Origin of the sequence: Planotetraspora kaengkrachanensis, assembly GCF_016862895.1 — a bacterium.
GTDB classification, from domain to species: Bacteria; Actinomycetota; Actinomycetes; order Streptosporangiales; family Streptosporangiaceae; genus Planotetraspora; species Planotetraspora kaengkrachanensis.
The window spans coordinates 1-111174 of the sequence record NZ_BONV01000031.1; the positions used below are offsets into that span (position 1 = coordinate 1).

Annotated in this window: 121 protein-coding genes and 1 pseudogene (1 of these 122 only partly in view); 53 read left to right on the forward strand and 69 right to left on the reverse strand. The window is 67.7% G+C overall.

Annotated features, from left to right (window positions below; translation table 11 throughout):
- Window positions 1-680: 680 nt before the first annotated feature.
- The 3 genes from Pka01_RS27545 to Pka01_RS27555 form a co-directional block, all read right to left on the reverse strand.
- Window positions 681-1232, reverse strand: coding sequence for a GNAT family N-acetyltransferase (locus tag Pka01_RS27545; protein WP_239115383.1), 552 nt, complete (start codon window positions 1230-1232; stop codon window positions 681-683).
- 452 nt (window positions 1233-1684) lie between these two features.
- Entirely contained in the window at window positions 1685-2164 is a 480-nt protein-coding gene (locus Pka01_RS27550; RefSeq protein ID WP_203885808.1) for a hypothetical protein, read from the reverse strand.
- Window positions 2161-2784 (reverse strand): TetR/AcrR family transcriptional regulator, encoded by a 624-nt coding sequence (locus Pka01_RS27555; protein ID WP_239115387.1) that lies wholly within the window; start codon window positions 2782-2784, stop codon window positions 2161-2163. The genes Pka01_RS27550 and Pka01_RS27555 overlap by 4 nt, the downstream gene beginning before the upstream one ends.
- A 528-nt stretch (window positions 2785-3312) precedes the next feature.
- On the opposite strand from Pka01_RS27555, the gene Pka01_RS27560 reads away from it, so the two are divergent.
- Together Pka01_RS27560 and Pka01_RS27565 are read left to right on the forward strand one after the other, a co-directional pair.
- Window positions 3313-3513: a DUF5919 domain-containing protein gene (locus tag Pka01_RS27560; RefSeq protein WP_275414514.1), complete on the forward strand. Its 201-nt coding sequence runs from the start codon at window positions 3313-3315 to the stop codon at window positions 3511-3513.
- A gap of 111 nt (window positions 3514-3624) precedes the next feature.
- Window positions 3625-4323: an inositol monophosphatase family protein gene (locus tag Pka01_RS27565; protein WP_239115388.1), complete on the forward strand. Its 699-nt coding sequence runs from the start codon at window positions 3625-3627 to the stop codon at window positions 4321-4323.
- A gap of 602 nt (window positions 4324-4925) precedes the next feature.
- Here Pka01_RS27565 and Pka01_RS27570 read toward each other — a convergent pair.
- Window positions 4926-5171, reverse strand: a complete 246-nt coding sequence (locus Pka01_RS27570) for a hypothetical protein (protein ID WP_203885810.1) — start codon at window positions 5169-5171, stop codon at window positions 4926-4928.
- A 416-nt stretch (window positions 5172-5587) separates the two neighbouring features.
- On the opposite strand from Pka01_RS27570, the gene Pka01_RS27575 reads away from it, so the two are divergent.
- Complete coding sequence (locus Pka01_RS27575) at window positions 5588-6241, forward strand: hypothetical protein (protein ID WP_203885811.1); 654 nt, start codon at window positions 5588-5590, stop codon at window positions 6239-6241.
- 582 nt (window positions 6242-6823) lie between these two features.
- Here the strand turns inward: Pka01_RS27575 and Pka01_RS27585 are convergent.
- Window positions 6824-8251, reverse strand: a complete 1428-nt coding sequence (locus Pka01_RS27585) for a helix-turn-helix transcriptional regulator (RefSeq protein ID WP_203885812.1) — start codon at window positions 8249-8251, stop codon at window positions 6824-6826.
- A 197-nt stretch (window positions 8252-8448) separates the two neighbouring features.
- Between Pka01_RS27585 and Pka01_RS27590 the strand changes: the two genes are divergently transcribed.
- Entirely contained in the window at window positions 8449-9186 is a 738-nt protein-coding gene (locus tag Pka01_RS27590; protein ID WP_203885813.1) for a Pr6Pr family membrane protein, read from the forward strand.
- A 255-nt stretch (window positions 9187-9441) separates the two neighbouring features.
- Window positions 9442-9792, forward strand: a complete 351-nt coding sequence (locus Pka01_RS27595; RefSeq protein ID WP_203885814.1) for a hypothetical protein — start codon at window positions 9442-9444, stop codon at window positions 9790-9792.
- Between the two features lie 158 nt (window positions 9793-9950).
- Here Pka01_RS27595 and Pka01_RS27600 read toward each other — a convergent pair whose 3' ends face one another.
- Window positions 9951-10442 (reverse strand): hypothetical protein, encoded by a 492-nt coding sequence (locus Pka01_RS27600; RefSeq protein ID WP_203885815.1) that lies wholly within the window; start codon window positions 10440-10442, stop codon window positions 9951-9953.
- Window positions 10443-10698: 256 nt separating this feature from the next.
- Between Pka01_RS27600 and Pka01_RS27605 the strand changes: the two genes are divergently transcribed.
- The 3 genes from Pka01_RS27605 to Pka01_RS27610 all read left to right on the forward strand — a co-directional run bounded on the left by Pka01_RS27605 (window position 10699) and on the right by Pka01_RS27610 (window position 12978).
- A complete protein-coding gene (locus tag Pka01_RS27605) occupies window positions 10699-11454 on the forward strand; it encodes a formylglycine-generating enzyme family protein (RefSeq protein ID WP_203885816.1) in 756 nt (251 codons plus the stop codon).
- A gap of 145 nt (window positions 11455-11599) precedes the next feature.
- Complete coding sequence (locus Pka01_RS41360; protein ID WP_275414510.1) at window positions 11600-11734, forward strand: hypothetical protein; 135 nt, start codon at window positions 11600-11602, stop codon at window positions 11732-11734.
- A gap of 383 nt (window positions 11735-12117) precedes the next feature.
- Window positions 12118-12978 (forward strand): phosphotransferase enzyme family protein, encoded by an 861-nt coding sequence (locus Pka01_RS27610; RefSeq protein WP_239115445.1) that lies wholly within the window; start codon window positions 12118-12120, stop codon window positions 12976-12978.
- Window positions 12979-13373: 395 nt separating this feature from the next.
- Here the strand turns inward: Pka01_RS27610 and Pka01_RS27615 are convergent, their stop codons facing one another.
- Window positions 13374-14411, reverse strand: coding sequence for an AraC family transcriptional regulator (locus Pka01_RS27615; RefSeq protein ID WP_203885818.1), 1038 nt, complete (start codon window positions 14409-14411; stop codon window positions 13374-13376).
- A 124-nt stretch (window positions 14412-14535) separates the two neighbouring features.
- On the opposite strand from Pka01_RS27615, the gene Pka01_RS27620 reads away from it, so the two are divergent.
- Window positions 14536-15282, forward strand: coding sequence for an SDR family oxidoreductase (locus Pka01_RS27620; protein WP_203885819.1), 747 nt, complete (start codon window positions 14536-14538; stop codon window positions 15280-15282).
- A 666-nt stretch (window positions 15283-15948) separates the two neighbouring features.
- Here the strand turns inward: Pka01_RS27620 and Pka01_RS27625 are convergent.
- The 3 genes from Pka01_RS27625 to Pka01_RS27635 all read right to left on the reverse strand — a co-directional run bounded on the left by Pka01_RS27625 (window position 15949) and on the right by Pka01_RS27635 (window position 18621).
- Window positions 15949-16095, reverse strand: coding sequence for a hypothetical protein (locus tag Pka01_RS27625; RefSeq protein WP_203885820.1), 147 nt, complete (start codon window positions 16093-16095; stop codon window positions 15949-15951).
- A gap of 334 nt (window positions 16096-16429) precedes the next feature.
- Window positions 16430-16729: a hypothetical protein gene (locus tag Pka01_RS27630; protein ID WP_203885821.1), complete on the reverse strand. Its 300-nt coding sequence runs from the start codon at window positions 16727-16729 to the stop codon at window positions 16430-16432.
- A 1091-nt stretch (window positions 16730-17820) separates the two neighbouring features.
- Window positions 17821-18621, reverse strand: coding sequence for an MBL fold metallo-hydrolase (locus Pka01_RS27635; protein ID WP_203885822.1), 801 nt, complete (start codon window positions 18619-18621; stop codon window positions 17821-17823).
- A 384-nt stretch (window positions 18622-19005) separates the two neighbouring features.
- Between Pka01_RS27635 and Pka01_RS27640 the strand changes: the two genes are divergently transcribed.
- Window positions 19006-19578, forward strand: a complete 573-nt coding sequence (locus Pka01_RS27640) for a hypothetical protein (protein ID WP_203885823.1) — start codon at window positions 19006-19008, stop codon at window positions 19576-19578.
- Between the two features lie 244 nt (window positions 19579-19822).
- Here Pka01_RS27640 and Pka01_RS27645 read toward each other — a convergent pair whose 3' ends face one another.
- Complete coding sequence (locus Pka01_RS27645) at window positions 19823-20410, reverse strand: hypothetical protein (RefSeq protein WP_203885824.1); 588 nt, start codon at window positions 20408-20410, stop codon at window positions 19823-19825.
- A gap of 32 nt (window positions 20411-20442) precedes the next feature.
- The gene (locus Pka01_RS27650) at window positions 20443-21051 is read right to left on the reverse strand and encodes a penicillin-binding protein 2 (RefSeq protein ID WP_203885825.1); all 609 of its coding nucleotides are present in this window, start codon (window positions 21049-21051) and stop codon (window positions 20443-20445) included.
- A 635-nt stretch (window positions 21052-21686) separates the two neighbouring features.
- Between Pka01_RS27650 and Pka01_RS27655 the strand changes: the two genes are divergently transcribed.
- From Pka01_RS27655 to Pka01_RS27680, 6 genes and pseudogenes are all read left to right on the forward strand, one after another.
- Window positions 21687-22178 carry a hypothetical protein gene (locus Pka01_RS27655; protein ID WP_203885826.1) on the forward strand — a complete coding sequence of 164 codons (492 nt, stop codon included), beginning with the start codon at window positions 21687-21689 and terminating at the stop codon, window positions 22176-22178.
- A 374-nt stretch (window positions 22179-22552) separates the two neighbouring features.
- A complete protein-coding gene (locus tag Pka01_RS27660; protein WP_203885827.1) occupies window positions 22553-23287 on the forward strand; it encodes a hypothetical protein in 735 nt (244 codons plus the stop codon).
- Between the two features lie 252 nt (window positions 23288-23539).
- Window positions 23540-24064: a GNAT family N-acetyltransferase gene (locus tag Pka01_RS27665; RefSeq protein WP_203885828.1), complete on the forward strand. Its 525-nt coding sequence runs from the start codon at window positions 23540-23542 to the stop codon at window positions 24062-24064.
- A 105-nt stretch (window positions 24065-24169) separates the two neighbouring features.
- Window positions 24170-24303, forward strand: a pseudogene (locus Pka01_RS41640) (ATP-binding protein); the annotation flags it as partial.
- A 419-nt stretch (window positions 24304-24722) separates the two neighbouring features.
- A complete protein-coding gene (locus tag Pka01_RS27675; protein ID WP_203885829.1) occupies window positions 24723-25139 on the forward strand; it encodes a YciI family protein in 417 nt (138 codons plus the stop codon).
- Window positions 25139-26353: an RNA polymerase sigma factor gene (locus Pka01_RS27680; protein WP_203885830.1), complete on the forward strand. Its 1215-nt coding sequence runs from the start codon at window positions 25139-25141 to the stop codon at window positions 26351-26353. The genes Pka01_RS27675 and Pka01_RS27680 overlap by 1 nt, the downstream gene beginning before the upstream one ends.
- Before the next feature lie 164 nt (window positions 26354-26517).
- Here the strand turns inward: Pka01_RS27680 and Pka01_RS27685 are convergent, their stop codons facing one another.
- Together Pka01_RS27685 and Pka01_RS27690 are read right to left on the reverse strand one after the other, a co-directional pair.
- Complete coding sequence (locus tag Pka01_RS27685) at window positions 26518-27435, reverse strand: oxidoreductase (RefSeq protein WP_203885831.1); 918 nt, start codon at window positions 27433-27435, stop codon at window positions 26518-26520.
- Window positions 27436-27930: a hypothetical protein gene (locus Pka01_RS27690; RefSeq protein WP_203885832.1), complete on the reverse strand. Its 495-nt coding sequence runs from the start codon at window positions 27928-27930 to the stop codon at window positions 27436-27438. It abuts the gene before it with no gap.
- 377 nt (window positions 27931-28307) lie between these two features.
- On the opposite strand from Pka01_RS27690, the gene Pka01_RS27695 reads away from it, so the two are divergent.
- Together Pka01_RS27695 and Pka01_RS27700 are read left to right on the forward strand one after the other, a co-directional pair.
- Window positions 28308-28649 carry a YciI family protein gene (locus tag Pka01_RS27695; RefSeq protein ID WP_203885833.1) on the forward strand — a complete coding sequence of 114 codons (342 nt, stop codon included), beginning with the start codon at window positions 28308-28310 and terminating at the stop codon, window positions 28647-28649.
- 181 nt (window positions 28650-28830) lie between these two features.
- Window positions 28831-29463: a GNAT family N-acetyltransferase gene (locus Pka01_RS27700; protein WP_203885834.1), complete on the forward strand. Its 633-nt coding sequence runs from the start codon at window positions 28831-28833 to the stop codon at window positions 29461-29463.
- 106 nt (window positions 29464-29569) lie between these two features.
- On the opposite strand, the gene Pka01_RS27705 is transcribed toward Pka01_RS27700, so the two are convergent.
- The 4 genes from Pka01_RS27705 to Pka01_RS27720 all read right to left on the reverse strand — a co-directional run bounded on the left by Pka01_RS27705 (window position 29570) and on the right by Pka01_RS27720 (window position 33815).
- Complete coding sequence (locus Pka01_RS27705) at window positions 29570-30574, reverse strand: LacI family DNA-binding transcriptional regulator (protein ID WP_203885835.1); 1005 nt, start codon at window positions 30572-30574, stop codon at window positions 29570-29572.
- Between the two features lie 182 nt (window positions 30575-30756).
- Complete coding sequence (locus Pka01_RS27710; protein WP_203885836.1) at window positions 30757-31785, reverse strand: pentapeptide repeat-containing protein; 1029 nt, start codon at window positions 31783-31785, stop codon at window positions 30757-30759.
- A gap of 187 nt (window positions 31786-31972) precedes the next feature.
- Window positions 31973-32710 (reverse strand): YwqG family protein, encoded by a 738-nt coding sequence (locus tag Pka01_RS27715; RefSeq protein WP_203885837.1) that lies wholly within the window; start codon window positions 32708-32710, stop codon window positions 31973-31975.
- 235 nt (window positions 32711-32945) lie between these two features.
- Window positions 32946-33815, reverse strand: a complete 870-nt coding sequence (locus Pka01_RS27720; protein ID WP_203885838.1) for a hypothetical protein — start codon at window positions 33813-33815, stop codon at window positions 32946-32948.
- A gap of 460 nt (window positions 33816-34275) precedes the next feature.
- Here Pka01_RS27720 and Pka01_RS27725 point away from each other — a divergent pair, with 460 nt between their 5' ends.
- A complete protein-coding gene (locus tag Pka01_RS27725; RefSeq protein WP_203885839.1) occupies window positions 34276-34674 on the forward strand; it encodes an ACT domain-containing protein in 399 nt (132 codons plus the stop codon).
- A gap of 181 nt (window positions 34675-34855) precedes the next feature.
- Here Pka01_RS27725 and Pka01_RS27730 read toward each other — a convergent pair whose 3' ends face one another.
- The 3 genes from Pka01_RS27730 to Pka01_RS27740 all read right to left on the reverse strand — a co-directional run bounded on the left by Pka01_RS27730 (window position 34856) and on the right by Pka01_RS27740 (window position 36725).
- Window positions 34856-35248: a VOC family protein gene (locus tag Pka01_RS27730; RefSeq protein WP_203885840.1), complete on the reverse strand. Its 393-nt coding sequence runs from the start codon at window positions 35246-35248 to the stop codon at window positions 34856-34858.
- A gap of 185 nt (window positions 35249-35433) precedes the next feature.
- Window positions 35434-35856, reverse strand: coding sequence for a VOC family protein (locus tag Pka01_RS27735; protein ID WP_308442285.1), 423 nt, complete (start codon window positions 35854-35856; stop codon window positions 35434-35436).
- Window positions 35853-36725, reverse strand: a complete 873-nt coding sequence (locus tag Pka01_RS27740) for a sigma-70 family RNA polymerase sigma factor (RefSeq protein WP_203885841.1) — start codon at window positions 36723-36725, stop codon at window positions 35853-35855. Before Pka01_RS27740 ends, Pka01_RS27735 begins: the two co-directional genes overlap by 4 nt.
- Before the next feature lie 139 nt (window positions 36726-36864).
- Here Pka01_RS27740 and Pka01_RS27745 point away from each other — a divergent pair, with 139 nt between their 5' ends.
- Entirely contained in the window at window positions 36865-37278 is a 414-nt protein-coding gene (locus tag Pka01_RS27745; protein WP_239115392.1) for a VOC family protein, read from the forward strand.
- Window positions 37279-37477: 199 nt separating this feature from the next.
- Here the strand turns inward: Pka01_RS27745 and Pka01_RS27750 are convergent, their stop codons facing one another.
- A complete protein-coding gene (locus Pka01_RS27750; protein WP_203885842.1) occupies window positions 37478-38386 on the reverse strand; it encodes a phosphotransferase family protein in 909 nt (302 codons plus the stop codon).
- Window positions 38387-38816: 430 nt separating this feature from the next.
- Window positions 38817-39233 carry a hypothetical protein gene (locus tag Pka01_RS27755; protein WP_203885843.1) on the reverse strand — a complete coding sequence of 139 codons (417 nt, stop codon included), beginning with the start codon at window positions 39231-39233 and terminating at the stop codon, window positions 38817-38819.
- 483 nt (window positions 39234-39716) lie between these two features.
- Here Pka01_RS27755 and Pka01_RS27760 point away from each other — a divergent pair, with 483 nt between their 5' ends.
- Entirely contained in the window at window positions 39717-40706 is a 990-nt protein-coding gene (locus Pka01_RS27760; RefSeq protein WP_203885844.1) for a S66 family peptidase, read from the forward strand.
- A 225-nt stretch (window positions 40707-40931) separates the two neighbouring features.
- Here Pka01_RS27760 and Pka01_RS27765 read toward each other — a convergent pair whose 3' ends face one another.
- Complete coding sequence (locus Pka01_RS27765) at window positions 40932-41582, reverse strand: LysE family translocator (RefSeq protein WP_203885845.1); 651 nt, start codon at window positions 41580-41582, stop codon at window positions 40932-40934.
- Window positions 41583-41880: 298 nt separating this feature from the next.
- On the opposite strand from Pka01_RS27765, the gene Pka01_RS27770 reads away from it, so the two are divergent.
- The gene (locus Pka01_RS27770) at window positions 41881-42303 is read left to right on the forward strand and encodes a hypothetical protein (protein WP_203885846.1); all 423 of its coding nucleotides are present in this window, start codon (window positions 41881-41883) and stop codon (window positions 42301-42303) included.
- 24 nt (window positions 42304-42327) lie between these two features.
- Here Pka01_RS27770 and Pka01_RS27775 read toward each other — a convergent pair whose 3' ends face one another.
- A complete protein-coding gene (locus Pka01_RS27775; protein ID WP_203885847.1) occupies window positions 42328-43053 on the reverse strand; it encodes a helix-turn-helix domain-containing protein in 726 nt (241 codons plus the stop codon).
- A gap of 73 nt (window positions 43054-43126) precedes the next feature.
- Between Pka01_RS27775 and Pka01_RS27780 the strand changes: the two genes are divergently transcribed.
- Both Pka01_RS27780 and Pka01_RS27785 read left to right on the forward strand, forming a co-directional pair.
- Window positions 43127-44077, forward strand: a complete 951-nt coding sequence (locus Pka01_RS27780) for an LLM class flavin-dependent oxidoreductase (RefSeq protein ID WP_203885848.1) — start codon at window positions 43127-43129, stop codon at window positions 44075-44077.
- Between the two features lie 142 nt (window positions 44078-44219).
- On the forward strand, window positions 44220-44720 hold the full coding sequence (locus Pka01_RS27785) for a DinB family protein (protein WP_203885849.1): 501 nt from the start codon (window positions 44220-44222) through the stop codon (window positions 44718-44720).
- Window positions 44721-44955: 235 nt separating this feature from the next.
- Here Pka01_RS27785 and Pka01_RS27790 read toward each other — a convergent pair whose 3' ends face one another.
- Both Pka01_RS27790 and Pka01_RS27795 read right to left on the reverse strand, forming a co-directional pair.
- On the reverse strand, window positions 44956-45834 hold the full coding sequence (locus Pka01_RS27790) for an alpha/beta fold hydrolase (protein ID WP_239115395.1): 879 nt from the start codon (window positions 45832-45834) through the stop codon (window positions 44956-44958).
- Window positions 45831-46871, reverse strand: a complete 1041-nt coding sequence (locus Pka01_RS27795) for a patatin-like phospholipase family protein (RefSeq protein ID WP_275414512.1) — start codon at window positions 46869-46871, stop codon at window positions 45831-45833. Before Pka01_RS27795 ends, Pka01_RS27790 begins: the two co-directional genes overlap by 4 nt.
- Window positions 46872-46953: 82 nt before the next feature.
- Between Pka01_RS27795 and Pka01_RS27800 the strand changes: the two genes are divergently transcribed.
- On the forward strand, window positions 46954-47745 hold the full coding sequence (locus Pka01_RS27800) for a helix-turn-helix domain-containing protein (protein WP_203885851.1): 792 nt from the start codon (window positions 46954-46956) through the stop codon (window positions 47743-47745).
- Window positions 47746-47841: 96 nt separating this feature from the next.
- On the opposite strand, the gene Pka01_RS27805 is transcribed toward Pka01_RS27800, so the two are convergent.
- Entirely contained in the window at window positions 47842-49995 is a 2154-nt protein-coding gene (locus tag Pka01_RS27805; RefSeq protein WP_203885852.1) for an RCC1 domain-containing protein, read from the reverse strand.
- 849 nt (window positions 49996-50844) lie between these two features.
- Here Pka01_RS27805 and Pka01_RS27810 point away from each other — a divergent pair.
- Window positions 50845-51474, forward strand: a complete 630-nt coding sequence (locus Pka01_RS27810; protein ID WP_203885853.1) for a hypothetical protein — start codon at window positions 50845-50847, stop codon at window positions 51472-51474.
- Between the two features lie 302 nt (window positions 51475-51776).
- A complete protein-coding gene (locus tag Pka01_RS27815) occupies window positions 51777-52598 on the forward strand; it encodes a class I SAM-dependent methyltransferase (protein WP_203885854.1) in 822 nt (273 codons plus the stop codon).
- Window positions 52599-52654: 56 nt separating this feature from the next.
- Here the strand turns inward: Pka01_RS27815 and Pka01_RS27820 are convergent, their stop codons facing one another.
- Window positions 52655-53413, reverse strand: coding sequence for a class I SAM-dependent methyltransferase (locus Pka01_RS27820; RefSeq protein WP_203885855.1), 759 nt, complete (start codon window positions 53411-53413; stop codon window positions 52655-52657).
- A 132-nt stretch (window positions 53414-53545) separates the two neighbouring features.
- On the opposite strand from Pka01_RS27820, the gene Pka01_RS27825 reads away from it, so the two are divergent.
- Window positions 53546-53956, forward strand: a complete 411-nt coding sequence (locus Pka01_RS27825; RefSeq protein ID WP_203885856.1) for a hypothetical protein — start codon at window positions 53546-53548, stop codon at window positions 53954-53956.
- 71 nt (window positions 53957-54027) lie between these two features.
- On the opposite strand, the gene Pka01_RS27830 is transcribed toward Pka01_RS27825, so the two are convergent.
- A complete protein-coding gene (locus tag Pka01_RS27830) occupies window positions 54028-54669 on the reverse strand; it encodes a hypothetical protein (protein WP_203885857.1) in 642 nt (213 codons plus the stop codon).
- 454 nt (window positions 54670-55123) lie between these two features.
- Here Pka01_RS27830 and Pka01_RS27835 point away from each other — a divergent pair, with 454 nt between their 5' ends.
- Entirely contained in the window at window positions 55124-55693 is a 570-nt protein-coding gene (locus tag Pka01_RS27835) for an RNA polymerase sigma factor (RefSeq protein WP_203885858.1), read from the forward strand.
- Window positions 55690-56790, forward strand: a complete 1101-nt coding sequence (locus Pka01_RS27840; RefSeq protein WP_203885859.1) for a hypothetical protein — start codon at window positions 55690-55692, stop codon at window positions 56788-56790. The genes Pka01_RS27835 and Pka01_RS27840 overlap by 4 nt, the downstream gene beginning before the upstream one ends.
- 291 nt (window positions 56791-57081) lie before the next feature.
- Here Pka01_RS27840 and Pka01_RS27845 read toward each other — a convergent pair whose 3' ends face one another.
- From Pka01_RS27845 to Pka01_RS27855, 3 genes are all read right to left on the reverse strand, one after another.
- Complete coding sequence (locus Pka01_RS27845) at window positions 57082-57588, reverse strand: hypothetical protein (protein ID WP_203885860.1); 507 nt, start codon at window positions 57586-57588, stop codon at window positions 57082-57084.
- Between the two features lie 277 nt (window positions 57589-57865).
- Entirely contained in the window at window positions 57866-59101 is a 1236-nt protein-coding gene (gene nhaA, locus Pka01_RS27850) for a Na+/H+ antiporter NhaA (RefSeq protein WP_203885861.1), read from the reverse strand.
- A gap of 95 nt (window positions 59102-59196) precedes the next feature.
- Entirely contained in the window at window positions 59197-59367 is a 171-nt protein-coding gene (locus Pka01_RS27855) for a hypothetical protein (protein WP_203885862.1), read from the reverse strand.
- A gap of 200 nt (window positions 59368-59567) precedes the next feature.
- On the opposite strand from Pka01_RS27855, the gene Pka01_RS27860 reads away from it, so the two are divergent.
- Window positions 59568-60002: an ester cyclase gene (locus tag Pka01_RS27860; protein WP_203885863.1), complete on the forward strand. Its 435-nt coding sequence runs from the start codon at window positions 59568-59570 to the stop codon at window positions 60000-60002.
- A 71-nt stretch (window positions 60003-60073) separates the two neighbouring features.
- On the opposite strand, the gene Pka01_RS27865 is transcribed toward Pka01_RS27860, so the two are convergent.
- The 7 genes from Pka01_RS27865 to Pka01_RS27895 form a co-directional block, all read right to left on the reverse strand.
- The gene (locus tag Pka01_RS27865) at window positions 60074-60796 is read right to left on the reverse strand and encodes a VOC family protein (protein ID WP_203885864.1); all 723 of its coding nucleotides are present in this window, start codon (window positions 60794-60796) and stop codon (window positions 60074-60076) included.
- A gap of 165 nt (window positions 60797-60961) precedes the next feature.
- Window positions 60962-61372 (reverse strand): hypothetical protein, encoded by a 411-nt coding sequence (locus Pka01_RS27870; RefSeq protein ID WP_203885865.1) that lies wholly within the window; start codon window positions 61370-61372, stop codon window positions 60962-60964.
- 16 nt (window positions 61373-61388) lie between these two features.
- On the reverse strand, window positions 61389-62114 hold the full coding sequence (locus tag Pka01_RS27875; RefSeq protein ID WP_203885866.1) for a hypothetical protein: 726 nt from the start codon (window positions 62112-62114) through the stop codon (window positions 61389-61391).
- A 355-nt stretch (window positions 62115-62469) separates the two neighbouring features.
- Window positions 62470-62910 (reverse strand): Fur family transcriptional regulator, encoded by a 441-nt coding sequence (locus Pka01_RS27880; RefSeq protein ID WP_203885867.1) that lies wholly within the window; start codon window positions 62908-62910, stop codon window positions 62470-62472.
- Window positions 62911-63043: 133 nt separating this feature from the next.
- Window positions 63044-64078, reverse strand: a complete 1035-nt coding sequence (locus Pka01_RS27885) for an ABC transporter substrate-binding protein (protein ID WP_203885868.1) — start codon at window positions 64076-64078, stop codon at window positions 63044-63046.
- Complete coding sequence (locus Pka01_RS27890) at window positions 64075-64824, reverse strand: ABC transporter ATP-binding protein (RefSeq protein WP_239115399.1); 750 nt, start codon at window positions 64822-64824, stop codon at window positions 64075-64077. Before Pka01_RS27890 ends, Pka01_RS27885 begins: the two co-directional genes overlap by 4 nt.
- A 35-nt stretch (window positions 64825-64859) precedes the next feature.
- Window positions 64860-65963 carry a FecCD family ABC transporter permease gene (locus tag Pka01_RS27895; protein WP_203885870.1) on the reverse strand — a complete coding sequence of 368 codons (1104 nt, stop codon included), beginning with the start codon at window positions 65961-65963 and terminating at the stop codon, window positions 64860-64862.
- Window positions 65964-66118: 155 nt separating this feature from the next.
- Between Pka01_RS27895 and Pka01_RS27900 the strand changes: the two genes are divergently transcribed.
- Window positions 66119-66622, forward strand: a complete 504-nt coding sequence (locus Pka01_RS27900) for a nucleotidyltransferase domain-containing protein (protein WP_203885871.1) — start codon at window positions 66119-66121, stop codon at window positions 66620-66622.
- Window positions 66623-66708: 86 nt separating this feature from the next.
- Here Pka01_RS27900 and Pka01_RS27905 read toward each other — a convergent pair whose 3' ends face one another.
- Entirely contained in the window at window positions 66709-67647 is a 939-nt protein-coding gene (locus tag Pka01_RS27905) for an alcohol dehydrogenase catalytic domain-containing protein (RefSeq protein WP_203885970.1), read from the reverse strand.
- A gap of 151 nt (window positions 67648-67798) precedes the next feature.
- Here Pka01_RS27905 and Pka01_RS27910 point away from each other — a divergent pair, with 151 nt between their 5' ends.
- Window positions 67799-68323: a TetR/AcrR family transcriptional regulator gene (locus tag Pka01_RS27910; protein WP_203885872.1), complete on the forward strand. Its 525-nt coding sequence runs from the start codon at window positions 67799-67801 to the stop codon at window positions 68321-68323.
- Window positions 68324-68409: 86 nt separating this feature from the next.
- Here Pka01_RS27910 and Pka01_RS27915 read toward each other — a convergent pair whose 3' ends face one another.
- From Pka01_RS27915 to Pka01_RS27925, 3 genes are all read right to left on the reverse strand, one after another.
- Window positions 68410-68928 carry a VanZ family protein gene (locus tag Pka01_RS27915; RefSeq protein WP_203885873.1) on the reverse strand — a complete coding sequence of 173 codons (519 nt, stop codon included), beginning with the start codon at window positions 68926-68928 and terminating at the stop codon, window positions 68410-68412.
- Between the two features lie 61 nt (window positions 68929-68989).
- Window positions 68990-70204 (reverse strand): cytochrome P450, encoded by a 1215-nt coding sequence (locus Pka01_RS27920; RefSeq protein WP_203885874.1) that lies wholly within the window; start codon window positions 70202-70204, stop codon window positions 68990-68992.
- 276 nt (window positions 70205-70480) lie between these two features.
- Window positions 70481-71575 carry a protein kinase family protein gene (locus Pka01_RS27925; RefSeq protein ID WP_203885875.1) on the reverse strand — a complete coding sequence of 365 codons (1095 nt, stop codon included), beginning with the start codon at window positions 71573-71575 and terminating at the stop codon, window positions 70481-70483.
- A 287-nt stretch (window positions 71576-71862) separates the two neighbouring features.
- On the opposite strand from Pka01_RS27925, the gene Pka01_RS27930 reads away from it, so the two are divergent.
- Window positions 71863-72741: a glycerophosphodiester phosphodiesterase gene (locus tag Pka01_RS27930; protein ID WP_239115411.1), complete on the forward strand. Its 879-nt coding sequence runs from the start codon at window positions 71863-71865 to the stop codon at window positions 72739-72741.
- A 401-nt stretch (window positions 72742-73142) separates the two neighbouring features.
- On the opposite strand, the gene Pka01_RS27935 is transcribed toward Pka01_RS27930, so the two are convergent.
- The 3 genes from Pka01_RS27935 to Pka01_RS27945 form a co-directional block, all read right to left on the reverse strand.
- Complete coding sequence (locus Pka01_RS27935) at window positions 73143-73961, reverse strand: SDR family oxidoreductase (RefSeq protein ID WP_203885876.1); 819 nt, start codon at window positions 73959-73961, stop codon at window positions 73143-73145.
- A gap of 45 nt (window positions 73962-74006) precedes the next feature.
- Window positions 74007-74138, reverse strand: coding sequence for a helix-turn-helix domain-containing protein (locus Pka01_RS41645; RefSeq protein ID WP_345338873.1), 132 nt, complete (start codon window positions 74136-74138; stop codon window positions 74007-74009).
- 102 nt (window positions 74139-74240) lie between these two features.
- On the reverse strand, window positions 74241-75257 hold the full coding sequence (locus tag Pka01_RS27945) for a phosphotransferase (protein WP_203885877.1): 1017 nt from the start codon (window positions 75255-75257) through the stop codon (window positions 74241-74243).
- Between the two features lie 172 nt (window positions 75258-75429).
- Between Pka01_RS27945 and Pka01_RS27950 the strand changes: the two genes are divergently transcribed.
- Complete coding sequence (locus tag Pka01_RS27950) at window positions 75430-76344, forward strand: aminoglycoside phosphotransferase family protein (protein WP_203885878.1); 915 nt, start codon at window positions 75430-75432, stop codon at window positions 76342-76344.
- A 13-nt stretch (window positions 76345-76357) separates the two neighbouring features.
- Here the strand turns inward: Pka01_RS27950 and Pka01_RS27955 are convergent, their stop codons facing one another.
- Window positions 76358-76879: a MarR family winged helix-turn-helix transcriptional regulator gene (locus Pka01_RS27955; protein ID WP_239115414.1), complete on the reverse strand. Its 522-nt coding sequence runs from the start codon at window positions 76877-76879 to the stop codon at window positions 76358-76360.
- 98 nt (window positions 76880-76977) lie between these two features.
- Here Pka01_RS27955 and Pka01_RS27960 point away from each other — a divergent pair, with 98 nt between their 5' ends.
- From Pka01_RS27960 to Pka01_RS27980, 5 genes are all read left to right on the forward strand, one after another.
- Window positions 76978-78297 carry an MFS transporter gene (locus Pka01_RS27960; RefSeq protein WP_203885879.1) on the forward strand — a complete coding sequence of 440 codons (1320 nt, stop codon included), beginning with the start codon at window positions 76978-76980 and terminating at the stop codon, window positions 78295-78297.
- Between the two features lie 242 nt (window positions 78298-78539).
- Entirely contained in the window at window positions 78540-79874 is a 1335-nt protein-coding gene (locus Pka01_RS27965; protein WP_203885880.1) for a sensor histidine kinase, read from the forward strand.
- Between the two features lie 255 nt (window positions 79875-80129).
- On the forward strand, window positions 80130-80573 hold the full coding sequence (locus tag Pka01_RS27970; RefSeq protein ID WP_203885881.1) for a hypothetical protein: 444 nt from the start codon (window positions 80130-80132) through the stop codon (window positions 80571-80573).
- A 55-nt stretch (window positions 80574-80628) separates the two neighbouring features.
- Entirely contained in the window at window positions 80629-81891 is a 1263-nt protein-coding gene (locus Pka01_RS27975; RefSeq protein WP_203885882.1) for a sensor histidine kinase, read from the forward strand.
- Entirely contained in the window at window positions 81888-82562 is a 675-nt protein-coding gene (locus Pka01_RS27980; RefSeq protein ID WP_203885883.1) for a response regulator, read from the forward strand. The genes Pka01_RS27975 and Pka01_RS27980 overlap by 4 nt, the downstream gene beginning before the upstream one ends.
- 3 nt (window positions 82563-82565) lie before the next feature.
- Here the strand turns inward: Pka01_RS27980 and Pka01_RS27985 are convergent, their stop codons facing one another.
- The 5 genes from Pka01_RS27985 to Pka01_RS28005 form a co-directional block, all read right to left on the reverse strand.
- On the reverse strand, window positions 82566-83450 hold the full coding sequence (locus Pka01_RS27985; RefSeq protein ID WP_308442287.1) for a neutral zinc metallopeptidase: 885 nt from the start codon (window positions 83448-83450) through the stop codon (window positions 82566-82568).
- A 103-nt stretch (window positions 83451-83553) separates the two neighbouring features.
- The gene (locus tag Pka01_RS27990; RefSeq protein WP_239115416.1) at window positions 83554-84255 is read right to left on the reverse strand and encodes a hypothetical protein; all 702 of its coding nucleotides are present in this window, start codon (window positions 84253-84255) and stop codon (window positions 83554-83556) included.
- Between the two features lie 71 nt (window positions 84256-84326).
- Window positions 84327-84977 (reverse strand): response regulator, encoded by a 651-nt coding sequence (locus Pka01_RS27995; RefSeq protein WP_203885886.1) that lies wholly within the window; start codon window positions 84975-84977, stop codon window positions 84327-84329.
- The gene (locus Pka01_RS28000; RefSeq protein WP_203885887.1) at window positions 84968-86137 is read right to left on the reverse strand and encodes a sensor histidine kinase; all 1170 of its coding nucleotides are present in this window, start codon (window positions 86135-86137) and stop codon (window positions 84968-84970) included. Before Pka01_RS28000 ends, Pka01_RS27995 begins: the two co-directional genes overlap by 10 nt.
- 117 nt (window positions 86138-86254) lie before the next feature.
- Entirely contained in the window at window positions 86255-86479 is a 225-nt protein-coding gene (locus Pka01_RS28005) for a hypothetical protein (protein WP_203885888.1), read from the reverse strand.
- A gap of 729 nt (window positions 86480-87208) precedes the next feature.
- Between Pka01_RS28005 and Pka01_RS28010 the strand changes: the two genes are divergently transcribed.
- Both Pka01_RS28010 and Pka01_RS28015 read left to right on the forward strand, forming a co-directional pair.
- Entirely contained in the window at window positions 87209-87694 is a 486-nt protein-coding gene (locus tag Pka01_RS28010) for a hypothetical protein (protein ID WP_203885889.1), read from the forward strand.
- A 213-nt stretch (window positions 87695-87907) separates the two neighbouring features.
- Window positions 87908-88543 carry a class I SAM-dependent methyltransferase gene (locus tag Pka01_RS28015; RefSeq protein WP_308442288.1) on the forward strand — a complete coding sequence of 212 codons (636 nt, stop codon included), beginning with the start codon at window positions 87908-87910 and terminating at the stop codon, window positions 88541-88543.
- Window positions 88544-88554: 11 nt separating this feature from the next.
- On the opposite strand, the gene Pka01_RS28020 is transcribed toward Pka01_RS28015, so the two are convergent.
- Entirely contained in the window at window positions 88555-89052 is a 498-nt protein-coding gene (locus Pka01_RS28020; RefSeq protein WP_203885890.1) for an FBP domain-containing protein, read from the reverse strand.
- A 75-nt stretch (window positions 89053-89127) separates the two neighbouring features.
- Here Pka01_RS28020 and Pka01_RS28025 point away from each other — a divergent pair, with 75 nt between their 5' ends.
- Window positions 89128-89697: a TetR/AcrR family transcriptional regulator gene (locus Pka01_RS28025; protein WP_203885891.1), complete on the forward strand. Its 570-nt coding sequence runs from the start codon at window positions 89128-89130 to the stop codon at window positions 89695-89697.
- A 38-nt stretch (window positions 89698-89735) separates the two neighbouring features.
- Here Pka01_RS28025 and crcB (Pka01_RS28030) read toward each other — a convergent pair whose 3' ends face one another.
- The 3 genes from crcB (Pka01_RS28030) to crcB (Pka01_RS28040) are packed head-to-tail and all read right to left on the reverse strand — an operon-like array spanning window position 89736 to window position 90924.
- Window positions 89736-90110, reverse strand: a complete 375-nt coding sequence (crcB, locus tag Pka01_RS28030; RefSeq protein ID WP_203885892.1) for a fluoride efflux transporter CrcB — start codon at window positions 90108-90110, stop codon at window positions 89736-89738.
- Window positions 90107-90454 carry a DUF190 domain-containing protein gene (locus tag Pka01_RS28035; RefSeq protein WP_203885893.1) on the reverse strand — a complete coding sequence of 116 codons (348 nt, stop codon included), beginning with the start codon at window positions 90452-90454 and terminating at the stop codon, window positions 90107-90109. Before Pka01_RS28035 ends, crcB (Pka01_RS28030) begins: the two co-directional genes overlap by 4 nt.
- Window positions 90451-90924 carry a fluoride efflux transporter CrcB gene (crcB, locus tag Pka01_RS28040; RefSeq protein WP_239115418.1) on the reverse strand — a complete coding sequence of 158 codons (474 nt, stop codon included), beginning with the start codon at window positions 90922-90924 and terminating at the stop codon, window positions 90451-90453. The genes Pka01_RS28035 and crcB (Pka01_RS28040) overlap by 4 nt, the downstream gene beginning before the upstream one ends.
- A 321-nt stretch (window positions 90925-91245) precedes the next feature.
- Between crcB (Pka01_RS28040) and Pka01_RS28045 the strand changes: the two genes are divergently transcribed.
- Complete coding sequence (locus Pka01_RS28045; protein ID WP_203885894.1) at window positions 91246-91737, forward strand: GNAT family N-acetyltransferase; 492 nt, start codon at window positions 91246-91248, stop codon at window positions 91735-91737.
- Between the two features lie 39 nt (window positions 91738-91776).
- On the opposite strand, the gene Pka01_RS28050 is transcribed toward Pka01_RS28045, so the two are convergent.
- Together Pka01_RS28050 and Pka01_RS28055 are read right to left on the reverse strand one after the other, a co-directional pair.
- Window positions 91777-92667, reverse strand: coding sequence for a transglutaminase-like domain-containing protein (locus tag Pka01_RS28050; RefSeq protein WP_203885895.1), 891 nt, complete (start codon window positions 92665-92667; stop codon window positions 91777-91779).
- A gap of 37 nt (window positions 92668-92704) precedes the next feature.
- Window positions 92705-94042 (reverse strand): sensor histidine kinase, encoded by a 1338-nt coding sequence (locus Pka01_RS28055; protein ID WP_239115420.1) that lies wholly within the window; start codon window positions 94040-94042, stop codon window positions 92705-92707.
- 306 nt (window positions 94043-94348) lie between these two features.
- Here Pka01_RS28055 and Pka01_RS28060 point away from each other — a divergent pair, with 306 nt between their 5' ends.
- The 3 genes from Pka01_RS28060 (at window position 94349) to Pka01_RS28070 (ending at window position 97293) form a co-directional block, all read left to right on the forward strand.
- Window positions 94349-94660, forward strand: coding sequence for an ArsR/SmtB family transcription factor (locus Pka01_RS28060; protein ID WP_239115422.1), 312 nt, complete (start codon window positions 94349-94351; stop codon window positions 94658-94660).
- A complete protein-coding gene (locus tag Pka01_RS28065; RefSeq protein ID WP_203885897.1) occupies window positions 94657-94890 on the forward strand; it encodes a hypothetical protein in 234 nt (77 codons plus the stop codon). Before Pka01_RS28060 ends, Pka01_RS28065 begins: the two co-directional genes overlap by 4 nt.
- A gap of 162 nt (window positions 94891-95052) precedes the next feature.
- Window positions 95053-97293, forward strand: coding sequence for an MMPL family transporter (locus tag Pka01_RS28070; RefSeq protein ID WP_203885898.1), 2241 nt, complete (start codon window positions 95053-95055; stop codon window positions 97291-97293).
- A gap of 26 nt (window positions 97294-97319) precedes the next feature.
- On the opposite strand, the gene Pka01_RS28075 is transcribed toward Pka01_RS28070, so the two are convergent.
- Complete coding sequence (locus Pka01_RS28075) at window positions 97320-98327, reverse strand: hypothetical protein (RefSeq protein WP_203885899.1); 1008 nt, start codon at window positions 98325-98327, stop codon at window positions 97320-97322.
- An 87-nt stretch (window positions 98328-98414) separates the two neighbouring features.
- Entirely contained in the window at window positions 98415-98645 is a 231-nt protein-coding gene (locus Pka01_RS28080) for a hypothetical protein (RefSeq protein ID WP_203885900.1), read from the reverse strand.
- Between the two features lie 157 nt (window positions 98646-98802).
- Here Pka01_RS28080 and Pka01_RS28085 point away from each other — a divergent pair, with 157 nt between their 5' ends.
- Window positions 98803-99630, forward strand: coding sequence for a helix-turn-helix transcriptional regulator (locus tag Pka01_RS28085; protein ID WP_203885901.1), 828 nt, complete (start codon window positions 98803-98805; stop codon window positions 99628-99630).
- 153 nt (window positions 99631-99783) lie between these two features.
- Window positions 99784-100509, forward strand: a complete 726-nt coding sequence (locus Pka01_RS28090) for an SDR family oxidoreductase (RefSeq protein ID WP_203885902.1) — start codon at window positions 99784-99786, stop codon at window positions 100507-100509.
- Between the two features lie 32 nt (window positions 100510-100541).
- On the opposite strand, the gene Pka01_RS28095 is transcribed toward Pka01_RS28090, so the two are convergent.
- The 5 genes from Pka01_RS28095 to Pka01_RS28115 all read right to left on the reverse strand — a co-directional run bounded on the left by Pka01_RS28095 (window position 100542) and on the right by Pka01_RS28115 (window position 104050).
- Window positions 100542-101135: a GNAT family N-acetyltransferase gene (locus Pka01_RS28095; protein ID WP_203885903.1), complete on the reverse strand. Its 594-nt coding sequence runs from the start codon at window positions 101133-101135 to the stop codon at window positions 100542-100544.
- Between the two features lie 261 nt (window positions 101136-101396).
- Window positions 101397-102467 carry an LLM class flavin-dependent oxidoreductase gene (locus Pka01_RS28100; RefSeq protein ID WP_203885904.1) on the reverse strand — a complete coding sequence of 357 codons (1071 nt, stop codon included), beginning with the start codon at window positions 102465-102467 and terminating at the stop codon, window positions 101397-101399.
- 126 nt (window positions 102468-102593) lie between these two features.
- The gene (locus Pka01_RS28105) at window positions 102594-103256 is read right to left on the reverse strand and encodes a class I SAM-dependent DNA methyltransferase (protein ID WP_203885905.1); all 663 of its coding nucleotides are present in this window, start codon (window positions 103254-103256) and stop codon (window positions 102594-102596) included.
- 39 nt (window positions 103257-103295) lie between these two features.
- On the reverse strand, window positions 103296-103682 hold the full coding sequence (locus Pka01_RS28110) for a VOC family protein (protein ID WP_203885906.1): 387 nt from the start codon (window positions 103680-103682) through the stop codon (window positions 103296-103298).
- Window positions 103683-103687: 5 nt separating this feature from the next.
- Window positions 103688-104050, reverse strand: coding sequence for a DUF1801 domain-containing protein (locus tag Pka01_RS28115; RefSeq protein ID WP_203885907.1), 363 nt, complete (start codon window positions 104048-104050; stop codon window positions 103688-103690).
- Window positions 104051-104194: 144 nt separating this feature from the next.
- Between Pka01_RS28115 and Pka01_RS28120 the strand changes: the two genes are divergently transcribed.
- The gene (locus Pka01_RS28120) at window positions 104195-105097 is read left to right on the forward strand and encodes a LysR family transcriptional regulator (protein ID WP_203885908.1); all 903 of its coding nucleotides are present in this window, start codon (window positions 104195-104197) and stop codon (window positions 105095-105097) included.
- Here the strand turns inward: Pka01_RS28120 and Pka01_RS28125 are convergent.
- Entirely contained in the window at window positions 105079-106812 is a 1734-nt protein-coding gene (locus Pka01_RS28125; RefSeq protein WP_239115424.1) for a sulfatase-like hydrolase/transferase, read from the reverse strand. The two genes, Pka01_RS28120 and Pka01_RS28125, sit on opposite strands and share 19 nt — an antisense overlap.
- Before the next feature lie 210 nt (window positions 106813-107022).
- Here Pka01_RS28125 and Pka01_RS28130 point away from each other — a divergent pair, with 210 nt between their 5' ends.
- The 3 genes from Pka01_RS28130 to Pka01_RS28140 all read left to right on the forward strand — a co-directional run bounded on the left by Pka01_RS28130 (window position 107023) and on the right by Pka01_RS28140 (window position 109832).
- Window positions 107023-107793 (forward strand): phosphotransferase, encoded by a 771-nt coding sequence (locus tag Pka01_RS28130; protein WP_203885909.1) that lies wholly within the window; start codon window positions 107023-107025, stop codon window positions 107791-107793.
- A gap of 70 nt (window positions 107794-107863) precedes the next feature.
- Window positions 107864-108649: an alpha/beta hydrolase gene (locus Pka01_RS28135; RefSeq protein ID WP_203885910.1), complete on the forward strand. Its 786-nt coding sequence runs from the start codon at window positions 107864-107866 to the stop codon at window positions 108647-108649.
- A 346-nt stretch (window positions 108650-108995) separates the two neighbouring features.
- Entirely contained in the window at window positions 108996-109832 is an 837-nt protein-coding gene (locus Pka01_RS28140) for an SH3 domain-containing protein (protein ID WP_203885911.1), read from the forward strand.
- 106 nt (window positions 109833-109938) lie between these two features.
- Here the strand turns inward: Pka01_RS28140 and Pka01_RS28145 are convergent, their stop codons facing one another.
- Both Pka01_RS28145 and Pka01_RS28150 read right to left on the reverse strand, forming a co-directional pair.
- A complete protein-coding gene (locus Pka01_RS28145; protein ID WP_203885912.1) occupies window positions 109939-110667 on the reverse strand; it encodes an HAD family hydrolase in 729 nt (242 codons plus the stop codon).
- 68 nt (window positions 110668-110735) lie between these two features.
- Window positions 110736-111174 carry the 3' portion of a carboxymuconolactone decarboxylase family protein gene (locus Pka01_RS28150; RefSeq protein WP_203885913.1) on the reverse strand. Its footprint extends 152 nt past the window's final position, so 439 of the gene's 591 nt are visible here — the last part of the coding sequence; its start codon lies beyond the right edge, outside the window; its stop codon occupies window positions 110736-110738.

Sequence of the window (111174 nt, forward strand, 5' to 3'; positions counted from 1 at the left end):
GACAGCGTCTGCGGGGCCGACTACAGGCAGCGCAGCCACGAGCGGACGAACGCCGCCAAGGACAGAGATCGTGCGATCGCTGACGCCATGGGCGAGATCGTCAAGCAGGGACTCGGTGCGAAGGACGACGGTGATGATCCGCCTCTCTTCGCAACAAAGATCAACTGATCTGGCACGCGAGTGAGAAAGAGCCCCAACAAAGATCAAGGCCCGGGTCGGGAAACATTATCTGACCTGGGCCTTTGCTAGTGGAGCGGGTGACGGGAATCGAACCCGCGCTGTCAGCTTGGGAATCGGCTAGTGATCTACACTCTCTGAGCTGGGAAACAGGGGTGCAGCTCAGGCGTGGTCGAGTCCCCGTGACTTCCCGTGAGTCCCCGCTGATCGCCGTTCAATCCGGCACGCATCTGGCACGAGACCTCGCGCTCTGCGGTCGTCACATGTGGCTCATGGAATGAACTCCCGTCCATCCCTCAGATGGACTCGGCGAGGGTCTCAGCCTTCAGCCGGTCGTACTCCAATCACCGTGGAAGGTGCACAGGCGGAGGGACACGTCAAGCCGGGCTTGCATCTACGTCGCCGGCCCGCTGCCGCTCCGCGGTGGGGTCGATGGCAGACGGGATGGACACGGGGAAAGCGTGCGCCTTGCGCCCCGCAGTAGGCGCGCCGGGCGTCGGGATTTAAGGCAGGACTTCGTCCGCGAGAACACTGAATACAAGCAGATCGTGCAGACCGTCATCTGCGCGCCGCGCCTGTCGCAACGTGCCCTCATAGGTGAATCCAGCCTTGGCCGCCACACGCCGCGACGCCTCATTCTCCGGAATGGTGCGTAGTTCCACCCGATGGAGGCCCAGTGAGAAAGCCCAACGTGTAACCGCACGAACCGCCTCGGGCGCGATGCCCTGTCCGCGAAACTTGGGACCCACGCCGTAGCCCACTTGAGTGATCCCGGTTTCCCAATCGGTTCCATGCAGACTGATCCCGCCGACCAGCTCGCCGTCCTTGGTGAAGATCGCCAGCTGCACGCCCTTGCCGGAGCGTCGCAATCCATGAACGCCCTCAGCGAGCCACTCCTTGACCTCCTCAACAGCAGAGGGGCAGCCCGGCGGAAGGGCGCTAGACGCATCCCCGTTCATGACGAGCGCGGCTACCTGGTCATGATCGACTGGTTCGTGTGGCCGCACCACAAGGCGCTCGGTCTCCAATCGAACAGGAATATCGAAGGTGGTCACGCACACTCCCTGCTGGACCGCCGCGCCCTCATGACGCTTTTGCGGCGTGACCATACACGGGGTCACACCATCGATGGCAAGGCATTTATCTCTGCACCCGCGGCAGGCGGCGTGCCCGTTGCGTGCCCGTGCGGTCGGCAACCTGCGGGGATTCACGGTGACTCACGGCGACTCGAGCCGCATATGCCCAGGTCACCGTTTCGCAGCTCAGACCGCATGTTGAAAGACTTCCCAAGCTGACAGCGCGGGTTCGATTCCCGTCACCCGCTCCACACACAAAGGCCCAGGTCAGAGGGATGCATCCCGACCCGGGCCTTGATCTTTGTTGGGCTTGTTTCTCACTCGCGTGCCAGATTCGTGCCAGATCAGTTGATCTTGGCTCCAATAAGGGCCGCATCATCGCCACCGTCCTGATCTTTCGAGTGTGTTTCGTGGCGTCCTCGGTCGGCTCCTCACCCCACCGGCGTTCGCAACGGGGCGGCCGGTACCGGCACGCGACGGCCGTAGCGGGTCGTCACCAAGTGCTGGACGCCGAATGAGATGCCGATGCCGAGCCACAGGGCGTTGCCGTTGAACGGCTCACCGAACGCCAGTTCTCCGACCGCGCCGAGGCTCAGCCGAGCGGCGATGGTGGCGAGCCACAGCAGTAGCGTCACCTGGCCACCCCTGCGGTACAGGCGCCCGTTCTGGTCTCGCCACATCGGCATGGTGCGGCCGCGCAGTACGCCGAAGACCACTGACACAGCCAGGCCCGCGATAAGGAGTGCGATCCCGGCTGCGGTCGTCCGGGCCGGGCCGGGCGGTACGCAGCCACGCGCCACCAGGAGGGCGACCCACAGATACGTCAGCGGCCGGACCGGTCGTACGGAGAACTGACTCACCAAAATCAGCACGGTGACACCGACGATGAGCGCCAGGTCAGAGGTCGTCATGACGGCGACCCTCCTGTCAGGTAGGTGGCCAGCGCCGAGGTCAGCGCGGCACGGAACGCGGTGTCATGAGTCGGGTCGGCCGGATCGTGCCCGAGTCCGGCGAGCCAGGATCGCTTGCCGAGTGCGTACCCGTACGCGGCGGACAGTCCGAGCAGGACCACCGCCTCGATCCGGGCGCGATCCGGCGTCTCTGGTTCGGGCAGGACGGCACGGATACCGGCCTGCATCGCGTCGACCAGTTCGGACAGCCCTCGAGAGGAGGTGCCGACATCCTCAGAGTGAAGGCTGGACCAGGTGAACAGGCGTACGTAGCGCTCGTCAGCGAGCGTCTCGAACAGCACCCGGGTCATACCGTCCGCGAGCGGTACGCCCTGATCAGCACGCATTCTCTCGCGTACCCGCTCACGCTGCCGCTCGTTTTCGCGCTGCAGTACGGCACGCACCAGCGCGCTGTAGGTGCCGAAGTAGTGGGTCACCAGGCCGTGCGTAATGCCGACCGCGTCCGCGACCTGACGCAGGCCCACACCGTCCGGCCCGTACCGGGCGATCAGTTCAGTGGCGGCGGCGAGGATCTCTTCGCGTGCTTGCTCGGGCGTTCGCCTGCGCCGTCTTGTAGTCACGTCACCCCTTATTGGCAAAGGTGACAATATCTTATTGGCAAGATCAACAACAGTGCATGATGCAGCTCACGGCACTGGTGGAACGAGCCCACGGAGTTGGGCTACTCCGTTAGCCGACGCAACGAACCTTCCGCAGCAACGTGTACGGGAACGCCGGCATCGGCCATCAATGTTGCGCCTAGAGGATCAACCCCGGCGACAGTGCAGCGCCAACAGCTTGATCATCGTGCCAGATGCGTGCCAGATTGAACGGCGATCAGCGGGGACTCACGGGAAGTCACGGGGGACTCGACCAGCGCTGAGCTGCACCCCCCTGTTTCCCAGCTCAGAGAGGGTAGATCACTAGCCGATTCCCAAGCTGACAGCGCGGGTTCGATTCCCGTCACCCGCTCCAACGACGAAAGCTCAGGTCAACCGGCGGATTCAGGATCTGGGCTTTGATCTTTCTCGGGCTTGTTGATCTCCGCGTGCCATTAGGGTTCTGGATCACCTGGCAGGCACGAGCAGGCCAGGCGGATCATCCTCGTCATTCGCGTCTACGACGAGACCATCCGATTCAACATCTTGATCGTGGACGGGACGACATGCGTCGTCCAGCCCTACCTGCCCGCAGCCCGCGGAGTGGACTCACCTACCCTCGTGATCAGCAACGATGCCGCCGCGGACGGGTTGTTCCCCGTCTTCGCCCAGGTCTTCACCTCAATGTGGGAGCGGAGCAAACCTGTATGACCTTTGACGCCCGCGTGTTACTGCCGCTAGCAGAGCAGGCTGTCACCATCGCAAGCGAAATCGTCCGGACCAAACTCCCCGGGGGTCGTCACGGCCAAGGGCGATCGCGACATGGCCACAGAGGTGGACTATGCCGTGGAGGACGCCGTCCGTGACTTCCTCGCGCGAGAGACCCCCGAGATCGGGTTCCTCGGCGAAGAGGAAGGCGTGACGGGCAGCGGCGACCAGGGGCTCATATGGGCGCTCGACCCCGTCGACGGAACCGCCAACTTCACACACGGCATCCCACTGTGCGGAATTTCGCTGGGACTCGTCGAGCACAACCGCTCCGTACTCGGCGTGATCGAGCTACCGTTCCTCGACTCTCGGTACTCCGCCGCCGAGGGGGCCGGCGCCACGCGCAACGGCGAAGCCATCCAGGCGAGCAAGACCGACACCCTTGAGGCCGCCATCGTCGCCGTTGGTGACTACGCCGTGGGGGCCGACGCCGAGGAGAAGAACCGTCTCCGCGTCCCTCTCAACTACCAACTAGCCATGCATGTTCAACGGGTCCGCATGTACGGCTCAGCCGCGCTCGATCTGGCATGGGTAGCCGAAGGCAAGACCGACGCCTGCATCACGCTGTCCAACAAACCATGGGATATGGCCGCAGGCGTAGCCATCGCCCGCGAGGCCGGATCCTCCGTCGTCGACATTGACGGCAGCTCTCACAGCATGACTGCCACCGCAACGATAGCAACAAGCCCAAAAATCCTGGCGGACCTTCTCGCACTTATCAACAAAGCGACCAATGACGCGGGTCGTAGATGAAATGCGTGTAGCGAAGCCGCCGAGGTCGGCCAACGAGAGAATCGCCTTCTGGCAAAGCCAAAAGGCTGGAGCATCCGAGCTTATCGAACGCTTCACCACCCTAAATATGCTGCTGGCGGCGCCGACTGCCCGGACCTCACCCAGAATCTCTACCATGTCCTCGTTGTTCAGTTCGGCAATGTTCGCGTCGAGAAGATCACGAAGTACGTCACCGAGACCAGGCGCCTGAAGAGGCGCGGCTAGGTTGGCGAGCCGCTCCACCCTGCGCCAGTCCTGAACCGCGGCCGATTCCCGGATCCAGCCCGCGATTGACCCTGCTACGGCGGGATAGTCGGCCGCAATGCTGCGTGCGCGCTCGGCTGTGATGAATCCTACGGCTAAGGAATCCACCAGGTCAGCGTGAAACTCACCGTCGCCTGGACGCATCACCATTCGTTCACCATCCGAACCAACACCGTGCACTGCCGAATTCAGCTTTTATAAATCAAGGGCGGCGCTCCGCGCCGCCTCGCGGCCCTACGCCCGCTCGCCGGCCGGGCATGCGGCCTGGGGGCCGGTCCCGGCCGCCGGCAGCTCCGGCCGCGCCCAGGCATAGCACCCGACTACTCCTCAAGCACCCGCCATTCATCCGCCCACCAGCCTTCCCCGCTGGTGTCCTGTACAGCCGACACGATGACGTCATCGACTATCTCGATGAGGACCGACTGCCACATCCCATCGAAATCGTGGGCATGGCAATGCGGGCAACCATCTAGAACGCCCTGGACCACCACGCGATGATGTCCGCGTTCGCCCTCCACATCCCACGCGTAATCCCAATCCAACCTCTGCCCGACCTTGTACTCCACGAGATCGAGAGCACCGAACTTGAACTGCGCTCTCCACGTGCCTGACTCCCCGCAATTCGGACACACAAGCGGTTCGGGCATCCTCACAACGCTGAACATCCCCATAAGCACCGATACTCCACGCCAGCGCCCTGGCCGACCAACCCTTTTCGCCTCCGGCGGGGGCACTCCGGCTCCGGGATGATCGCCAATCGGGACCGGTAGGGCCGTAGATGGCTGAGGTGGAGCCGCGCATCCCGAGTGCTATCGACCCAGGCAGAGCCCAGCAGACCGGTTCCTCCGGCCCGCTGCCCTTCGGGTGGGTCGACGGCACACGGGATGCGCGGGAGGGCTAAACGTGCGGGCGTGCGCATGCCGATGGATGATCGCCGCGATGGCCTATGCCCAATAGGGTCAGGCGCAGGAGGAGCATGAGGATGCGCATCGCAGAACGCTTGAGGGTATGGCGCCCGTTGTATCCGCCAGGGGCGGAGGAGGCTCTCGCCCTCGTCATCCACCGGGCCTTCCTCGACATCCGTTTCATGGTTCGGTACCGCAAACCACTCTGGCTGGACAGCGACGACCCTGGCCCCGAGTCGGGGGCCTACCTTCAGAAGATTCACATGCTGTCGGATCTCGGCGACCAACTGCCAGGATGTCTCTCTGCCATGGTCAGACGGCCCAGATCTCGCGCGGACATCATTTGGAACCTGACCTACACATGGAGAACCGCCGGCCCGGACAAGCGTCAGTGGCTGAGAGAGGCCTTCGCCCACGTGGGCTACGACCATCGCCACCTGTTCCCCGATCATGGCGACCACGACAAGTACGACCAGGCGACCATGCTTGGTAAGGAGATCCGACCGGCCCGGGCCGCAGCAGAGGCGGTGTTGATCGCGCAGGGGTATGACAAGGACGCGTGGACCGAAGACCGCTGGCACACACTGGAAGAGATCGCAAGGCCAGATGGTTCACGACCTCACGTGATCTTCAAGTTCTCACCCAAGTCCAGACTTGCCCGGTGGCGAAGGAAGCCGCCATTGACGGTAGCCGTGGATGTCGAGACCAACGAGACGATCATGCTGGCGTAACGCTGGACGAGAACTGAACTCGGCACCGGCCCTTCCCGCGTACCGAATGAGGGGCAGGTCACGCCTATGATCACCGTGCAATTAGCGTGCAATTAGCAGGGTGACGAGGGGTCAACCACGGTCACGCATGACCGGACCGAAGCCCAGCTCAGCGGCGCTACGAGGCTTGATCCATACGCTTCCCAAGCTGACAGCGCGGGTTCGATTCCCGTCACCCGCTCCAACAGCAATGGCCCAGGTCAGAGGATAATTCCCGACCCGGGCCTTGTTCGTTTCTGAGGCTGTTTGATCTTCACGGGCCATTAGCGGGCCATTGCTCTTGGTCAGCCCACCGGCACGAGCCCGCCGACCATGCCGTCCCCCTCATCGTCCTCACGCCGTTCGAGCTGCTGTTGATCGCATCCGTGATCGCCTTGTCCGCCCCGCGCGCGGCGTGCTGGTAGATCATGGCGGCTCTTACGTTGTCGTGTCCCATCCGAGCCATCAGATCCTTGAGGCCTGCGCCGGACTCGGCGGCGAGCATGTTGCCGGTGTGGCGAAGATCGTGGAGGTGTAGGCCAGGCATGCCGACGCGCGACGTCGTCAACGTGCTGTGCGACGGGTGGGGACGTCCCCGTGTCGAGTTGACCCGGCTCCGGCTGGACGGTGCATCGCACTGATGGGTCTGCGGTCAGTTGCTGCGTCGGTGCCCGTGGCCTCCAGCCAGGCCCGGGCGGCGAGCAATCGGCGATTGCGGCCGTCGTCGCTCTCGAGCCCGAGTTTGGTGAAGATACGCCGCAGATGTGTCTCGACGGTGCGCTGCGAAAGGTGCAGGTGCTCGGCGATTGCCGCGTCGCGGGCGCCCGCGGCGACGAGGGCGAGAACCTCGCGCTCACGGGGGCTGAGCACTTCGAGCCCAGGCGGCGAGTCCGTGCCCGGCCGCGGCGGCGCCGGTGGTACGACTGACGGCGCGGGTGGCTCAGCGGGCTGAGGAACGAGGGGTACGGCGAACCCCGTCAGCGCGGAGGACGCCCGCCACCAGGTGACCCCGATGACGGCGGTGAGAGCGGCCACGACGAGACCGGAGATCAACGGGCCGGCGGGGCGGAGCGCAGCCCCGGTCCAGGTCACCGCGAGCGTCACGCCGATCGCGGCATATCCACCGAGCACCCCGGACAGCAGCCGGCGCACCGCATAGGGACGGGCCGCGTTAGCGGACGCGATGAGCGCCCATGCCCCGACGAGGCAACCCGCGGCCAGCGAGACGAGGTATGCGACGCTGCCATCCGTCGGCGCGATGTCGCCGGGACCGCTGGCTACGGCCGTGCCCATACATACGACGATCAACAGGGGTGCCACGGCCGCGGCGGCCACGCCCAGCGTGGCGCTCGCGCGTTCGTCCGCCGGGACGCGGGCCGCGCGACTAGCCAGGAACAGCACAGCGGCGAGCATCACGACGCTGACGAGGATGGTGGAGGCAGCTGTAACAGCGGGTGTACGCCAACCCTCCGGCGCAGCCGGCGGGTGGCCAGCGAACGGCTTTACAGGCTCCAGTGCCAGCGCCATGCAGACGGCGGCGCCGGCAACGACGAAGCCGAACCCGATCGACCACCGGCGGGCACGCGGCTCGGCGCGCAGCGCCGCGTGCTGCAGTACGGCGAGCGGTACGGGCCACCACCCACCCCAGGCGCCGAGGAGGACAGGCGCCACGCCGGAATCAGCGGTGACCGCGACGACGGCGAGTGCACCGAGCACGAGGTAGATGAGGACGGCGGTTGCCAGCGCGAGGAGCCAACCGCCGCCGGCACGGTCACCCCGGTCGGTCAGCCGTCGAGATAGCAGCGCGATCCCCGTCGCACCGCCCGCGAGGGCGAGCGTCGAGATCGGGTGGGTCGCGTAACCGCCGGTACCGCCGGCACGCGCGAAGGCGAGTGTGACCACCGAGCACAGCCCGAGTCCCGCGATGAATAGGACGGGCACGAGACTCCGCCACCGCCACAGAACGTCGGGCCACATGCGTTTGTCGTGCATCGGCCCTCCAGGGAGTTCTCCTCCGGCGCCTATCCGGAAGCGAGTTTATCCGGACAAGACATGCCAGGCCCAGATTCAGGGCTACCCCGTACACCGCAACGGCCATGTCAGGGCTGCTCCGGATACCGGCCATGACCTCAGCACGCGAGATTGCTCGGTGGCACCCCCCAACACATACTCGATCAGAGAGGTATCCCGTGGTCGCTGCTTCTCCCGCCCGCCCTCGTCCGATCCTGCCCGTCCTCGTCGCGGTCGCGCTGCTGCTGCTCGCGACGGTCACCTTCGTCGTCATCGATCCACTGCTCGCCTGGGACGATGCCAACCCGCTCCTCGGCCGCGGCCGACTGTTCCTGTATTTCACGACCCAGTCGAACCTGCTGGCCGTCACCGCCTGCGTGGTGTTCGGGGTCGCGCTGGTGCGTGGCCGGCATCCGGGCCAGACGGCCGAGTACTTGCGCGGGCTCGCCGTGGTGGACATGGCCATCACCGGGATCGTCGCCAACGTCCTGCTCGCTGAACCAGGGGCGCCATGGAGCCTGTCCGACTTCGTGCTCCACCAGGCGATGCCGGTCCTCATGGTCGCGTGGTGGATCGTCGTGCCGCCCACCCGGCCGCTGCCCGTCGCCGCGGCGGCGCTGTGGCTTGTCCACCCGGCCATCTGGACGGCCATGGCCCTCACCTACGCGGCCGAGTCGAGCGACCATTGGTACCCGTACTTCTTTCTCGATCCCGTTGAGGCAGGCGGATGGGGCGGTGTCGCCGTGTTCGTTGCTGTGATCCACCTCGTGATTGCCGTACTTGGTCTTGGTGCCGTGCTCGTCAGCAGGGCACGGTGGTCAGGCGGCGTGTGGCGAGCGTTGTGGCGCGAAGAGCACCCGGAAGGGGGCACGTTGGATCCTGTCAGCCCGACGATTGCGGCGCAGCGGATGAACTGACTGATCAATTCGGCAACCCCGGCCGGGGCCACGCCGACCGCCAGGACGACCGCGGTCATCGCGACGGTGCGCCAGATCGTGCCACCGCGGTGGCCGCGGACCACGGTCAGCACCAGGATCGCCAGCCGCCGTCAGGAGCCATCCACCCTGGATCAGCGACGCGCTGGATTCTGTGAGCAGAGGAGACCTTTCCGGTCATCCAGGGCAGGGGGTGCCGCTTCCCTGCGGGTGGGACGACGGCGACGGGATGATCCGGTGGGTGGGTTCGACCTGATCTGGCTCTTCGAAGACGACCCGAAGCCTCAGCACGATGACCTCGATTGGCCCATCGGCCTGCATTCCTTCCGTCTCAAGCGCGGCGCGACAGAGATCCTCTTTTCGATCGACCCCCTTGCGGGCGAGGCGTTCGTCAGCCTGTTCGTTGACGGTGAGGAGGTCGCCATACTCGGGAACCTGCGGAGGCCGGGGCGATTGTCGATCAACCGCGGAACGGACCACGAAGGGCTCACCCTCTGGTTCGAGGACGAGAGTCAGGAGCCGATCCAGATCCAGACGAAGCCCTCCATCCACGTGACGTGGTACCTGAAGGCGCCCGGTGTGTGGTGACCGAGAGGTGGCTACCCCGCAGGCCAACATCGTGATCACCGTGCCATCAGCGTGCCATTAGCCTTGGTAAGACAAGGACACCCACGGTCACTCACGACCGACCGGAACCGCAGGTCAGCACCGTCACGAGGCACGTTCCCTGCAATTCCCAATCTGCCTTAACCCTCCACGCGCTTTTGCGTCCAGTCTCTTTCGCTGAGGTACTTGATCCGCCACCTCGGTAGTGGGTGACGAGCTTCATTCGTTATGAAGTGCATCATGTCGATCAGCATGCGCCGGACGTCGGAGATGAGCACTGTTATGTCCTCCCACTGGTTGTAGTGGGCATGGAAGAGGATCTCATCATCGGAGATGCGTTCCAGGACGCAGCTTTCTACTCCCAGCCGACGTTCGTCTCCTGCCTCGATCCTGAGCCACTGTAAGAGGATCGCTGCTGCTGACCACTCGGGTCCGCACTGGGCGACGATCTCCTCTGCCGCCCATTGCATTGTCTGCGGGGTGCCCACAGGAGCCCTGATCACCGTCTGACCGAAGGAGGAGGCGACGCGGTAGATCTCGCCGTCCTCGCCCTTGTCAGACGCCGGAATCTCCTCGAGGCCGAAGACCCATCGGTCGCTGGCATGGACCTGCTCCTCGTGCATGGGGTTCATCGGCCAAGTATGGCGATAGGGATGTCGGGTCCCGCAGTTACGCGTTCAGACCACCAGATCGAAGGGACACGTCAAGCCGGGCTTGCACCTCTGTCGCCGGCCCGCTGCCGCTCCGCGGTGGGTCGACGGCACACGGGGTGGACAGGACGGTATCGGTAGCTTCCGGTCCAAGAACACCGCCAAGCAATAGATCTTGTGCAAGCTGCGAAACCGTCGGAAAGACCAACCGGCGATCGGGCTGCTAGCGTCCGGCGCCATGTGGATCGAGGAGATCGTGGCCGGGCGACCGGCATGGCGGCACGCCCCGTCGGGCGTGGTGTTCCGGAAGGTTCCGGGCGGCACGTTCCGGATGGGCTTGTCCGACCCGGAGCTGGACGCGGTACGCGCCATCGAGCGCGGCGGCGGGGTCGAGGACACCATCGAGCCGTTCCTCGCGGGCGCCGGGGACGCACAGCCGGTACGCGAGGTGCGGGTCGAGCCGTTCCTGATGGCCCGGCACCCGCTGACGGTGGCGCAGGTCCGGCACTGGCTGCCCGAATACGAGGACCCGTACGCCGAGGCGGGCACCAGCACGGCCCGGCTCGAAGACGACCTGGACGACCTGCTCAAGCTGTTGCCGTTCCGGCTGCCCAGCGAGGCGCAGTGGGAGTACGCGGCGCGGGCCGGCACTACCACGCTTACCTTCCGCGGTGACGGGAAACCCGGCGAGGACCAACTGCTCGACGACTTCGGCGACGAGACGCGGACGTCCGCCGGGGAGAACCCGTTCGGGCTGGCGGCAATGGGGTCGGCCAACGAGCTCTGCGCCGACGTGTGGATCCCCGGATTCGCGGCCGCGCCGGCAGACGCGCGGCCACGGACCGGCGACGGGCCCCGGGCCGTACGTGGCGGAGCCGCCGACGTTTACCCGTGGCAGGGCTGCGACGAGTGGCTGCTGCTGCTCTCCGCCACCCGATACGAGCACACCCAGTTCACGGCGGTTCGCCCGGTCGCACCACTGCCACCCCGCTGAAGCCGTCTCAGCGGATCCGGGGGTACCGGGTGCTTGCGGAGCAGGAGGTCGCGGGCGGTCTAGTCCGTCGGTGGAGTAGCTTGATACAGCCGTGGAGCCAGAGCATCCCTCCGCCATAACGGAGTTCGCCGAGTGGCGAGATGCAATGGCGGCAGTGCTGGAGGAACTAGCACGTGTCCTGCCCTTCCAGGAGGACCGGATCCGGGCCAGCAACGAGGCGACCAGTGCCCGTACGCAGGCCGCTCAGATTCGCGCGGAAGTCGCCATGGACGACAACTGAGAGACTGCCTCGGTTCCCCCAGCGTGGCGTGCCCGTTGCGTGCCCGTACGGTCGGCAACCAGCGGGGAATCACGGGGACTCACGGTCACTCGACCGGCATACGCCCAGGTCACCGTTTCCGCAGCTCAGACCGCATGGTGGTGAAAGACTTCCCAACCTGACAGCGCGGGTTCGATCCCGTCACCCGCTCCAACAGCAAAGGCCCAGGTCAGAGGATGATTCCCGACTCGGGCCTTGATCTTTGTTGACGTTGTTTCTCACTCGCGTGCCAGATTCGCGCCAGATCAGTTGATCTTGGCTCCGCTGAGGGGCGGGTCATCGCCGTCGTCCTTCGCGCCGAGTCCCTGCTTGACGATCTCCCATAGCGGTAGCGTCCTGGCTTGATGTGGAGCGAAGTACGACCGCCGACGACGACTCAGGTCCGCGACGCCTTCGGTGTTGAGGTGGGCGAATTGCGGCCGCATCCGGGCGGGTTCGAAGCGGATGCGTTCACTGACGGGCGCTGGTTCATGAAACTTTGGCGTCAGCAGCCCGACAGTGACGCCGGTCTGGCGCTGACCGCTGAGTTGGCAGCTCGGGGCATCCCCGTTCCTGCGGCGGAGCGAGCACTTGACGGCTCTTACACCTCCGAGCACCATGGCCGGCGCTACGCGCTGTTCCCGTTCGTCGACGGCCGCCAGGGAACGTGGAACGACGCCGACGCGATCGCGCGGGCGATGCGCGCCGTGCACGAGGTAACTGACCTCGTCCTGCCCCGCACCGATATGGACGAGTGGTGCATCGAGGTGCTGCGCGATCGGCGCGACCACCCTTGGATCGTCGACCGCCGCGACGAGGTCATGGTCAACGTCGACCGACTCGAAGCGGTGATCGAACGGGCACGCGCGATCAACGTGCCCCACGTCGTGTGCCACCACGACCTATTCCCTCACAACGTCCTCGTTGACCGCGGCGGCCGCATCGCGACGCTGCTCGACTGGGGTCACGCGATGCTGGCGCCGCGCGAACACGATGTGTTCGCCGCCTTGTGCGGGCCCGATCCTGTGCGCTTCCTGCGCGCCTACGGCGCGGAGGGACTCGACCTCACCCACCTCGAGTACGCCCGGCTCGCCCGCTCGCTGCGCGACCTTGCAGTTCGCATTTACAACGAGGTCGACCTGCAGGGCGTCAACACTTGGGGTTTCGACGGGTTGCGCCGAGTGGACGCGGATCTCGAACTCTCCCGACCTTTTTGCAATCGCTGAGGTCACCCAATGCGTCGATCGACGAGATTGCGGCGCGATCGACGCCGGATCACGCTTCTGGGTCGGCTCATTCCGCTGGCGGGGGTTCGAGTTCGTCGCTGAGCAGGTTGGGGCCACCAGGTCAGCGCCATCCCCTGCGTGGTCGAGTTGCCCATGCGGTTCATCAGCTGTCGCAGAGTCGGACCGGATTGCGAGGCGAAGGTGTTTCCCGTGTGCCGCGGATCATGAAAGTGGAAGCCAGCGGGACCAGTGCTCCTTACCTCCGGTGTATGCCGGGCTCCTTAAGCGAAGGTCAGGCGCCTAGGATGCCGAGGCGGCAGTGGTGCCAGCACCGGTCGCCGACGTCGCCACGCGCCGACGAGGTTGTACTGCACCTAAGCATCGACGGACGCGCTCTAGCTGTCGGGAATCGTCAACGCTTCCGATTGCTGTCGTGCGTGGATCTTCGCGCGGTAGTTGCGCGGCGAATATCCATGAGTGCGTTTGAAGGCGTTGCTGAAAGCACTCTCGGAGGCGTAACCGAGGCTCGAAGCCAGGGGGGCGATCAGCATCTCATCGTCCAAGAGAGCGCGTTCGGCGATGTGCATGCGCCAGTGGTGGAGGTAGGTGAGAGGTGGTACGCCCGCCGCCGCGCGGAAGCGCATGCTGAAGTTGGTGCGCGACATCGCGGCAGCCTGGGCGAGTTCTTCGAGATGCCAGCGGCGGCCAGGATCGGCATGCATTCGGCGAAGGGCAGGCGCGAGGTGTGGGTCAGCCAGTGCGCGCAGCCAGCCGGTGGGGAAGGACTCGGGCGAGGCCGCCAGCGTGGAGCGGAGCACTTCGACGAGCAGAAGTTGGGCGTACTGATGGGATGCGTGATGGGTGCCTGGCCGTTCGGCATCCAGTTCGTGCAATAGACGATCGAGGATCCATTGGACGACCGGGGCCTCGGCGCTTTCCGCGCCGATTCGCGTGAGCGGCGGGAGCGCGGCCAGTAGCAGTTCCTCGCCGGTGGCGTTCAGGGCGACATGGCCTCCGATGATCACGGTGCTCGGGCCAGTTGGGACCTTCGTCTCCTCCATAGGCGCTGCGCCGTGTTCCTGGTGATGGCTGGTGATCCGCACGATCGCTTCGCGGCCCGGGCCGAACATCGGTGCCGCCTCAGCCGGTGCGAGCCCTGGATCGGAGGCGAGTTGCACGCTCTTCACGTCGTTGAGGACGGCCACATCGCCCGCACCCAGCAGCAGTGGAGCTTGAGAGCCGTCTGCTGTCAACCAGCAGGAGCCTGAGACAACAGCGGCCAGCTTCAGCCGGGCCTGTGGCCAGAACCGAAGGGCCCACGGCGCCATCGCCCGGAAACCGCCAGAGATGACTGAGCGCGCCTCGCTGAGGGTGAGCGCTTCGCTGAGCGGGTCGCCGGGGGCGGGGCCGGACAGCTGAACACGCCAGGACACCCCTGTACTGTCGCGCAACTTTTCGGGACTTTCAAGCATTCCGAGTCCCGATCTGTCGATCCCAGACTGAAACCGCACAGCACACCGCCTGTCGTCAGGACGGGCACGAGACCGGAGTTACCGCATGACCACCACCACAGCCCAGCGCGTCGCAATCATCACCGGAGGGTCGCGCGGCATAGGCCGGCGCGTCGCCGAGCGCCTCGCCGCAAGTGGGCTGGCCGTCGTCGTCAACTACGCACAGGCTGCCGCGGCCGCGAGTGCCGTGGTCGAAGACATCACCGCCGTCGGCGGCACGGCCATGGCCGTGCGCGCAGACGTCGCAAAAGAGGATGAGGTGGCGACGCTCTTCGACACGGTGGAGGAGGCTTTCGGCGGCGTGGACGTGGTCGTGCACGCCGCTAGCGCCCTGTCCAGGGGCTCGGTAGCCGACTTCGACCTTGATCAGCTCGACCATGCCATTCGCGTCAACCTTCGTGGCACCTTCATCGTTGACCAGCAGGCAGCCCGCAGGTTGCGACCGGGCGGTGCGCTCATCAACTTCTCCAGCTCGGTCACCCGGTTCTCGAACCCAGGGAATGCCGCCTACATCATGACCAAGGGCGGAGTGGAGGCGCTGACTCTACTGCTGGCGCGGGAGTTGCGAGGCCGCGATGTCACGGTCAATGCCGTCGCACCCGGCGCCATCGATACGGATATGCTCCAGGAGTTTCTTTCGGGCCGTGAACATCTCCGCGCGGAGATCGCTGACCGCTCGCCGCTGGAGCGGATCGGCACTCCCGACGACATTGCCGAGGTCGTCCTTTTCCTCGCTGGACCGGCGCGATGGATCAATGGCCAAGTCCTCTACGCCAATGGCGGAGCCATCTGATCGGCGACATCCTCGCGCGCTGGGCTCCCGGGGCCGCGACGATCAACGGAAGAACCAACTGCCTCTTGTCAGGTTTCCGCAAGGCACCGCGTCGTACCTTCGGCTTGCCCCGTCCGGTGTGCAAAACGCGGTGCTCAGCGACCGCTGGCCGGTTACACCCGCGCAGAGTTGATCCGCCTCCAGCGAGCTTCGAATCGATCGCTCGCCTGTGCGGCGTTATCCGTGGAACGACTTCAGACCGGCTCCACGCCCGACACCCCGTCAGCTGCCCACCAGGGCCGACGAACGCTTAAGGGCGCCGGCCTTGCTCAGAGTTCAGGTCACGGCCTTGACCACGCGCACGAGCTACCTTCCGGCGTCCTAAGCCAGCTCTTCTGATCGGCCGAACACGGCGCAAAGTGGGGCGGAATCATCCTTGAGCCAGTCAGGCTGGCTCTCGGGCCATTAGTGGGCCATTAGCCAGGGTGAAGAAGGGCCAACCACGGTCACTCAGGACCGGTCTCACGCCCAGGTCAGCACCCCTAACAGCCGTGATCCATGCGCTTCCCAAGCTGACAGCGCGGGTTCGATTCCCGTCACCCGCTCCACACACAAAGGCCCAGGTCAGAGGGTATTCCCGACCCGGGCCTTGATCTTTTCTGGCACCATTTCGATCTTCCCTGCCCGTTACGTGCCCGATCCGTCTTGATCTTGCTTGTTCAGCGCCTCCTTGGCGAGCCTGCCCAGCACGTCGGCGATGGCCCGGTCGCGCTCCATGGCGGTGTGCTGGTAGATCAGCGCGGCCCGCGTGGTCGGGTGGCCCATGCGGTTCATCAGCTCTCGCAGAACGAAATCCTGATGGGCTGGTACACCGCGGCTGACGGGTCAGTCCGATCAAGGGGGGGACGATGTACTTCGTGCTCCGTCCACACGGGCAGCACATGTCCGGTCGGTGGATGGGCACGAGCTACGACGGAAAAGTCGCCACCGGATGGGGCGCAATGGCTCGCACCGAGGACGTGTCGTGGCTTCCTGCTGCTTGAGTTCGTTGATCACCGGCTGTCAAACAACGCCGTGGCCCGCTCGTCATGACGCAAGCGGGCCACGGCGGCCACCTGACTATCGCGGCAGTAGCTGAATGCGCTGCGGCAATAGTTGCCTAGTGGTGCTACCGATTCCACCCGTCCCGGTGGTGCCACCGGTCGTCCCTGTCCCAGCCGTGGTGGTGGCCGGGGTAGTACGTGGCCGGCTGGTAGTGCGTGGTCGGCCGATAGTAGGTGGTCGGCCGATAGTTCCTGCACCAGGTCGGCTTGTAATACCCGAGTCCGCTGTAGCAGTGGACCGGATACGTGGCCGGGACAGCCGTCCGGTTGACGGACAGGCGGTCAGCGTTAGCGGGACCGCCGAGCAGCATGACGCCCGTGGCCGCCGCCGCCACAATCCCCGTTGCTATGAGCTTCTTGAGCACTGATTCCCCCAGATCGCGACTCTCGATGGTCCAATCAGGACCACGACGCGATAGGTATCCAAGGACTTATGCGCGGCAACATGAACCAGCCGATGCGTAATCGAATCGTGACACCGCGTGTCCGACATGCGGATATCCGCGATAAATCTCCGTCCTTCTCCTTATCGCATGCGCACCTGAAGGGGTGTTGATGTACAGCGACTCACTTCCACGTCACGGCAGTAGAGGTACGGCAAGTCCATGACTCGTTTGGCATGGACGCACCAGAGCAAGGAACGTAACCATCCCCGCCAGCTAATCGACCCAGGCAAGCCCAGCAGACCGCCGCCGCCGCCGCAAGCCCGGCCGTGGCCGTTGGCGTCCAATCACCGTGGAAGGTGAACAGGCGAAGGGACACGTCAAGCCGGGCTTGCACCTCTGCCGCCGGCCCACTGCCGCTTCGCGGTGGGTCAACGGCAGACAGGATGGGCGGACAAGGTGCGGCTTGCGTCGAATTCATCGCTTCGACCCTGTACAACCTGACAGTTGCCAACCCCACACGTACTATGTCGCAACCTCATCGAAGAGAATAGGGCTACTTACGAGATCCTAAGGGCGTAACGATGTCTCTAGATGACTGGGTCGCAGAAGCGTGCCGAATGCAACGAGAGGGGGCGTCGATTATTGACATAGCCGGCTTCCTCCGGGTATTCGGGGAGAATGACGGTAGGAAAATTAAAACGCGGCATCCGCTCTTGGCAAAGAATACGGCTGGTCAGTAAAACAGAAGCTTGAATTGTTGAGTTGGACCGAAGGTGGTGTCACCGACGAAGAACTGATCACCTTTGTTCCGTCCTGGTTTCCCAGCAAGTAATCCAATCGCAATTGGCCAGCCAAATCGGACACGATTGGGGATGGAAGTCGGCTGCCCTCGGAAGCGCATCTGAGGAGCAAAGGCCCAGGTCAGAGGATGATTCCCCACCTGGGCCTTGATCTTTGTCGGGACGCTTTCTCACCCGCGTACCAGATTCGTGCCGGATCAGTTGATCTTGGCTCCGGTAAGGGGCGGCTCATCGCCACCGTTCTTCGCGCCGAGTCCCTGCTTGACGATCTCACCCATGGCTTCTTTGGGCGAGGCGTTGGAGTTGCCCTTCGTGCACGTCGCTCACCCACTCCCAGCCAGGCTTGGCCGATGGGCCGACCCGTGGGTCGGCGGGGGCTTGGCCGTTCCGCAAGGCGAGTACGTACGCCCGATCCTGGTCGATCCGTGCCCGTACCTGGTCGGATCCGCCGACGGATCCGTGGCCGGGGACGACAAGATCAACACCGCCCGCCACGCTCTCGAGCAACCGCAGCGCGGCGAGATAGTCCTCGACCGGGTCAACGGTGCCGTTCATGTCGAGCATCGGAATCAACACATCGGACAGCATGTCGCCGGCGACGAGAACCCGGTGATCCTCAATCAGCAGGGCCGCGTGGCCGGGTGAATGGGCCTGATGCTCGAGGATCCGCACCACCGGGCCATCCCACGGAATTCGTGCAGTTGCCTCGGGCAGGCCGGTAATGTTCCCGAGCAGTTCCAGCGGCACGTCCTCGGGGATGCCGGCCCGGACCGGATCGATCCCGCCCGCCAGCCGGTCTCGGGCAGTTGTCGCGCAAAGCGCGGTGCCGTAACGCGGCGCTCCGCCGAGGCTCGCGTGCCAGAGCAGGTGATCCCAATGCGGATGCGTCGAGAAGCCGGCCACCACGGCCTGACCCACATCGGACAGGTCGTTCGCGAGGCACGCCATTTCATCGCCGTGGATCCCGGCGTCGATGAGCAACACGCCATCCCGGCCCAGCACGACAACGGCGTTGCTCTGGCAGAACTCGCTCTCATGGACCCACACACCCTGTGCGACCTGCCTCAGCATCGGCCGGCCTCGAGCTCATTGCGGATCGCGTAGCGGTGCATCGTGACGCCCTGCTCGAACGAGCGCTGCTCGACGGCATCAAGCGTCTTTCCGCCGTTGTGGGGAAGCATGCGTGCATGATGCCAGGGCAGTCCGACAAAGACCGAGCAAAGCAACGATGACAGCCGCAGACCAGGGGCGTGGATGCGGCTGAGGGCACGACCCTGCGTGCGTGGTCGACACAGGTCCCGCACCCGGCACGCCAGACCGATGCGATCACCTGCGATCTTGATCCTTTTGGGGCTGTCTCCCACACACGCGTCCAGATCGTCTGGCTGGGATACTTCTCCGATGGGCACATCGAGGCGTTCTTGGCGTAACACGACGCACGATTGGGCGAGCGTCGTGGACGTCGACCACCTCGCAGGCATTCGGCAGAACCCGGCCACATTCGCCCCCGGTGGTGTTCGGCACCTGATCCTTGAAGTTGTCGCCTACGTCGCTGACGAGGCGGAGTGCAACAACGGGGGACGCTGCGCCGTCACGCTCCACTCCGATGGCTCAGTCTCCGTAGCGGATTACGGGCGAGGCACAGACACCCGCCTCGACGATCATGATCGGCCCGTGAAGAAGCCGATCATGGCATCGAAGGACCTTCGGTTTTTCGACCACCCTGATGTGCAGTTGCTTCCCGATGGCCACCCGCGTCGGGGCATGTCCGTCGTCGCGGCGCTCAGCCAGTGGCTGGAGCACACCAACCGCCGCGAAAACGGAGCCTGGATTCAGCGATACGAGCATGGCGTTCCCGTGACTGATCTGGAGCCGATCGCCGACAACGGCACATCTGGGACGGTCGTCCGATTCCGCGCTGACGAGCCTCTGCCTCCAGTCGGCGAGTTGACCGCCGACGAACTGGTACGGCTCGCCATGTCGTGGCCATACCTTTCAGTCAAGATCGACGATCGGCGCGCCGGCTGATCCGACCGCCCCCGTCACCCCGATTGCCGGTAAGGCCGATCACAGGTGAAAGGTCGAGGGCAATTCGACTCGCGACCTCACGCCCGCTCGCTCGCATACCTGGGGCCGCGTGCCAGATATGTGCCAGATTGAGCGGCGACCAGCACTGAACTGCACCCCCGTTTTGATCAGTAGCCGATTCCCAAGCTGACAGCGCAATACGCCTCCGCCTGCCCCGATTGCCTCGCGCTTGGGCCCGCCGCGGTCAGTTCTGGCAGGCGTCGCGGCAGGCGCCGAAGCGCCCGGCGTCCGGCCGGGTGAAGCCGGTCTCCTGCGTCCCTCGCACCGCCTCGGTCATCGCCTCCTTCCAGATCAGGCCGGGAACCGACGTGCCGTCCACCTGCGGGTAGTGGTGGCCGCCGATGGTGACGTCGACCAGCGGGTACCGGTACCCGCGGGGGTCGCCGAGGCTGACGGCCGAGGCCAGGCCGGGGGTGTAGCCGACGTACCAGGCGGCGGCGAAGTCGTAGACCGTGCCAGGCATACCCGCTGCTTCACGGCCGACGCCCTTGAGTGCGCTTCTCTCCAGGACGTCCGACAGCACTCCGGTGACCGCGTCGGCGACCGCCGGGTCCAGGACCTGTCGGCAGTGCGGCGGGAAGGGGCGCGGGGTACCTGAGCCGTCGCGGACCTCCGTGATTACCGTTGGCTCGCAGAAGCGGCCGCGGGCGGCGAGGCTGGCGTAAGAGTTGGCTACCGAGACGGGGTCGGTCTCGTTGATGCCCAGCGTGAACGTCTCGTACTTCTGGAGCGGCCTCCCGTCGGCGCGCCTAAGCCCGAGTTGCTCGGCCATTGTGACGGTCTCGCACAGGCCGACCTTCTCCTCTAGCGCATGTAGAAGGTGTTCACCGCGTCTTGGGTGCCCGATCGCAGGGTGGCGAACCGGTCCCCGCCCTTCTCCCGGTTCGAGATGGCGTGGGTCGGATCGCCGACAGCCTGGTCCTGGCAGTTCTTGAACGTCGCGTAGCCCTTTGGGCGGTACTCGTCCGAGATGGGGAAGCCGTCGTCGTACCGCAGACCGGCGGCGAGCGCGGTGGCCAGGGTGTAGGGCATCGCCGTCGTGCCCTGCTGGAAGCCCGGCCCGTCGCCATCCCCACGACTGGTGGCCATGGCCCTGATGGCGCCTTCGCCTGGGACGATCATGACCTGGGTGGCGACCTGCGGGTCGTCGCGGTGGACATGGGCGTCGATGGCCCGCTGCGCCGCCCGCTGGAGCCGCTGGTCGATCGTGGTCTGGATCGTCAGGCCGTCGCGGGTGAGTAGCCGCGGGTCCTCGGCGAGAAGCCGCTCTCTGACATACCGGCAGAGGTAGGGATACCCGCTGTCCGCGCAGTCGCCGGAGAACTCCTCGATGACGGCGCCCTCGACATCCAGCAGCACGCTCTTTCGGGCCGCGGGGGAAGCGGAGGCTGCGGCGGTGGAACCTGAGGCCACGCGCTCCTCACCCGTACCGCCGTCCGCTGGGTTCCGCAATAGGAGGAGGACCGCGACCAACGCACCCACTGCGGCGACGCCCAGGGAAACCAGCAATACCTTCATCGTCGCCCTTCGGTGCACCTCACTCTACGTCTAGATCATCCGGGGACGGCGTAGCTCGGGCAACTGGCCGGAATGACGACGGCGGCCTTCTGGACGTCGGTGAGGTGGCCCATTCAGGCAGGCTCGGCGGCCTTGCACGGGGAACTGACCCGCCGTGCGAATAGTTTGCCCGTCGATGGCTCGACGACCAGGTGACGGCACATGTGATCAGCGGTAAGAACGACCCACCTCTAATCCGACGCTCTCTGCGCGTGGTTTCGGACAAGCAGCTGGCGACGTCCTCTTACCGCGACGCTGGACGCATCACCCGATGGAGTGGCAAAGCCTGGCCCCCTGGCCAGTAGCAGGAGCGACAGGGCCGGCCGCATCGTCAGCTCATGGCCGGTTTATGTGGTTCTGCCGAGACGCGTTCGGGTCTGCCGTGCCGACGGCGGAGGAACTCCCCCTGCTCTGATCACCGAGGACGCCCTGCTTCATCACACCGGCGACGGCGCCGCACAGTACGCGTAGCAGCAGCGAGACCAAGCGCCGTGGAGAAGACGGTCCTTGAGATCGTCGCGGACGTGACAACGGACGGCTGGAAAGCTGCTGTCGCTCAGCGATCCTCCGATCTCCTTGGTAGCGCTCTTTGGGGTGAAGTTCGGGCACGGCACTCTGGTTGTGCCCCACTGGCGGCTGCTGCTCGCAGGCTTCTGGAAGCACAGGACCAAGCTCACGCTCTCGTCGCCGACATCCTGGTGGGCAAATCTCCTGCAGACAGGGCAGGCAGACGTCTCGGGGAACTCCTCCGGAACTATGCCACGAAGATCCCGATCCCCGGTGAGCAAGTCTTCGAGATCTCCGCTAGGGCTCTTCGGATCATGGGCATTTACCTGTGCGCCGTCGCCGGCGAACTGAACCGGTGCGAATGCCTCGCCGATCTTGCTCACGCCGTCGGGAAGGACAAGCTCGAAGAGTTGATCTCCATCGGGCTGGACAATTGGGCCGACAAGATTCCACGGCCAACCGTCGATCAACCTTGAGCCAGTCAGGCTGGCTCTCGGGCCATTAGCGGGCCATTAGCCAGGGTGAAGAGGGGTCAATCACGGTCACTCATGACCGACCCGAAGCCCAGCTCAGCGCCCCTACGAGGCGATCCATACACTTCCCAAGCTGACAGCGCGGGCTCGAACTCGCCGCCGGGCTATGGCCGCGACTGTGTGAACACCCCCTGGCTCAGTTTGGACGAAGACGCCACAGGCGAGGCGGTTCCGGCGTACTCCCATAGACGTAGCTGCAGCGACACCCGGGAGAGGACGACTACAGCGATCGTCGGGCACACCATCGTGTCGTGAGCGAAACAGGGCCACGGATCAACACAGGACGTCGAGCCACCACTTTGCCGCTTGTGCTGGTCGTGGACGGCGCCGTCTTCTTCGTCGCGGCACTCATGAATGCCGGCGTGCACGTCCCGCTCGGCATCATCACGCTGCGCTTCTCCGTTCCCGTCTGGCAGGCGGGTGTCGGTGAGGTTGTGATCGGCCTCGTTTTGGTGGCTGCGGGCCTGACGCGAAGGAGGTGGCTGTCCTGGACGGCGTTCGCGTTGTCCATCGCGGGCATCGCGTTCGGCTTGAGCTCCCATCGGGTGGTCGGAGCGGCGCGGGATGTGCACGTCGTACTGGTGCCGCTCGCTGTCGTCGTGATGGTCCTTCTGCTGGGGCCGAAGGTCCGAGCCACGTGGCGCCGGGCAACGCGTCCGACGTGGGAACGATCGGCGGCCATCGCCGGCGTGCTCGCGGTCGTGGCATTCGCGACGGCGTCAGTCATCCACGCCGGCGTCACGATCCCTCTCGGCTTCGCGACCATCCGGGACCCCTTTCCGGGAGCGGTGATTCCCGAAGCCGTCATCGCCGTGGTCCTGGCCATCGGCGCGGGGTCGATTCTCATCAGCCGGCCTGAGGGTAGGGCGACCGCGTTCGCGACTACCGCGTTCGCTGTTCTGGGTACTGTCTTCGGCCTGACCATCACTGTGCCGCGAGGACTCGCAGGCGACATCGCCTACCACATAGGCATCCTCGTGTTGCTCCTTGTCATCCTTGGCATGCTGTTTCCCAGTCGGCAGCGTGGCGACGATCAAGGCCGATCGCGGTAGCCCAGCGGTGCGCACATTCCTCGCGTCGAACAGGCGTCCAGAGCCGGGTGTCGTCCATGTCGCGACAGGGCGCTGTCGCAGATTGGAGAGCGAGCTTGCACACCATCGGTGTGGGCGATCTCCAGCCGCGGTCCGGCGCGTGACGTGCGGCATGCCCCGGGAACTGCCCCCGCGCCCGCGGATCTCGCGAGGTAAGGTCCGGGCCAGGCACGCGACCTCGGCGGTCGAACGCACCACAAGGGAGGTGGCGCGATGAGCGCGCTTGAGGTACTACTGCGGCCGGTGACAGAGGACGATCTCGCCATGTTCCGGCGTTTCGCCACGGAGCCGGGATTGATCGGCCTGGACTGGACGGGGTTCCGCGATGCACAGGCCCCGGCGCGGCGCTACGCCACCGACGGTTACCTAGGTGAGGATGACAGCAGGGTCATCGTCGAGGTGGACGGCACGGCCGCGGGCTTGATGAGCTGGTCGGCCCGAGGGTTCGGGGTCTCCCGATACTGGGAGATAGGGATCGCCCTGCTTCCGGACTGGCGCGGGCGTGGCATCGGCTGGCGCGCTCAGGCGATGCTGTGCGACTACCTGTTCACTCACACTCCAGTCGAGCGCATCCAGGCGACCACCCACCCGGAGAACATCGCAGAACAGAAGTCGCTGCTGAGGGCCGGCTTCACACTGGAGGGCGTCCTACGCGCGGTGGAGTTCCGCGCCGGTCGGTGGCGCGACGGCTGGATGTACAGCAGGCTGCGGGAAGATCCGCCTCCGGCGGGTCGGTGAGCGGCCCGAGCGGCCGCAATCCGTCCAGGCGCAATCCGTCCAGCGGAACAAGTTCCGCCGATCTTTTACGGCGGATCGAACGGTGACCAGCGGTGTCTCAGGGCCAGTGTCGCCATCGCCTCCAACGAGAGCTTCAGCGGCTGGACCAACACCTTCACCGACCCCGCCTCTGCGCCGCAATCGTCGACCGACTCACCTTCGGCGGCAACATCATCGAAACCGGCACCCGACTCCTTTAGTTCGGTCGTGGTCCCGACGACCCGGATGGTTCCTACTCTCGGGTCGACATGCTTGCGCTTCAGCGCCCGCCGGCTCATCCCACCGCAGGCTTGCGAAGGTGGCCAGGAGAATCAGCATCCGGTATCGCGGATCGATGGCGTCGGCCAGGACGAAGACCTGCTTCATGGTGAGCCCCGGCCGTTCCGGCGACTCTTCCTTGCCTGCCCCCTTCCAAAACTGCGACGATGAGCTTTCTGATCAGCATGGCGTCCGCGTCAGCCATCGCTCAGGGCCAGGTCTGACGGCGCGCGTCGGACGGATTCGGCTGCGCCGCGGCGAGAGATTTCTCCGGGGCCCTGTCGATCCGCGGGCCGCTCGTTCGACGTGTGGGTGCGAGTGCGAGGGCCTAGAGGCGGCCCCGCCGGACGAGGAGAACGCGATGCCGAAATACATGCTGATCATGCGGGGCACCGATGAGTCGAACGCGGCCATGATGGCCGACATCCACGAGATGATGGCCACGACCCGCCAGTTCATCGAGGAGATGGTCAAGGCCGGCGTTCTCCTCGCGGCGGAAGGGTTGGACGATCCGGGCCAGGGCGTCGTGGTCGACTTCAGCGGCGAAGCCCCGGTGGTCACGGACGGGCCGTACGGAGAGACCAAGGAACTGTTCGGGGGCTACTTCCTGCTTGATGTCGCCTCGAAGCAGGAGGCGGTCGAGTGGGCCAAGCGGGTCCCATCGGTCAACGGGTCCAAGATCGAGGTCCGGCGGGTGGCCGGGGAGGACGAGATGCCGCAGGGCATCGAGGGCTCCGTCGAGGAACGGGCCGGGAGCAAGAGCATCGGCCGGATCTGATGGGTACGGCCGACGTCGAGGCCGTCTGGCGGATCGAGTCGGCGCGGATCGTCGCCGCGCTGACCCGGTTCACGGGCGATTTCGGGCTGGCCGAGGATGCCGCCCAGGAGGCGGTGGCCGAGGCGCTGGTGTCCTGGCCGCTCGCCTCTCCGGCGAATCCGGCCGGCTGGCTGATGGCCACGGCCCGGCGGCGGGCGATCGACGCGATCCGCCGCCGGGCCGCCCTGCAGGACAGATACACCCTGCTGGCGGCCGACCCGGTGGTCGACGAGGACATCGATCCCGACCGGATCGACGACGACATCCTGGCGCTGATGTTCGTCAGCTGCCACCCGGTGCTCTCCCCCGAAGCCCGGGTGGCGCTGACCCTGCGCGTGGTCGGCGGCCTGTCCACCGAACAGATCGCCCGTGCGTTCCTGGTACCCGTGCCGACCGTGCAGGCCCGCATCACCCGGGCGAAGAAGACGATCGCGGCGGCCGGGGCGCCGTTCGAGCTGCCGCCGGCCGGTGAGCGCCGGGAACGGCTGGGTGGCGTGCTCAGCGTCGTCTACGTGATCTTCACCGAGGGATCGACGGCCACGTCGGGCGACCGGCTGCTACGCCCCGGCGTCGCGTACGAGGCGATCCGGCTGGCCCGTACACTGGCCGCGCTGCAGCCGGACGAGCCGGAGGTGCACGGTTTGCTCGCGCTGTGCGAGCTGACAGCCGCGCGCTTCCCGGCCCGGACCGGCCCGGATGGTTCGCCGATCCTGCTGGCGGACCAGGACCGGCGGCGGTGGGACTTCTCGGCGGTCCACCGTGGGCTGGCCGCGCTGGCCAAGGCATCGGCTCGCGGGCTCGGCCCCTACGGCCTGCAGGCTGCGATCGCCGCCACCCACGCGTCGGCGCCGTCGGTGGAGGCGACCGACTGGGACCGGATCGTGGTGCTCTACGAGGCGCTCGGCCGGGTCGCGCCCTCGCCGGTGGTCGAGCTCAACCGGGCCGTCGCCGTGGCCATGGCCTCGGGTCCGGCGCAAGCCCTGGCCATCGTGGACGAGCTGATCGCCTTGGACCGGCTCCCCGGTTCGCATTTGGTTCCGACCGTACGCGGTGAGCTGCTGGCCCGCCTCGGTCGGCGACCGGAGGCGCGCGCCGAACTGGAGCTGGCGGCCCGGCTGTGCGCCAACCAGCGCGAACGCTCAGTGCTGCTGCGCAAGGCGGCCGCGCTGGGCTGACGATCAGTTGATCTTCGTTCCGATGAGGGGCGGATCATCGACCCAGGCAAGCCCAGCAGACCGCTTCCTCCGCCGCAAGCCCGGCTGCGACCGTTGGCGTCCAATCACCGTGGAAGGTGCCCACGCGAAGGGACACGTCAAGCCGGGATTGTCTCGTCGCCAAATCAGGCGAGCTTATTCACAACGACGAGGTCTTCGTCCGAAAGGACCAGATCGGCCGCCGCCATGTTCTCCTCCAGATGGGCGAGTGAGGAGGTGCCCGGGATGGCCAGAGTCACCGGGGAATGGCCGAGCAGCCAGGCGAGCGCCACCTGAATTCGGGTAGCGCCATACCGGTGGGCGATCTCGTCTAGCGCGGCGAACTGCTCGGTGGAGGGAGCCATGCCAGGCGGGGCCTGCGATAGGTCCAGGCCGGGACGGAGCATTCCAGCGGCGAGCGGGAAGTAGGCGGTGAACGCGATGCCGTCCTCCTCGCACGCGGACAGCATGTCGGCGCCGGAGCGGTCGAACAGGTGCAAGCGGTTCTGCACCGCGACCACGGGCGCGATCGCGCGTGCCTCGGCCAGCTGGCCTACCGTTACGCCGCTTAGCCCGAGGTGCCGAATAAGGCCGCGCCGCCGCAGCTCGGCCAGAGCTCCGAAGGACTCCGCGAAGGGCACCTCACTAGGGAACAGCAGCCCATCTCCGCCCATCCGCAGGTAGACCAGGTCCAGCCGGTCGCGACCCAGCCGCAGCAGGTTTTCCTCGACCTGATCACGCAGCCGCTCCGGCTCCGTGGCCGCCTCGAAGCCGTGCCACTCATCGCGGACCACGCCCACCTTGGTAGCGATGACCAGGTTGTCGGGGTAGGGGTGCAGAGCCTCTTTGATCAGGTCGTTGGCCACGTGTGGGCCGTAGAAGTCACTGGTGTCAATGTGGGTGACGCCCAGCTCCACCGCCCGGCGCAAGACGGCCAGTGCGCTCGCGTGGTCGCGCGGAGGCCCCCACACGCCGGGGCCGGGCAGTTGCATCGCCCCGTACCCGAGCCGCCCCACGGTCAAGTTGTCCGTCAGGTGTAGGACCTCGTCGGCGGGACCGGTCATTCATCGTCTCCTCGTGTCGGCCACGGGCTGGTCGCCGCGGCTGCGGGAGAGGCGGGCCTGGATCGAGGACGTGGTGATCGCGCCGTCTGGATCGCGGTCGAGCTTGCGCCGCCGCGCCAGGTCGTGCACGCCCTGGCGGGTGATGCCGAGCATCGCCGCGGCGACCGAGACCGATACCGTGGTCGCGGCCGGGTGCCCCGCGCGCCGGGCGACGGCCCCGCCCAGTGGAGTGCCCCACCAGGCGGCCGGCGGATCGAACGGACTATCGCCCGGATACAGCACGCTTACCAGGCGGATCGCCAGGAAAGCAGCTGACCGGTCGTCCTCGCCGAGCAGCACGTCCGCCCAGATTCGACTCTTGACCTCCAGAAGTTCGCGCAGCCGTTGGCCTGAGCCGGACAGTTCGTCCGGGTCGAACAGGATGTCCAGCGCATCCAGCACCCTGCTGCCGACGATCCGGCGGAGGTCCTCCGCCAGGGCGTGGTGCTCGTCCATGCCTGCCTCCTTTCTACTTGACGCCAAGCATCAAGTACTTGTCGATAATCGTCAAGTACCGAACCCGGGCCGACACGAACCACGCAGATGGACATAGTTCGCACGACCTCGATGCGTGGCGGTGACATCGAGACTTCGTGCCAGAGGCGTGCCAGATTGAACGGCGACCAGCGGGGTCTCACGGGACTTACGGTCACTCGACCATCGCTGAGCTGCACCCCTGTGCCGGCGGGTGGGCAGCAGGCATCTCACGGACCCTTCCGAGACGATCATCGCCTCAACCCGGGTGTCCGAAAAAGCGGCCAGGCTCATGCGTGGCGCGCCGACGTCGGCGAGGATGGGTGCGATCACTGAAGCGCGAAGAAGGAGTCGACGCGATGACGAAGTACCTGATCTCGTTCCCGAGCGGCGCCATGGTCTTTCCCGACGGGGATCTGCAGGCGGTTTCGGATGCGTCGCACGCCGTGGTGCAGGAGGCGAAGGACGCCGGCGTCTGGGTGTTCGGCGGTGGCATCGACGAAAGCGTTCCGCCTGTCATGGTGGATGGGGATGGGACCGTGACCGAGGGCACATACCCGCAGACGCAGCAGCTCGAAGGCGGCTACTCGGTTCTGGAGCTGCCGTCCCACGAGGCGGCACTGGAGTGGGCCGCGAAGATCGCGTTCGCGTGCCGATGCGCGCAGGAGGTCCGCGCGTTCCAGTACGATCCCGCCAGCTGACGGGCCTCGACCTCGCTGGGAATCGCATTCGGCCAGATCCCCTCCGCGGCCCAGCGCCGTCCATGTTCTGGAGCGGCGACGCGGACGAACGACCTGGGCCCGATCCACACCGCCCGACCATCCATCCCGACGCCGGTAATTCGAATGACCGCATCGGGGAAGAGCGGAACAATGGGCAGGCATGCGCCATTGGCCCCTGCTCAACCTGCGATTGACCACGCCTCGGCTTGAGCTGCGACTGCCAACCCTGGACGATCTCGACGAACTGGCTGACCGAGCCCTGGAGGGCGTCCACGACCCGGACCGGATGCCGTTCGGCATCCCCTGGACCGACGCCCCCGCAGACGAGCTACCAGGCAACGTCGTCCGGTTTCATCTCGGCGTCATCTCGCGGTGGCGACCGGAACATTGGTCCTGCAACTTCGTCGTCGTTCATAAGGGACTCGTTGTCGGTATTCAGGACGTATCCGCCTCCGACTTTCTGATCACCCGTGAGGTGCATACCGGCTCGTGGCTGGGCCGCGCTCATCAGGGCCGCGGACTTGGCACCGAGATGCGTGCCGCTGTACTGCATTTGGCCTTCGCTGGGCTTGGTGCGCAGACAGCGGTGTCCAGCGCCTTTGTCGACAACCCGGCTTCGCTGGCCGTCTCCGGCAAGCTCGGCTACCAGCCCGACGGCCTGTCGGTGTGCCAGGTGCGCGGCCAGCGAGCCGTTCAGCAACGCCTGCGCCTTGATCGAGACAGCTTCACCGATCCGGTCCCGGTCGAGATTCACGGCCTGCCGCCATGCCTGCCACACTTCGGCCTGCGGTGATTACGGTCCCGTTCTGCCAAGTCTCCCAGGAGCCTGTCGCTAGCCGCCCCGTGCCCGTCAGTGCGGTGACTCACGGCAAGCCACGGAAGCCATGAGCGAGAGGACGTCAGACGGCCAGGCTCGATCCGCGGACCACCAGCTCGGTGGCGAGTTCGATGTGGCGGGATTCGACCTTCTCGCCGGCTGCCAAACGCAGTGCCGTGTGCAGCGCGACGGCGCCCATCTCGCGCAATGGCTGCCGGACGGTGGTCAGTGGCGGCGCGGTCATCGTGGCGATCTGGGTGTCGTCGAAGCCCACCACGCTGAGGTCCTCGGCAATGCGCAGCCCCCGCGCCCTGGCGACCTGGATGATGCCGAGGGCGTTCTCGTCGCTGGCGGCGAAGACGGCCGTCGGCGGGGTCGGCAGGTCGAGCAGGGTGGTCCCCTCCTGGATCCCGTGGGGGTAGCAGAAACCCGCGGTGCGCACGTATTCAGCGGGCACGGGCACGCCCGCGGTTTCCATGGCGGCCCGGTAGCCGTGCATGCGCGCCTGGTTGGAGGCGGCGGTGGCGGGGCCGCCGAGGTAGGCGATGCGGCGGTGTCCGAGGGCCAGGAGGTGTTGCGTGGCGGACATGCCGCCGGCGAAGTTGGTCGAGCCGACGCTCGTCACAGGGCTGGCCGGCACGTTCATCGGGTCGATCACCACCACTGGCAGGTGCGCCCGGAGCAGCACCTTGAGTTGAGCCGGCGTTGGCTCTGCGGCAAGTGTGATCACCGCTCGCCGCCCGGCGTCGATTAGGCCGCGAGCCCAGGAGACACCGCCGGCCATGTGCTCGGTGCTGGTCACGACGACCGCCGCGCCCGATCCGGCGGCGGCCTGCATCACGCCCTGGACGATCTCGGCCGAGTACGCGCACAGCGGCCCGTCCACCTGCAGCTCGACCGTCGCCGTCTGCTCCGGGCGTGCCGATCGGTGCACGTAGCCATGTTCCACCAACAGGCGCTGCACCAGCACGCGGGTGGCCGGGGCGACGTCGCTGCGGCCGTTGAGCACTTTGGACACCGTGGCAACGGACACGCCCGCCGAGGCCGCGACGGTGGCCAGCGTGGCCTGCGTGGACTTGCTCGGCATTGCTTCCTCCTTGGCGCCTGAAGCGTCCCGGTAAGGCCTCACGGTGACGCCCAGGGCGCACGGCTCGCCTGGGCGCCACTGCGAAGATCTTCGCGGAAGTCTTCATCGGGTCCTTCTCCGCAGACTGCGATACCTGCCGGAATGTACCGTGAGCCGCGCGTGCCCCATAGCAATGGATCAGGTCAGGAGTCCGGCCCAAGATCGGGTCTCCACCACACTGAGGAAAGACCACTGTTGACGATGACACCGGCCTGTGGCGGCTCAAATCCCACCGGCCACGTGGTCGCCTGGTTAGCGATCGCGCCGTCGAAGAGCGCGCCATCGAGCTTGGCTCCTCGAAGAGACGCGCCTTCCAGATGCGCTCCCCGCAACATCGCCCCCGTCAATTCGACGCCCTCGATGCAGGCTCCGGCAAGGTTGGCCTCACGCAGATTGGCATTACTGAGGTCGGCGTTGTCCAGCCGTGCATCCGGCAGCCATGCTCCGCCCAGGTGCGTGCCCTCCAGATCAGCGCCGGCGAGGTCCGCGTTGGACAGATTGGCTCGGCGCAGGTCCAAGCCCAGCAGCCGCAAGGGCTCCTGCCCGTCGTGTCGAATCGCCCGTCGAGCCAGCACGGTGAGGGCCGCCTGAACATCAGCAGCCCTGGTGATCAGGTGCGGTACATCGATCCCGTCAACAGGCGTATCCGATGCGCCATCGGTATGGGGCGCTGGGGCATGCTGGCGGATGTAGGAGCAGAGAATATTCGCGATGGTCCCGGCATCGGTCGGCGAATCCCTGGCAATACGTTCCAGTGCGTAGATGCCGCCCAAGCGGACAACGAGCTGATCACTACCGAGCTGATCGGTGGCCCGGGTGAACCGTTCGGTGATCTGGCCCTGCTGGGCGATCATCAACTGGTCCTGGGCCGCCTGAAGTTGTTCGGTCGTCGCCCGGAGGTTGAGCTGGAGCTGCTCGCGGCTGACCTGGAACTGACGCCAGGTGATGTACACACCGAGCAGCAGCGCCAGTCCACCAAGCCCCTGCACCATGAGGCCCCGTGCGTCATGCTGGGCACGAACGGCGTCCGCGGCGTTGCCGAACGCACTGCGCGGGGCGAAGTAGGCGGGCAGCACGCCGACCGCCACGACCAGCACACTCACCATCACGATGCCGATCAGCAGCCATACGAATCCACGGCGGGCAACACGTGATCCAGGCCGATGATCCATAGAGGCATGATTACATCGCGATCCCACCCCAACCAGTGCCACAGCCGTACTCGTGCTCGGGTCACTCACGACCGGCCCCAGCCGCAGGTGGCAGCCTCCGCGAGGCATGTTCGCTGCAATCCCCAAGCTGACGGCAGGGGCTCGATTCCGCTCACCCGTTACGGCGCACCGGCGCCTGCCACCGGTCCTACGACCACTGGCTGACACCCACGACAGGCCGATCTGGGCACTCCCGGCAGATGAACAGATATGCCGACCCGGCGTCACCGATCATGATGTCGGCGGGACCCATCCGCTCGGGGTCGAAATCCGAGCCGAGGAGGTGCCGTTCTTCGAGCGGGACCCATCTGGTCGCGGATCCTGGATCGTATTCCCAACTGGCGATCGTCAGCAGATGCTCCATCTCGTGACTGTGGTCGCATCTGACGGCCTCAGGGGACTGAACCCAGTCGACCCACCCACCGACCTTCGTTCCCGGAGCGACCGACAGGTGGTACTGGTAACTCCATTCTTCCGAATCATCCAGAGATGACTCCCACTCACCGATCTCCTTGGCCAGTTCCGCCGCCGTCTCCCAGGCTGGATATTCCTCGACCCGCTCAGGAGAGAGCACACACGGCCGCGGAAGGTACCCCTCCTCGCTGGCCACTGGCTGTGGAATCTCGCCGAGGATGTTCGCGACGACATTCGAGTCACGCCAGAGCACGCCGACCACGGGCCGGTAGTCGGATTCGTGAACGAAGGGGCACCACAACACCTGGCACACGTCCGCACCCGGCGGAAACGGTAGTTCAGGCACATCCCGGGCGTAGATCTGGAGGATCGGCACCATCGCGATCGGCTGCGAGTCCGAGAGGTCCTCATGGTCGGAGGACTCACAGAATTGCCAAGGTTCGCCGGCGGGCCAGAGCAGCGGTCCGCCCATGGAACTATCCGTCGGGGACGGCGTCCCGGGGCGCGGGTGCAGCCGGACGGCGGTCCTGTCCCAGCCGGCCAGTGCAGGGAAAAGTTCTGCCACATCGAACGGGGCCGGAGGCGTCGTCAGTTTCATGTCGTCCACTCCGATCGTCACAAGTACCGTCAGACGGCACACCGTAAGTCAGTGCACCGACAGAACGAACCTTGGGCAGTCGGGCGGGGTGAACGGGCGCGCCGGCTTCCTACTGCCAGGTCACCGCGAGTTCGCCCGCCAGGAACTTACGCGCGTTCTTGATCTGCGCCTGATTGATGATCTTTATGCGGTCCAGCCGAGCCTGATTCTTCGCGATGATCCTCTGCTGGCTGTCGCGGTATGCCGCCTGCCGCGCACCGGAGTAGTTCGTCTCCATCCTGCACGTCTCGTCCGCACTGGCTGTCGCGATCTCCGCCGGGCTCCCTCGTAACTCGCCGAACTGATCAGTCGCCGCGTCGTAGGACCATCTCGGATCTCCGAACGCGGCCACTGGATCCGGGTAGTCGAAGCCCGCATCCTGCATGCATTCGCTCCACACCCGCATGGCCTCACGGATGCGAACGTCCTTGTACGCGCCATCCGACGCCTCGTCGGCCATCCTGAGAAGGTCCTCTTCCTCGCGCACCCTGCCCGGCTTGCCGCCAAGGAGGTCCAGGGATCCCTGGTCAAGAAGCGCCTCCGTCATGCCCGAGCATCCGCCGGCAGGTACGGCCTTGCCGTGGAACTTGCGCCTCTTGCCCTCAAGGACGATGAACTGCTCATCGGTCACGGAATATGTGGTGAAGCTCTGGGTGAGTTGGGCGGGCGGACCTGTGTAGCCGTACTTCTCCACCTGCTGGTCACCCATCCAGTGGAGGTAGTCGGCGTTCCTGTGCCGCTCGGGCCACTCGGGGGACGGCGGAAGAGCCTTCAATTCCACGCCGAACGTCCGGGTGCAGTCGGCGAGCATCATGAAGCGGGCCTTTTCGACGATCTTGCGCTCGGCCGGGGACAGATCGTAGGCGTCCAGCGGAAGAGTCAGGTCGGCGACAGTACGCGGAGTCGGAATCGCGCCCGCCGCGACATCCTTCCTGGCCATTCCGCAACTCGTCGCGCCGATGACTACGAGAAGGCCCACCAGCACACGGCACGCATTCATGGTGATCGCGGCGGAACTCCGTCCGGCAGATAACGGCATTTCGCAGATACTGCCACCTAGTCGCCGACATAGAGCGCAGTTCGATCATGATGTGATCGGAAAGTGCCGGTGCTCGACCGTGCGATTAAACGGCTGGACCGTGCTGCGTCGCCTCAGTTTGCGATCGCCGTGACCAGATCACTCTGACCACGCTGAGGAGGAACAGGCCGGTGGAGATGAAGTACTGCGGAACCTGCCCCCGGAACTCCATTTCACGAACATTCTGGAGTTCCTCCCCGAGGGCCTTTAGCAGGTCCGGCCGCGTCAAAGGCCAAGCCGCTCCCCGAGCCAATCGACAATCGCGGCCCGACATCGTCTCCCCCGAAAGTGCAGGTCGCATGCGACGCGTAGGCTCTTGATCGTGGCTGGTGAGAGTGATCTGCGCAAACTGCTGACCAATATGCATCCTCAGCTGAATCCGGGCTGTTACGTGTTCACTACCGTCGAGGGCGACGTCCCGCCCGGTGTCACCCCCGTCGTCATGGTTAGCGAAGATGAGGGCGTCACGCTGGTCGTGCCGCAGCAGGAGGCTGACGCGGCGGGGTTGGCGTATGAGTACGTGGCGGGCTGGATCACGCTGCGGGTTCACTCGGCGCTTGAGGCGGTCGGTCTGACTGCCGCCGTGGCGCGGGAACTCGCCGATATCGGGCTGAGCTGCAATGTGGTCGCCGGTTTCTATCACGACCATCTGTTCGTGCCGTACGAACATGTCGCTGAGGCGGTTGCTGTGCTGGAGAACCTCGCGCGACGATCCGCCTGAGGTGGCGCGCGGTAGTCCACCTTGTCGAACTTCGGCTTGTCCAGCGCCTCCTGGGCGACCTTGCCCAACGCGTCGGCGACGGCCTCGATCGCGCTCCGCGGCGGTGTGCTGGTAGATCAGAGCCTGTCCCTGGCCTGGCCGGGTGTGGCGTGTCCAGGGACCCTGCGCGAGGAATCCTGGATCAGGAGGCGTAGGTGGTGACTTTCCACAGATAGCCATCCGGGTCGCTGAAGTAGCCGAAGTACCCGCCCCACCGGGCGGGAGCCGCCTCCTTGACCACGCTGCCGCCGGCAGCCACCGCCTTGCGCATGATCTCATCCACCGCCTCCCGTGAGTCGGGGTTGACGTGGAATGAGGCGCCGCGGAAGCCGGATCCCTCCGCGGGGACGCCGGCGTCCTGTGCCGCCGCCTCCCATTCGTAGAGAGCCAGCCGCGGGGATCCCTCCCCCAGGCTGAACGAGATGAAATGGCGGGTGTCCTTGTCGAGCATGCAGCCCAGGCCTTCGGCGTAGAACTTCTTGGCGCGGGCCAGGTCCTCGACGCCGAGCATGATGGTGCTCATCTGCAGTGACACGGTTCTCTCCTGATGATTTCGGTGTATGTGCTGCCTGAATCGGCAGGTGTGACGTCCCGGGTGGGTCAGGCGGTCACATCGGCGTGGTTCGGCCGGCCAATTGGTATGACCGGCGAAACGGAGGAATGTGACTGACGGCCGAGCGGGTGGGGTGTCCCGGCTGTTCCGCGACGCGTGTGCCGGGACTACCGGCCGCGCTGGGTGAATCGCACCATATTGCCGGAGGGATCGAGGAAGGCACAGTCGCGGACGCCGTCGGGCTGGTTGATCGGTTCTTGCATCACTTCAGCGCCCGCGGCCTCGATGTGCTCGAAGGCGGCGTCGCAGTTGTCGGTCACGAAGACAAGACGCCCCAGCAGGCCCTTGGTCATCAGGTCCTCGATCGCCCGCCGGTCAGCCGACGAGACACTCGGGTCCGCGGCGAGGAAGTCGAGGAGGATCTGCACGTCCGGCTGCGACGGCGGGCCGACGCTCACCCACCGCATCCCCTCGAATTCGACGTCTTCACGTACCTCGAAGCCGAGCACGTCACGGTAAAAGCCGAGCGCCTCGTCAACGTCGTGTACAGCGAGAGTGCAAGACGAGAGCTTGAGATCAATGCCGGTCAACGCAGTTCCTCGTCACGGGCGGAAAGAAAGACGATGTCGAGGTCGCGAAGCCGGTCCGGGTCGGTGTCGATGGTGATGCGGGTGATCTTCCCGTCGCTGATGGCGAACATGAAGACGGCCTTCGGCCGGCCGCGGTGCGACCAGACGGCCGCCGGAACACCTTCGACCAGAGCCAGCCGCGCGGCCTGAGCCCGCCCGGCGAAGAAGCCCGCCACCGCATGGCCGCCGCGGACCTCGCCGACCACGACGTCCGGATCGAGCAGTTCGAGCAGTGCGGCGAAATCCCCGCCCCGGGCGGCGGCCAGAAAGGCCGCCACGATCTCCCGCTTCGCCGACCGCCCCGCGTCGGATGCGCCGGCCGCTCCCTGCACCCGCCGCCGGGCGCGGCTGGCCAGTTGCCGGGCCGCCACCGGGGAGCGGTCGATGACGGCGCCGATCTCGCCGAACGGCACAGCGAAGACGTCGTGCAAGACGAACGCGAGCCGCTCGACGGGAGTCAGCGTGTCCAGCACCACCATCAGCGCGACACCGACCGAATCGGCCAGCAGCGCCTCATCCTCGGGATCGGCCTGGCCGGTCGGGTGGATGCTCGCATGCGGCGCGGCCGGCTCGGGCGGCAGCGCCCCGGCCGACTCCTCACGCCGGTTCCTGCGTGCCTCGAGCATGTTGAGGCAGACCCGGGCGACGATCGTGGTCAACCATCCGGCCGGGTTCTCCACCTGGCCGGTGTCAGTGCGGCTGACCCGCAGCCACGCCTCCTGCACCGCGTCCTCGGCTTCGCCGGGTGAGCCGAGCATCCGGTAAGCCACCGCATGCAAACGGTCCTGGTGCTCGGCGAACCGCTCGCTTAGCCAGTCCTGCTCGGTCATTTGTCACATTCCTCCGTTTTGCCGGTCATACCTATTGACCGGCAAACCCACGCGAATGTGACCGTCCGGGCCCGGCCCAGACGTCACGCCAGCCGGTTCAGGCAGCACGTACACCTCAAGCAGTACAAGGAGACACAGCATGAAAGCGCATGTGAGTTCGATCCTCCTCGGCGTCCGGGACCTGGACCGGGCCAAGCAGTTCTACACAGAAGGGCTCGGCTGGAAGGTCAAGGACGACTACGGCGTCTCGGTGTTCTTCGAATCGGACGGGGGCTCACTCGTCGGCTTCTACGGCCGCGAAGGCCTGGCCGGCCAGGTGGGCACGAGCCCGGAAGGCAGCGGCTTCAGCGGGATGGCCCTCACCTACGTCGTCCGTAGTGAAGCGCGGGTCGACGAGATCATCGCAGAGGCCGAGAAGGCCGGCGCCACGATCCTCAAGCCCGCCGGCGCCCTGCCGTGGGGAGGGTACGGCGGCTCCTTCGCGGACCCGGACGGTTACATCTGGAGTCTCGGCTACAGCGCCCAGGGAACGGACCAGCCCTACGCGGAGTAGTAGGCGTTGAGGAGCGCTTCTGGCGAGTGTGGGTACGCGGCCACTGACGGGCACACTGGCCGGATTCCTCTGGACGGACGGTCCCTCATCATGACCGACACCGCAGACCAGGTTCGGCGTCGACGCGAGATCGTGTCGACGCCGAACCACCGCGTTGTCACCCGAGGCCTTTGCGTCGCTCCAGCCCCTCAACTTCGCGTCAACGCCCCCTCTCGGTGGCCGCCCCGCCGAGGTGCCGCGCTGCGAGTTCGCGTGCCCTGAAGTGGACGCGAGCGATCCCCGTCGGGCTGTTGAACGCGGCGTAGGGCGGCCAGAGGAAGACCAGGACGGCGAGTACTTCCGCCACCAGGGCGCGTTCCAGAAGGCTGCGGTCGCCGGGGCGATGGTCCGAGTAGCCATCGATCAGCGCCCGGGGCACGACCGTGCCTGAAGGGGTTGCGCGCACACTGAGGAAGGCCAGGTCGGAGACGGGCCGGCCGACTCCGGCCGACTGCCAGTCGCAAAAGACCGGCGAGCCCGCGGCATGCACGATGTTGTCGGTGTGGCAGTCCCCATGGACGAAGACCGGCGGTAGCGCACTGATCTGCTCCCGGAGTTCGGCACGACGGGCGATGAGCTCGGAAAGCTGGGGAAGCGGGGCCGCCCAGAAGGCGGTGATCTCCGTGAGGTTCGGGGTGGCGAGGGCCTGCAGCAGCGCATCGGGCCGGTTCCAGTCGCCGGCTGTCGGCAGAGGCATGCTGTGCAGGGCCGCCAGGTGCCTGCCCAGGCTGGTCCACATACCCGGGGTCCATGACGTAGCGTCTTGGGGCCGACCCGCCGCCGCGAGAAGTACGGCCACGCCCTCCTCGGTGTCCAGAAAGTCGAGGAGGCGCGGGGTGCACACGGGGGCGGTCGGTGCGAGGTACCGGTAGAAGCGCAGTTCTCGCCGGGCAGCCGCCAGCGCCTGAGCACTCAGCGTGGCCGGAGTCGCCTTGAGGTACGCGGCCTCGCCGTTGATCGTCCGCACGGCATGGACACCGGCGCCGGATCGGGACTCGACCCGCGCGGCGCATCGCTCGGCGACCACGCGAAATTCTCGTAGCGCCAATTCCACGAGTTCGCTCGGCACGAGAACAACTCCTTCTTGAGGCGTTCGTGCGCGACCGCCGGCGTCCGACTTGGGATGCCACTCGATCAGCTCCCCCGTCTTCATCTCAGACACTGGCGGCTCGACCTTGACCGTGCGCGCTTCCAGATCGAGGTTGTACCGACGCAAGGCCGCCAGTACCCCAACGCAGCCTGCCGAAAGGTGCGAGGAGGATCAGGGCTCGAAATCGAAACGAGAATTCCCACGAACGGGTGGCATGCGCAAGTACGCGGAGGTCGGCGACTCGTTCCACTCACCGCTTGAGCACCGCGCCCGCAGCGGAACCCTGCACCTGTAGCGACCTCCGACGCGGTCCGGCGCCTACCCACGGGGTGCCGACGGATCATCGGGGTAGGCGGCCGGACCTGCAACGGGCTGGGGTGGGGCGGACAGGGATCAACTCTCCCGCATGTCACATCTCGCGCTCTTCGGGCCTCAGCGGCCAGTCGCGGAGAGGCAAGTGAGCCAATCTCCAGAATACGATGAACGGGAAAAAGAAAACGCCGTATACCGGGACCAGATAAAAAAGACAGTCCCTGGGCCGATACGACACCTTCCTCAGAACCAGGAACAGGAACAGCATTGGCGAAAATTCAACGGAAAGCGTGATCACGTCCCCGAAGCCGAAAGGCTCCCAACGGGTTCGATGATCGATCTGCTTCGCAAGGATAAGCGGCCCAATTACACAACAGATCCAGAGTATGAACGTAAGAAGAAGGCGAACGGCTTTGTGCCGCCGAACTCTTACCGCCCAGTGCATGTCGACGTTCGGCGAGCCGTGTTCTGTCACCATGTTCAGCTCACGCTTCCTAGGTGACTCGACTTCCATCTTCCGATGGCCGCGTCGGCCCCCGGTGCTTCCCGAGTTGTTCGACGAGGAAATCTACGAATTTGCTCACGAGCAGGAAACCTGACATGACCAACGTGATTACGAGCCAGTAAGACCACGGCATGTTTGCCAGGTAGGGACTGAACGCGATGCCGGCGGCCAACCATCCGAACATGACCAACGCGAGACCACGACAGATCCTGGTGAGAAGAGATCTCCAGGGCTGCATGCCGCACACTCTCCCACAAGCGAAGACCGCAGAGCGCAGGCCGCGTGCCAGATACGTGCAGATTGAACGGCGATCAGCGGGGACGTCGGGGCAGCAGTCCCGGGACAGGACGACGTGTGGCCCGGTTCTTGTGGCCCGTCCAGGCCGCCGCGATCGCTCGTCCTCCGCCATCGGCATGACCGAGCGGTCTTTCCAAGCCGAGTCCGCCGAAAAATGAGAGTCGCATCTCCGGGACCGCCCGTTACGCTCCGACAATGGATGCGATCTTCCCGCCGAAGCTGAGCGAAGGCGACGTCATACGAGTGGTGGCGCCGGCCAGGTCCCGCGCGATGGTCGCGGAGCACGACCACGCCCACATCATCGAATCCCGGTTCGCCGACCTCGGCCTGACGTTGTCCTACGGCCGCCATGTCGACGAACGTGACTCCTTCGACTCCTCCAGCATCGCCTCTCGGGTCGCCGATCTGCACGAGGCCTTCGCGGATTCCTCAGTGGCAGCGATCATGACGGTCATCGGCGGTTACAACTGCAACGAACTCCTGCCGTTCCTGGACTGGGAGCTGATCCGCGCCAACCCCAAGATTTTGTGCGGATACTCCGACATCACAGCCCTGCAGAACGCCATCCTCGCCCGGACCGGGCTGGTCACCTTCTCGGGGCCGCACTGGTCGACGTTCGGAATGCGTGATCACTTCGAGCAGACCCTGCAGTGGTTCACCGAGGTCATGTTCGGCTCCGATCCGATCGCTCTGACTCCGGCAGACGATTGGAGTGACGATCTCTGGTTCCTCGACCAGGACAAGCGCGACCTGATCCCCAACGAGGGATGGTGGCCGATCCGGCCCGGCACCGCCGAAGGAAGAATCGTCGGCGGCAATCTGTGCACCCTGAACCTGCTGCAAGGCACCTCGTACATGCCGTCTCTCGACGGTGCCATCCTGATCGTCGAGGACGACTCCGAATCACATCCGGCGACCTTCGCCCGAGATCTGACATCGCTGCTTCAACTTCCCGAAGCCGCCGGCATCCGGGCCCTGGCGATCGGGCGCTTCCAGAAGGCGAGCCACATGACGCGCTCGCTACTGGAACAGATCATCTCCACCCAGCCGTCTCTGACCGGCATCCCGGTGCTCGCCAACATCGACGTCGGCCACACCTCCCCCTTGGCCACGTTTCCGATCGGCGGTCAAGCTCAAGTCACTGTCCTCAGCGACGAGGTGAGCCTGACGCTGCGGCGACACTGACCTCGCCACGGCCAAGCGTCACCGAGCACGGATTCCCCAGCTCCCGCAAAGTCGCACCGGACTGCGAGACGAAGGTGTTCCCCGTGCGCCGCAGATCATGGAAGTGCGGCGAGACCATCACTCGAGTTCAGCTCTAAGACTTCTCAGCGGCGGCACGGGATCACGTGGCTCCCGAACACCGCTGCCATCATCCGGGACATCCCTGGTCCATACGGTCACAGGCGGTCAGTGGGTCGAGGTGGCCACGCGCAGGCCCAAGGCAATGAGAACGGCGCCGCTGACAGCTTCCAGGCGACGACGGATCACCGGCCGGCGGAACCAGGCTCCGGCACGGCCCACCGCGGCCGCCAGGGTGAGATAAAGAGCGGTCTCGATCGCCACCTGCGCCAGTGCCAGCAGAGCGGTGGTGGCGAACAGCGGCCGGTTCGAGGGCACGAACTGCGGATAGAAAGCGATCATGAACACTGCGGCTTTCGGGTTCGCGAGCATCACCACGATGCCCTCGCCGAAGGCCGTCCACCAGCCCCGCGTGCTGCGCGCCAGCGCCTCTTCAACGACCTCCGGCGTCACTTCGGCCCCGCGGCTGCGCCAGGCCGTACGCCAGGCCTTCACCCCGAGATACAGCAGAAACAGCCCACCGATCACGCGGAGGACGACGAAGGCCACCTCCGAGGCGGCGACCAGGGCGGCCAGGCCGCCTGCGGCGCACAGCGCCCAGACATACAGACCCGCCTCCAGCCCCAGCACCGTGGGCACCGCTCCGGTGAAGCCACGCAGCGCGGCACGACGGAAGATCAATGCCATCGCCGGCCCCGGCGAGGCCGAGATCAGCACGACGGCGACCACGAAGGCCGGCAAGGAGGCGACCAGATCCATGCTGCGATCATGTCAGCACTTTCCGCGAGCTCAACCTGTTCGTACACGGACGTCGAGGACATCGTTTCCCCAGCTCGGACCGCATGATGGCTTCCCAAACTGACAGCGCGGGGTCGATTCCCGTCACCCGCTCCAACGACGAAAGCCCAGGTCAGCATCTCGCAGACGCCCTGAGTGGCGTTGAAGGCACGGTAGACGCCGCCTCGCGACCCACGCCCTGCCATTCCCTCCGAGGAATTGTCGGGTGAAGGCCCGTTCTCGCAAGGTGATCGGTACACGCCCCGACCGAGGAGAAACGGTGACCGATATCCACACACAGGAACTGGCCGGCCGCTACATCGCGCTCTGGAACGAGCCGGACGCCGGAATGCGCAGAAAGGCGATAGAGGAGGTGTGGGCCGCGGACGGGACCCATGTCCTCCAGCCGCCCCAGGAGATCCGGGAGATCGCCGCGGGGCTGGGCTTCGACTCCACCACCCTTGAGGCCCACGGGTACGACGAGATCGAGGTGCGGGTGATGCGCTCCTACGAGAAGTTCGTCGCCCCCGGGGAGTTCTTGTTCCGGCCCCGCGGGGACGCCCTCCGCCTGCACGACGTCGTCAAGTTCACCTGGGAGATGGTGCCCGTCGGGGGCGACGGGGCGGTGGGCGGCGGCCTGGAGGTGCTCGTGCTCGGCGAGGGCGACCGTGTCATCGCCGACTACATGTTCCCCGGGCTCTGACGGACCGGCCGCCGTGGTCGCGGCTCACCCGGCCAGCAGTGCCGCCGTGGTCGCGTCGGCAGGCAGGAACGCCTCCAGCTTCAGCTCCGCCACGGTCACGTCGAGAGCGGTCGCGAAGGTCGTGATCGTGGTCGTCAGCCGCAACTCGCCGCGCGCCGAGCGCAGCCGTACCGGGACGGCGAAGCCCACGTGGTCGGGCCCCGGCGCGGCGTGCGGCACGTAGCCGGACAGCTCTTCGTACAGGTCGTCCCGGGGGATGCGGTCGAGGATGTGCTGCGCCCACTGCTCCAGGTTGACGATTCGCGGCGCCAGGCCCTCCGGGTGCAGGGAGAGGCGCAGCACGTTGACCGGCGGGCGCAGCAGGTGCTCCGCCACGCCCTGGGTGAGCAGGTCGAACGCGTCGTTGGCGAGCACCAGCTCGTGCCGCGCGTCCACGACGATCGCGGGATAGGGCAGATGCCCGGTCAGGATGTGCCGCAGCGCGGTGCGCACGTGCTCCAGGCCGGGGTCGTCCAGCGGGGTCTGCGGGTAGACGGGGGCGTAGCCGGCCGAGAGCAGGAGCTCGTTGCGCTCCCTCAGCGGCAGCTCCATCGACTCGCTGAGCCGTACGACCATGGACCGACCAGGCCGGGAGCGGCCGCTCTCCATGAAGCTGAGATGGCGTTGCGTCGTGCCCGCGCGCAGTGCGAGGTCGAGCTGGCTGAGACGGCGGTGCTGCCGCATCGAGCGCAAGGCATGGGGGAAGTCCATTCCCCCAGCGTGCCAGACTTCCATTCCTTCGAGGGAATTGTCGTCATTTCCTGAATACAGCAGGATCCGTCCAATGAACATACGAATGGGTGTCCTGCTCCCCACCAACCACAGCCAGTGGGACGACGCCCGGCGGCTGGTCGACTTCGGCGTCCACGCCGAACAACTCGGCTACGACTCGGTGTGGGCCAACGACACCCTGCTCGGCCCGCGCATCGAGCCGCTGGCCATGCTCGCCGCCCTCGCGTCGGCGACCGGGCGCGTCACGCTCGGCACGGCGACGCTGCTGCCCGCCTTCCGCCGTCCGGTCACAGCCGCGCAGGAGCTCGCCTCCATCGACCACTTGTCCGCTGGGCGGTTGGTCGTCACTGTGGGCGCGGGCTTCCCCGGTCGGTCGGAGATCGAGTACGCGGTGTCGGAGGTGCCGTGGGAGCGCCGCTTCGGACGGCTGGACGACACGGTGGCCCTGTGGCGGGCACTGTGGGCGGGCAAGCGGGCCTTCCACGGCAAGGTGCTGCGCTTCGACGAACTGCCCGAGTCCACGCCCTCCTACCGGCCCGGTGGCCCGCCGATCTGGCTGGGCGGGGCGAGCCCGTCGGCGCTGGAGCGTGCCGGGCGGCTTTACGACGGCTGGCTGCCCTACCCGCCCGATCCCGCCGACTACCGGGCGGGCCTCCAGGCGGTACGGCGCGTGGCGGTGCCGGCGGGGCGCTCTGTGGACGCGGTCACCCCGGCGCTGTTCGTCACAGTGCTGGTCACCGACGACGTGGAAGGGGGAGAACGGCGGCTCGACGACTACTGCCGGGCCACATACGGCCTGCCGTACGAGACCGTGCGGACGATCCAAGCGATCGTCGCGGGCCCGGCCGAGCAGGTGGCCGCCACGCTGGCCCGCTACGCGGAAGCAGGCGCGGAACACCTCGTCTGCCGCATCGCGGGGCCGTCCCTCGACACGCAGTTCGACCAACTGGAGCTCATTGCCAGGATCGTCCGCCCAGCGGTCGGAAAGCCGTCCGGCCATTGAGCGTGTCCGGAGTCTGAGGGCTGCGCAGCAGCGAAATGCGGCAACTGGGCCGTGCACCCATGGTGAGAGGTTTCCCGCGTTCCTCAGATCTGGCATAGTCCCCAGGCGTATGACGACGGCCGCGATGCCCAAGGGGATGACCATGGCTCCCACCAGCACGATGACCGCGGAAGCCGTCGCCCTGCGGCACTTCCTCGACGCTCAGCGGACCAGCGCGCTGGCGATCCTCGACGGACTCACCGACGAGCAGTTGCGGACCGCGGTCCTGCCCTCGGGGTGGACGCCACTCGGGCTGATCAAGCATCTGGGTTACGCCGAGCGCCACTGGTTCCAAAGCGTGTTCTGCGGAACTGCGGCCGACGTGCCGTGGCCCGATGACGACGAGGAGTTGATGACCTCGGCACATCCGGCTGTGGAGGTGTTCGCCTTCTATCGGGACCAGTGCGAACGCGGCAATGCCCTGCTGGCCACGACGCCGCTGGACACGAAGCCGGTCGGGCGGCACGGCAGTGACCCGGACGACGAGTTCACCGATTTACGCGGGATCGTTCTCCACATGATCGAAGAGACCGCCCGGCATCTCGGCCACCTCGACGCCGCGCGCGAGCTCCTCGACGGCCGCACCGGCCTCGGCCCGCGCTAGCCTCACTCCCATCAGTTGATCTTGGTTTCAGTGAGGGGCGGATCATCGTCGTCGTCCTTCGCGCCGAGTCACCGCTCGACGATCTCACCCCGTGGCGTCAGTGATGTCACGATCTCTGTGCTTGGCGGCCGACGCCCGTACTCACCCCCGGGTCCTCAGGCACTCAGCCGGCGGGGATCCACGGTGGCTCACGCCGTATACGAGTCCTGCCGGCGCTGCGACACCCCCGACTTCTTCATGCGGCGAACTCCACGATCAGCCGGGCCAGTTCGGACGGCTGGTCCTCCGGCACGAAGGCATATGAATCGGCGACCGTGACCAGTCGGGCGTCGGGCAGGGTCGCCGCGAGTCGTTCGAAGAGCCGGGCAGAGAAGATCTGGTCGTCCTCCGCGCGAACCAGCAACACCGGCTTGCCGAATCCGGACAGTGTCTCGGCGGCGGCCAGCGTGTACCTGTTGTGCACGCCAACGATGAACCGCTTGGTGTCCCTGCGAATCTGCCGGCTGTCGCGGCTTGGCCGCAGGTAGGAGTCGATGATCTCGGCGGGGATGCCGCGCTTGGCCAGCCGGCCGAACGCGGACGGCCGCCGCTGCACAATCGGCAGCCGGAGCAGTCGGCCGGCCAGACAGACCGCACCGGGTAGCCGAGCCAGCTTGGGCAGCGAGGTGAACGGATCGGGCAGGAAGTCCTCGAACGCGTCGCACGGGGTGAGCACGACACGGCCGAGCCGCTCCGGATGGTCGGCCATCAGGATCTGGGTGAGTGCGCCGCCGGTGTCGTTGGCGACCACGGTGACGTCAGTCAGGTCAAGCGCGTCGAGGAACTCCGCGATCAGCCTGGCGACTCCGGAGGGCGTCAGGTCGGCGCCGGCCGGCATGGGGATCTGGTGCGCGCCGAGCGGCCAATCCGGCGCGATGCAACACAAGCCCGCGTCCGCGACGGGCGGCACGACTTTGCGCCAGAGGTTGGCGTTGGCCAGGAGACCATGGACGAACACGACGGGCGGGCCGGAGCCGCGCTCCGTGTAGGCGACCCGGCCGCTGCGCAAGGTCACGGTCTTGCGGGTGCCAAGAGCCCTGTCGAGCATGCGGGCCTCTTCGGGGATCGATGTCACCTCGGGGCGACCCTCGTAGAGGCCTCTTCGACGCAGCGCAGTTCGTTCAAGGCCGCCTGCCGACCTGTGTCGACGGCTGCGCGAAGCAGGCGTGGGCGTCGCTCGGTACGGCCGATCTTCGCGCTGCCGATCGGTGGGCGGATCTGCAAGGCCGCGGGGTGCGACGCCAGGAGCCGCTCTTCCTCCGCTCTGATGGCCTCACGGCGCAGCCATGTCTCGAGGGCTCCCGGCGCGCGCCGGGCGAACCATCGCGACAACAACAGGCGTTCGCCGCGGGAGGGAGCCGAGGCGGTCTCGTCGGTACGTCGAGTGCGAAGCGCAACGATGTGCGTGGCCTTCTGAGCAAGTGCCGTCTGTACGGGGATCGCCTCGCTCACCCCGGCGTCGACGAACGGTCGCCCGTCGATCTCGATCGGTTCGCCGGCGAGAAGTGGCATCGCGGTCGACGCGCGGAGTGCGGCCTGCAAGCTTGCTTGGTCACGGATCTGCTCGTGCAGATCGACGGCCTGGCCTGTGAGGGCGTCTGTGGCGATCGGGTGGAATTCGACCGGGTTGTCGAGGACCTCCTGAAACCCCATCGGCAGAATCTCGGTGTACACGGTGTGGACGAGGAAACGAGTGTCCACGACCGGCTGCCTGAGCAGCGCACGCCTCGGGTCGATGGTCGTCCGCATGATGGTCGGATCCCACCATGCGTGCATGCTGCTTTCCGCGCGACCACACAGCAGCCACGCCGCGTTCAGCGCTCCCGCGGAACTGCCGTAGACGGCATCGAACATCGGCAACAGCCCCAGTTGTTCGATGGCGATCGTCATGCCGCTCGAGTACGCACCACGAGAGCTTCCGCCTTCGACCAGGAGCACCAGGCGCGCGTCGTCGCTGCGATTTCCGGGAGCGCTTCCTTGTTGCCTGCGGTCACGTAGCAACTGAAGGACAGTGGCGGTCACCGTTCCACCTTCTTTCCTGGTCGGGTTCCGTCCGTGGTGACGAGGAGCGGCATTCTCGGTTCCTTTCACGACTCGGAGGAACGTCGCCATCCTGCGCGCTCGGTGGACGCGGATGCGAATACCTGGCAGGTACTCGTTCCGACGCGTGCCGCCCCGGCTATCGTGACGTCTCGTGACAGCTACGAACGTCGGTCACCTGATCCGCCGGCAACGGGGACTGGCCCGGCGTAGCCAGATGGATCTGGCGCATGAGATCGGCATCTCGCCCCGCCACCTGAGTTTCGTCGAGCTGGGCAAGTCGAAGCCGAGTCCCGACGTGCTGATGAAGATCGCCCAGCATCTGGATCTGCCGCTGCGGGAGCGGAACGACTGGCTTCTGGCGGCCGGATACGCTCCCCGCTATCCGGAAACGCCCCTGACCGAGTCGGCTCTTTCCCGGGTCCGGGCCTCGTTGCAGGCGCTGCTGGACACGCACGACCCGTTCCCCGGCATCGCGATCGACCGGCAGTGGAATGTGCAGCTCAGCAACCACGCTGCGCGCCGACTGGTCTTTGACATCCCCGAGGACGTGCTCGGCGCGCCGGCCAACGTTTTCCGAATGGCCCTGCACCCCGCCGGACTCGCCGGCCGTACCAGAAACTTCCCGCAATGGTCCGCCTATCTGCTGCGCCGGCTCGACCGGGCCGTCGTGCGGACCCAGGACCCCTGCCTCGCCGCACTCGCCGACGAGATAGCGACCTGGCCCGCGATCCCGGAACGCCACACCTGGAGCGGCCTTTTTCCCGACGAAGCTGACGACCCGGTCTTGTCCTGGCGGCTGGAGCTCGACGGCGAGGAAGTGTCGATGTTCACCGTCCTGAGCACATTCGGGACCCCGATGGACGTTACCCTGTCCGACCTGTCAATCGAGCTGTTCTTTCCTGCCGACGAGCGAACCGAGACCGTCCTGCGCCGCCGCGCTTGAGCCGACTTCGAGGCGAACGCTCGCTGCCGCTCCGCGGTCGGGGTCCCAGGGAATCGGCGGTGTGCCGATTCCCTGGGACCTCTGGGTCCGCGGTGCTTACCGGACGGTGACGGTCTTGGTGGCGGTGGCGGGGGTGCCGACGCCGTTGGTCGCCTGCAGGGTGAAGGTGTAGGTGCCGCTCTTGCTCGGGGTTCCGGACAGGGTGCCGTGGGTGGCCAGTTGCAGGCCGGGCGGGAGCGTCCCGGAGGTTCGGGTCACCGTCGGTGCGGGATATCCGGTCGTCGGGAACTGGTAGATGAAGTACTTCCCGACCTGCGCGGCCGGTGTGGTGGCCGTGGTGAATTTGGCCGGGGCGTTGACGACGACGGTCTTGGTGACAGTGGCGGGGGTACCGACGCCGTTCGTCGCCTGCAGGGTGAAGCTGTAGGTGCCCCCCTGGGAGGGGGTTCCGGACAGGATGCCGCTGGTGGCCAATGTCAGGCCGGGCGGGAGCGTCCCGGAGGCCCGGGTCACCGTCGGTGCGGGGGTCCCGGTGGCGGCGAACTGGTAGCTGAAGGACTTCCCGACCTGCGCGGCCGGTGCGGTGGCCGTGGCGAATTTGGCCGGGGCATTGACGACGACGGTCTTGGTGACAGTGGCGGGGGTACCGACGCCGTTCGTCGCCTGCAGGGTGAAGCTGTAGGTGCCCCCCTGGGAGGGGGTTCCGGACAGGGAGCCGTCGGTGTCCAGCACAAGGCCCGGCGGAAGCGTCCCGGAGGCCAGGCTGACCTTCGGCGTGGGTGATCCGGTCGCCGCGAATCTGTAGGCGTAATGGTCACCGGCGATCGCAGTCGGTGGGTTCCCCGCAGTGAAATCCGCCGGAGCGGTGGTGATGGTCGCCGAGGCGTCCGCGGTTCCGAAGTCGTTGGTGGCGGTGACCTGGCAGGCGACCTGATGGCCGGCGTCCCCCGTAACTGGAGTGAATGTGGCGGTGGTCTCTCCAGGGACCACTGCTCCGTCCCACAGCCAGGTGTAACTCACGGAGGTGGCACTGATGAATGGGGCCTCGCAGGTCAGCTTGCTCCCGCCGTCGCCAGTGATCGTCGCTTCAGTGGTCGGCTCCGGCGGCCCCGCCTTCGCCAGCGTGTGGTAGCCCCCGGCCGAAATCTCCGTGACTGAACTCAGCCCTGGCACGGTGGCCGGTGTGGCGCGGTTGGTGGTGCTGCCGTCGCCGAGCTGTCCGGAGGCGTTGTGGCCCCACGCCGCCACGCTGCCGTCCGAGCGCACCGCGACACTGTGGTGGTAGCCCGCGCTCACCCGGGCGACGTCGCTCAGCCCTGACACGGTGACAGGAGTAGGGCGCCTGGTGGTGGTGCCGTCCCCGACCTCTCCGAAGGCGTTGTCGCCCCACGCCGCCACGGTGCCGTCCGAACGCACCGCGAGACTGTTCTCATCGCCGGCGGCGATCTGGGTCACCTTGGTCAGGCCACGGACCACCGCCGGGGTGGCGCGGTAAACGACGGCGGTGCCGTCACCGAGCTGTTGCACGAGGTTGTTGCCCCAGGCCGCCACGGTGCCGTCCGAGCGCAACGCAAGACCGTAGGTCTCGCCGGCGGCGATCTGGGTCACGTCGGTCAGGTCGTGGACCTCCACCGGGGTGGTGCGCTTGGTGGTCGTGCCGTCCCCGAGCTCACCAACGTAGTTGTCGCCCCACGCCGCCACGGCGCCATCCGAGCGCAACGCAAGACTGTAGGACTGACCGGCGGCGATCTGTGTCACCCCGGTCAACCCGATCACCTGTGCGGGGGTCGCGCGGCTGGTGGTGGTGCCGTCCCCGAGCTCGCCACTGGTGTTGTCGCCCCACGCCCACACGGTGCCGTCCGCACGCAGCCCGAGACTATGGTTCCACCCCGCAGCCACCTGCACCATGTCTGTCAGTCCAGGCACCTGAACCGGCGTCGGCACCGGGCTGCGGGTATCCGTCCCGTCGCCCAGCGCTCCTTCCCTGTTGTCGCCCCACGCCCACACGGTGCCATCCGTACGCACCGCCAGAGAGTGGTAGAAGCCGGCGCTGACCTGAGCCACCTGGCTCAGGTCAGACAGAGCGACCGGCGAGGGCCGGCTGGCCGTCGACCCGTTGCCCAGCTCCCCCTCACTGGCCCGTCCCCACGCATACGTCTGGGAGGAGCCGCTGGAGGCGGCCGCCGACACCGCCACAGCGGGAGCGCTCACGGCCAGCACGGCACCGGCCGCCACGACACGCACCCCCATGCCTGGCCTCCACCGTCTCCGTCGTCCACGACGGGTCGACTCGGCACGAGGAGAGTCGGGTGAAGCCTCGGACACTAACTCAGTCACGCGATGCAGTCCTTCATGCTCGGAACAGCCGATGGTGTTTCGCTGTGGTCGTTCCTCGTCTTCCGGACCCGCCGTCCACCGGATCGGTGTCCAGGAGACGCGGCCCCGTTCCGGTGACCGCGACCGACGCACAAGGCGGGCGGTCGAGACCGGCTCCGGATGGAGATCACCTCGCGAACCAGTCCGCATTATGATCTATCGACGCCTTGGGGCGATATGCGATTTACGTGACTAATAGGGAAAATGTGATCATTCGTCCCTGAGTGGGGACTTGCGGGATCGACCACCGCCGAACTGCAGGGTGCAGCCATGCCTCGCCCAACACCACGCGCACGCGCGACCGTCCAGTTCGGCCATCCACAACCAGTCGGTGATCCGGGCGACGTCGGCGCGGAACTCGGTGACGAGGTGCGAACGCCTCGCGGTTGGTCGCCGCTGGATCATCCCGCCTCACCGGCCCGCACCGAGCCGAAGGCGCCAACGGTAGACAGGTTCACTGGCGGGCAATCACCCGTATTCGACGGCCGAAAATCGGACATGAGTCGATATTCCTATTAAATGGATTTCAATCGCGGTGCAGCTCAATAAGACGATAAACACAATGGCAATAGAGACTGTCCGCCAGTTTATGGCGTGAGAGGCGGGGAAATCAAGGACAATGCCGCCCGCGAGACGCGACGCCCGCCCGGGTGCGAAATCTTTCGATTAACTTACGAAATCACAGCGCGTCAGGGCCGCATCCTTTCAAGGGGGAAATCGAAATTGCCGAAGCGCAACAATTTTGTCCTGCTTTCCATGATCAGCGCCGTCCTGACCGGCGGCGTCGTCGCGCTGGGTGGTGCTGTCACCACCACCTCCGCCGATGCGGCCATCGAAGGCACATCTGACCGCTCAGTCGTTCGCCACGATGACCGCCACGCGTCTTCCACCCCAGGTCACGGAAGGAACAAGAACCACAACGCGAACACGGACAGACAGCGTCAGCACGACCGCCAGCACGAGCACCAGCGCCAGCACCTGATGCGCGACTTCGCCACGACCGTGACACCGCTCCAGAAGAGCGACACGCAAGCAGACGCGTCCCAGAACTCCAGCGGCCCCAAGGGCGAGCAGGGGCCACCCGGTCGGCCGGGGGTCTCCGGCTATGAGGAGGTGCTGGGGCCGCCGGTCACATGCGCCCCTAATACCCTCTGCGACATTGCGATCGCGACATGCTCCGCAGGTAAGCAGCCAGTCGGCGGTGGCTATACCTATGATCCGTTCGGGCCGACCGTACCCACCATCCTCGACACGAACAGGCCGGGGGACAACACGTGGCGGGTGGGGCTATCAAACTTGAGCACGACCACTATCACCATCTTCCCGAGAGTGAGATGCGCCTACATCTCGTGACCCTCTCGGACAATTGCACGGCAAGCAGGCCGTTCACGATCGGCGATGATTCCGGAATGCCATCAAGCATTCCATCTCATCCATGATCCGATGAAGAGGCGCCCCCGATGAAGATCAGGGGCGCCTCCTCTTGCTCCCCTAGGCATGGGCGATTGATTGGGGCTGAAAGTCGGAGTTTCAGGGTGCTGCGCGACGTCTGAAGGGCGCTGTGGATGGGCCGGAATGGGCGTATATTCCCGGCGACCGGTTGAAGATTCCGAGCACGGCTGACGTGCCGACGTCGGCCGGGAAGGCACGGCTCGATGATTTCCGCCGACATCGCCGCGGCGAGTGCGTACTGGACGGCCGCGGTGCGCGCCCGCGAGACGGCTCGCCCCGACCATCTGTTCCGGGATCCGTGGGCGAGCGCCCTCGCCGGCGAGCGCGGCCGGGAGTTGTTGCGGCGCAAGGAGGAACGTGACCGGCGTGAAGACGTGCTGCTTCCACTGCGTACCCGCTGGTTCGACGACGCTGTCACCGCCGAGCTGACGCGGCAGACCGGTCAACTGGTCGAACTCGGCTCCGGCCTGGACACACGTCCCTACCGGCTGCAACTGCCCGCCGGTACACGTGCATTCGAGGTCGATCAGTCGTCGGTGCTACGGCACAAGGTAGCGGTGATGGCCACGATGCCGACGCTGCACCGGAGCGTCACCGATGTCGCCATCGACCTGGGCGGCGACTGGTCACCGGATCTGGTCGACGCCGGGTTCGAGCCGCTTCGGCGTACGGTGTGGGTGGCCGAAGGACTGCTGATGTACCTCGACCACGGCGCCGCGACTCGGCTGCTGCGCACTGCCGCCAGCCTGTCCGCCCCAGGAAGCGTGCTCGTTCTCGACACCCTCGCACGATCAACCCCGCCCACCGGACAGACCGCCGACACTGGCGCGAAATTCATGCCTGACGATCTACCGTCTCTGCTCGCCACGTATCACTGGACCCAGCGTGAGCACACGACGATCGCCGGGCCCGCGCGCGCCTACGGCCGGATACCCGATCAACCGCGATCCGGCGAGAAGCCGGCCGACTTCACCTACCTCCTCGTCATCGCCGACCTCACTCCCGCCGAGGGCCATCGGCGTTAGTCCTCGATCCACGGGGTCTTGACGATCGCCCCTGCCGGGCCAGGGCTTACGCGGCACTAACACCGTTCGAGCGTGAGCAGCGGCTCAGCGAACACCGGCGCTGGTGCGCCGGGATTCGCGGCGACAACCTGCTCCAGGCGGTGGAAGCCGGTCTCCAACTCGTCGGGAGTGAGGTGAGCGAAGAACGAAAGGGTGCGCAGGCGCAGCCGTTCGAGCATGTCAGCGCGGGTGCCGGAGGACGGCTCGGTAACCGTGCCGAAGCCGGCGACGCGCCAGCCGGCCGAGGTGAACATCGCGATGACCTCGTGCAGCGGCTGGAACAGTGAGGTGTCCACCTCAAGGCCACGGGGGAAGTGCTCCAGCCACCACGGCCTGGGATGGTGGTCGCTGAAATTCGCGCGCAGTAACAGCCGCCCGGCGGGCCTGAGCACCCTGGCCAGTTCCCGAGCCGCCCGCGGCTTGTCCTGGACGTGGTGCCAGGACAAGAACATGAGCGCGTAGTCGGCGCTGCCGGACGGCACCGGCATGTCCTCAGCGGAGCCTGCCAGATACCGCGCGCCGGGATGCTGGGACTGCGCCAGCGCCATCTCGCGCATGCGGACCGACGGCTCGACGCCGGTGACCGGCCCGAACGCTCGCGCCAGCGCGGGGGTGAACCTGCCGGTCCCTGAGCCGACGTCCAGCCCCGCCAGCGGACGCTGGTCGGGTAGCACCGCCCTGAAGGCACTGATCCATGTCTGCAGTTGCTGCTCGGTGAGCGCACGGCCACGTGCGTAGTCCTGGTACTGCTCCGTGTCGTAGTCGATCCGCCTCATCGCGGCTCCCTCGCCGGCCGGGCTACGGCAAACCCTGAACCGATGTATTCAGCTGATATATCGGCACGATATGTTGCGTCGGACCATGCGGCAAGGGGGCATCGATCGCCAGGGGTGTGCGACCCTCTGGGAGTGCGTGGCGTCTTCCTCTTCCCCGACATCGAGCAGGCCGCCGTCGTCGCCCTGCTTGACGAACGGTCTCCTGGTCAGAGGCATCCGTGGTTCGCGGACGGATGTCTGTACGTGTGGCTGACAACTGAGGACCTGTACCTGGACTGGGAGCCGGAGACAGTAGGGAGTCTGACTCGGGCCTGTGGACGACTACCTGAATGGATGCTTGAAGTCGAGGTCTCAGGCCGAGTCGACGGGACGGCCGAGGTGCGCCGTCTGACATCGGCGCTGCTCGCTCAGGGCGGCATAGCGATGGACGACTACTCCGACCATCCGTGGACCGCAGAAGAGGTGGCTGACGACACAGCGGCAGGCGGTCTGCGCTTCTTCGACTTCAGAACCGACTACGAACGGACCGCGTTCCCTCGTTAGCAGGGACCCGGCGCCGTGCGCGCTTCTCCGTGCCGATCTTGCAACCGCGCGGATTCCCGAAAGGCGATCGCTTACAGCCGGGCCTGCGCCTCCTGGACGTGGCGCAACATTCCGTGAGCGCCTGCGGCTTCGGCGATCGAGCCGGCCTCGACAAGAAGTTCCAGCGCCTCGTCGCGGCAGCCTTGCCCGGCGGTGACGTAGGCCAGTCCGACCAGGTTGGCGGCGACGCCGGGAAGGAAACCGACCTCGCGGCGGAGCCGTGTCGACTCCTCCAGGCGTTCCCGTGCCGACTCCAGGCGGCCCGCCCGTTGATCCGCAATGCCCAGGTGCCGAAGGGCGTAGGACGCGGTCAGGTGGTCGCCGGCGTGCACCGCTTTCTCGTGGGACTGTGCCAGCACGGGAACCGCGGCGGCGTCGTCGTTCCGTACGACCTGATGGAAACACCCGATCCAGAACAGGGCCTCCGCCTCACCGCGCAGGTCACCGAGGTTCCGGTAGAGCCCGGCCGCGCGCTCGAACAGGGTCAGCTCATGAGGGTCCTCGTGTCCGTCGTCCAGGAACCGCGCGTGCACGATACGGCCCCGAGCAAGGGCGAGGTCTGCCTCCACCGCGTCCAACTCCCGCTCGGCCGCCGTCATGGCTTCGCTGTCGCCCCCGAAGACTGCTCGCTCGTAGAGGAACCTGGCCTGCTCGATTCTGTCGTCTGCGCTCATCTCGCCCCTCACCGCGGTAGTGCGACTGGTCGAACCGTAGAAGATCGAAACGGCGCACGCACGTGAATGTCCACTGCACACCGCTCATGGAAGAGATCGGCCCTATGTGACGAAGGTCATGGTTGTGGGGGTTCCGCCTCGGCCGACGCCTCCGCCCAGCCTTCCGTGAAGTTGTCACGCTATGTTGGTTCGAACCCAATACCCCCCACCACCTGCGAAAACGGACTGCCTGGCGGTGGATGCACGGCTACGCGGGCCGCTCTTGCCCGTCCCGCTGTGTGTCGCCCTGTGGCGCCGTGGACCGGTGGGTTGCGGGATCGGGCAATCCCCCTTCCCAGAGCGGCATCCCCAGGCCGATGGCTCCCGTCCGCGCATCGCCCTTCTCGGCTCTGAACGCTTTGGGGGGCGAATCGACAATCCCAGGTTGGAAGGCAAGGCAGAGTCGAGGAAGGTCATGACGACAGATGCAGAACTGATCGGCAGATCGCTGGCCGGAGACAAAGAAGCCTTTGTGGAGGTGATCATCCGCCACGAGGGTGCTGTCGGGGCTTACCTCGCGCGGCGTGTGGGGCGTGAGGCGGCCGAGGACCTCCTCGGCGACGTGTGGGTGGCGGCCTTCGAGTCCCGGCGGACCTACGACCGGTCGTTCCCCGAAGCGCGGCCGTGGCTGTACGGGGTGGCCCTGAACAGGCTGCGGCATTACTGGCGGTCCCGGCCCGCCGAGGATCTCGTACCCGACGTGACGAGCATGGCGAACGGGTGGGACCCCTGGCCGGCGGTGGACGCCCGCGTGGACACCCAGGCGGTGCTGCGGGCGGCCCTGGACAAGCTCAGGCCGGAGGAGCGAGAGGTGCTGACCCTGGTCGCCTGGGAGGACCTGACCGTCGCCGACGCCGCGCGGGCGCTCCGAATGCCTGCGGGGACGGCACGCCGCCTGCTGCACCAGGCCCGGATGGCGCTGCGGAACGCGCCCGAAGTGGCCGCGCTATTGACCGATCTCAACAGTGTGAAGGAAAGCAAGTGATCGTGGACGAGATGGACCTGGTCAGTCAGCTGAAGAGTGCCGCACCCCTGCGGCCCGAGACGTACGAGCGAGCGCGGATGACACTGCGAGGGGCGATGGCCGAGTCCGAGCCCGCACAGGTGCAGGAGATGGCTCCGGTGACTGCGGCGGCTCCGAAGCGGAGGGGAAGGTTGGCCGGGGGGCGTAACCGCCGCCTGGGCATGCTGAGCAAGGTCACCATCGGTGCCGGCATCGGCGCGCTCGCGGCGGCGGCGGCCATCGTGGTCGTCGCTCCGTCGGCGCCCCAGCCCGCGGCGCCGGCCGGATCGACCTCCCAGGCCCCCACGGGCAACATCAAGCTGGTCTCCCTGGTGACCGAAATCAAGGCGAGCGAGGGCTCCCTGTCGGGAGACGCGTCGCTGGTCGTCAACACCCAGACCATTGCCGGCAGGTCGCCGTACGTCCTTTACAGCCTGTACACCGACAGCGGCGAGTACTACGTGACCGACACACAGAGCGCCCTCCCAGGGGCGATCGCCGGTCATGACAACCTCGCCGAGGACGTGAACGCCCGTGAGGTGGCGGCGGCCCGCGCCGCCGCGACCGGTGACCTCGACGCCGCCAGGAAGCAGATGATCAACGCCACGCCGAACCCGTTCGGGCTGGGCCTCAGCCCCGCCGAGCAGAAGGCGGCATGGGACAAGGCCCTGGCCGAGGAGGCGCGCATCCTGAAGCAGAAGGGGGTCACGACGCCTCCGAAGCAGCCCACCGGGAAGGACCTGCAGAACCTCATCAACAACCACCTCTGGATCAACAGCGTCGACGCGTTGGCCCGCGGGGCGGCCAACCCGAAGATCCGGGCGGGCGTGCTCCGCCTGATTTCCACCATTCCCGCCGTCACCGTCAAGGATTCGACGACCGACGGGAAGCCCACGCTGACCCTCACGGCGGGACGGGCACTGTTCCAGGGCAGCGACGTCCAGGTGCTGACGATCGACGCCAAGACCGGAATGCCGATCCGCTCCGAGGTCGGCGCCCCGGGGAAGAAGGCGTCGTCCGTGACCACCTTCGAGTCCTCCCGGGTCACGGTGGCCGACGTCAAGGCCGGCAAGTTCTGATCCGCACTCGGCGCCCAGGACTCGACCGGGCTTGACCGTGCGGGCCGCCCTTACCGGGGTGGGGCGGCCCGCATCGGTCACGTCGTCGTGGCGGTCGTGCCGCTCACGGCTGGCACCGGCCCTGCACCCGCTCCACACGAAAGGCCCAGGTCAGGGATGAATTCCCGACCTGGGCCTTGACGTTTTCGCGCTGTTGTCGCGCCTTGTCCACGCCGAACCGGGGCGGACGGCTCGCTGGTGCGGTCGGCATCGCGATATCCGCCCTGGTCCGTCACTTCACCGATTTCACCATCAGCCCATGACAGGCAGTGGCGCCCACGGGCTGCAGCCGAGAATGGGACCCGACGTCGGGATTGGAACCGCGTCGATGGTGCAGTCCGTCTTGAAAATACCGCCCGCAGTCCGAGCGGTGATCCTCGCGATCTGGGGCCCAGTCGCACCGGTGGTGAGCTGACCGACGGTGATGTTCTGCACGTAACCGCCCGCGCTGTTCGCCACGTTTCGGAGGTTGGCCCATCCCGTCCGCGGGTCCCTGACGAACGGGACACCGTTGTTCGCCGACACCAGCAAAAGGAGAGAGCTGGTCCCGTTGCCGGTGAACGCGGTCGGCAGATTGGAGATGTCGTCTCCGTCGAGCCACGGACCGCCGGCCACATGGGGGTCCGTCATGGTGGTGGAGGCGCTGGCGGCGGCCACACCGGAGAATCCGAACGCTCCGCAGGCCGCCAGTGCGACCGCCGAGATCAGCACACGACCCGTGCGGGAACCGAAGGCCGAGCTGCTCTTGCGAGAAATCAATTGATTTCCCTCCATGGTGAGAATCGAATTTTCGCCACCGCGCGAAAGCGATGCGGTCCAGGGATACCCGCACCAATAAACATGGACACCAGGGGTGAATATTCTATTCCGGCAAACAGATACCACGCCAAGACAAAGTCGCCCGGTCGTTTCCGGAACTCACCGACCTCGCGGCATTCACACTCTTGACGACACTCCGTGGCATTCCGCGATGATAAATCAACCCAAATGATCCCACCATTTCCGACCTTGCGCGAAAAACGGACATTTGAATCATTTATTTATGTGAGTGTATATCTGTGCAACGGTGACATGTCGCCGCATGCGTTTCGACGTTGCGCCGGTGGTGGCGGTCCCGTACGCCCAACAGGAGTGCGGCGAGCACAGCTGCGATGGCGGAGGCGAGCAGGACGGCGCCTTTGGCGTTGCCCAGGGTGGTCGCATCCGTGAAGGACAGCTCGCTGATCAGCAACGAGACGGTGAAGCCGATGCCGCCGAGTAGTCCGATGCCGGCGATGTCAGGCCAGCTCAGCCCCGGATTCAGCTCGGCGCGGGTGATGCGGGCGGTCAGCCACGTTCCGCCGAAGATGCCGACCGCTTTCCCGCCGATCAGGCCGCCCAGGATTCCCCAGGTGATCGTGCTGGACCAGATGCCGCCCGCCCCCTCCAAGGAGATCCCGGCGGACATGAGAGCGAACGCCGGCAGAGCCAGCCCCGCCACGACCGGCCGCAAGGCGATCTCGGCCCGATGCGACGGGCTCACCGGTTCGCCGGGGCGGGGTGTGGTGCGCATCAGCGTGCCCATCGCGACCCCGGCGATCGTGGCGTGAACGCCTGAGGCGTGAGTCAGCGTCCAGATGCCAGCCGCCAGCGGCCCGTAGACCACCCATCGAGGCACGCCGGCGCATGACCGGCTGTTTTGCAGGTATCCGAACACCGCCAAGCCCAGGACGGTCCCGCCCAAGGCCACAGGGGCCAGACCTGCCGTGTGGGACACGGCGATGATGATGACCGCGCACATGTCGTCGACGGTCGCCATTGTGAGCAGGAACGTACGCAGCGGCGAGGGCAGGTGGCGGCCGACGACAGCCAAAACGGCGACGGCGAAAGCGGCGTCGGTGGCCATGGGGACACCCCACCCGCTGATCGGCTGGGAGCGAAGGACGTTGACGGCCACGAAGACGGCAACGGGGATCAGCACACCGCTGAGGGCCGCGACGATGGGCAGGATCGCATGGCGTGGATGACGGAGTGCGCCGTGGACGATTTCCCGCTTGAGCTCGTTGCCGACGATGAAGAAGAACAGCGTCAGCAACCCGTCCGACGTCCAGGCGTGCAGGGGTAAGTTGACGTGCAGCGAAGTGGGGCCGAAGGTGAACGAGCGCAGCGACTCATAAGCCGGGGACAGGGGCGAGTTCGCCCACACCAGCGCCACGACGGCAGCGCCGATCAACAGTGAACCGCTGACCGCGTCCGAGCGCAGCGCAGCGGTCATCCGCGCGAAGGCAGACATGAGAAGAACTCCGGGAACGGCGCGACGGCACCAGGGCGATCATCGCGGAAGGCAGGCGGAACGACGGCAGGTGTCCCGCTCAACGCAGAGCGGGCTCAGGCACCTTGCGGAATGCAGACGTTCACCTGCGCGCCCCACGTGCTGACATAGCCGTTCGTGCCGATCGGCCGCCACTCGAGCGGCGCCGGCACCGGGCGCTCACCACAGCGCGGTTCCATGCAAAGGCGGGAAGCGGACCGCGGGACGGGAAACGACGCGCGAATCATGCCCCGCTCCCTCCTCACGTGCGACTGCATGCACAGCGGAACCACACTAACAATCCGTCCACCTGGGGCTGTCCTCGCCATCGGGCCGGCGACGGCGGGCAGGGAGCCCGGTTCAACGAGCACCTCGGACTGAGGCGGTTCCGTCCGTCCCGATAGCCTGATCTGTGGGTGACCCAGACCGCAAGGAAGGGGTCTCGCGCATGTCGAACGTGACCAACGTGACGGACGACCTGATCAATGCGATGAACGCGCACGATCTGGAGGCCGCCCTGCGGTGCTACACCGACGGAGCCGTCTACGTGTCGCCGGTCGGAGTGGGTGAGGGCCGCGACGAGATCGCCTCGTTCCTGGGCGCGTTCCTCACCGGCTTCCCCGACGTTTGCTGGACGCCGTGGAACTCGATCGTCGTCTGCGGCAACCTCGTGATCACGCAGTGGGCCATCACCGGCACTCACAGAGGCCCGTTCACGATGCCCAACGGCGAGACCATCGAGGCCACCGGCCGTTCCGTCAACATACGCGGGTGCTCATTACGCACCATGGACGGCGAGCGCATCGCCGTCCACTGCATCTTCTACGACCAACTCGAGCTGTATGCACAGCTCGGCGCCGAACTCGTCTTCAAAGGTCCCTGATCACCGTCCGCAGGGCCTTGCCTCAGGCCGAGGGCACAGTAAGGCTCCTGGCCGCACTGAATCTGTTCGGGCTATCGCGGGGTCAGAACGCAGAACTCATGGCCATCGGGATCTGCCATGACCACCCAGCTGACGTCGCCCTGGCCGATGTCGACGCGCGTCGCCCCGAGGGCGATGAGACGGTCGACCTCCGCTTGCTGATCACCGCCGGCGGGTGGAGCGAGGTCGAAATGCGGCCGGTGCTTCCCGGTCTTCGGCGTCAGCGGCGGACCACCCCAGGTGATCTTCGGGCCGCCGTGCGGCGAGCGAATCGCGGTCTCCTGGTCCTGGTCCCAGACCAGCGGCCAGCCCAGCGCTTCGCTCCAGAAGTACCCGGTCTCCTGCGAACCGTCGCCGGAAAGGGCGCCGATGAATCCGCAGTCGGCGAGGAACTTGTTGCCCGGCTCGATGACGCAGAACTCGTTGCCTTCCGGGTCTGCCAGCACGACATGAGGATCTTCCGGACGTTGCCCGACGTCGATGTGCCGGGCGCCGAGCTCGAGCGCCCTCGCCACCGTCTGCTGTTGGTCCTCGAGAGACGTGCTCGTGAGATCGAAGTGCATGTGGTTCTGGCCGGCCTTCTGCTCCCGCGTTGGAAGAAACCGGAGCAGGAACCCGGTGTCGTCGCTCGGCAGGAGCGCGATGCCGTCGTGGGGGTCGTCGGCCGTCTCCCAGCCCAGGACGCCGGCCCAGAAGCGCGCGAGACGGAACGGGTCGTGTGCGTCGAAGCTGAGCGCGTGGAGGTGAGACGTCATTCCGCTTCGCACCTCCGATCTGCTGACTCAAAGCCGCAAAAGGCACGTCCTTCGTGCCCTCGGAGAAAATAACGCTCCGCGCTCCGTGCCCGCCACGCAATAAACAGCGCCGAGTCATGCCGGCCGTCCCCCGCCTTCCTCGCAGGCGCGCGGACAGCGACTTGATCACCGCGCCGAACGGCGGCCCCGGAGAAGGCGGGCGATCATGTTCCACGCCGTCAGCGTCACGCAGCCGGACGCGACGAAGACCAGGCACACGAAAGGTACGAAGAACCCGCCCAGCAGTCCTGGGAGCCCGGGTTGGGACAGCGCGTAGGCGTGCCGGTCGTCCCACCGCCCGGAAGGGGTGCAGATCACCCCTGTCGCGAGAGCCTTCTTCTGAGGGTGATCCAGCGTTCTGACCACCATGTGGTGCTGGGCACAGACCTGCTCGGCGGCCTGCCCTTCGCCGGCTTCGGCCCCTGACATCAGCGACCCCACCACGATCAGGGGGAGCAGTACGACGACCACGTTCCGTATGAAGAGGAGGCCGGCCTTCTGCCGCGATCGGCGCACGGGGCCGGATGCGCCATCCATCAGGACCGTCGTGGCGTCATGGGGAAACCTTCTCGATCATGGGCACGCCCTCCGCATAGCGGGTCAGGCTAACACTCGTCGAGTCTGGCACCGTCCCAGGCTGAGCATGGCCGAGGCACCTGTCAGCAATATGGACTCCAGCGGTTTTCCGGCGATATCGCGACGGTTTGAGCCGCCGGCTCCCGTCCCGCCCGCTTCCGACGACAAGCCCCGAAATCGGGATCAGGCGCCCGAATGCCGATGTTCCAAGAAACACCGCGTAATGCGAATTCCTTTTCGATAGGTACAGCATCTGTTTATCCTTTCCGAATACGCGCCTTCCTGCCCGCCGTTGTCCTCCGGCGGTAATTTCGGGAGCGCGTCGCCGACGCGCCACCCCCTGAAGCCCGAATCTCACACGGAGGAAATCTAAATTGATTTCTCGCACGAAAATCTCGGCCGCAGGTTCGCGGAGCGCGGGGCGCCTTCTCATGTGGGCGGCCGCTGCCGCCGTGGCCTGTGCGTCCGCGGGCCTGCCCACCTCGGCGGCCAGCGCCGGCACCGCGACTCCGAGCACGAGGGCGGATTCCAAGCCCGTCCTCCCGCGTCTCGACTCTACGAACATCATCAGAACGTTCACCCCCGTGCTTGCGACGCCGGAGTTGCTCACGCTCACCTCCACCACCTTCACCGCGTCGGCGCGCACAGGCATCCCATGGGTGAACGACCCGAGCAGGCCGGCGGGCTCGCGATGGGTCAACATCTCATCGGTGTTCCCGGGCTACGTGTACGACGTCTCCTTGGCGCCGGCGCCGAGTACTAATCTCTCTGTCGTCGCGGGGCCTCCAGTCGCCCTCGCCAGCCTGGATCAGTCCGGCATTCCCGTGGGCCGGCTCAGGGTCACAGTCCGAAAGGCGGACGGCAGCATCTGGTTCTCCACATGTGCCGTCTCGACCACGACGGGATCCAGCGTTCCGTTCAGCCCCGTGAACTGCACGCCGCAGGCGCCGCTCCCACCCACCGACTGATGAAGGGACCCTCGAAGTAACGGACGAGGACGGACCTGATTGCGTTCTGGATTGCGCAGACCGGTCCGTCCTCGTCGCCATTCGGGCCTGTTAGGCGGGTGGTGTCGCGGTGCTGCAGGTGGCGCAGATTCCGCTGAGTTCGACGGTGTGCTCGACCGAGTCGAATCCGGAGGCCTCGCCGACATGGTCGACCCACGCCTCCACCGCGTCCGCATCCACCGGCTGGCTGCGGCCGCAGGAGCGGCACACCAGATAGTGACGGTGCCCGCCGAACGGCCTTATCCGGTACAGCCGTTCGCCGACGTCGTCGCGTACGACATCGACCCGACCGCATGCCTCCAGCTCTCGCAGCGTGCGATAGACGGTGGTCAATCCCACCCCGAGCCCGTCGGCGGTGGTCAGCGCGTGCAACTGCTGGGCCGAGACGAAGTCCGGGCAGTCCACCAGGACATGCAGGACTGCGCCGCGCTGCCTCGTCCGGCGCCCCGTCGGCAGGGCGCGCGCCAGTTGCTCGGCATTCCGGCAGCTCATCGCGGTATCACCCCCTGAACATTCATCACCGAATCCGCCATAACACAATATATGGTAATGAATACCGTTCCCATTCGGCGCGATCGCGCAGCAGGTGCGACCCCTGAGCGATTTCCAGGTCGCGGATGCGGCTTCAGTCACCCGCGACGCGGTCGTCGAAGCGAGGGACGATCGTGGACTCCGGCACCAGATTCCAGCGTTCGAGCGCCTTGCGTATCTGTTCGGCCGCGTCGATGTTCAGGGGACCGCTGGTCCACAGGGCATACGGCAGATTGAGGAATCGTCCCTCGGTCACCGCGGGCAGCCTGTCGATGCCCGGCCGCGACTCGAGCAGTCCGACCTTCTGCTGAAAGGTCTGCGGCGGATAGTCGACGAAAACGAACGCGTCGGGGTCGGCCGCGGCGACCCGTTCCCAGGACACTCTGGTCCAGCTGTCGTCGACGTCCTCGATCGCGTTGCGGCCGCCCGCACTGTCGATGATCGCTTGCGGCGCGCCGTACCTGCCGCTGGAGAACACCGTGTCGCTCGCGCTGTCGAACACGAAGATCGTGGGCGGCCTTTCCGGGCGTGGCGCGTCCTTGAGCGCGTCCAGCCGCCGGGTGATGTCGTCGACGACCTGTTGCGCCTGCCGCGTGCGGCCGGTGATCGTGCCGAGATTGGTCAGGTCGTCGTGCAGCGCCTGCCACGGTTCGACGATCCCGCGCCGCTGGTCGTCGTGCTGCCGGCAGCTCTCCGTGAGCACATAGGGCGCGATTCCCTGCGCCCGCAGAGAGGCCGGGGTCAGTCGCGTTTCTTCGCTGTAGCCGTAGTTCCAGCCGGCGATCATGACGTCCGGCCGTTGCGCGATCACGGTCTCGCTGGACGGATACTGCGGCGCGACGACGTTCAGCCGGTCGACGACGTCGCCGTAGTGGCGGCGCAACGTGTCGGCGTCACGTTGCAGGCTCGACACCGCGACGACCTGGTCGACTGCCCCGATGGCGAGAGTCATTGCGATCATGTTGCCGTCGTTGACGAAGAGCCGCCGCGCGGGCGAGGGGAACTGCGCGCGCTCACCGCAGTTCGTGACCGTGATCGCCGCTCCGGCCGACCGCACGGGGACGGTCGCACCGCATGCGGCGAGCGAGACGGCCGCCGCGAGGGCCACGACGGGAATGGTCAGCCTCATGACATGTCCTCTGGACGGAGGGGGGTGATCAGCAGGTGCGTGTCACCCGTTACGGGATGGCGGATCGGGGTGGCGTCGACGCCGAAGACGGCGTCGACGACATCGGGTGCCAGCGCCTCGTGCGGCGGCGCGAGGGGCAGAGCGAGGCCTTCGTGCAGCACGAGAACGCGATCACAGAAGGTGGCCGCCAGCGTGAGATCGTGCAGCGCCACGACCACGGTGCGGTCGAGCCGGCGCACGAGGCGCATCAGGTGCAGCTGATGCCGTACGTCGAGGTGATTGGTCGGTTCGTCGAGCAGGAGCAGTGGAGTCTCCTGCACCAGTCCTCTGGCCAGGAGAACCCTGCGGCGCTCGCCACCGGACAGCTGGTCCACGGGCCGGTCAAGGAGATCGGCGAGCTCCACCGCGGCGAGCGCCGCCGCGACGGCGGCACGCTCGTGGGGCCCACCGCCGTGCCACGGCGGGAGGTACGGGGTCAGGCCGAGTGCCACGAGCTCACCGACGAGCAGGTCCGACGGCAGGTCCTGCTCCTGGCCGACCAGCGCGACCTTGCGTGCTCGCCGGCGGGCGCCGAGGCGGTCCAACCGGACACCGTCGACGAGGACGCGACCGGCCGCGGGTGCGCGGATCCCGGCGAGGATCCGCAGGAGCGTGGACTTTCCGCATCCGTTCGGCCCGACGATCCCGACCGTCTCCCCCTCGGCGACGTCCAACTCGACGCCCCGGAGAAGGACGCGTTTCCCCACTGAGCAGGCAAGTCCTTCGGTGAGCAGGTGGACGGTCAACCGTTCCCCCCGAAGCGATAACGCCGGCGTCCGAGCAGTACCAGAAACGCCGGTGCGCCGATCAGCCCCGATACGACACTGATCGGCATCTCAGTGGGCCGTACGAGGACGCGGGTCACCACGTCGACCCACAGCAGGAACAGGGCGCCGCACATCGCCGAGGCCGGCAGCAGGACCCGATGCCGAGCCCCGACCAGCAGCCGCGCGGCGTGCGGCACGACCAGACCGACGAAACCGATGCCGCCCGAGACCGCGACCAGCACGCCGACCAGGATCGCCAGGATGACGAACAGGGTGGTGCGCACCGCGCGGACGGGAACGCCGAGCGATGCCGCCGTATCAGGACCCGTCGCCAGCGCGTCGAGCCAGCCGCTGCCGGCGAGCAGCGCCGCGGCGACGACCCCCACGGTGATCGCCGGCAACGCCAGTTGGCGCCAGTCCGCCCCGGCCAGGCTGCCGAGCGACCAGAACAGGACGGATTGCGCCGCGGCCGGATCGGGGCTGCGGAAGACCAGGTAGCTCGCGATCGCCGAGAACGCCGAGCCGAGGACGGTGCCGGTGAGCACCAGGCGCAACGGGGTCAGCCCGCCTTGGGCGGTGGCGACGACGAACACCAGCACCGCGGCACCGAGCGCGCCGACGAGCGCGCCCCCGGACAATGCCGATGCCCCGGCCCCCGCGAACATCCCTGAGGTGATCACCGCGGTCGCGCCGACGCTCGCGCCCGAAGAGACGCCCAGCAGGTACGGATCCGCGAGTGGGTTGCGTACGAGCGTCTGCATTCCTGCCCCGGCGAGCGCGAGACCTGCGCCGACGAGCGCCGCCAGCAACGCCCGGGGCACCCGCAACTGCCACACGATGGTGTCGTAGGCGAGATCCGGAACCGGCCCGCCGGCCACCCGGCCGACGAGGACGTCGACCACCGTGCCCGGTGACAACGACTCCGCACCGAAGGCCGTCGACAGCACAAGGCTGGCGAGCAGGACGAGTGCGACCAGGAAGAAGGCCAGCGGGATGCGGAGCCGGCGCCTGCCTCGCCGCGTCACCGTGACCGGCCGCGGAGGGCTTGATCGAGCAGGCGCGAGTTCCACTGATGACACAACAGCCTCCTCGGCTACGCGACCACGCGGGAGCTCATGAAGGGAGGAGCACGGCTCCGTCCCTTCGCAGGAGAGACCTTAACGAAAATGGTTTTCATTTTCAAAATAGCTAATGTGCTCGCCCCGGCTGTGCAGCGGCGGGTACCGTCTCCGTCGTGTTCGAAGCCGCCGACGTCATCGAGATCGTCCGGATGCTCCACGACGGTGGATGCGACGTCTGGGTCGGCGGCGGCTGGGGAATCGACGCGCTCGTCGGCGAGGTCACCCGCCCCCACCGGGACCTTGACCTGATGCACGACGCCACCCGGGAGCCCACCCTGATCAAGCTTCTGGAGGACTGGGGATTCGCCGAACGGCAGGACGTCGTCCCCGGACGGCCCGCGCGGTTCGTCATGCGCCATCCCGACGGGCGGGAGCTCGACCTGCACCCGCTGACCTTCCAGCCCGACGGCTCGGCCGTCCAGCCGGCCAACGACCAGGGGGACGTCTTCCCCTATCCCGCCGGCGCCTTCACCACCGGCACGATCCTCGGCGTGACCGTCGCCTGCCTGTCGGCCGAGCAGCAGGTCCACTTCCACCAGGGCTACGAGCCGACGGACCGGGACAGGCACGACATGGCACAGCTGCGCAGGGTGTACGGCATCGCCACCCACTTCTGATTCCTGCGGGTCCCGTCGCACATCTTCGTCGTGGCGCCTCAGGCGATCCCTTGCGCGGTCACCGGGATGAGTTCATCCGGCGGTGGTCACCAGGAGTCGGCAGCAGTCAGGGCGATCTTGCCCTGCCGTGGTCCCCGTTCGGCGAGCGCGTGCGCCCGGGCCGCCTGTGCCATGGCGAACACCTCCTGCACCGGAAGGCGGAAGCGCCCTTCCTCGAAGAGCGCGGCCGCGGCGGCGAGACCGTGGTGACCGCTCGGCTCGCCGCCGAACTCGCCGAGCGAGAGGCGGACCCCGAGCCGCGGGCCGGTGAAGTCGGCGATCGTGACCACGGACGCCGCCGTCTCGGTGAGCGTGATGAGTTCGGGAAGCGAGCCGGCACCGGCCACATCGAGCGCGAGGTCGACCCGGCCGTCGTGCAGCGCGCGGACCCGCTCCGGCAGTCCCTGACCGTAGGTGGTGGGGATCGCGCCGAGCCGAGCGATGAAGGCCTGGTTCGCCGGGCTGCCCGTGCCGATCACACGGGCGCCCCGCGCGACCGCCAACTGCACGGCGACGCCGCCGACGCCGCCTGCCGCGCCGTCGATCAGCAGCGTCGCCCCTTCGCGCACGTCGAGCAGGTCGAGCGTCCGGGTCGCCGTCTCGACGCTCGTTCCGCTCGCGCCTGCCTCTTCCCACGACATCGACGGCGGTTTCGCCGCCCAGAACTTCAAAACGGCGAACTCGGCGCTCGCCCCGCCGAGCCGTGAGACGTCGACCGCACCGAACACCTCGTCCCCGACCGCGGTACCGGTGACATCCGGACCCACCTCATCGACGACTCCCGCCGCGTCGACGCCCGGAATGTGCGGCAAATCGATCTTCTCGCTCGACGGAGAGCGTCCCGCACGGAGAGCGACGTCCACCGGCGAGACCCCGGCGGCTCTGACCCTGACCCGCACTTCTCCTCTCCCCGCGTGCGGCTCGGGGAACGCGCCGACGGTGAGCACCTCGGAAGGACCGAATCGGTCGAACTGGACTGCGAACACGAGCACCTCTCCACCCTGGAGCGACAGGACCGCGCACTACCGTAAGAGCGGAAGAGGAATAGCTGTTCTGGATCGCGGCGAAGTGAGAGGCGGGCGGAGCGCATTGACTCGGAAACGCCGTTCGGACGCCGAACACAATCGAAGACGCCTCGTGGAGGTCGCGCGGGCGGCGTTCGCCGCGGACGGCCTGGACCTGCCGGTGCGTGAGATCGCCCGGCGCGCGGGCATGGGCACCGCCACGGTCCACCGGCACTTCCCCTCGCGTGCGGACCTCATCGCCGCCGTACTCGCCGAGCAGGTCACGCGGTGCGAAGAGGAGATGCGGGCCGCTCTGGCCGACCCGGATCCCCGGCGCGCGCTGCGAGGCACCATCCTCCGCTTCGCCGAACGGCAAGTGCGCGACCGCGGCCTGAACGAGGCACTGCTGGGTTCGCACGCGGCGGGAACTGCGTTCGCCGAAAAGCGCCGGGCGCATGCTGAGGCGTTCGCCCTGCTGGTGGAACGCGCACGACGTGACGGCGCCGTCCGCCGGCAGGTGTCGGTCCAGGACGCGCGCGTCGCCCTGAGGGCGATCGCCTCCTTCCGAGCCCTTCCGGCCCAGAGCGCGTCAGCAGCCATCCCGAGGCTGACGCATCTGCTGCTCGACGGCGTGCTGAGCGAGGAACAGCCGCGGTGACGGCCGGCGGGCTCGCCGACCCGATTCCGTCATGACCACCGCGGGCTCCCGATCCGCCGAACACCCTCCCCGCAGGCGCGTTCCGTTCACCTGGTGGCCCACCATCGGCGCGTGACCAGCGCCGCGAGTACGGCACCCGCCGTGTTGAGGATCACGTCGTCCACGGAGCTCACCCGGCCGAGCCGCAACACGTACTGGAGCACCTCAACGGTGAGCGAGCCCGTCGCCGCGACGGCGGCGACCGCCCCGAATGAGGCGAAGCGCGCCGAACGGACCGGGAGCATCGCACCGAGCGCGGCGAAGACGAGGAGATTGCCGCCGATCTGCACGAATGCGCCCCCCGGCGTCATCAGCGTGATCTGGTCCGCCAGGTCGACCAGGGGGACGAGATGCACAAGCTGCAAGGTCCCGGGCGTGAGGATCATCCAGATCCACGGAGCGGTCCCGGCCACGAGGACGACGTCCGCGACAGCCGTACGGAGCGGAGCGGGATGCCCCCGGCGGCCGCGCCGGCGCGCGAGGAGCAACGCGGCCAGCGCCGCGGCGGGAAGAGCCAGGACGGCCGCGATGACCACGTGTCCCCATGCGTTCCAGGCCTGGTGCACCGGATCATGATGCCAGGCCCCCCACTCCCTTGACGAAGCCGTCGCCGAGGCCCGGTCGAGGTCAGCCTCCGACGGTGACGGGCATGGCGACCGGCCGGTAGACCAGACCATCGGTCCAGGTCACCGACTCGGGCGAGATCGCCAGGCGAAGGGTGGGCCGCTGAACGACCAGAGCTCTGATCGCCTCGGTGAGCTCGACCCTGGCGAGGCTGGCGGCCAGGCACCGGTGCGGGCCGTAACCGAAGGCCACATGCGGGCTGGGCGGGTGGTCGGTGAAGCGATGGATGTCGAACCTGCCGGGGTCGGGGAACGCCTGCGGGTCGTGGTTGGCCGCGTTCAGGTTCGGCATCACGACCGTCCCCGCGGTCAGCGAGCCACTGGGCAGATCGGTGTCCGCCGTCATCCGGCGCATGAACGCGCTGGCAGGAGGCCCGTCGTAACGCAGGATCTCCTCTACGGCGGTCGCCGCAAGGGACGGGTCCGCAACCAGTTCGGCCCACTGGCCGGGATGCAGGAGCAGCCGGAAGACACCACGGCCGATCATCGACGCCGTCGTCTCGTGACCGGCCGTGATGAGCGAGAAGACGGTGTTGACCAGTTCGCCCTCTGACAGCCGGTCATCCTCGTCCCTGGCCTGGATGAGCAGGTCGATGAGGTCCCTGCCGGGCTCGGCGCGATGCTGAGCGACCAGGTCCGTGGCGTAGGCCATGAACTCGGTGTAGCCCTCGTAGCGGGCCTGCTCGGTGTGCGTGGAGGTGGTCAGGAACATGTCCGTCCACCGGACGAACTGCGCGTAGTCGTCCATCGGCACGCCGAGCATCTCGCAGATGACACGGCCGGGCAGTTGCAGCGCGTACCCCTGGACCAGATCGAAGTCGTCGTCCATGCCGTCGAGGAGTTCTTGGGCGATCTTCGCGATGCGCGGGCGCCACGGTTCGATCTGGCGTGGGGTGAAGGTGCCGTGCATGATCCGGCGGTAGCGGGTGTGGTCCGGCGGGTCCTGATTGATGAGCGCGTCCGGGTCGTCGTCGATGCCGACCCCGCTGACGAACCGGGGCAACCCCGGCAGGCGCAGGTTGCGACTGGAGGTGGGCAAGCCCAGCAAGGCCCGGACGTCCTCGTACTTGACGGCCACGGGGACGCAGTCGCCGCTCGGCATGGGCGCCGGCTCCAGCGGCCCCGACTCGCGCCTGCGGGCGTACTCCGGTGGCGGTGTGGCGAGTGGTCCCGGCACGATGTCCGGCCAAGTCCCGTTCGGATCCAGTTCGGCGGTCATCGCAACCCCTTCCGGTTCCGGGCACCCAGGGGAAGGCCCACGCGCAACGTACGAAATGTCGTGTCGACCGTCAACAGCCGAATGTGCACAACGGGAAGGGGACCGGCAGGGCCACGGAAGGGGGTAACCGGGGGTGTGGCAGTTCGTCAATCGGGCCGGCGACCTGGACCGCGTCCTACTCCACAGGTACCGACACGAGGCGCTCGCCACTGATTTCCATGAGCGGTATCTCCTGGCGCGCCGGGCGCTTTCCACTCGTCATCCGGAGTTGCTCGGCTAGCTCACGTCTGTCACCGATTGGGCAGAGAAGGCGGGGTACTCGGGCAATGGAGCCACCGCCCAGCTTCCGGCCACCTTCCGCATCAGTAGCCGCATGGTCTCCGCGAGGGCTGGAAAATCCTCGGCCACGCCCAACATCTCCCAGCGATGTCTCAGCAGTTGACGCATCGTCGGCACCGGTCGACGAGTCCGGTGCATCGGCCTGTCCTCCGTTAGAACCCGTGGCAGCAGCGCGACGGTCGCGTCCACCGTCCAAACCGCCATCGCCTGCCGCACTCCGGCCCGCCACAGCGCGTCCTCAGCCAGAATCGGGTAGGCCGTCACGATCTCCGCGCGAAAAGCATGCTCGACATCCTCCGCCAGTCCCCTCGGCAGTCTGAACACGCACCAACACGTGGAGAACGGCATACGGCAGTACGCGGCCGTCAGGAAGACCGACTGAAAACACGAGCCCTCGAAGTCGATCAGCTTCAACCCGTCGGGGGTGAGCAAATTGTTGTCCGGGCAGGTGTCGCCGGGAGTGAACGCCGAATACTCCTTTCTGACCGCCCGCCCGATCTCAGCCAGCTCTTCCGCCAACCCGTACGGCACCGGAACTTCGGCACGGTCAAGCAGTACGAGCAGATCAGCAGCGGCCTGCTCGATCCAGGGCTCGTCCTCCCACGAGGGGACGCCCTTGTCGTAGCGCTCCCGTATCCGGGCGAGATCGGCGCGCCTGCCCACCGACTCGGCAGCCAACCGTCCAAGCCCGCGGGCCCACGCCAGCAGGCCCTTCCTGGCGGCTTCCGGATCGTCCCCGAGCAACACATCCGCCAACGTCGGCGCCCGGCCGAGGTCAGTCATCACCAGGAGCGGCACATCGACGTCCACTCCCAGCAGTTCAGGACCCGCCAACCGCAACGAGAGCCCCGCCGCCTCGGACGCGAACGAGCGCAGTCCCTGCGGCTCCGTGGAGTACGACTTGACGATCACGCTGCCACCGGAGGCCATGTGGCAGCGAAGCACAGTGCTGCGCGGGTTGCCGCCGAGGTCGACCGGATTGAACAGCTCGCTGCCCAACAGGTCGCCTGCGGCCTGCAGGATCTGCTCCATTTCGGGCATCCTGCCACGGATCCTTCAGCGGTGGACGCGACAGCGGATGCGGGTCACCCCCGGCCGACCTTCGAGCTCCCTGACCGTCGATGCCGCAGGCAGGGACTCCCCAAGAACCCGGCACGATCTGCCCTTGTCGGCGGACCATTGGGACTGGGGTGACAAGAGTTGGCCATGCGACGCTCGGATGCCCCCCTGCCGGGATATCAACGGGGTACCGGTTTGTCACCGAAGGTCACGATCAACCGTAATGTCCAGCCAGGCCAAGCCGTACGGGGAGAGTTGCGTTGCGCCGAGTCGGCCTCGTCATCACGACCATCCTGGCTGCCATGGCGGTGGCCACGACCACTGCGGCGGCCGATCCCTCCGTCGTGGTCAGCGCGGCCCACCGCGGTGCGTCGGCGTACGCGCCCGAGAACACCATCGCCGCCTTCAAACTGGCCGCAGGGCAGGGCGCGGACATGTTCGAACTCGACGTGCAGGAGACCCGGGACCACGAGTTGGTCCTCATGCACGACACGACCGTGAGCCGCACCACCGACGCGGAGACGGTCTTCCCCGGTCAGAGCCCCTGGAAGGTCGGCGACCTGACCTTCTCGCAGATCCGCCGGCTCGACGCCGGCTCGTGGTTCGGCTCGGACTTCCGGAACGAACCGGTGCCCACCCTCGGCGAAACGTTGAGCGCGATGCAGGCGAGCGGTCTCGGCCTACTGCTGGAGATCAAGGCCCCGCACCTCTACCCGGGCATCGAGGCACGAGTCGCGGACGAGCTGCGCCGCAATCCGTTGTGGCTCAGCGGGAACCGGGTCGTCGTGCAGTCGTTCGACTGGGACTCCATGCGTGTCTTCCACGAGGAACTCCCCCAGGTGCCGATCGGCCTGCTCGGCACACCGAGGATCGAGGAGCTCGACGACCTCGCGACGTTCGCCGACGAGATCAACCCGCCGTACGCCGATGTCACCCCCTCCTACGTCAGAAGCATCCACGACGAAGGCATGCAGATCTTCACCTGGACCCTGGACGACCCGGACGACATGCGACGAATGATCTCCTACGGCGTGGACGGCGTCATCACCAACAAGCCAGATGTGCTGAGCGACCTGGACGCCACCCCGAACCGGCGCACCGGCCGCGGGAAGGCAGAGGACAGAGCCTCGAAGAGCTGACCACCACGGCCGAAACTCCACTTCAGCGCGCGAATAACCACATGCCCTTCCAACGGCGTCGATGCGAGACTGCCTGAATGTCCTCCGCGGAACTCAGCGAACCCGAGTATCTCCGCCACATCGAGCATCTGGCCCGCGAGGTGGTCGCTGCCGCGGCAGATGAGGGCTGGCTTGCTCATGGAGACAGTTCGGCAGAACTCACGCCGCTTCAACAGGTGATCAGCCAGATCAACGATCGAATCCGCCACTACCACTTCGCCGGAGACGGGTGCATCGACGACCCTGGGCCCACGCCCAACTGCCCCCGGCGAGAGCACTCCATCCCCGGGATGATCGCCAGGCTTCCTCTTCACCGCCGCCCGCATCCCCAGACCTCTGCGAGCCGTTTCAGCAGCCGGAACTCACTTCACGAACTCCCGAGCACCGCGCAGCCTGGTCGACAGATGCCGCTGAGTCAGGCCGCAGTCCAACCGCACATCGATCGGCCCAGGCAAGTCGGTGTCGGCGCGACGGCCTGTAGACAGCCGAGTCGGATCCAATCCATCACGCTGCGCGATGAGACATCCAAGTTCATATCGACTCACCGCATCTGTCCCGGCAACGTGATGGATCCCCGCGCGATCAGAGTTCGCCAACTCCAGGAGGGCCGCTGCCAGGTCACTCACATGCACAGGGCAGCGCACATCGTCGGTGAACAGCACCCCGCGCATGCCGTCCGTAGCCAGTGAGTGCACCAGGCGTTCGTGAGGAGAGCCGCCGTCACCGATGATCAGCGACGTCCGTGCGATCACCGCCGCGGGATCGATGACCTGCACCGCCGTCTCCGCGGCCGCCTTGGCCGCTCCGTACGGAGAAACCGGATCGGGGACACAGTCCTCGGTATAAGTGATCGCCTTACCGGAGAAGACGGTGTCGCTGGACACATGCACCAGGCGTCCGCCTGTGCCGGAGACTGCGACGGCCACGTGCGCGGCGCCCAGGGCCGTCGTCTCCCAGTCCGATTGCCGGTAGGCCGCGTTGATGACGACGTCAGGGCCGAACCCGCCGATCACGTCGACCACGGCCGTACGGTCACGAAGATCAAGCGGCAGCCATTCGACTCCTGCTGCCGTGCCCGGCCGAGTCAGATAGGTCGCAGCCACGACATGGCCGTCCGACGCGGACCGCCGCACGAGTTCGTTGCCGAGGAAGCCGCTGCCGCCCACGATGAGGATCCTCATGAGCTGTGACCGTAGTGGATGGCTCAGAGCCCAGACCCGCGCGGCTCAGCTCACCTCGCGCAAGGGGTGAAACTGGACGCTCAGCCGCATCTCCAGAGCCTCCGCGAACCGCTCCAGCATCGGGATGGTCGGCATCGTTCCCCCTGCTTCGAACCGTGCCACCGCCGGCTTCTTCAGCCCTGCTCGCTCACGATCAGTCCGAGGCGTGGCCCAGGGGTGATCGCGAAAGGGTGTGCGGGATGCCGGGCATCCCTCCGCGCAAGGCCGCGGACCCGGGGATCAGTCCCGGCTGGACTCGAGATAGCCGGTCAGATACGTCAACGACGCGGCGACGTCCGCACCCGCGCCATGCGGCCGGCGCAACTCGTCGACGAAGATGGCGATGTCGGCGAGCAGCCACCACAGGGGATAGAGGGCAAGGCCGGCCGGCGTGAGGGCCCGGCCGGTGGCCCGGGTGTATCGGACCAGTACGTCGTCCACATCATCAGCCGGGGCGTCTCCGAGCATGCGGGCGAGCGCGGGGGTCAGCATCCACAGGTCCCGCTCCGGCGGAGCGATCTGCACGGTTCCCCAGTCGATGAGCCGGAGTCCGGCTGGAGTGCGCATGACGTTGCCGGGGTGCGGTTCGCCGTGGGTGACCACCCAGGCCGCCGAAGTGTTCCGTACCTGGTCGACCCGGTGGTCGAAGTCGGCGAGCCATCGCCGGACCTGACCGCTGTGAATCGACAACAACTTGTGGGCGGGCCCGGCGTACGGCCCGCCGGCCCATTCCCGATCGAGATCCCGCAGCGCCTCCTCCAGCCCGTCCCGGCCGGGCAGCACCAGGTCGGCCCGTGGTGCGGTGGCCGCCGCGATCGTGGTCGCATCGTGCAACCGGGCCAGCAGGTCGACGACCTGGGCACGGTCCTCGGGGCGATGCGGGCCGAAGTCCCCGGTCTCACCCCCCACCATCGGAAACACCGAGAGGGCGTACCGCGAGGTCAGCCGCCGGACCGCGGCGTCGGTCGAGGTCACGACGGGCGCGAGGACGAAGTCGAGCCTCGCCTCCCGGCGCAGGGCCAGGGCGGTCGAGAACGATCGGCCGAGTCGGTCGAACGCATCATCACGGCCGGCCTCGTCGGCGCCGAGATCGTCGACCTTGACGAACCAGGCCGTGCCACGATGATCCAGCACGGACCAGTGGAAACTGCCCGCGCCCACCGGGAGATACTCAACCGAGCGGGACTCGATTCCCCAGCCCTCCGTCAGCGCCGCCGTCAGTTCCGCCTCGGTCAACCCCGCCGGCCTGTCTCTCATGCGCCGGAATTCCGCTCACTCGCTGCCTGCGGCCACTCCCCCGCACCCGCGACGATCTCCATGGCGGTCAGCGTACCCACCGGTTGCGGTGTGACATTCCCCGGCGGCGACCCCGCGCGCCCGCGTCCGAAGGCCGGGTCCGGGCGAAATCGTGTTGCGGGACGAGACCGGGATGCGGAACGCTCCCGGCGTGAAGATGCACGACGACCAACTGACGGTGTCACCGGAGACGGTCCGCGCATTGGTGGACGAGCAGTTCCCCGAGTGGCGGGGCCTGCCCGTCACGGGCCTCGCCGCCCATGGGACGGTCAATGCCATCTTTCGCATCGGCGAGAGGTTCACGGCTCGGTTCCCGCTGCAACCCGGGCAGGTCGACGTGACGCGACGATGGCTCGAGTCCGAGGCGGAAGCCGCTCGCGAGCTGAGTGGTCACACGCGGTTTCCCACACCGGAGCCGGTCACGCTCGGCGAACCCGGCGCGGGATACCCACTGCCGTGGTCGGTGCAGACGTGGCTGCCCGGCGCCGTGGCCACCGACGAGGACCCAGGCGGATCCATCGCGTTCGCGCACGACCTCGCCGATCTCATCACGGAGTTGCGTGCGATCGACACGCGTGGCCGCGTGTTCGCCGGCAGAGGACGGGGAGGCGACCTTCGTTCTCACGACGCGTGGATGGAGACCTGTTTCACGCGCAGCGAGGAGCTGCTGGACGTTCGCCGGCTTCGCCGGATGTGGCAGGACCTTCGGAGTCTGCCGCGCGAGGCGGCCGACGTGATGACCCATGGTGATCTCATCCCGGGCAACGTGCTCGTGTCCGCCGGTCGGCTGGCCGGGATCCTCGACGTCGGCGGCTTCGGAGCGGCCGACCCCGCTCTCGATCTCGTGGGTGCCTGGCACCTGCTCGAGACCGGGCCGCGGCAGGTCCTCCGTCGGGACCTCGATTGCGGCGACCTCGAATGGGAGCGGGGCAAGGCGTGGGCCTTCGCGCAGGCGATGGGGCTCGTCTGGTACTACCTCGAAACCAACCCGGCGATGAGCCGGATGGGCCGGCGCACCCTGGAACGCATCGTGGCGGACGAGTCCTAGCCGGGGGCCTGCCTCAGAGGTCGGCGAAGGCCGCCAGCAACGTGCGCAGCAACGCGGCCAGTTCGGTGCGCTGCCGCTCCGGCAGCCGGCTCAGCACCGCCGCCTGCTCCGCCAGGCCCGCGCCGACCGCCCCGTCGACCACTTCCCTGCCTTTCGCGGTCAGCCGCGCCCGAAGCGCCCGGCGGTCGCCAGGGTCGGGCACCCGCTGGACCAGGCCCGCACGCTCCAGCTTGTCGAGCCGGCCCGTCATGCCGCCGCTGGTGAGCATCAGCGTCGCCGACAGCCGACTGGGCGACAACGTGTACGGCTCGCCGGCACGACGCAGCGCCGCGAGCACGTCGAACTCCCCCCGGCCGATGCCGAAACGGGCATACGACTCCTCTACCCGGTCCCCCATCTGACGGGCGATCCGGTAGATCCGGCCGAACACCTCCATCGGGAGCGTGTCCAGCTCGGGGCGCTCGACGGCCCACTGCTGGACGATCGCGTCCACCTCGTCGGCGTCGATCGGGTCTGAACCGCGCTCCTGCGCCATGCGCTCAGTGTGCCATGTCCCACAGTCGCTCAATTACTTAGCACTAAGTATCTTAGTAGTAAGTTAGTTAGCGGCTAATGATTTCGGGAGGAACCAGCATGGTCAGGCGGAACCCTGGTGAGCTCGCCTTGGTGACGGGCATGACGATCGACGCGCTCGGCTCGGGGATGTACGTGCCCTTCTCGCTGATCTTCTTCCAGCGGGTCACCGGCCTCCCGCTCACGGTGATCGGAGTCGTCCTGACCGTCGCCGGCCTCGCCGGCATGGCGCTCCTCCCGCTCGCCGGCGCCGCCGTCGACTGCTTCGGCGCCCGCCGGATGCAGCTGATCGGGTACGCGGTCCGCGGCCTGGGCTTCGTGGCGTACCCCTTCGCGACGTCGCTGCCGGCTTTCGCGGCCGTCGCGCTGTTCACCGCCGCCGGCGACCGCGCGTTCCCCGCCATCCAGCAGTCACTGGTGGGCGAGATCGCCACCGGCGCCGACCGCGACCGGCTCAACGCGCTGGGCCGCAGCCTGCGCAACGCCGGCCTCGGCGCCGGTGGCCTGCTCGCGGCACTCATCGTCGGGCTGGCCGGCGACACCGGGTTCGTCATCACCGCCTGGCTCAACGCCACGAGCTTCCTCGTCGCGGCACTGATCGCACGGCGACTGCCGCGCCGGGCCCCGGCCGCCGCCGTGAACGCCGCTCCCAGTGCCGGCCCGAAGACCGCCGCCGGCTACCGTGCCGTCCTCGCCGACCTGCCGTTCCTGAGCCTCACCGGAGCGAACTTCCTGATCGCGCTCGGCTACTCGGCCCTGTCCCTGCTGCTGCCCGCGTACGCCGTCACCGTGCTGCACGCCCCGGCCGCGACGACCGGCGGACTGTTCGCCGTCAACACCGCGCTCTGCGCGCTCGGCGGGGTGCCGGTGTCCCGATGGGCCCGGCGGATCGGCCGGCGTTCTCGGATCGCGGCCACCGGCGCCGCCGTCTTCGCCCTGTCGTTCCTCGGGTTCGCACTCATCGGGATGGTCCGCCCCGGCAGCGTCGCCGTACTGGTCGTCGTGCTGGTGGGGATGATGATCCTGTACACCGCCGGCGAACTGATCCACAGTCCGGCCGCGAGCACGCTGGCGATCGAGGCCGCACCGGCCGAGCTGCGCGGCCGGTACCTGGCGTCGTACCAGTTGTCCTGGTCGCTGTCCGCCGCACTCGCCCCCTCGATCTTCACCGGCCTGCTGGCCGTCGACGGATCGCTGCCCTGGCTGTTCCTGATCGGCTCGGCGCTGACCGGCGCCGCCATCCTGCTCCGCTTCGAACGCCGCCGGGTCACGGCGGGCGGGACCGACATCGCACCGTCCGCCGACACAGCGCGTCCGCCGACCGCCGCGACATCGGAGGGCCGGCCGTCGAAGGTCGCGCTCACTTCACCGCGCTCTTGACAATCCCCCGGCGAACCGTGAAGCGGGCACGTAGCGCAAAGGGGTGTCATCAGCCGACAAATACCCGTATGGATCCTGACCTGCGCCGTCAAGTGGGTGTAAGGATTCCTGTCCGACTCTATGGCGACTCTCCATCGTGGAGATCAACGCCAAGGGGGATCATGACTGGCCGACGGCAGGGGCCGGTCACGCGTCGGCGCCGGCCGTTATGGCGTTCCATCCGCGCTCGTTACGCCCTCATCGTGGGTTCACTGTTCCTGATCGTTCTCACCCTGGTGGGTGCCTTCGTCGACGGCTGGATCCGGAGCAAGATCGATGGGGACGTCTTCCGCGACACGCGTCACGCCACCTTCGCCTGGGCCGATGCGATGCGGCCCGGCTACGTGCCGCCGACCGAGTCGATAGGTCACGTCGACTATGTCCAGCTCATCGACGACCAGGGACGCGTGGTGGCCTCCAACGCCGCGGCGGCGGGCAAGCCTCCGCTGACCACGGTCCGCCCTCCCCCTGACGACCGGATCCTGAACCTCATCGAATACCCCTCGTGGGACGACAGGAGCCTCCTGGTCACGGCCATGCGGCTCAGCCCGCAGGCCTCCTACCTGGTATGGAACGGTCGGCCCCACTACGTCTACGTCGGCGTCGAGGAACCCCCCGGCCTGGCCAAGCACTATCTGGAGATCGGCATCGGGGTCGCGGTTCTCTTCGCCTCCGCCATCGCGACCTGGGCCACCTGGGTGGTGGTGGGCCGGACCCTGCGCCCGGTGAAGGCGATCAGCGAGCGGATGCGCGTGGCCACGGCGAGCGACCTGAGCCTACGGGTCCCGACGCCGCCCGGCGATGACGAGATCGCGCAACTCGCGCGCAACTCGAACCAGTACCTCGAACGGCTGGAGGAGGCGGTGACCGCTCAGCGGCGCTTCGCCTCCGTGGCCTCTCACGAGCTCAGGTCTCCGGTCGCCGCTCTGCACGCCCAACTGGACGAGGCGCTGACCTACCCCCAGGAAGTGGATCCGCACGAGACCATGCAGACGGCCCTGCGCACCACGGAACGCTTCCAGGCGATCATCGACGACCTGCTGGCCTACACCCGGGTCAAGGAGACCCGCACCTCCGCCGCCGAGCCGCTCGACCTCTCGGTCCTTCTTCAGGAGGAGACGGCCGCCCTTCCCTCCGGCACGCCGGTACGGCTCGATGCGACGTGCCACCCCACCGTCCTCGGCAGCCGGGTGCAACTGGCCGGCGTCCTGCGCAACCTTCTGACGAACGCGCAGCGCCACGCCGCCTCTCGCGTCGACGTCACAGCGGAGTGCACCGGAGAGCAGGCCGTCGTGACGGTGCAGGACGACGGCGCGGGCATCGCGCCGGAGGACCGCGAACGGGTCTTCGAGCCCTTCGTCCGTCTGGAGGAGGGGCGGCGCCTGGATCCCGGGGGCGGTGGGCTCGGCCTGGCCCTTTCCCTCGAGACGGTCAACGCTCACGGGGGGTCCCTGACGATCGAGGACTCACCGAGGGGGGCACGGTTCGTGTTCCGTCTGCCGGTTGTGAACGCGGACCGGGAGCCGGCACGGCCGTAGCCTGTCGATCTCGACACAGCCGGCCTCTGTTCCCTTTGATGCGGGCGCTGCCGCCGGGTTGAACGCCCAGGCCGGCGCCGCGGCGCAACCCCGGACGACGACGCTCGCCGAGCGCGGATCAACCGATCGGTGGATCGGCTCAACCGTCCGGTGGGGCGACCGGTTCAGCCGCTGCCTCGGGAGATCGGGCGATGTGCGACCTGCCGGGCGATTGCGAGGCTGAAGCCCGTAACCCCCGACAGGAAGAGCTCACCGATGAACGCCAGAATCGCACCCCCCGCCACGATCCCCGGCGAAGCCCTGAACCACCCGCGCAGCCTCGCGGCGTTCCGCACGTTGAAGCTCGCCGTTGGCGGCTACACCGGCTTCAGCCTGCTCACCCTCGTGGCCGTCTACCTGCTGCGCCACAACTCCGCACTGGTGAACGACACGGCATGGATACGCGGCGGGATCGTCGCCCTCACCTCCCTGCTGATGCTCTCCTTCGCGACCGGCACCGCCCGTGGCCGCCGCCGCGCATACCTGCGGTTGCGAATCGCGTCAGCCCTCATGCTGGTGTCCATCGCGGCCCTCGTCGCGCTCCCCGGGCTCCTGCCGGCGTGGATGAGGATCGAGCAAGGCGTCTGCGGACTGCTCCTCGCGGGCGTCGTCGCGATCGCCAACGGCAGGCACCTGCGCACGATGTTCGCCACCGAGTAGAACACGACGATGCGGCTAGATTGTCCGATTAGAAAGACCTACGGTGGAGGCCCGCATGAGTCGTCCGGTACCGCCTCGGTCCGTGGTGGTGACCACCCTGCCGTACGTGCTGCTGGCGATCCTGGTCGTCGTCACCGTCGCCGGCAAGCACTCGGCGGGCCCATCCCTGTTCATCGATCTGGCTCTGTGCGCGCTGGCCGCGGCGTGGATGCTATGGATCTTCACGCTGCATCCCGCCTGGCGGCAGCGCCTGCCGGTCATGGCGGTGTTCTTCGTCGGGCTGACCGCGATCATGACGATCCTGGTGATCAGGGACCCGTGGTTCGGATTCTTCACGGCAGCCGGATACATCTACGCGTTCAGGATTCTGAGCTGGCCTTGGCTGCCCGTCGGCGTCGCCGCGGTGGCGATGGTGTCGGGCACGGCGCAGTCGTACGGCGTCGACAGGACGACCCCCCTCGGCCTGATCACGTATGTCGCCGTCATGGCCGCGAACGTGATCCCCATGGTCGCCTTCGCCTGGTTCGTACGGCGCAGCGCCCGGCAGAGCGACGAACGCGATCGCGCACTCGAAGAGACACGCCACGCGAACCGCAGGCTGGAAGCGACCCTGGCGGAGAACGCGGCCCTGCACGAGCGACTACTGGCACAGGCAAGAGAGGCCGGCGTGAACGACGAGCGGCAGCGAATGGCACGGGAGATCCACGACACCCTGGCCCAAGGGCTCACCGGCATCATCACCCAACTCCACGCGGCCGAACACGCCGCCGACGACCCCGCGGCATGGCGCAGGCACATCGAGGCCGCGACGGCACTCGCCAAGGAGAGCCTGTCCGAAGCGCGGCGATCGGTCCACGAGCTGCGTCCAGAACCTCTGCGGACGGCACGGCTCAGCGAGGCACTGGCGAACGTGGCCGAACGCTGGTCGTCGCTCCACGACGTACCCGTCCAGGTCACCACGACCGGTACGGCACGACCACTGCGCCCGGAAGCGGAAGTCGCACTCCTCAGAACAGCACAGGAGGCCTTGACCAACGTGGCCAAACACGCACGCGCGACCAGAGTCGGCGTGACACTCTCCTACATGGAGCACCAGGTCGCCCTCGACGTACGCGACGACGGCGCCGGCTTCGACCCGGCGCGGATCCACGAGGACACCACCGACGATCCCCGCGAAGACCGCGGCGGGTTCGGGCTTATCGCGATGCGCCAGCGAATCGAAGGCCTGTCGGGAACCCTGCAGATCGAATCCGAGCCGGGCACCGGCACCGGAATCTCCGCCTGCGTCCCCGCCGAACCTGTGCGGATCCCCGCATGAGCCGCCCGGGCACCGCGATCAAACTGCTGATCGCCGACGACCATCCCGTCGTCAGAGACGGCCTGAGCAGCATGTTCGCCCGCGAACCGGGATTCGAGGTGATCGGCCAGGCCTCTGACGGAGGCGAAGCGGTCCGCCTCGCCGAGACCCTCCGTCCAGACGTCATCCTCATGGATCTGCGCATGCCCGGCATGGACGGAGTGACCGCGATCAGAGAACTCGCGGAACGTGGCAGCAGCGCACGCGTGCTGGTGCTGACCACCTACGACACCGACAGCCACGTGCTCCCCGCGATCGAAGCGGGCGCCACCGGCTACCTGCTCAAAGACGCCCCCCGCGACGAACTCCTCCGCGCGGTCCAGGCCACGGCTCGAGGCGAGGCGGTGCTCGCCCCCTCGGCCGCGGCCCTTCTGATGAGCCGGTTGCGCTCCTCCGCCCCGGGACCGGCCACCGCCACCCCCGGGCCCCTGAGCCAGCGAGAACTCGAAGTCCTCCAGTTGGTGGCTGCCGGGTCCACCAACCGGGAGGCGGCGGCCAAACTGTTCATCACCGAGGCCACCATCAAGACCCACCTGCTGAACATCTACGCCAAACTCGGCGTGAGCGACCGCGCCGCCGCCGTCAGCGAGGCGTTCAACCGCGGACTGCTCGTCCCGCGGACACCGAGATGACTGTCAGGTGACCTTGCTCTTCGGGCTCGTCCATGTGTCGCACGCCCCCGGCCTGCCCGAGTTGAATCCCTTTTCCGTCCACTTCAGTCGCGTGGGCTGACGACCGTGATCGTGCGCGAACGGATCGTTGACGATGCCCATGAACAGGTAGCGGTACTGCTGCCACGGGGGCATCTCACGGCGCATCGCCTTCAGTGCCGCTCCGGCGAAGCATTCGGCCTGCAATTCGGTACGCCTCGTCAACAGGTCCACCGTCGCTCGCTTGGCGCCCCTGCCCTCCAGGGCCTCGTAACTCAGGATGTGCGTCAAATACTGAACGTGGTGACCGTACTCGTGACTGATCGTCTTGGACACGAAGGCGGCTGCCAGGGGGTTCCGCAGCAGGTCGTTGGGGACCAGCATGTAGTAGGTGGTGGTCCCGCCGCAGTAGGCCCCGGTGTCGTTCTTCTTGGGCATCAGCCCGCAGATCGGATCGCGCACACGGCGCTGGACGAACTTCCGTTCGGGCTTGGTGAAGAACATGTTCTCCGCCTTGAACGAGCCGGCCCAGATCCGATCCAGGCAGTTCGAAACAGACCCCATGTACTTCTTCATGGACCGCCAACTGCCTGACCTGGGCGCGGGGATCTTGCAACTCCCCTTCAGCCGGGGTGCGGCATAGAGCGGACTGTCGACCACGGCGGCGCGGCCCCAGGGCACGCTGCGCCAATCCGGGATCACCGGTGCCGAGGCGGAGGGGGAAGCCGAAGGGGACGGCGTGACAGCGGGAGGAGTCATGGACGTCCGCGGAGCCGCGAGGGGAATCGACGAGGGCGCCGCGGGGGCGGCCGGTGCACACGCGGCCAGGAGGAGAACGCAGACGGTCAAGCGCCGGGAGAGGCGAAGCATTTGCGGATCTTATCGACGAACACCCACAAAACATCCGCCATTTAAAAGGCCTCAATCCGGTACGAAATGACCCCCCAGGCGCTGCTCCTGCCTCAGCCCGCTTCTAACCGGCCATGCCGAGGAACACGGCAACGGCGCCCACGCCTAGCGTGAGCGGGTAAGCCCACCATCTGGGCGGAGGGCCGTCCCTCAGAATGCGCACCCCCAGCGGCACGAGCGCCGAGCACAGACCGAGGGTGGCGACGATCGACATCGGGCCGGTGCCCTTGAGCACGCCGATCGGCAGCGCGCTCATCGACGCCAGGGCGACGGCTCGGGCGACTCCCAGCACGCCTGCCCGCCACGCCCCGACGGCGAGCACGATCCAGCCGAAGAAGATCGCGCCTGACAGTGAGTGGAACACGTGGAACGCCCCGTAGGAGCCGGCGATCACCTTCTGCGCCGCCTCGACCCCCTGGACGTCGACGACCTGGAAGGCCAGATGGTTGATCCCGGCGTGGAAGACGCGGGCGAACAACCCGGACAGAACCAGCACGCCACCCCAGAGCGCCCATCTCATCTGGGTCGGCCACACGCGCCGTACCACCCCCATGACGGCGGGCCACAGCAGGACGTCGCCCGCGACGAAGGCGCTGTAGGAGGCGGTCATCCGTCCGGGGCTCGCGGCGAACGCGGCGAGTTGCTCGGGGAAGAAGCCATCGAAATCCACCCGGAGCAGCACGCCGCCGAGCATCAGGATCGGCCCGAGGACAAGCCCGGCGCCCTCGACCCAGCGGCCGGGGAACTCGAAAGAGGTCGTGGTCATGCCGTCGATCCAACCGACGCGGCCTCCGCCGCACATTGGCCCAGGGACCCGGTCTCGGGGTAGACCTGGCACTACCTCGGCTCGGCCTGCAGGAAGGCGAGGACGGCGAGGACGCGGCGATGGCCGTCGGCGGCAGGCGGGAGGTCGAGCTTGGCGAAGATGCTCGCGATGTGCTTGGCGACCGCCGCATCGGTGACGAAGAGCGCCCGAGCTATCGAGGCGTTCGACCGTCCCTCGGCGATCAGGGCGAGCACCTCCAGCTCCCTCGGGGTGAGCCGCCGCAGGGGGTCGCGCCGCCCGCTGAGCAGCTGCCGCACCACCTCGGGGTCCACGACCGTGCCGCCCTCCGCGACCCGGACGAGTGCGTCGACGAACTCGCCGACGTCGCCGATCCGCTCCTTCAGCAGATAGCCGATGCCGGCGCCACGGCCGGAGCCGAGCAACTCGGCGGCGTAGGTCTGCTCGACGTACTGGCTGAGCACCAGCACGGCCAGATCCGGATGCTCCGCGCGCAGCTCGAGCGCGGCCCGCAGCCCCTCGTCGGTGAAGCCGGGTGGCATCCGCACATCGACCACGACGATGTCAGGCCTGTGCTCCGCCACCGCGGCGACCAGGGAGCCGGCGTCACCGACCGAGGCGACGACCGGGTGCCCGAAGCGCTCCAGCAGTCCGGCGAGGCCTTCGCGCAGGAGGACGGAGTCTTCGGCGATCGCTACGCGCACGGGATCTCCACTCGCATCGTCGTCGGCCCGCCTGCCGGACTGGACAGGGCCATCCTCCCGTCGACCACGGAGACCCTGTCGGCCAGCCCCGTCAGGCCGGTGCCGCCCGCAGGATCCGCGCCGCCGACCCCGTCGTCGCGGATCTCCATGACCAGCATGTCGTCGACCAGACGGCCGTACACCTGAGCACGGCCGGCCTGGCTGTGCTTGGCGATGTTCGACAGGGCCTCCGACACGATGTAATAGGCGGCGACCTCGACGGCCTCGGGCAACCGCCGCGGCAGCGCGAGGTCGACGTCCACAGGAACCGGGGAGCGCCCGGCCGTGTCCCGGGCGGCGGCGGCGAGGCCGCGGTCGGTGAGTATCTGCGGGTGCACACCGCGGATCAGTTCCCGCAGCTCGGCCAGAGCTCGCTTGGCCTCCTCATGGGCCTGCGCGACCTGCTCCGCGGCCGGCCCGTCGGGCGGCAGGTCGAGCCGTGCCAGACCCAGCTTCACGGTCAGTGCGACGAGCCGTTGCTGGGCGCCGTCGTGCAGGTCGCGCTCGATCCTGCGGCGTTCCAGCTCGAACGCGTCCACCAGGCGTGCCCGTGAACGAAGCACGTCGGCCAGTTCCCCCTCACGCGGAGCGAGCAGCGCCCTGACCATGGCTTGGCGGGCTCCCGCCCAGGCGGTGACGATGTAGGCGGCCACCGGGAGCAGAACGAGTCCCGCGGCCGAGGCCGTCAGCGCGGCGGCGAGCGGCCATCCCGCCTCCACGGGCTGGAGGGCCGGTGAAAGGATCAGCACGACGGGGCCGCCGACGCTGAAGCCGACCACCACCAGGTCGATCCACCAGAGCGCGAGGACTGAGACCAGCGTCAGGCTGATCTCCCGCCACCGCCCGGCGGTCACCCGGGTGACGGGGACGGAGTCGACCAGGCGCATCCGCCACCGCTCGAACCCCGCCACCAGCGGCACGACCAGCCCCGCGGCGGCGATCCCGACGACGGCCATGAGCGGGACGAATCCCAGGAGAGAGATCGACACCGCGGTGACGGCGACGGTGACGCCCAGCACGGCGCTCGACAGCAGGTACGCCAGTGACCGCCACGGCCACCGGGACCGCAGGAACGGCAGCGGACGCAGAGTGAGGGCCTCCAGGGCGGTCCGGGTGCGCACCCGCCAGAAGTTACCCGCTTGTTTGATCGCCCTGGCGGCGCCCAGACAGGACCTGGCCCCGGCGCGGAGCAGCCCCGCGAGGCGGTGGCTTCGCGGGGCTGCCGTCGTCCGTGGGCGCTACTCGCAGTACTGGGTCTCCCAGCGTGCGCCGCGGTAGCTGTAGCACATGTAGCAGTCACCCCTCCACATGCACGACGGCGCCGGGCGGGCCGTGTCGATGGCGGGGGCGCTGCGCTGAGCGGCCGCGCAGACGCTCGGCTCGGAGGCCTGGGCGGTGGCGGTTCCGGTGACGATGAGCGTGGACGCCGCCATCGCGACGGCGAGGAGTAAACGCTTGAGCATCAGAGATCACTCCCTGAGGTGAGGACCGAACCCCCGGATCGAGGGGGATGACGAGCGTCGGTTCCGACTCGGGATACGCCGATGCGGCGCTGAACACTATTCACACTAATCACGACATCAGATGAGATCTCCCCGCCTGAGGCAAAACATGGTTTCCAGCCGATCACTCCATGAAGTTTATTATCCGCATTAACCGGAAAAGCGGCATCGCATCCCGGCCTGCCGCCACGACCATTCGAGTCGCGGATTCATCCCGCCGACTGAATCCGGGAGGCGTTTCCCCGGAGTCGTAAATCCGGCGCCACCGGCAGAGAAAATGACCGGCAAGGAAATCGGCGGACGCCGGGAACGGCCCGCCCGGATGCTCATGGTCCCGCCGTCGGTTCCGCGTCCCGGTTCGGCGGATGCGCCTGTCTCACCGACGAATACGCAGGCCCGCGCCGCGATGTCCCCCCTCTCCGGCAAGGCGCCCATCCACCCCTTCTCGACACGGAACGGCGCGGCGGGCACCCGGTTCGCTGATCTGAGTGCAATCTCCCCCACTGGTGGATCACAACCGCCCGCAATTGGGCCCGGCCCACGGAAAACACAAAGTCATGCCCCTCTACTGAATAACCGTGCTGTCGTCTCAATACCCGCCAACTTCTCTAGACGGGCCCGGAACTCGATGCCCACGATGGTTGTAGATCCGCAATCGCCGCGGTTCAGGCGATTCGGAGAGGAGGCATCATGCCCAAAAACCTGCTGTCGGCGTCGTTAGGCGCCACAGTGCTCGGGGCTCTGGTGTTCGGGCTCGCTCAAGCGCCGAACGGCTCCGCCGGCCCGAACTCGATGAACACGACAACGCTCAGCATGTCGAACCACGCAAAGACGGCTGCGGCATCTCAGGTGCAGCCGCCCCGCCCCGACCGTGGCCGTGAGGGCCGGCACTACCGCGAGCGGTTCAGAGAGCACCGCGTCCACGAGCGGTTCCGCGAGGACCGGCGCATGCGCGACCGGTTCAGAGAGGACCGCCCCTTCCGCGAGCGCGAACGGTTCAGGGAGCACCGCGTCCGCGAGCGGTTCGGGTTCAGCGAAGACCGCCCCTTCAGGCAGCGCGACCGGTTCATGGAGCGTCCCTTCCGTGAGCGGATGCGCGGAGGCCCGGCACCCGGCGACCGGTTCGCGGAAGAGCGGTTCTCTCGCGACCGGTTCGGGTTCATGGACGAGGACTAGGAGGCAGTGACGCCTGGCGCCCACGCCAGGCACGGGCGGCCGTTCGCAGGACCATGTGGTCGTGCGGGCGGTCGCCCACCCGGCGTTTCCACCCCGGTCCTCGTTTTCCGGCAGGCCGGCGGAGCAGGCCGGGCGGACGCCGGGCCCACCCTGTCCGGCTGAACGTCGCCGCAGGCGCTGTCCGAGTTCCCCTAGGCGAGCTACCGTGAACCGGTGTCGGACATTTCCCCACGGGACCAACGGTTACGCCGGTACTGGGACCGGCAGGCCGACTCCTACGATCGGCAGATGGCGTTCGCCGAGCGCCGCCTGTTCGCCGACACCCGCCCCTGGCTGTGCGGGCAGGCGGTCGGCGACACGCTGGAGGTGGCCGTCGGCAGCGGCCTGAACCTCGCCCACTACCCCGACGACGTACGGCTCACCGGCGTGGAGTGGAGTGCCCAGATGCTCGCCGTCGCCCGGCGCCGAGCCCGCGAGCTCGGCCGTACGGTCGATCTGCACCAGGGCGACGCCCGGGATCTGCCCTTCACCGACGAGCGCTTCGACACGGTCGTGTGCACGTTCGCGCTGTGCGGGATCCCCGACGAACACGTGGCCCTCGCCGAGATGGCACGAGTCCTGCGGCCCGGCGGGTTACTGCTCCTGGCCGATCACGTGGAATCGTCCGCCTGGCCGCTTCGCGGGCTGCAGGCCCTGGTGGACGCGTTCACCGTGCCGATGTCCGGGGAGCACTACCGCCGGCGGCCGATCCGCCGGGTGTCCGCGATGGGATTCACCGTCGAGCAGCACGGGCGCTTCAAGCTCGGCGTCATCGAGCGGTTCGCGGCCAGGAAACCCGCGAACGGGTGACCGCGGACCGGTCACTCGAGCACCTTGTCCACGAAGGAGTGCAGATTGGCCCGGGTCCGGGCGACCTTCTCCGCCACGGTGAGGGACTCGTCGACGACCCCGGACCCCGCGGCCTCCCTCTTCCCCCGCGTGTAGAGGGAGCAGGCGAGGTCGACGCACAGGTATCGCCCGACCGAGTCGCCCTGGCGACCTGCCTCCCCGGTTCGGCGCGCGGTCATCAGCGCCACCCCGCCGCCGGTGTGCGTGGTCAGGCACAGTGAGCACATGCTGCGTGAGGTGAAGCGCCGTGTCGCGCCGGACGTCACCCGGAGCGCGATTCCCACGAGGGGTCCGTCGCGTTCGGCGATCAGATAGGCGCGCCCGGGTGCACCCGGATCTCGCCATCCGAGGAAGTCGAGGTCTTCCCAGGGAAGGTCCACGAGATCATGCGGAAGATCGAGACGCTTGGCCTCTCCCTTGGAACAGTTGACGAATGATGTGCGGATGTCCTGCTCTGTGACTGGTCTCATGAGCAGGGAGGCTAGTAAACTTAAAACCTGTAAGCAAATAGTTAAGCTGCGTAAGCAAGCGGAGAAGGGCGGCACATGGCACGGGCGGGACTGACCGCGGAACGTGTGACCCAGGCGGCCGCGGACCTGGCCGACGAGATCGGCTTCCAGCACATGACCGTCTCGGCGCTCGCGCGCGGATTCGGCGTCAAGCCCGCGGCCCTGTACTCACACGTCAAGGACGCCCAGGACGTGAAGGTCAGGGTGGCGTCGCTGGCCCTCACGGAGCTCGCCGACAGAGCCGCCGCCGCCCTGGCCGGTCGCGCGGGCAAGGACGCACTGGTGGCCTTCGCGAACGTCTACCGGGACTACGCGAAGGAGCACCCAGGCAGGTATGCCGCGACGCAGATGGAACTCGACCCGGAGACGGCGGCCGCCGACGCGGCGAGACGGAACGCGGAGCTGACCCGGGCCCTGCTGCGCGGATACGAACTGCAGGAGCCCGACCAAACAGACGCGGTGCGGATGCTGGGCGGCCTGTTCCACGGGTACGTCACCCTCGAGAAGGCGGGCGGGTTCCGCCACACCCCCCGCGAGGTCGACGCCTCGTGGTCCAGGACACTGGACGCCCTCGACAGCCTCCTCAGGAACTGGCCGCCGGCCTGACGACCCGCGACAGGAGCCCCCGGCGACCGGCCAGGTCGCTATCGCCAGACGGCCTGCGCCAGCGCGGCTCCGACGAACGCCGCCCCGAGACCGGCGACCACGCTGGCGACGACGTTGGCGACGGCGAAGAACCGTGCGCCGGTCTCGACCAGTCGCAGCGTCTCGTAGGAGAACGTCGAATAGGTGGTCAACGCTCCGCACAGCCCGGTGCCCAGCAGCAGTTGCAGACAGGACGGGGCGGCGCCCGCCGCCACCGCGCCCGTCAGCACGCCGAGGATCAGGCAGCCGGCGACGTTGACGGTGAAGGTCCCCCACGGGAACACGGTGTCGTGCCTGACCTGAATCGCCCTGTCCGTGAGATAGCGCAAGGGTGCGCCAACCACAGCGCCGGCGATGACCAGCAGCCAGTTCACCGAGCGGCCTGCCTGACCGCATGACGGACGACCTCGACCTCGTCCAGGATCGCCAGTCCCTCACCGACCAGTTCGTCGAGCTGGGGCAGGAACGCGCGAATCCGCTCGGCGGTGTCCACCATGACGATGCACAGCGGAAGATCCTCGCTCAGCGACAACAACCGGGCGGTATGGATCCGGGAGGAGGCCCCGTATCCCTCCACCCCGCGGAACACGCTCGCCCCGGCGAGACCCGCCTTGTGGGCGCGGTGCACGATCTCGCTCGACAGCGGTTTGTGATGCCATCGGTCGCTCTCGCCGATGAAGACGGTCAGCCGCAGCGCCGTCCCGGTCAAACCGGTCATCGTGCCCTCCATCCGATCAGCAGGCGGGTCAGCTTGGCGGCCGCCCAGACTCCGGCCAAGGCGGTGACCAGCGTCGACATCAGATAGGCGAGCCCCATGGCCGCGTGCCCGGACTCCACCAGCCGCTGGATGTCGACCGCGTACGTCGAGAAGGTGGTGTATCCGCCCAGGATTCCGGTGCCGACGAACGGGCGTACCAGCCGGTGCGCCGTCCACAACTCCGTGATCACCACCATGAAGACGCCGATGATCACGCAGCCGCTGAGGTTGACCAGCAACGTGGCCCAGGGAAACGCGCCGGGGAGCGCGGGCCACAACAGCGACGCCCCATAGCGGGCACACGCTCCGATGGCGCCGCCCACCGCGACGACCGCGACCACCGGGCCCTGCCCCTGCCACAGGTCTCGGCGCCACAAGGGAACCCTGAAGTCGACATCGGAATCGATCGGCTCAGACCGGGGCACTTCCACTCGCCTACCTCCTACCCGTGCGCGCACGCAGACGCGTCCATCACCAGGTAGGGACCGTTGACGGCACGATTCGCCGCGGTTCGGGTACGGCGGGCCCCACCGCCGCGCGGCCTCCGGAGGGGGGACCGCTCGTGGTCAGTCTATCGGGGCGTCTCCTGCGGCCCCGCGCGGGATCATCACGGCGCGACTCGATCTCGCTACCTGCCCGGCCTGCGTCGAGGCACCCGATCCGGCCGTCATCCGCCGTCAGGGACGATCGTCTTTTGTTCGTCGGTATATGGGCCTGAATCGGCGGCGCGATCAGTGAATAGGCTGTCGAGCATGATGAGGCTGGAGCGGCTCCGCGCCGACCACGCGCCCGCCCTGCTGGTCTTCGAGAAGGAGAACAGGGAGTACTTCGCACAGTCGATCCCGGATCGTGGGGACGCGTACTTCGTGGAGTTCACCGCCCGGCACCGCGCTCTGCTCGCCGAGCAGGCGATCGGACTGTGTCACTTCCACGTCATCGTGGACGTCGAGGGAGCCCTCCTCGGCCGCGTCAATCTCGTCGACGTCAAGGACGGCGCCGCCGAACTCGGCTACCGGATCGGCGAGCGCGCCGCCGGCCGGGGCGTGGCCACCGCCGCGGTCGAGGAGGTGTGCCGCCTGGCCGCCGCGCCCTACGGCCTCGCCTCACTCGTCGCGGTCACCACCCTCGACAACCACGCGTCCCAGGCCGTGCTCGAACGCAACGGGTTCACCCTGGTCGAGGACATCAGCGTCGGAGGGCGTCCGGGCGTGAAGTACCGGCGCCGGCTCGCCGCCACGCGTTGATCACCCGGGCCACCGTCATCGCCCTTCCACCGCCCGAAATCAGAGAGCTTCGTCGCGATCGAGAACGGCGTTGTGCACCGACGAGGGAACGGTGAGCCGGTCGTCGCTCTGGAAGAGCAGCCGTAACTCGTCCAGGGAGGACTCCGGTGTCCGGGTGAGAGCGGCGACGCGGTCGAAGAGGGCGGCCAGGTCGTCGCCGATCGGCTGGTCGGGCGCGGGCATCGCGCCCCAGCTGTCCCACGGCAGGAGTTCCAGGTTGAGCAGTGCGGCGGCGTCCCGCATCAGGTTGCCCGCGATCCACCAGAGCCCCGACTCACCGATGACGCTCAGCCCGAAGACGGCGGGGTCCAGTTCCCCGGCCCGGCACCGGATCCAGGCTTCCCCGGCGGTCAGGAAACGATCGCGCGGGACGTCGGTGACGTCGAAGTCCACGGGGAACATGCCGCGCTGCCGCTGATCGATCTGCGGATCGACGAGGATCCACCGCTCCTGAGCGTCGTTCCAGTACTCGCAGACCCAGTGGTCCTCGAACCAGCCGGTCACGAAGTATCCGCCGAAACCGCACCGCGCCCTCGCGGGCACCCCCCGCCCCCGGAGCAGGGCGACCAGGAACACCGTGAAGTGCCGGCAGTTGCCGGCGATCCGGGCACCCGGCTCTCGCGCGATCTCCAGCGGCCGGTCGTCGCGATCGGCGATGCGGTCCAGCAGCCGCTCCACCGGCCGGATGTGCACGCTGGCGCGGTCTTCGTCGGACAACTCCACCCCGTAGGCCGGCGCGATGTACTCGTGGACGATGAGACCGTGCCCGATGGCGGCCAAGCCGGCGAGGTCGCGCGGGCTCACCGCGTCGAGACGATGTTGGTGGCGGCCGGGCGAGGTCATCACCGCCGGGCTGGTGTAGAAGGACGTGAACTGCCGGTGGAGCCGCATCGCTCACCTCGCGGATCGGGGGGTGTCGGGTGATCTGTCAGCTGCCTCCGAGCTTGCCAGAGTGGCCCGACACTTTCGGCACGTCCTGCCTGGACCTGCGCCTGGGGATGCGCATGACGAATCGGGCGCCTCGTTCGCTGTCCTGGATGGTCAAGGTGCCCCCGTGCGCCTCCGCGACCTCCCGCGCGATCGCCAGCCCCAGCCCGGTCCCTCCCGCGTCCCTGTCGCGGGAGGCGTCCAGCCGGGTGAACCGGTCGAAGACGATCTCCCGGTGTTCGGGGGCGATGCCCGCCCCGTCGTCGGCGACCTCGAGTACGGCGTCCGCCCCGTCGGCCCGCACGGTGACGGTGATCTTCGAGGAGGCGTGGCGTTCGGCGTTGTCGAGCAGGTTGACCAGCACGCGGGTGATCCGCAGCCGGTCGCAGTCGATGACGACACCCCGCTGCAGATCCTTGACGATCATCATCCGGTAGGTTCGCCGGTCCAGTTCGGCGCCGACCAACTGACCCAGGTCGGCCGCCTCGCGGCTGAGGGGGGCCCGCGCGTCCAGCCGGGCGAGGGTCAGCAGGTCGGTGACGATCGCCTGGAGCCGGTCCACCCCGGCGAGCACCGCCACGGCCATCTTCGGCCAGTCGGCGCCCTGCGGGTGCATGAGCGCCTCTTCCAGTTGGGCCCGCATGGCGGTGATGGGGCTGCGGAGATCGTGTGAGGCGTCCGAGGTGAACCGCCGCAACTGCTGGTAGGCGCCTTCGAGACGGTCCAGGGTGTCGTTGACCGTCTCGGCCAGTGACTTGATCTCCTCGTACTTCCTGGGCACGGGGACCCGGCGGTCGAGGGCGGAGGCGGTGATCTCCGCCAGTTCCGCGCTTATGGCGTTCACCGGGGCCATGGCCTTGGTGAGATCACGGAACGACCAGGCCGTCATCATCGCCGTCACCACGACGGACACGCCGATCGCCAGGAGCAGCGCCGTGGTGGTCCCGTACCAGGGGACCACCCGGACCGCCACGTAGAGGAGCCAGACGCCTCCCGGCTGGTAGACCTTGTACGACGCGACGGTCATGCAGCCCTGCAGCCCGGCGGGAGGGCACAGGACGCGGGCGGCCCGCACGCTGCTGTTGACCGAACGGAAGTCGGCCATCGGCGGCTTGCCTGCGAGCTGGGGGGTCGCCGCGACCACCTGGCCATGGGAGTTCACGACCTGGATCGCCTCGACCTTGCCCTGCTGCAGCACGGACGGGAGAGGACCCTGCCGGATGAGGGGGACGACGCGGTTCCAGGCGGCGGTGGCCCGGGTCTGGGCGCCGTCGGCCTCCTTGTTGCCCGCGAACAGGAGGAAGAGCAGGCTCACCCCGATGCAGAGCAGTACCGCCACGACGCCGGTAGCCAATGTTCTCCGGGCCCTGAAGGACGGCCGGTACCAGGCTGGCATGTCCTCCCCCGAACGCGTGATTGCCCACCTCCTACTAGTCAAAGAAACCGCACAATTCGACAACAACGTCCCGAAATAGGGCAAAACTTTGAGGGTGGGAGTGACTCACCCAGGCCGCGAGGCACTCGGTCCGTCACCACCAGTCCCCCGTCTCACACCCGCATTGACGTCGCCCGTCCCACCTGTCAGTCTCTACTTACAGGTGAAACATCGAGCGACAGGATTGGGACTCTGACCAGTGAGGAGCTGTTGGCCCTGCTCGCCGCCGTCGGTCATCCGCAGCGGCTACGGGTCATCGCCGGACTGTCCGCCGGCCGGGTACACGTCAGCGAGCTGGCCCGGCGGCTCGGCATGTCGCGCCCCCTTCTCTACCTGCATCTGGAACGCCTGGAGAAGGCGGGGCTGGTCACCGGCGACCTTGAACTGTCACCGGACGGCAAGGCGATGAAGTATTTCGAACTGGTGCCGTTCGATGTCCACCTGACGGTGGACGTGGTCCTCGCCGCGCTCCGAGCAGACGAACAGGAAGGGCTCAACGACGTGCAGGAGACCCCGAGATGAAGAACATCATCGTTCCCGTCGCGGCGCTTTTCGCGGTGTTCACCGTCGTCGCGGTGGGCCTCATCTACTACTTCCGGTTTCTCCAGCACCGTGCGGACGCGGCCGTGATGGCGAGGTACGAGGAGCTCGCCGAGCAGTCGGGCCAGAACCAGGAACGGCTGAACGCCCAGCTCGCCGAGCTGACCTCGCGTCTCGCCGCCGTAGAGCAACTCCTGCGAAGCGTCGGATGACCGCCGGGCCGCGGTCGCGGGGATCGGAGGCCGGAAGCACCCGATGACAGGCCCCGGGGCGGCGAGCGGCAACTCGCCACCCCGGGAAACGGAAGTCGTGCGACCACGCCGTGTCGGCGTGCCTTGAAGCGCACACACCTCTCAGGGAAAGGAGAGCAGCTCATGCTGCTCCGAGGCAAATCCCATCCAGGGCGGACCGGGTCCGCCCCCGTCGTCTCCCGGCCGTTGACGGTACGCGTGGCCCGCTGGAGTGCCACCCACCCATGGCGCGCGATCGCCGTCTGGCTCGTGTTCGTGGCGCTGTGTCTGGTGACGGGCTCGATCGCCGGGACCAACAGCGCCACGAGCGCCGACTACCGGGTCGGAGAGGCCGGCCGCGCCGAGGCGATCGCGGCGGAGGGCCGGCTGACGCGCGCGCCGACGGAGCGTGTTCTCATCGAATCCCCCTCCGGCCCCGTGGACGCCGTGGCCGCGGACCGGGCCGTCCACGATCTCACGCGCCGGATGCTCGCCCTGCCCGAGGTGGATCGGGTGGAACCTCCGGTCCGCTCCGAGAACGGCGAGATCGTCATGGTCTCGATCGTGATGAAGGGCGAGGAACTGGCGGCCAAGCGGCACCTCGGGCCGCTGATCGAGCAGACCGCCGCGGTGCAGGCGGCCAATCCGGGCCTGCGCGTCACGGAGACCGGCCGGCCGTCGATGAGCCGGGGCCTGGACGCGCAACGCGCCGACGACCTCCTCCGCTCCGAAATGATCACCTTCCCGGTGACGCTGGCGGTTCTGCTGCTCGTCTTCGGGTCGGTGCTGGCGGCAGGTGTGCCTCTGTTGCTGGCGGTCTCCTCGATCGCCGCCTCAATGGGTCTGGCGGCGGTCGCCTCGCACGCGCTGCCGGACGCGGGCGTGGGCAACAACGTGATCCTGCTGATCGGCATGGCGGTCGGCGTCGACTATTCGCTCTTCTACCTCAAGCGAGAAAGGGAGGAACGCGCGCGTGCGGGGGGCCGGGTCAGCCCGGCTGCCGCGGTGGAGCTCGCCGCGGCCACCTCGGGACGGGCGATCGTGGTGTCCGGGCTCGCGGTGATCGTCTCCACCGCCTGCCTCTATCTGGCCGCTGACGTGATCTTCTCCTCCCTGGCCACGGGCACCGTGATCGCCGTCCTGGTGGCCATGGTGAGCTCGCTGACCGTCCTGCCGGCCGTCCTGGCCAAGGCCGGCGACCGGGTCGAGCGCCGCCGTGCCCGCCGTGCCGTACATCCGGCTTCCGGACGGCGGGACGGCGGGCGGGTGTGGGGGGCCGTCCTGCGACCGGCCACGCGGCACCCGGTCGCCACCCTGCTCGCGGCCACGGTGGCGATGCTGGCACTGGCGCTGCCGGCCGTGACCCTGAAGCTGAACGTGCCGGGCACCGACACGTTCTCGCGGACGATCCCGGCCGTACGGACCTGGGACCGGCTGACCACCGCCTTCCCCCATGTGCAGACGACGCACCTGGTGGCTGTCAGGGCCGACCCGGCGCGCTCCGGCGAGGTCGTCACCGCGTTGGCGGACCTCGCGCGGCGTGTGGAGGCGGGCAGGCGTTCCGCGGACCCGGTTCCCGAGCCGAAGACCTCCTCCGACAGGCGGATCAGCACGCTCGAACTGGCGGTTCCGTTCCCGGCGGGTTCGCCGGAGGCGCGGCTGTCGCTCCAGCGCCTGCGGTCCGAGTACCTTCCCGCCACCGTCGGCAGGGTGGCCGGAGCCGAGGCGGCCGTCGGCGGAGACGTCGCCAGGGACGTCGACTACGTCGCGCACCAGAACGAGAAGCTGCCCTGGGTGATCGGGTTCCTGCTGGTGGCGACCTTCGTCATGACGGTGGCGGCGTTCGGCTCGGTGGTGATCGCCTTTCTCGGCGTGATCCTCAACCTGCTGTCGGCCGCGGCGGCCTTCGGCCTGCTCGTCGTGGTCTTCCAGCACACCTGGGCGGAGGGCCTGCTCGGCTTCACCTCCACTGGATTCATCGGGTCCCGGGTGCCGTTGTTCCTGTTCGTCATCCTGTTCGGGTTGTCGATGGACTACCAGGTGTTCGCGGTCAGCCGCATCAGGGAGTCCGCCCTGCGGGGCGCCCCGACGCGTGCGGCCGTGGTCGAAGGCATCGGCGGCTCCGCCGGGGTGATCACCAGCGCCGCCGTCGTCATGGTGTCGGTCTTCGCCAGTTTCATGTTCCTGTCGCTGGTCGAGATGAAGCAGATGGGCTTCGGCCTCGCCGTCGCCGTGTTGCTGGACGCCTTCGTCGTACGGACGATGATCCTGCCGTCGATCATGACGCTGCTCGGCGAGGCGAGCTGGTGGCCGTCACGGACGATGCGGCGCCGCCGAGCCGCGCCCGACCCGGCGGACGTGCTGCCGGTCGGCGCCGCGGATTGACGTTCAGCCGGAAGACGGGCGGGTGGTCACCCTTCTGCGCTCAGGCGTACGGCGACCTCTTCCACCGGGCCCCTGAGCCGGGTGACCACCTCGTGCGCGCCTCGGGGGCTCAGGGCGGTCCTCGCGGTCAGGCATGCCTCGGCCAGCTTCGGCTCGCCGGCCGCGAGCAGCCAGGCGGCCTGCCGCTCCAGCGCGTCCGCCGTGTGCCAGAACTGGGTGCGGGGCGGCGGGGAGTATTCGATGAGGCCCGCATGACCCTCTGCGGCGTCCTGCAGCGCGAGCAACGCCTCCGCCGCGGCGGAGGCGTCGGAGGCGCCGAGTTGTGCCGCGAACGTGGAGGCGGTCTGGCAGAAGCGCTCAAGAGTCTGCGTGCTCAGCCAGATCAGGCCGCGGTCGTACCGTGTGGTCCACAACCACCCGTCGGGCCGCGCGTCGGGCCGGGAGAGTTCGACGGACCGGCGGCGGGCCGTCAGGGCGGCGTCTTCCCGGCCGGCCACGATCATGACGTCGGCGTACCTGGACAGGGCTCGCGCGAACAGGAGCCGGCTGGCGCGATCATCGGTGGCGCAGTGGCGCCGATAGTCCGCGATGGAGGATTCGGCCAGCTCACCGGCCGTCACGATGTCGCCGGACAGCCCGTGGAGCTCACTCAGAGTCAGGCGGATCTCCGCCGGCCGAACCGGAAACTTCGCGTCCGGCGCCCCGGACAACTCCTCGAACAGCCTCATGGACTGGGCGGCGTCCTTGATCCCACCCCGGATCAGGGGAGTCGCCCTGACCGTGTTCCACACCTCGGGGGTCCGCACCCACGACAGCTGGATCTCGGCGCGATCGCGCAGGTGACCGCCGAGGACCTCGGCGACGTCACGGTCGTTCTTGTCGCTCCGGTGAAGTCTGCCCGCCGCGCGGACCGCCCTGTCCGCCGCGTCCATCGCGTTCTCGTAATGACCGTCGAGAAGGAGCAGCGCGGCCTGCTCACCGTAGTAGTTGCTCTCCTGAGCGAGCTCGGTCCAACGCTTCTCGGAAAGACGCACCCGGGCTTTCCTCCGTCACCGGTTTCGAGAGCGACACGGACATACCGTTTTATCAAATTAAACACACGTAGTTCATGACAATGCCTGTCACTCTGCCGGGCCGACGTCCAGATGGCTCGTACGCGGAGGCCCCGGCGTACGGCCGGCGGGAGGGTACTCGCAGTCGAGTTGACTGACGTCCACGTCCCTGCTGCTGGTCCAGCTCTCGCCTTCACGGGCGGTGTAGACGAACGTGCAGGCTCGGCCGTGCGAGTCGCTGAAGTTCGATACGAAGATCTCGTCGTCGTTGGCGCACCCCGTCAAAACCAGTGCCGCCATCCCAAATCCCGCAAACCGCAAAATGGCGCTTCTGCCGGTCATGCTCGGATATTAAGCGTCGAATACGAACTGCCGCCTTACATCACGGTGAAGATCGGGGATCATCCGGCTTTCGCGGGGGTCCGGCCCGGAAAACCAGGGAAGTACGCTGGTCAGCGTGCCGGCCGCAGCCACGAACAAGCTCGGAGAGTTCCTCCGCGCCCATCGCGCGCGCCTCGAGCCGGCGGATGTCGGCCTGCCCGGGGGTGGCGACCGCCGGGTCTCCGGACTGCGTCGCGAAGAGGTCGCCGTGCTCGCCGGAGTGAGCATCGACTACTACGCCCGGTTGGAACAGGGCCGAGAGCGCAACCCGTCCGCGCAGGTCCTCGACGCGATCGGCCAGGCGCTCAGGCTCGACCCCGACGCCCGAGGCCACATCTTCCGGCTCGCCGGGCTGAACCCTCACCGGCCGCCGGACACGTCACGCGACCTGGTCCATCCGGCCCTGCTGCGGCTGCTCGACTCCTTTCCCTCCTCGGCCGCATACGTGCTGAGCCCGGCGTTCGACGTGCTCGCCGTCAACTCCGTCGCCGCCGCGCTGCTGTCCCCCTTCTCCGGCATGACCAACATGGTCAGGGTTCTGTTCCGGCATCCGCAGGCGCGGACCGTGTTCGTCGAGTGGCCCACGCTCGTCGAGCAGGTCGTCCATGCCCTGCGCTTCAACGCCGGCCACTACCCGGACGATCCGCAGATCCGGGCGCTCGTCGACGAGTTCCTCGGCGCCTCGCCCGAGTTCCGGGACCTGTGGCGCGACCAGACCGTGAGCGGGCTCACCCGCATGTTCAAGGTCTTCGTCCATCCCGAGGCCGGCCGGATCGAATTGACGTACCAGACCTTCGACGTCCGTGACGCTCCCGGTCAGCAGCTGCTCGTCGGCACGCCGGAGCCCGGGAGCCGCAGCGCCGAGGCGCTCGCCCACCTGGGCTCCCCGCACGCCACGGCCTGATCGGCACCGGAGTCGCAGGCCATGTCTCCCTGGGAGCACCGCACCCAGGAAGGCACACCCAGGAAGACTCGGCCTTCTCCGTTCGCGACGCCGCCCGCACGCTGGGTCCCGCGGCACACCCGGCCGCGAGTCCGGCGTCTTCCAGGAGTTCCCATGCACAGCAAGATCGTTCTCATCACCGGAGCCTCCAGCGGCATCGGTGCGGCGACCGCCCGCCGACTGGCTGCGGACGGCCACCATGTCGTCCTCGGGGCGCGGCGCGTCGGCAGGCTCGCAGCGCTCGCCGACGAGATCCGCGCCTCAGGCGGCCGAGCCGATCATCGGGAGCTCGACGTGACGGACCTCGACGACATGCGCGCCTTCGCTGAGGCCGCCCGTGACCGGCTCGGCCGCATCGACGTGCTCGTCAACAACGCGGGCGTGATGCCGCTGTCGAGGGTCGACGCCCTCCGCGTCGAGGAGTGGAACCAGATGATCGACGTGAACCTGCGCGGCACCCTGCACGGCGTCGCCGCCGTCCTGCCGCACATGCGAGCCCAGGGCGCGGGCCACATCGTGAACGTCGCCTCCACCTCGGCGCACCGGGTCGACCCCACGGCGGCCGTCTACTGCGCCACGAAGTACGCCGTCCGGGCGCTGTCCGAGGGGCTGCGCCAGGAGAGCAGCGACGTGCGCGTGACCGTCGTGAGCCCGGGATTCACCCGGTCGGAGCTCACCGACCGCGGCGGCGACCCGGAGGCACAGGCCGCCGCGCGGGCCGCCGCCCGGCAACTCGCCATCCCCGCGTCCGCCGTCGCGGACGCCATCGGCTACGCCGTTTCCCAGCCGGGCGACGTCGACGTCAACGAGATCGTCGTCCGTCCCACCGTCCAGGGCTGATCGCCCGACGTCCAGTTGTGGTGTGCCGCCGTCTAGCGAAGCCGGGCTCGGAGAGCGTCACGGGCCGCGGGCCACTCACTGTCGATCATCGAGTAGACGACGGTGTCCCGCTGCGAGCCGTCCGGCATTGTCTTGTGCTTCCGCAGGACGCCTTCGCGTTGGGCGCCGAGCCGCTCGATGGCCCGCTGCGACCGCAGATTGTTGTGGTGGGTCATCCAGCCCACCCGCAGCACGCCCAGCGTGTCGAAGGCCCGCTCGAGCAGCATCAGCTTGGCCTCGATGTTGAGGCCCGTCCGGTGCCAGCGGCTGCCTATCCACGTGGAGCCGATGTGCAGCGCCCGGTCCTTGGGAGTGAGGTCGTGGTAGGTGGTGACCCCGGCCGGTTCCCCGGTTCGGATGTCCATCTGGGCCCACGGTGTCAGGGCCTGAGCCTCGTGCATCGCGAGCAGTCGCGTCACGTACGCGCGCATCGCCGCGACATCGGTCGGCTGCCTGTTGTTGAGCCACGTCCACACCTCGGGGTCCTTCCCGGCCTCCAGCAGTCCCTCGGCGTGCTCGAGGGTCAACGGCTCCAGCCGTACGTAACGGCCGGCGAGGACAGGTCTGTCGAAGTATGCGCTGCTCACGCCCGAGAGGATAGGCCGGGATCAAACCGGGTGAAAATCGGTTTCGGCAGGCGAGCGCGCCGTCCCGGCATGATCGAGTGACGGCGCGCATCTCAGCGGAGCCCTTCCGGGCGCCTTCAGTGCATGCGGAACGACCCGGTTCCAGGCATGCATGATCACGCTCGACGTTCGCGCAGGTCAAACCATAGGTGGCCGAATCCGTGCATGATCACGGATGGTGTCGGTGCAGGTCAGACCGCACGCGACCGAATCCGTGCATGATCACGCCGAGGGGGCGGGGGCGGGGGATGCGGCGGGGGTCTGGGCAAGGAGTTCCTTCACCCGGGGAATGACCTCCTCGCCGTACAGGCGGATCGTGTTCATGAGCTTCTCGTGCGCGAGCGTCCCCGAGCTGTACTTGAACTCGAAGCGGTCGACGCCGAGCGCTCGCACGGTCTTCGCGATCTTGGCGGCCACGGTCTCCGGCGCTCCCACGTACAGCGCCCCCTCGTCGGCCTCCGCCTCGAAGCGGTCGCGCGTCGTGGGGCCCCAGCCCCGCTCGCGACCGATGCGGTCGTGCATGGCCCGGTAGTGCGGCCAGAGTTCCTCACGCGCCTGCTTGTCGGTCTCGGCGATGTAGCCCGGCGAGTGCACGCCGACCGGCAGCCGCGGAACCTCGAGCTGGGCGAGCGCGCGGTGGTACAGGTCGACGTACGGCGCGAACCGCTCCGGCTGACCGCCGATGATCGCGAGCATGAGCGGCATCGCGTAGCTCGCCGCCCGCACGACGGACTGGGGGCTTCCGCCGACGCCGACCCAGGTGCGCAGCCGGCCGGACTCCGTCTTGGGGTAGACCTGCTGGTCCTTCAGTCCGGCGCGGAGCTTGCCCTCCCAGGTGACCGGCCCCTCCGGGAGCAGGTGGAACAGCAGGTCGAGCTTCTCCTCGAACAGCTCCTCGTACTGCGCGAGGTCGTAGCCGAACAGCGGGAACGACTCCGTGAACGAGCCGCGGCCAAGGATGATCTCCGCCCGGCCGTGCGACACCGCGTCCAGCGTGGCGAACTTCTCGAACACGCGCACCGGGTCGTCGGAGCTGAGCACGGTCACCGCCGTGCCGAGAATGATGCGCTCGGTGCGGCCGGCGATCGTCGCCAGCACGATCTCCGGCGCCGAGATGGCGAAGTCGTCGCGGTGGTGCTCCCCGAGGCCGATGGCGTCGATCCCCAGGCTGTCGGCGAGCACGGCCTCCTCGACGACGTTGCGAATCACCTGCGCGTACGGCAGCCGGTTCCCGTCCGCGTCCACGGTGACGTCCCCGAACGTGTCGATACCGAACTCAAGTGGTGCGGACATCCTTCGCCTCTTTCTCGACGGCCCAAAAGCTGTAGACGCAAACGACCTCGCCGTGGCGGGAATTCCGGCACGCCACCCCCGTGTGACATGTGCGACGAACAGGCATGACGTGCGGGCCGCCGCGCGTCACGACTCGGCGGAACCGGCCGGTTTCCTGGCCAGAAGGAAGGCCTGCGGCGCGGTGTCCGGCCCCTCGGGCTCACGCACCAGCCGGGCTCGTACGGCAAGCCCGGCCTGGCCGAGCAGTCCGGCGACGTGGTCCGGCCGCCGCCGCCGGAAGTCGAGCGACACCTCGTGGCCCCATGGTCGCGCCAGGTGCAACGGCTCGTCGCCGACCTGGAAGGCGACCAGCAGATGACCGCCGGGGGCCAGCACCCGGTGGAACTCGGCGAACACGTCCGGCAGCCGTTCCTCTGGCATGTGGATGATGGAGTACCACGCCAGGACGCCGGCGAGGGAGTCGTCCTTCAGGTCCAGGGAAGAGATCGACCCGACGTCGAACCGCAGACCCGGATATGCCCGCCGGGCCACCTCGACCATCCGCGACGACAGGTCGACGCCGAAAGCCGGCACCCCCAGAGCGTTCAGATGGGCCGTCACGTGACCGGGCCCGCAGCCGAGGTCGGCCACGGGCCCGTCACCGGCGGCCCGCACCTGTTCGGCGAAGGCGGTGAGCAGCGCCCGGTCCAGCGGCCTGTCGTCCATCGCGTCGCGGAAGTGGTCCGCATAGTCGACGGCCACGGTGTCGTAGAACACCCGGGTGGTGCGCAGGAACTCGGGTTCGGTCATGGCGGAACACCCTAGCCCCGCGAACCGACAGCGGGCGGATCAGTCTTCGGCGTCCTGTGGATACCAGCGCAGTTCCACGGTGTTGCCGTCGGGGTCGAGCACGTAGATCGAGGTCGCGTTCCCGCGCGCGCCGAACCGGCCCACGGGTCCCTCGGTCACGGTGAAGACGCCGGAGTCGACGACCTCCTGCCAGTCCAGCGGTTCCACGACGAGGCAGATGTGATCGACGTTGGATTCGCCCCTGGGACGTCTCACCATGTCGATGATCGTCTCCGGGGTGACCCGCACGGACGGGAACCCGACCTCACCCGCCCGCCACTCGGCGACGCGTACGGGCTCCAGGCCGAGGACCCCGCAGTAGAACTCCAGCGAGCGCTCGACGTCCTCGACGTTGAGCACCAGGTGGTCGAAGGCCTTCACGCGCATGACCGTCACCTCGATTCCAGGGCCAGCGCCTGACCCAGCCAGTCGGCGAACAGGGCCGGGTCGATGTCGGCGACGGCATGGAGCTTCACCGAGGCCATCTGGCGGGCGCCCGCGACGAGGCGGCCCGACGGGTCGTCGATCTCCTGCCCCCGCCACAACCCGAACGTGACGTACTTCCCGTACGCCTTGAGCAGGCAGACCGGGCTCTCCCCCGGTCTGCCGCCGAGGCTCCAGGTCGGATGACCGTGCCACATGGCTCCCTGCGCGCCCGGCAGGCCCGCGTCGATGACGGGGCGCAGCTTCTCGCCGATCTCCCGCAGCGTTCCGTCCAGGCCCGCCAGGTAGTCGGTGACGTCCGTCGTGGTCATGAGGGCTCCGTCTCAGTCGAAGGGGTTCACAGGGGCCGGTGGTGCACATCGGCGCCACTCCCAACGATGCTCCGTACGGCGAGGCCGACCAAGCCACGATGAGACTACGATCGTTGACTCAGATTCAACGATGGGGAGGTCGCCATGCTGGAGCGCCACGAACTCGAGACCTTCCTGACGCTCGCCGAGGAACTGCACTTCGGCCGTACGGCCGAGCGTCTGGGGGTGACGACCGGGCGGATCAGCCACGTCGTCAAGAAGCTGGAACGCCGCATCGGTGCTCCGCTGTTCGAGCGCACCAGCCGCGTCGTCCGGTTCACTCCGATCGGCCGGCGACTGGCCGACGACCTGGCGCCGCTGGCGGCTCAGATGGACGAGGCGATCCGCAGGGCCGTCGACGCCGGGCGCGGCGTCAGCGGACGGCTGCGCGTGGCGTTCCTCGGCGAGTGGACCGGGCCGGTGCTGCTCAGAGCCGTCAGCCTGTTCCGCGAGCGGCACCCCGACTGCGAGGTCGAGGTTAACGAGGTGCAGCTGTTCAACTCGCGGGCGAGCCTGGTCGACGGCTCGATCGACATCCTCATCGCGTCGTACCCCTTCGACGGCATGGCCTGCGGACCGGCCCTGCTGTCAGAGGGCCGTTCGCTGGCCGTGGCCGCCGATCATCCCCTCGCCCGCGAGACGTCGGTGTCCCTCGAGGTGCTCGCCGAGCACCCGGTGATCCAGTACCCCCAGATGACCTCGGCGGAGTTCAAGCGGGACCGCACGCCCGACCACACCCCGTCGGGCGGGCCCGTGCGGAAGGGCCCGGCGGGAAACACGTTCTCCGAGATGTTGTCGCTGGTCGCGATGGGCAGGGGCGTGCTCCCCGTGGGCGAGCAGAGCCGCAGGTACTACCCCCGGCCGGACATCGCCTACGTGCCGATTCACGACGCGCCCCCGATCGAACGGGGCCTGGTCTGGCTGGAGACCAACACCACGGCCCGCATCCGCGAGTTCGTGCGTGCCGCCACCGACGCCGAGCGCCGAGCTCATCGGGCCGGCGGCTGAGCGGGCGCGGGCTTCGATCCGAAGGCCGAGAGGAACCGGTCGCGGAAGTCGCTCATCTTCCATACCGGAGCCTGCGGACCGGGCTTCAGGCCGTCCTGCCAGCCCCATCCGGAGATCCGGTCCAGTACGGCCGGGTCGTGGGCGACGATCGTGATCGGGACGTCCCGGTCGGCGCCCACCCCCGTGATGAGCGGGGCGGGCTGGTGGTCACCGAGGAAGACGAGCACCAGATCGTCGTCGCCGTACTTCTCCACATAGGAGATGAGGCTGTTCAGCGAATACTCGATGGAACGCCCGTAGTCGGTGCGCACCTGCCTGAAGTCGCTCCACGCGGAGCCCTGCGAGACTCCCGCCGAGGTCATGCCGTTGAAGGCCGAGCCGTCCCCGACGTCGTCCCAGTCGATGAGGCGCGGGATGGGCGTCCAGGGCGCGTGGCTGGAGACCAGGGGGATCTCCGCCATCACCGGGGTGTGGCCCGGCGCCGCCCGTTCCGTGCGCTGGAAGTTCGACAGGGTGTACTGGTCGGGCATCGTGCCCCAGTTGAACCGCGGCCCCCGATACCCGAGGTCCTGGGCCGTGTAGACCTTGTCGTAGCCGAAGAACGCGCCCTCCGGCCAGGGCTCCGTGGAGCCCGGCATGACGGAGACCGTACGCCAGCCCGCCTGCTTGAACGCTCCGCTGAGGGTCAGGCGGTCGCTCTTGAGCAGGCTGTCGGAGCGCTGCTGGTTGTCGATCCACAGGCCGGACAGCAGTGTGTCGTGGGCCAGCCAGCTGCCGCCGCCCGACGTCGGCGAGGTGAGGAACGCGCTCCGGGAGCCGAATCCCGCCGCGCGCAGCCGGCTCGTCCCCGCGTCGAGCGCGGCGCCGACCTGCGACGCGAAGTTCGGGTCCTCGACCGCGTCACGTCCGTAGCTCTCGACGAACGAGACGATGACGTCCTTGCCGCGCAGCGCGCTCAGCAGCTGGTCGCTCGGTGTGCCCCGGAAGGCGTCGACGGAGGCCTCTTCGGCGAACGCCTCCTGGTCGTGCAGGCTCGCACCCACCTGCGTCAGCTTGTCGTCGGCGACGGCGGCGACCGGTAGGCCCGGGACGATCTGCACGCTGAGCACCGCGCATATCACCCAGGTGATCCCGAGCACGGCGACGGCGCCCGTCGCCGTGGCGTTGTGCCGGACCACCAGCCGGCTCACCCGCAGGACGGACAGCGTCATGACGACGAGCACGGCGACGGCGAGGGCGCCCACACCGATCACGGAGCCGATCGCGCCGGCCCGCCCGATCGACGCCGTGAGGAAGTCGACGGCCGCCGGGAAGAACGACCAGTCGAACACGGGGTTGAACGGCCGGTCGAGGACCGCGGAGAAACCCAGATCGGTGATCTTCCAGATGGTCAGCACCCCGAGGACCGCTCCGGCGACCACCGCCACGACCCGTCTCGCCCATCCCGGCAGAACGAGGATGAAGGCGACGCCGAGGAGCGCCTCGACCGGGATGCGCACGAACGCCCCGAGCGTGAGCCGTCCGACCTCGTCGGGGGCGATGAGCGCGAGCAGAACGAGCAGGCAGGCCAGGACGGTCGTCACCCGCGCGACGACGAAGCGCAGACCTCGGCGAGCGCGCGGGCCGTCACCCGCCGCGCCCTCCTCCGCCGCCGGGTCCTCCTCCGTCGTCGTCCGTCCCTGCGGCGGCTGATGAAAGCGCGTGATGAGCGACAAGCCGAAGGTCCTTCCCTGCGAATCCGGTGGCGCCGCGACCGGTCCAGACCGTCTGCCGCGTCGGCGGCGCCACCTGTGAGTACGGCCGGCGGCCGCCGCCGGTTCAGTGAGGTGCGTCCGCGGGGGCACGTCCACTCCGGGTGACCTGCGCTCCGAGCCCGGGAGAACGGGCGTGCGGCCGGCCGGGGGCCGCGGTTAGTCTCGTGAGGTATGCCGGAAGAAGAGGTGCTCCAGGACGCACCGCATCGCAGGGTCGTGCGGGTGGGTGACACCGTCCGCAGGCCCATGCAGCCGTGGGCACCGGCCGTCCACGCCTTGCTGCGCCATCTGGAGAGCGTCGGATTCCCCTACTCGCCACGCGTGCGCGGAATCGACGAACAGGACCGCGAGGTCCTGACCTACCTGGACGGCCGGTCCGGCCCGCAGAGCTGGATCGAGGTGGCCGGCGACGCGGGCCTGGTCGCCTCGGCCCGCCTGCTCCGCGACTTTCACGACGCGGTGGCCGGCTTCCGTCCGTCCGACGAGCTCAGCTGGTTCACCGGCCGGACCGCGCCGGCCGACGGCGAACTGATCTGCCACGGGGACTTCGGACCCTGGAACGTCGTCTGGCGAGACGGGCGTCCGGTCGGGCTCCTCGACTGGGACTACGCGAGGCCGGCGAGCCGCCTGTACGACGTCGCCTACGCACTGGAGTACTTCGCTCCGTTCCGCGACGACGACGAGTGCATGCGCTGGATGGCCCACCCCCGGCCGCCCGACCGGCGCCGCCGTCTGGAACTGTTCGCCGGCGCGTACGGACTGACCTCCCTCACCGGTCTGGTCGACGCCGTCCTCGACGTCCAGCAGGACGGCATCGACCAGGTTCGCCGGCTGGCGGACCTGGGACGGCAGCCGCAGGCGGCCTGGGTCGCCGACGGCTACCTCGGCGAACTGGAGCGGAAGCTCGCCTGGAGCCGCGACAACCGGCACCTGTTCGAGTAGCCGCACACGATCTGATCACGTTTCCGTCCCGCGAGAAGACACGACCGCCGCCGCGACGGACATTGATCTCATGCTTAGACGGAGAATGGTCTTGGGCCTGGTGCTGGCTCTGGGCGTGGCCGGTTGTGGCGGAGGCTCGACGAGCGGCCAGGGCACGCGTCCCGCTCCCGCGGCGGCGGCTCCGTCGCCTTCCGCCGCGCCCGAGCTCGTCGGCTGCAGCGGGGGACCCTCGGTGGCGTTCACCCCCATGGCGGTGACGAGTCCGGGCACGGGTGCCGGCCTGGCCGTGGGAGTGGCCGGTGAAGGGCCAGTCGGCGTCGTGATCGCGAACACGCTCACGGGATACCACTGCGACTGGCTGATATGGGCCGACCATCTGGTCAAGCGCGGTTTCCGCGTGGCGGTCTTCGAGTACGGCGACGTTCCCCAGACCGTCGGCATCCCGGCCATGCTGGATCGCGGCTCCGACGAGATGGCGGCCATCGGTGCCGGGCTCAGAAAACTCGGCACACAGAAGGTCGTCTATGCCGGCGGTTCGCTCGGCGGTTCGGTCGCGCTCGCAACCGCCGCCGACCCGGCCGCCGAGGCGGCGGGCGTCATCTCCTTGTCCGGCGGCCTGGACGGGATGGAGGAACTGGCCGAGCGGCTGTCCGTGCCCGCGCTCTACGCCGCCGCCGAGGAGGACTTCAGCGGCGGCGTCGCGGATCTCGCCAGAAGCCTCCACAAGGCGACGCCCAAGGGCAGGAGCACCCTGCTGGTCTACCCCGGTGCCCAGCACGCCGGTGAGATGTTCAACGACGAGCGCTACGCCGACGAACTGCAGGCGAAGCTCGAAGCGTTCCTGCGGGACGTCTAGCCGGCGAAACGGCCCCCACGTCTTCGCGCTCCGCGCGCTCAGTGGAGTGGGACCGTTCCTGTGGGGTGCCGCACGGTGTGACGGGTCTGCGGTTTCCGCGGCTTCCGCAGGGGCGCTCGTCGCCGCCGTGTCCGGTGACGGCCGAGACATGGGGTCACAACTAGATCGCACATGGCAATCACTGCAAACGCCGAGAACGTAAAGGAATGAGCGAATCTTCGACTGCGAGTGTAAGCGCTAAGTAAACAGAGCATTACTTAGCGTGAGCATCGCGGATCGGGTCCTCCTGACACCGACCATCACCCCGGCCACCCCGGACAAGCGATGCGGACAGAAGGGAGACATCGTGAAAGTCGCCAAGAGGGTAGCGTCCGGACTGACCATCTGCGCCGCCGCAGGCTGGCTCGCGGTCGCCGCTCCTCCGGCCCACGCGACCGCCCCTCCGGCCGGCGCACCCACACTCCAGACCGCCGCCTGCACCTACCAGCTCACGAATCTGCGCACAGGCGGCTACCTCAACGTCCGGACCTCGCCCGCGACCACCTCGCGGAGGGTCGGCACGCTGAAGCCGTCCGACGGGACGTTCACCGGTAGCTGCGCGGCCACGCGCGGCTGGTTCTCCGTCACCTCGTCCAACGGCCGCACCGGCTGGGTCTCCGGCCACTACCTGCGCAGGAGCGGACCGGTGCACCGCGTCGCCGTTCCGAAGACCCCGTCCCTGACGTGCACCTACCTGGTCGCGAACGTCCGCCGGGCCAGCTACCTCAACGTTCGCTCCGCCCCCGGCGTCCACGCGCGGCGGGTCGGCACGCTGAGGGTGTCCGACGGACGGTTCTCCGGAGGGTGCGCCTCCTCCCGCGGCTGGGTCGCGGTCAGGTCGTCCAACGGCCGCACCGGCTGGGCCGCCGCGCACTACGTGCGCAAGACCACCAGGACCCCCCTCGCCGCGTCCGCGTCGCGCCCGTGGGGATGCACCTACCAGCTCACCCACGTCCAGCCGAACGGTGTCGTCACCGTCTACAAGAGTCGCGGAACCACCTACGAGCCGGTCGGCACACTGCGGCTGTCCGACGGGCGGTTCGGCGGCGGCTGCACCGCCACCCAGGGCTGGGTTCCCGTCACGTCCTCCAACGGCCGGCCCGGATGGGTCTCCGACTACTACCTCCAGCGCGTGACCGGCTAGCAGTACCGGGCCCGCCAGGCGGATGCGGCCTGCTTCCGAGATCGCCGGCACTCGGAAGCAGACCCACCGGCGGGTATGTGCGACTTTCACGCGCCGCGGGGAGCCGTCAGAGCAGGTCCGGGCCGAGGAGGGCGGGCACGAGTTCGTCCAGGGAACCGATCACGGTGATCCCGTCCAGGGGTGTCACCCCGGTGACCGCCCGGTCGAGCCAGTACGAACGGAGCCCGGCCGCATGAGCGCCGACCGCGTCGATCTCGTACTTGTCGCCGACGTACGCCACCTGGTGCGCGGGCAGGCCGAGGACCGCGCAGCCCGCCAGGAAGATGCCGGCGTCCGGCTTGGCGGCACCGTGTTCGACGGCGCAGATGATCGCGTCACCGAAATGGTCGAGCAGGCCGATCGCACGCAGTTTGCCCTGCTGGTGCGAGAGCGACGAGTTCGACACGATCCCCAGCCGGAACCGGGGCGCGAGTCTTCTGAGCACGGGGTCGGCGTCGGGGAAGGCGGCCCACACCTCGTCGCGCAGACCCCTGTACCGCGTGAACCAGAGGTCGGCCTCGTCGTCGGAGACGCCACCGGCGGGCGCGCGCCCCACGTGCGACAGGAACCTCCTGGCCCGGGTGATCTGCTGCCCGGCGAAGGTGAGCTCCCCGGCGAGGAACCGTGCGTACTCCTCCTCCATGATCTCCCGCCAGGTGGCCACCGCGTCGTCGGGCGACGGGAAGAGCTCCAAGAGGCCCTCGGCCGTCAGGTGGCGCAGCACACCGGTCCGCTCCGACGACGAGTAGTCGAAGAGCGTGTCATCGATATCAAACAGAACCCCGCGGATCGTCACATATCAACCATGCCATCACCGGCTCCGGACGCGGTCCGGACCCATGGTCAGGCAATGGTCAGCAATGATCAGGCCGAGACGGGGCGGCCGAAGGTCACGGCGCCGAGGACGGCCGGCGGGGCCTTGGCTCCCAGGGGCGCGTCGGGACGGACGCCGAGCGCGTCGTTCACGGTCGAGAACGCGATTCGCAGCGCGACGAAAACCGTGATCGCGAAGATCTGCGTGTCGTCGAAGCCGGCGTCGCGCAACGCCTGGACATCCCTCTCACCGGTGTGGTTCGGATCACGGGCCACCTTCCGCGCCCACCCGGCCAACGCCCGCTCGACGCCGGTCAGCCCGTCGTCGTCCCCCCGGAGCACCCCCGCGGCCGTCTGCTCGCCGGCCGCGTCGGCCAGTCTGGTGCCGTACGCCAGCGAACAGTACGAGTCGCCGAACGCCGACGCGCAGGCGGCGACGAGCACGGCCCGCTGGCGCGGGGTGATGCCGTGGTCCGCCAGGGACCTGCGC

Excerpts from the sequence above, each read along its gene's own strand:
- Pka01_RS27610 (WP_239115445.1), top strand. The coding sequence starts at position 12,118 with ATGTGGAGCGAAGTACGACCGCCGACGACGACTCAGGTCCGCGACGCC.
- Pka01_RS27925 (WP_203885875.1), bottom strand. The coding sequence starts at position 71,575 with ATGGAGCAGATCCTGCAGGCCGCAGGCGACCTGTTGGGCAGCGAGCTG.
- Pka01_RS28110 (WP_203885906.1), bottom strand. The coding sequence starts at position 103,682 with ATGCGCGTGAAGGCCTTCGACCACCTGGTGCTCAACGTCGAGGACGTC.
- Pka01_RS27575 (WP_203885811.1), top strand. The coding sequence starts at position 5,588 with ATGCGCATCGCAGAACGCTTGAGGGTATGGCGCCCGTTGTATCCGCCA.
- Pka01_RS27980 (WP_203885883.1), top strand. The coding sequence starts at position 81,888 with ATGAGCCGCCCGGGCACCGCGATCAAACTGCTGATCGCCGACGACCAT.
- Pka01_RS27675 (WP_203885829.1), top strand. The coding sequence starts at position 24,723 with ATGCCGAAATACATGCTGATCATGCGGGGCACCGATGAGTCGAACGCG.
- nhaA (WP_203885861.1), bottom strand. The coding sequence starts at position 59,101 with ATGTCTGCCTTCGCGCGGATGACCGCTGCGCTGCGCTCGGACGCGGTC.
- Pka01_RS28035 (WP_203885893.1), bottom strand. The coding sequence starts at position 90,454 with ATGACCGGTTTGACCGGGACGGCGCTGCGGCTGACCGTCTTCATCGGC.
- Pka01_RS27860 (WP_203885863.1), top strand. The coding sequence starts at position 59,568 with ATGTCGAACGTGACCAACGTGACGGACGACCTGATCAATGCGATGAAC.
- Pka01_RS27815 (WP_203885854.1), top strand. The coding sequence starts at position 51,777 with ATGATTTCCGCCGACATCGCCGCGGCGAGTGCGTACTGGACGGCCGCG.
- Pka01_RS28100 (WP_203885904.1), bottom strand. The coding sequence starts at position 102,467 with ATGTCCGCACCACTTGAGTTCGGTATCGACACGTTCGGGGACGTCACC.
- Pka01_RS27645 (WP_203885824.1), bottom strand. The coding sequence starts at position 20,410 with ATGGCCGAGCAACTCGGGCTTAGGCGCGCCGACGGGAGGCCGCTCCAG.
- Pka01_RS27865 (WP_203885864.1), bottom strand. The coding sequence starts at position 60,796 with ATGACGTCTCACCTCCACGCGCTCAGCTTCGACGCACACGACCCGTTC.
- Pka01_RS27855 (WP_203885862.1), bottom strand. The coding sequence starts at position 59,367 with ATGATTCGCGCGTCGTTTCCCGTCCCGCGGTCCGCTTCCCGCCTTTGC.
- Pka01_RS27765 (WP_203885845.1), bottom strand. The coding sequence starts at position 41,582 with ATGGATCTGGTCGCCTCCTTGCCGGCCTTCGTGGTCGCCGTCGTGCTG.
- Pka01_RS27935 (WP_203885876.1), bottom strand. The coding sequence starts at position 73,961 with ATGAGGATCCTCATCGTGGGCGGCAGCGGCTTCCTCGGCAACGAACTC.
- Pka01_RS27870 (WP_203885865.1), bottom strand. The coding sequence starts at position 61,372 with ATGGATGGCGCATCCGGCCCCGTGCGCCGATCGCGGCAGAAGGCCGGC.
- Pka01_RS27680 (WP_203885830.1), top strand. The coding sequence starts at position 25,139 with ATGGGTACGGCCGACGTCGAGGCCGTCTGGCGGATCGAGTCGGCGCGG.
- Pka01_RS27830 (WP_203885857.1), bottom strand. The coding sequence starts at position 54,669 with ATGAGCGCAGACGACAGAATCGAGCAGGCCAGGTTCCTCTACGAGCGA.
- Pka01_RS27960 (WP_203885879.1), top strand. The coding sequence starts at position 76,978 with ATGGTCAGGCGGAACCCTGGTGAGCTCGCCTTGGTGACGGGCATGACG.
- Pka01_RS27705 (WP_203885835.1), bottom strand. The coding sequence starts at position 30,574 with ATGCCGAGCAAGTCCACGCAGGCCACGCTGGCCACCGTCGCGGCCTCG.
- Pka01_RS28050 (WP_203885895.1), bottom strand. The coding sequence starts at position 92,667 with ATGCGGCTCCACCGGCAGTTCACGTCCTTCTACACCAGCCCGGCGGTG.
- Pka01_RS27625 (WP_203885820.1), bottom strand. The coding sequence starts at position 16,095 with ATGAACCGCATGGGCCACCCGACCACGCGGGCCGCGCTGATCTACCAG.
- Pka01_RS27835 (WP_203885858.1), top strand. The coding sequence starts at position 55,124 with ATGACGACAGATGCAGAACTGATCGGCAGATCGCTGGCCGGAGACAAA.
- Pka01_RS27565 (WP_239115388.1), top strand. The coding sequence starts at position 3,625 with ATGGCCACAGAGGTGGACTATGCCGTGGAGGACGCCGTCCGTGACTTC.
- Pka01_RS27550 (WP_203885808.1), bottom strand. The coding sequence starts at position 2,164 with ATGACGACCTCTGACCTGGCGCTCATCGTCGGTGTCACCGTGCTGATT.
- Pka01_RS27990 (WP_239115416.1), bottom strand. The coding sequence starts at position 84,255 with ATGACCACGACCTCTTTCGAGTTCCCCGGCCGCTGGGTCGAGGGCGCC.
- Pka01_RS27805 (WP_203885852.1), bottom strand. The coding sequence starts at position 49,995 with ATGGGGGTGCGTGTCGTGGCGGCCGGTGCCGTGCTGGCCGTGAGCGCT.
- Pka01_RS28025 (WP_203885891.1), top strand. The coding sequence starts at position 89,128 with ATGGCACGGGCGGGACTGACCGCGGAACGTGTGACCCAGGCGGCCGCG.
- Pka01_RS28130 (WP_203885909.1), top strand. The coding sequence starts at position 107,023 with ATGCCGGAAGAAGAGGTGCTCCAGGACGCACCGCATCGCAGGGTCGTG.
- Pka01_RS27970 (WP_203885881.1), top strand. The coding sequence starts at position 80,130 with ATGAACGCCAGAATCGCACCCCCCGCCACGATCCCCGGCGAAGCCCTG.
- Pka01_RS27585 (WP_203885812.1), bottom strand. The coding sequence starts at position 8,251 with ATGCACGACAAACGCATGTGGCCCGACGTTCTGTGGCGGTGGCGGAGT.
- Pka01_RS27775 (WP_203885847.1), bottom strand. The coding sequence starts at position 43,053 with ATGGACTTCCCCCATGCCTTGCGCTCGATGCGGCAGCACCGCCGTCTC.
- Pka01_RS27945 (WP_203885877.1), bottom strand. The coding sequence starts at position 75,257 with ATGAGAGACAGGCCGGCGGGGTTGACCGAGGCGGAACTGACGGCGGCG.
- Pka01_RS41360 (WP_275414510.1), top strand. The coding sequence starts at position 11,600 with ATGGCGGCAGTGCTGGAGGAACTAGCACGTGTCCTGCCCTTCCAGGAG.
- Pka01_RS28105 (WP_203885905.1), bottom strand. The coding sequence starts at position 103,256 with ATGACCGAACCCGAGTTCCTGCGCACCACCCGGGTGTTCTACGACACC.
- Pka01_RS28070 (WP_203885898.1), top strand. The coding sequence starts at position 95,053 with ATGCTGCTCCGAGGCAAATCCCATCCAGGGCGGACCGGGTCCGCCCCC.
- Pka01_RS27600 (WP_203885815.1), bottom strand. The coding sequence starts at position 10,442 with ATGAACCCCATGCACGAGGAGCAGGTCCATGCCAGCGACCGATGGGTC.
- Pka01_RS28115 (WP_203885907.1), bottom strand. The coding sequence starts at position 104,050 with ATGACCACGACGGACGTCACCGACTACCTGGCGGGCCTGGACGGAACG.
- Pka01_RS27690 (WP_203885832.1), bottom strand. The coding sequence starts at position 27,930 with ATGGACGAGCACCACGCCCTGGCGGAGGACCTCCGCCGGATCGTCGGC.
- Pka01_RS27695 (WP_203885833.1), top strand. The coding sequence starts at position 28,308 with ATGACGAAGTACCTGATCTCGTTCCCGAGCGGCGCCATGGTCTTTCCC.
- Pka01_RS28020 (WP_203885890.1), bottom strand. The coding sequence starts at position 89,052 with ATGAGACCAGTCACAGAGCAGGACATCCGCACATCATTCGTCAACTGT.
- Pka01_RS28010 (WP_203885889.1), top strand. The coding sequence starts at position 87,209 with ATGCCCAAAAACCTGCTGTCGGCGTCGTTAGGCGCCACAGTGCTCGGG.
- Pka01_RS28045 (WP_203885894.1), top strand. The coding sequence starts at position 91,246 with ATGATGAGGCTGGAGCGGCTCCGCGCCGACCACGCGCCCGCCCTGCTG.
- Pka01_RS28135 (WP_203885910.1), top strand. The coding sequence starts at position 107,864 with ATGCTTAGACGGAGAATGGTCTTGGGCCTGGTGCTGGCTCTGGGCGTG.
- Pka01_RS27955 (WP_239115414.1), bottom strand. The coding sequence starts at position 76,879 with ATGGCGCAGGAGCGCGGTTCAGACCCGATCGACGCCGACGAGGTGGAC.
- Pka01_RS27740 (WP_203885841.1), bottom strand. The coding sequence starts at position 36,725 with ATGACCGAGCAGGACTGGCTAAGCGAGCGGTTCGCCGAGCACCAGGAC.
- Pka01_RS28120 (WP_203885908.1), top strand. The coding sequence starts at position 104,195 with ATGCTGGAGCGCCACGAACTCGAGACCTTCCTGACGCTCGCCGAGGAA.
- Pka01_RS27745 (WP_239115392.1), top strand. The coding sequence starts at position 36,865 with ATGAAAGCGCATGTGAGTTCGATCCTCCTCGGCGTCCGGGACCTGGAC.
- Pka01_RS27875 (WP_203885866.1), bottom strand. The coding sequence starts at position 62,114 with ATGTTGACCCATCGCGAGCCCGCCGGCCTGCTCGGGTCGTTCACCCAT.
- Pka01_RS27985 (WP_308442287.1), bottom strand. The coding sequence starts at position 83,450 with ATGCTTCGCCTCTCCCGGCGCTTGACCGTCTGCGTTCTCCTCCTGGCC.
- Pka01_RS27755 (WP_203885843.1), bottom strand. The coding sequence starts at position 39,233 with ATGGAAGTCGAGTCACCTAGGAAGCGTGAGCTGAACATGGTGACAGAA.
- Pka01_RS27710 (WP_203885836.1), bottom strand. The coding sequence starts at position 31,785 with ATGGATCATCGGCCTGGATCACGTGTTGCCCGCCGTGGATTCGTATGG.
- Pka01_RS27785 (WP_203885849.1), top strand. The coding sequence starts at position 44,220 with ATGGCTCCCACCAGCACGATGACCGCGGAAGCCGTCGCCCTGCGGCAC.
- Pka01_RS27605 (WP_203885816.1), top strand. The coding sequence starts at position 10,699 with ATGTGGATCGAGGAGATCGTGGCCGGGCGACCGGCATGGCGGCACGCC.
- Pka01_RS27880 (WP_203885867.1), bottom strand. The coding sequence starts at position 62,910 with ATGAGCTGCCGGAATGCCGAGCAACTGGCGCGCGCCCTGCCGACGGGG.
- Pka01_RS27620 (WP_203885819.1), top strand. The coding sequence starts at position 14,536 with ATGACCACCACCACAGCCCAGCGCGTCGCAATCATCACCGGAGGGTCG.
- Pka01_RS28065 (WP_203885897.1), top strand. The coding sequence starts at position 94,657 with ATGAAGAACATCATCGTTCCCGTCGCGGCGCTTTTCGCGGTGTTCACC.
- Pka01_RS27795 (WP_275414512.1), bottom strand. The coding sequence starts at position 46,871 with ATGGCGACGTTCCTCCGAGTCGTGAAAGGAACCGAGAATGCCGCTCCT.
- Pka01_RS27715 (WP_203885837.1), bottom strand. The coding sequence starts at position 32,710 with ATGGGCGGACCGCTGCTCTGGCCCGCCGGCGAACCTTGGCAATTCTGT.
- Pka01_RS27700 (WP_203885834.1), top strand. The coding sequence starts at position 28,831 with ATGCGCCATTGGCCCCTGCTCAACCTGCGATTGACCACGCCTCGGCTT.
- Pka01_RS27665 (WP_203885828.1), top strand. The coding sequence starts at position 23,540 with ATGAGCGCGCTTGAGGTACTACTGCGGCCGGTGACAGAGGACGATCTC.
- Pka01_RS27820 (WP_203885855.1), bottom strand. The coding sequence starts at position 53,413 with ATGAGGCGGATCGACTACGACACGGAGCAGTACCAGGACTACGCACGT.
- Pka01_RS27720 (WP_203885838.1), bottom strand. The coding sequence starts at position 33,815 with ATGGCCAGGAAGGATGTCGCGGCGGGCGCGATTCCGACTCCGCGTACT.
- Pka01_RS27885 (WP_203885868.1), bottom strand. The coding sequence starts at position 64,078 with ATGAGGCTGACCATTCCCGTCGTGGCCCTCGCGGCGGCCGTCTCGCTC.
- Pka01_RS27950 (WP_203885878.1), top strand. The coding sequence starts at position 75,430 with ATGCGGAACGCTCCCGGCGTGAAGATGCACGACGACCAACTGACGGTG.
- Pka01_RS27685 (WP_203885831.1), bottom strand. The coding sequence starts at position 27,435 with ATGACCGGTCCCGCCGACGAGGTCCTACACCTGACGGACAACTTGACC.
- Pka01_RS28005 (WP_203885888.1), bottom strand. The coding sequence starts at position 86,479 with ATGCTCAAGCGTTTACTCCTCGCCGTCGCGATGGCGGCGTCCACGCTC.
- Pka01_RS27760 (WP_203885844.1), top strand. The coding sequence starts at position 39,717 with ATGGATGCGATCTTCCCGCCGAAGCTGAGCGAAGGCGACGTCATACGA.
- Pka01_RS27635 (WP_203885822.1), bottom strand. The coding sequence starts at position 18,621 with ATGCTGAGGCAGGTCGCACAGGGTGTGTGGGTCCATGAGAGCGAGTTC.
- Pka01_RS27780 (WP_203885848.1), top strand. The coding sequence starts at position 43,127 with ATGAACATACGAATGGGTGTCCTGCTCCCCACCAACCACAGCCAGTGG.
- Pka01_RS27920 (WP_203885874.1), bottom strand. The coding sequence starts at position 70,204 with ATGACCGCCGAACTGGATCCGAACGGGACTTGGCCGGACATCGTGCCG.
- Pka01_RS27975 (WP_203885882.1), top strand. The coding sequence starts at position 80,629 with ATGAGTCGTCCGGTACCGCCTCGGTCCGTGGTGGTGACCACCCTGCCG.
- Pka01_RS28080 (WP_203885900.1), bottom strand. The coding sequence starts at position 98,645 with ATGGCGGCACTGGTTTTGACGGGGTGCGCCAACGACGACGAGATCTTC.
- Pka01_RS28090 (WP_203885902.1), top strand. The coding sequence starts at position 99,784 with ATGCACAGCAAGATCGTTCTCATCACCGGAGCCTCCAGCGGCATCGGT.